General features: G+C 43.7%; 87 protein-coding genes and 2 riboswitches (1 of these 89 cut by a window edge). Of the genes, 44 read left to right on the top strand and 43 right to left on the bottom strand.

Features of this window, described 5'->3' with window-relative positions; genetic code table 11:
* Nucleotides 1-159: 159 nt before the first annotated feature.
* Entirely contained in the window at nt 160-936 is a 777-nt protein-coding gene (gene queC / locus JMX91_RS04305) for a 7-cyano-7-deazaguanine synthase QueC (protein ID WP_201547831.1), read from the bottom strand.
* A gap of 434 nt (nt 937-1,370) precedes the next feature.
* On the opposite strand from queC, the gene ttcA reads away from it, so the two are divergent.
* Nucleotides 1,371-2,393: a tRNA 2-thiocytidine(32) synthetase TtcA gene (ttcA, locus tag JMX91_RS04300; protein ID WP_227679267.1), complete on the top strand. Its 1,023-nt coding sequence runs from the start codon at nt 1,371-1,373 to the stop codon at nt 2,391-2,393.
* Between the two features lie 126 nt (nt 2,394-2,519).
* On the opposite strand, the gene JMX91_RS04295 is transcribed toward ttcA, so the two are convergent.
* The 6 genes from JMX91_RS04295 to ccoN form a co-directional block, all read right to left on the bottom strand.
* Nucleotides 2,520-3,101 (bottom strand): FixH family protein, encoded by a 582-nt coding sequence (locus JMX91_RS04295; protein WP_201547827.1) that lies wholly within the window; start codon nt 3,099-3,101, stop codon nt 2,520-2,522.
* A gap of 218 nt (nt 3,102-3,319) precedes the next feature.
* Nucleotides 3,320-4,729, bottom strand: a complete 1,410-nt coding sequence (gene ccoG, locus JMX91_RS04290) for a cytochrome c oxidase accessory protein CcoG (RefSeq protein ID WP_201547826.1) — start codon at nt 4,727-4,729, stop codon at nt 3,320-3,322.
* A 527-nt stretch (nt 4,730-5,256) separates the two neighbouring features.
* Nucleotides 5,257-6,405 (bottom strand): cytochrome-c oxidase, cbb3-type subunit III, encoded by a 1,149-nt coding sequence (gene ccoP, locus JMX91_RS04285; protein WP_160023677.1) that lies wholly within the window; start codon nt 6,403-6,405, stop codon nt 5,257-5,259.
* Nucleotides 6,405-6,584: a CcoQ/FixQ family Cbb3-type cytochrome c oxidase assembly chaperone gene (locus JMX91_RS04280; protein WP_057760804.1), complete on the bottom strand. Its 180-nt coding sequence runs from the start codon at nt 6,582-6,584 to the stop codon at nt 6,405-6,407. Before JMX91_RS04280 ends, ccoP begins: the two co-directional genes overlap by 1 nt.
* A complete protein-coding gene (ccoO, locus tag JMX91_RS04275; RefSeq protein ID WP_057760802.1) occupies nt 6,584-7,222 on the bottom strand; it encodes a cytochrome-c oxidase, cbb3-type subunit II in 639 nt (212 codons plus the stop codon). Before ccoO ends, JMX91_RS04280 begins: the two co-directional genes overlap by 1 nt.
* Nucleotides 7,223-7,231: 9 nt before the next feature.
* A complete protein-coding gene (gene ccoN / locus JMX91_RS04270) occupies nt 7,232-8,713 on the bottom strand; it encodes a cytochrome-c oxidase, cbb3-type subunit I (protein ID WP_057760799.1) in 1,482 nt (493 codons plus the stop codon).
* 866 nt (nt 8,714-9,579) lie between these two features.
* Between ccoN and JMX91_RS04265 the strand changes: the two genes are divergently transcribed.
* The gene (locus tag JMX91_RS04265; RefSeq protein WP_057760797.1) at nt 9,580-9,969 is read left to right on the top strand and encodes an SCP2 sterol-binding domain-containing protein; all 390 of its coding nucleotides are present in this window, start codon (nt 9,580-9,582) and stop codon (nt 9,967-9,969) included.
* Between the two features lie 144 nt (nt 9,970-10,113).
* On the opposite strand, the gene JMX91_RS04260 is transcribed toward JMX91_RS04265, so the two are convergent.
* Entirely contained in the window at nt 10,114-11,088 is a 975-nt protein-coding gene (locus JMX91_RS04260; protein ID WP_201547824.1) for a hypothetical protein, read from the bottom strand.
* A 443-nt stretch (nt 11,089-11,531) separates the two neighbouring features.
* On the opposite strand from JMX91_RS04260, the gene JMX91_RS04255 reads away from it, so the two are divergent.
* The 3 genes from JMX91_RS04255 (at nt 11,532) to JMX91_RS04245 (ending at nt 13,980) form a co-directional block, all read left to right on the top strand.
* The gene (locus JMX91_RS04255) at nt 11,532-12,767 is read left to right on the top strand and encodes a lipoprotein-releasing ABC transporter permease subunit (RefSeq protein WP_102092330.1); all 1,236 of its coding nucleotides are present in this window, start codon (nt 11,532-11,534) and stop codon (nt 12,765-12,767) included.
* A gap of 57 nt (nt 12,768-12,824) precedes the next feature.
* Nucleotides 12,825-13,505 carry a lipoprotein-releasing ABC transporter ATP-binding protein LolD gene (lolD, locus tag JMX91_RS04250; protein ID WP_057760792.1) on the top strand — a complete coding sequence of 227 codons (681 nt, stop codon included), beginning with the start codon at nt 12,825-12,827 and terminating at the stop codon, nt 13,503-13,505.
* A 169-nt stretch (nt 13,506-13,674) separates the two neighbouring features.
* Nucleotides 13,675-13,980 (top strand): hypothetical protein, encoded by a 306-nt coding sequence (locus JMX91_RS04245; protein WP_101205708.1) that lies wholly within the window; start codon nt 13,675-13,677, stop codon nt 13,978-13,980.
* Between the two features lie 63 nt (nt 13,981-14,043).
* Here the strand turns inward: JMX91_RS04245 and JMX91_RS04240 are convergent, their stop codons facing one another.
* Nucleotides 14,044-14,619 (bottom strand): DUF2062 domain-containing protein, encoded by a 576-nt coding sequence (locus tag JMX91_RS04240; protein ID WP_227522947.1) that lies wholly within the window; start codon nt 14,617-14,619, stop codon nt 14,044-14,046.
* Between the two features lie 245 nt (nt 14,620-14,864).
* Here JMX91_RS04240 and JMX91_RS04235 point away from each other — a divergent pair, with 245 nt between their 5' ends.
* The 4 genes from JMX91_RS04235 to JMX91_RS04220 all read left to right on the top strand — a co-directional run bounded on the left by JMX91_RS04235 (nt 14,865) and on the right by JMX91_RS04220 (nt 21,147).
* The gene (locus tag JMX91_RS04235) at nt 14,865-17,786 is read left to right on the top strand and encodes a ComEC/Rec2 family competence protein (protein ID WP_201547822.1); all 2,922 of its coding nucleotides are present in this window, start codon (nt 14,865-14,867) and stop codon (nt 17,784-17,786) included.
* 280 nt (nt 17,787-18,066) lie between these two features.
* Nucleotides 18,067-19,119 (top strand): signal peptide peptidase SppA, encoded by a 1,053-nt coding sequence (sppA, locus tag JMX91_RS04230; RefSeq protein ID WP_201547820.1) that lies wholly within the window; start codon nt 18,067-18,069, stop codon nt 19,117-19,119.
* A 280-nt stretch (nt 19,120-19,399) separates the two neighbouring features.
* Nucleotides 19,400-20,290 (top strand): alpha/beta fold hydrolase, encoded by an 891-nt coding sequence (locus JMX91_RS04225; protein WP_201547818.1) that lies wholly within the window; start codon nt 19,400-19,402, stop codon nt 20,288-20,290.
* Between the two features lie 68 nt (nt 20,291-20,358).
* A complete protein-coding gene (locus tag JMX91_RS04220; RefSeq protein WP_227679264.1) occupies nt 20,359-21,147 on the top strand; it encodes a CPBP family intramembrane glutamic endopeptidase in 789 nt (262 codons plus the stop codon).
* Nucleotides 21,148-21,228: 81 nt separating this feature from the next.
* Here JMX91_RS04220 and dusA read toward each other — a convergent pair whose 3' ends face one another.
* From dusA to JMX91_RS04205, 3 genes are all read right to left on the bottom strand, one after another.
* Complete coding sequence (gene dusA, locus JMX91_RS04215; RefSeq protein ID WP_201547816.1) at nt 21,229-22,212, bottom strand: tRNA dihydrouridine(20/20a) synthase DusA; 984 nt, start codon at nt 22,210-22,212, stop codon at nt 21,229-21,231.
* Nucleotides 22,213-22,325: 113 nt separating this feature from the next.
* Complete coding sequence (locus tag JMX91_RS04210) at nt 22,326-23,630, bottom strand: MFS transporter (protein ID WP_160021341.1); 1,305 nt, start codon at nt 23,628-23,630, stop codon at nt 22,326-22,328.
* Nucleotides 23,631-23,854: 224 nt separating this feature from the next.
* The gene (locus JMX91_RS04205; protein ID WP_201547814.1) at nt 23,855-25,489 is read right to left on the bottom strand and encodes a phospholipase D family protein; all 1,635 of its coding nucleotides are present in this window, start codon (nt 25,487-25,489) and stop codon (nt 23,855-23,857) included.
* Nucleotides 25,490-25,893: 404 nt separating this feature from the next.
* Here JMX91_RS04205 and JMX91_RS04200 point away from each other — a divergent pair, with 404 nt between their 5' ends.
* The 4 genes from JMX91_RS04200 (at nt 25,894) to JMX91_RS04185 (ending at nt 29,794) form a co-directional block, all read left to right on the top strand.
* On the top strand, nt 25,894-27,186 hold the full coding sequence (locus tag JMX91_RS04200; RefSeq protein ID WP_201547813.1) for an O-succinylhomoserine sulfhydrylase: 1,293 nt from the start codon (nt 25,894-25,896) through the stop codon (nt 27,184-27,186).
* Nucleotides 27,187-27,266: 80 nt separating this feature from the next.
* The gene (locus JMX91_RS04195; protein ID WP_025651278.1) at nt 27,267-27,596 is read left to right on the top strand and encodes a YbaB/EbfC family nucleoid-associated protein; all 330 of its coding nucleotides are present in this window, start codon (nt 27,267-27,269) and stop codon (nt 27,594-27,596) included.
* Nucleotides 27,597-27,724: 128 nt separating this feature from the next.
* Complete coding sequence (recR, locus tag JMX91_RS04190) at nt 27,725-28,318, top strand: recombination mediator RecR (RefSeq protein ID WP_201547811.1); 594 nt, start codon at nt 27,725-27,727, stop codon at nt 28,316-28,318.
* A gap of 135 nt (nt 28,319-28,453) precedes the next feature.
* Entirely contained in the window at nt 28,454-29,794 is a 1,341-nt protein-coding gene (locus JMX91_RS04185; protein ID WP_227679263.1) for a ribonuclease D, read from the top strand.
* A 110-nt stretch (nt 29,795-29,904) separates the two neighbouring features.
* Here the strand turns inward: JMX91_RS04185 and JMX91_RS04180 are convergent, their stop codons facing one another.
* From JMX91_RS04180 to gcvT, 5 genes are all read right to left on the bottom strand, one after another.
* Nucleotides 29,905-30,594 carry an esterase/lipase family protein gene (locus JMX91_RS04180; protein ID WP_201547809.1) on the bottom strand — a complete coding sequence of 230 codons (690 nt, stop codon included), beginning with the start codon at nt 30,592-30,594 and terminating at the stop codon, nt 29,905-29,907.
* A gap of 207 nt (nt 30,595-30,801) precedes the next feature.
* Nucleotides 30,802-33,699 (bottom strand): aminomethyl-transferring glycine dehydrogenase, encoded by a 2,898-nt coding sequence (gene gcvP / locus JMX91_RS04175; RefSeq protein ID WP_191113874.1) that lies wholly within the window; start codon nt 33,697-33,699, stop codon nt 30,802-30,804.
* Nucleotides 33,700-33,763: 64 nt separating this feature from the next.
* Complete coding sequence (locus JMX91_RS04170) at nt 33,764-34,522, bottom strand: nitroreductase family protein (protein WP_201547807.1); 759 nt, start codon at nt 34,520-34,522, stop codon at nt 33,764-33,766.
* Between the two features lie 352 nt (nt 34,523-34,874).
* Nucleotides 34,875-35,255 carry a glycine cleavage system protein GcvH gene (gcvH, locus tag JMX91_RS04165; protein WP_057760766.1) on the bottom strand — a complete coding sequence of 127 codons (381 nt, stop codon included), beginning with the start codon at nt 35,253-35,255 and terminating at the stop codon, nt 34,875-34,877.
* A 117-nt stretch (nt 35,256-35,372) separates the two neighbouring features.
* Complete coding sequence (gene gcvT, locus JMX91_RS04160; protein WP_201547805.1) at nt 35,373-36,566, bottom strand: glycine cleavage system aminomethyltransferase GcvT; 1,194 nt, start codon at nt 36,564-36,566, stop codon at nt 35,373-35,375.
* 168 nt (nt 36,567-36,734) lie between these two features.
* Nucleotides 36,735-36,883: riboswitch (glycine riboswitch) on the bottom strand.
* 66 nt (nt 36,884-36,949) lie between these two features.
* A riboswitch (glycine riboswitch) is annotated at nt 36,950-37,089 on the bottom strand.
* Nucleotides 37,090-37,338: 249 nt separating this feature from the next.
* Here gcvT and JMX91_RS04155 point away from each other — a divergent pair.
* From JMX91_RS04155 to JMX91_RS04135, 5 genes are all read left to right on the top strand, one after another.
* Nucleotides 37,339-37,659: a YcgL domain-containing protein gene (locus JMX91_RS04155; protein WP_058025835.1), complete on the top strand. Its 321-nt coding sequence runs from the start codon at nt 37,339-37,341 to the stop codon at nt 37,657-37,659.
* Nucleotides 37,660-37,936: 277 nt separating this feature from the next.
* Nucleotides 37,937-38,569: a hypothetical protein gene (locus tag JMX91_RS04150; protein WP_227679262.1), complete on the top strand. Its 633-nt coding sequence runs from the start codon at nt 37,937-37,939 to the stop codon at nt 38,567-38,569.
* 297 nt (nt 38,570-38,866) lie between these two features.
* Nucleotides 38,867-39,730 (top strand): AAA family ATPase, encoded by an 864-nt coding sequence (locus tag JMX91_RS04145; protein ID WP_101205695.1) that lies wholly within the window; start codon nt 38,867-38,869, stop codon nt 39,728-39,730.
* 146 nt (nt 39,731-39,876) lie between these two features.
* The gene (locus JMX91_RS04140; protein WP_101205694.1) at nt 39,877-41,100 is read left to right on the top strand and encodes a vWA domain-containing protein; all 1,224 of its coding nucleotides are present in this window, start codon (nt 39,877-39,879) and stop codon (nt 41,098-41,100) included.
* A gap of 303 nt (nt 41,101-41,403) precedes the next feature.
* Nucleotides 41,404-42,621: a globin domain-containing protein gene (locus tag JMX91_RS04135; RefSeq protein ID WP_201547803.1), complete on the top strand. Its 1,218-nt coding sequence runs from the start codon at nt 41,404-41,406 to the stop codon at nt 42,619-42,621.
* A gap of 216 nt (nt 42,622-42,837) precedes the next feature.
* Here the strand turns inward: JMX91_RS04135 and JMX91_RS04130 are convergent, their stop codons facing one another.
* The gene (locus tag JMX91_RS04130; RefSeq protein ID WP_201547801.1) at nt 42,838-43,650 is read right to left on the bottom strand and encodes a phosphodiester glycosidase family protein; all 813 of its coding nucleotides are present in this window, start codon (nt 43,648-43,650) and stop codon (nt 42,838-42,840) included.
* A gap of 105 nt (nt 43,651-43,755) precedes the next feature.
* Nucleotides 43,756-45,570 (bottom strand): FMN-binding glutamate synthase family protein, encoded by a 1,815-nt coding sequence (locus JMX91_RS04125; protein WP_201547799.1) that lies wholly within the window; start codon nt 45,568-45,570, stop codon nt 43,756-43,758.
* Between the two features lie 268 nt (nt 45,571-45,838).
* On the opposite strand from JMX91_RS04125, the gene JMX91_RS04120 reads away from it, so the two are divergent.
* The 4 genes from JMX91_RS04120 to JMX91_RS04105 are packed head-to-tail and all read left to right on the top strand — an operon-like array spanning nt 45,839 to nt 48,772.
* Nucleotides 45,839-46,054, top strand: a complete 216-nt coding sequence (locus tag JMX91_RS04120) for a hypothetical protein (protein WP_201547797.1) — start codon at nt 45,839-45,841, stop codon at nt 46,052-46,054.
* Between the two features lie 3 nt (nt 46,055-46,057).
* Nucleotides 46,058-46,909, top strand: coding sequence for a hypothetical protein (locus JMX91_RS04115; RefSeq protein WP_201547795.1), 852 nt, complete (start codon nt 46,058-46,060; stop codon nt 46,907-46,909).
* A 33-nt stretch (nt 46,910-46,942) separates the two neighbouring features.
* A complete protein-coding gene (locus JMX91_RS04110) occupies nt 46,943-47,755 on the top strand; it encodes a Hint domain-containing protein (RefSeq protein ID WP_201547794.1) in 813 nt (270 codons plus the stop codon).
* Nucleotides 47,756-47,773: 18 nt separating this feature from the next.
* Nucleotides 47,774-48,772 carry a hypothetical protein gene (locus JMX91_RS04105; protein WP_201547851.1) on the top strand — a complete coding sequence of 333 codons (999 nt, stop codon included), beginning with the start codon at nt 47,774-47,776 and terminating at the stop codon, nt 48,770-48,772.
* Nucleotides 48,773-48,847: 75 nt separating this feature from the next.
* On the opposite strand, the gene JMX91_RS04100 is transcribed toward JMX91_RS04105, so the two are convergent.
* Entirely contained in the window at nt 48,848-49,675 is an 828-nt protein-coding gene (locus JMX91_RS04100) for an IclR family transcriptional regulator (protein WP_227679261.1), read from the bottom strand.
* Nucleotides 49,676-49,866: 191 nt separating this feature from the next.
* Between JMX91_RS04100 and JMX91_RS04095 the strand changes: the two genes are divergently transcribed.
* Both JMX91_RS04095 and JMX91_RS04090 read left to right on the top strand, forming a co-directional pair.
* Complete coding sequence (locus JMX91_RS04095; RefSeq protein ID WP_010198628.1) at nt 49,867-51,051, top strand: acyl-CoA dehydrogenase; 1,185 nt, start codon at nt 49,867-49,869, stop codon at nt 51,049-51,051.
* 204 nt (nt 51,052-51,255) lie between these two features.
* The gene (locus tag JMX91_RS04090; protein WP_201547843.1) at nt 51,256-52,464 is read left to right on the top strand and encodes a CaiB/BaiF CoA transferase family protein; all 1,209 of its coding nucleotides are present in this window, start codon (nt 51,256-51,258) and stop codon (nt 52,462-52,464) included.
* Between the two features lie 53 nt (nt 52,465-52,517).
* Here JMX91_RS04090 and JMX91_RS04085 read toward each other — a convergent pair whose 3' ends face one another.
* Nucleotides 52,518-53,288 (bottom strand): IclR family transcriptional regulator, encoded by a 771-nt coding sequence (locus JMX91_RS04085; RefSeq protein WP_201547792.1) that lies wholly within the window; start codon nt 53,286-53,288, stop codon nt 52,518-52,520.
* A 222-nt stretch (nt 53,289-53,510) separates the two neighbouring features.
* On the opposite strand from JMX91_RS04085, the gene JMX91_RS04080 reads away from it, so the two are divergent.
* From JMX91_RS04080 to JMX91_RS04060, 5 genes are all read left to right on the top strand, one after another.
* Nucleotides 53,511-54,974, top strand: coding sequence for an NAD-dependent succinate-semialdehyde dehydrogenase (locus JMX91_RS04080; protein WP_227679260.1), 1,464 nt, complete (start codon nt 53,511-53,513; stop codon nt 54,972-54,974).
* 159 nt (nt 54,975-55,133) lie between these two features.
* Nucleotides 55,134-56,393, top strand: coding sequence for a 4-aminobutyrate--2-oxoglutarate transaminase (gabT, locus tag JMX91_RS04075; RefSeq protein WP_201547789.1), 1,260 nt, complete (start codon nt 55,134-55,136; stop codon nt 56,391-56,393).
* An 87-nt stretch (nt 56,394-56,480) separates the two neighbouring features.
* On the top strand, nt 56,481-56,657 hold the full coding sequence (locus tag JMX91_RS04070; RefSeq protein ID WP_201547787.1) for a hypothetical protein: 177 nt from the start codon (nt 56,481-56,483) through the stop codon (nt 56,655-56,657).
* 60 nt (nt 56,658-56,717) lie between these two features.
* Nucleotides 56,718-58,160: an APC family permease gene (locus JMX91_RS04065; protein WP_201547785.1), complete on the top strand. Its 1,443-nt coding sequence runs from the start codon at nt 56,718-56,720 to the stop codon at nt 58,158-58,160.
* Between the two features lie 269 nt (nt 58,161-58,429).
* The gene (locus JMX91_RS04060; protein ID WP_201547783.1) at nt 58,430-58,654 is read left to right on the top strand and encodes a hypothetical protein; all 225 of its coding nucleotides are present in this window, start codon (nt 58,430-58,432) and stop codon (nt 58,652-58,654) included.
* A 250-nt stretch (nt 58,655-58,904) separates the two neighbouring features.
* Here JMX91_RS04060 and JMX91_RS04055 read toward each other — a convergent pair whose 3' ends face one another.
* From JMX91_RS04055 to JMX91_RS04030, 6 genes are all read right to left on the bottom strand, one after another.
* Complete coding sequence (locus JMX91_RS04055; RefSeq protein WP_201547781.1) at nt 58,905-60,278, bottom strand: NAD-dependent succinate-semialdehyde dehydrogenase; 1,374 nt, start codon at nt 60,276-60,278, stop codon at nt 58,905-58,907.
* 120 nt (nt 60,279-60,398) lie between these two features.
* Complete coding sequence (gene aguA / locus JMX91_RS04050; RefSeq protein ID WP_201547779.1) at nt 60,399-61,508, bottom strand: agmatine deiminase; 1,110 nt, start codon at nt 61,506-61,508, stop codon at nt 60,399-60,401.
* 68 nt (nt 61,509-61,576) lie between these two features.
* A complete protein-coding gene (gene aguB, locus JMX91_RS04045) occupies nt 61,577-62,449 on the bottom strand; it encodes an N-carbamoylputrescine amidase (RefSeq protein ID WP_201547841.1) in 873 nt (290 codons plus the stop codon).
* 132 nt (nt 62,450-62,581) lie between these two features.
* Nucleotides 62,582-64,075, bottom strand: a complete 1,494-nt coding sequence (locus tag JMX91_RS04040) for a Na+/H+ antiporter NhaC family protein (RefSeq protein ID WP_101205679.1) — start codon at nt 64,073-64,075, stop codon at nt 62,582-62,584.
* 198 nt (nt 64,076-64,273) lie between these two features.
* Entirely contained in the window at nt 64,274-65,638 is a 1,365-nt protein-coding gene (locus JMX91_RS04035; RefSeq protein WP_265089158.1) for an NAD(P)/FAD-dependent oxidoreductase, read from the bottom strand.
* A gap of 1 nt (nt 65,639) precedes the next feature.
* Nucleotides 65,640-66,983: a glutamine synthetase family protein gene (locus JMX91_RS04030; protein ID WP_201547777.1), complete on the bottom strand. Its 1,344-nt coding sequence runs from the start codon at nt 66,981-66,983 to the stop codon at nt 65,640-65,642.
* A gap of 466 nt (nt 66,984-67,449) precedes the next feature.
* On the opposite strand from JMX91_RS04030, the gene JMX91_RS04025 reads away from it, so the two are divergent.
* Nucleotides 67,450-68,190, top strand: a complete 741-nt coding sequence (locus tag JMX91_RS04025; RefSeq protein WP_201547775.1) for a gamma-glutamyl-gamma-aminobutyrate hydrolase family protein — start codon at nt 67,450-67,452, stop codon at nt 68,188-68,190.
* The gene (locus tag JMX91_RS04020; protein ID WP_201547773.1) at nt 68,165-68,899 is read left to right on the top strand and encodes a cupin domain-containing protein; all 735 of its coding nucleotides are present in this window, start codon (nt 68,165-68,167) and stop codon (nt 68,897-68,899) included. Before JMX91_RS04025 ends, JMX91_RS04020 begins: the two co-directional genes overlap by 26 nt.
* 127 nt (nt 68,900-69,026) lie before the next feature.
* Here JMX91_RS04020 and JMX91_RS04015 read toward each other — a convergent pair whose 3' ends face one another.
* The 7 genes from JMX91_RS04015 to carA all read right to left on the bottom strand — a co-directional run bounded on the left by JMX91_RS04015 (nt 69,027) and on the right by carA (nt 79,890).
* Nucleotides 69,027-70,343, bottom strand: a complete 1,317-nt coding sequence (locus JMX91_RS04015; protein WP_201547771.1) for a glycosyltransferase family 4 protein — start codon at nt 70,341-70,343, stop codon at nt 69,027-69,029.
* A 150-nt stretch (nt 70,344-70,493) separates the two neighbouring features.
* Nucleotides 70,494-71,366: a TIGR03915 family putative DNA repair protein gene (locus JMX91_RS04010; RefSeq protein WP_201547768.1), complete on the bottom strand. Its 873-nt coding sequence runs from the start codon at nt 71,364-71,366 to the stop codon at nt 70,494-70,496.
* A 76-nt stretch (nt 71,367-71,442) separates the two neighbouring features.
* On the bottom strand, nt 71,443-72,711 hold the full coding sequence (locus JMX91_RS04005; protein ID WP_057760729.1) for a putative DNA modification/repair radical SAM protein: 1,269 nt from the start codon (nt 72,709-72,711) through the stop codon (nt 71,443-71,445).
* A gap of 348 nt (nt 72,712-73,059) precedes the next feature.
* On the bottom strand, nt 73,060-73,953 hold the full coding sequence (locus tag JMX91_RS04000; protein ID WP_227679258.1) for a hypothetical protein: 894 nt from the start codon (nt 73,951-73,953) through the stop codon (nt 73,060-73,062).
* 471 nt (nt 73,954-74,424) lie between these two features.
* Nucleotides 74,425-74,901, bottom strand: a complete 477-nt coding sequence (gene greA, locus JMX91_RS03995; protein ID WP_057760725.1) for a transcription elongation factor GreA — start codon at nt 74,899-74,901, stop codon at nt 74,425-74,427.
* 330 nt (nt 74,902-75,231) lie between these two features.
* Entirely contained in the window at nt 75,232-78,495 is a 3,264-nt protein-coding gene (carB, locus tag JMX91_RS03990; RefSeq protein WP_102091162.1) for a carbamoyl-phosphate synthase large subunit, read from the bottom strand.
* 153 nt (nt 78,496-78,648) lie between these two features.
* Nucleotides 78,649-79,890 carry a glutamine-hydrolyzing carbamoyl-phosphate synthase small subunit gene (gene carA, locus JMX91_RS03985; RefSeq protein ID WP_201547766.1) on the bottom strand — a complete coding sequence of 414 codons (1,242 nt, stop codon included), beginning with the start codon at nt 79,888-79,890 and terminating at the stop codon, nt 78,649-78,651.
* Between the two features lie 502 nt (nt 79,891-80,392).
* Here carA and JMX91_RS03980 point away from each other — a divergent pair.
* The 4 genes from JMX91_RS03980 (at nt 80,393) to JMX91_RS03965 (ending at nt 83,356) form a co-directional block, all read left to right on the top strand.
* On the top strand, nt 80,393-80,929 hold the full coding sequence (locus tag JMX91_RS03980; RefSeq protein WP_201547764.1) for a gamma carbonic anhydrase family protein: 537 nt from the start codon (nt 80,393-80,395) through the stop codon (nt 80,927-80,929).
* A 159-nt stretch (nt 80,930-81,088) separates the two neighbouring features.
* Entirely contained in the window at nt 81,089-81,790 is a 702-nt protein-coding gene (locus tag JMX91_RS03975; RefSeq protein ID WP_201547763.1) for an HAD family hydrolase, read from the top strand.
* A 124-nt stretch (nt 81,791-81,914) separates the two neighbouring features.
* Nucleotides 81,915-83,010 (top strand): peptide chain release factor 2 gene (gene prfB / locus JMX91_RS03970; RefSeq protein WP_102078362.1). Its coding sequence is split into 2 segments (ribosomal slippage): nt 81,915-81,986 and nt 81,988-83,010, totalling 1,095 coding nucleotides; the frame shifts between segments, so codons are not numbered across the junction.
* 61 nt (nt 83,011-83,071) lie between these two features.
* Complete coding sequence (locus tag JMX91_RS03965; protein WP_057760713.1) at nt 83,072-83,356, top strand: pyrimidine/purine nucleoside phosphorylase; 285 nt, start codon at nt 83,072-83,074, stop codon at nt 83,354-83,356.
* A gap of 127 nt (nt 83,357-83,483) precedes the next feature.
* On the opposite strand, the gene JMX91_RS03960 is transcribed toward JMX91_RS03965, so the two are convergent.
* Nucleotides 83,484-83,936, bottom strand: a complete 453-nt coding sequence (locus tag JMX91_RS03960; protein ID WP_201547761.1) for a GNAT family N-acetyltransferase — start codon at nt 83,934-83,936, stop codon at nt 83,484-83,486.
* A 191-nt stretch (nt 83,937-84,127) separates the two neighbouring features.
* Here JMX91_RS03960 and JMX91_RS03955 point away from each other — a divergent pair, with 191 nt between their 5' ends.
* From JMX91_RS03955 to JMX91_RS03915, 9 genes are all read left to right on the top strand, one after another.
* The gene (locus JMX91_RS03955; protein WP_201547759.1) at nt 84,128-85,258 is read left to right on the top strand and encodes a DNA topoisomerase IB; all 1,131 of its coding nucleotides are present in this window, start codon (nt 84,128-84,130) and stop codon (nt 85,256-85,258) included.
* A 308-nt stretch (nt 85,259-85,566) separates the two neighbouring features.
* Nucleotides 85,567-87,282: an AMP-binding protein gene (locus JMX91_RS03950; protein WP_201547757.1), complete on the top strand. Its 1,716-nt coding sequence runs from the start codon at nt 85,567-85,569 to the stop codon at nt 87,280-87,282.
* A 72-nt stretch (nt 87,283-87,354) separates the two neighbouring features.
* Entirely contained in the window at nt 87,355-88,161 is an 807-nt protein-coding gene (locus JMX91_RS03945; protein WP_201547755.1) for an SDR family NAD(P)-dependent oxidoreductase, read from the top strand.
* A 111-nt stretch (nt 88,162-88,272) separates the two neighbouring features.
* Nucleotides 88,273-88,848, top strand: coding sequence for a L,D-transpeptidase family protein (locus tag JMX91_RS03940; protein WP_201547753.1), 576 nt, complete (start codon nt 88,273-88,275; stop codon nt 88,846-88,848).
* A 309-nt stretch (nt 88,849-89,157) separates the two neighbouring features.
* Nucleotides 89,158-91,755: an ATP-dependent chaperone ClpB gene (gene clpB, locus JMX91_RS03935; protein WP_201547751.1), complete on the top strand. Its 2,598-nt coding sequence runs from the start codon at nt 89,158-89,160 to the stop codon at nt 91,753-91,755.
* A gap of 198 nt (nt 91,756-91,953) precedes the next feature.
* On the top strand, nt 91,954-93,213 hold the full coding sequence (locus tag JMX91_RS03930) for a PQQ-dependent sugar dehydrogenase (protein ID WP_201547835.1): 1,260 nt from the start codon (nt 91,954-91,956) through the stop codon (nt 93,211-93,213).
* Between the two features lie 189 nt (nt 93,214-93,402).
* A complete protein-coding gene (locus JMX91_RS03925) occupies nt 93,403-95,046 on the top strand; it encodes a BCCT family transporter (RefSeq protein ID WP_160021307.1) in 1,644 nt (547 codons plus the stop codon).
* A gap of 244 nt (nt 95,047-95,290) precedes the next feature.
* Nucleotides 95,291-96,943 carry a BCCT family transporter gene (locus JMX91_RS03920; RefSeq protein WP_201547750.1) on the top strand — a complete coding sequence of 551 codons (1,653 nt, stop codon included), beginning with the start codon at nt 95,291-95,293 and terminating at the stop codon, nt 96,941-96,943.
* A 242-nt stretch (nt 96,944-97,185) separates the two neighbouring features.
* On the top strand, nt 97,186-98,838 hold the full coding sequence (locus JMX91_RS03915; protein ID WP_201547749.1) for a BCCT family transporter: 1,653 nt from the start codon (nt 97,186-97,188) through the stop codon (nt 98,836-98,838).
* Between the two features lie 143 nt (nt 98,839-98,981).
* Here the strand turns inward: JMX91_RS03915 and JMX91_RS03910 are convergent, their stop codons facing one another.
* The 8 genes from JMX91_RS03910 to dnaQ all read right to left on the bottom strand — a co-directional run.
* Nucleotides 98,982-99,230, bottom strand: a complete 249-nt coding sequence (locus JMX91_RS03910) for a hypothetical protein (RefSeq protein WP_201547748.1) — start codon at nt 99,228-99,230, stop codon at nt 98,982-98,984.
* 341 nt (nt 99,231-99,571) lie between these two features.
* Complete coding sequence (locus JMX91_RS03905; RefSeq protein WP_102078350.1) at nt 99,572-99,928, bottom strand: DUF3144 domain-containing protein; 357 nt, start codon at nt 99,926-99,928, stop codon at nt 99,572-99,574.
* Between the two features lie 76 nt (nt 99,929-100,004).
* Nucleotides 100,005-101,171: a methionine adenosyltransferase gene (gene metK, locus JMX91_RS03900; protein WP_057760687.1), complete on the bottom strand. Its 1,167-nt coding sequence runs from the start codon at nt 101,169-101,171 to the stop codon at nt 100,005-100,007.
* Between the two features lie 489 nt (nt 101,172-101,660).
* Nucleotides 101,661-102,356: an endonuclease III gene (gene nth / locus JMX91_RS03895; protein ID WP_201547747.1), complete on the bottom strand. Its 696-nt coding sequence runs from the start codon at nt 102,354-102,356 to the stop codon at nt 101,661-101,663.
* Nucleotides 102,357-102,476: 120 nt separating this feature from the next.
* Nucleotides 102,477-103,322, bottom strand: a complete 846-nt coding sequence (locus tag JMX91_RS03890; protein WP_201547746.1) for an RnfABCDGE type electron transport complex subunit B — start codon at nt 103,320-103,322, stop codon at nt 102,477-102,479.
* A 257-nt stretch (nt 103,323-103,579) separates the two neighbouring features.
* The gene (gene nudC / locus JMX91_RS03885) at nt 103,580-104,524 is read right to left on the bottom strand and encodes an NAD(+) diphosphatase (RefSeq protein ID WP_201547745.1); all 945 of its coding nucleotides are present in this window, start codon (nt 104,522-104,524) and stop codon (nt 103,580-103,582) included.
* Nucleotides 104,525-104,791: 267 nt separating this feature from the next.
* Nucleotides 104,792-106,474, bottom strand: coding sequence for a hypothetical protein (locus JMX91_RS03880; protein WP_201547744.1), 1,683 nt, complete (start codon nt 106,472-106,474; stop codon nt 104,792-104,794).
* Between the two features lie 147 nt (nt 106,475-106,621).
* Nucleotides 106,622-107,613: the 3' portion of a DNA polymerase III subunit epsilon gene (dnaQ, locus tag JMX91_RS03875; protein ID WP_201547743.1), read on the bottom strand. It continues 667 nt past the right edge of the window; only the last 992 of its 1,659 coding nucleotides appear in the window; the start codon falls outside the window, past its right edge; it ends in the stop codon at nt 106,622-106,624.

Below are 107,613 nucleotides of genomic sequence, written 5' to 3'. Positions count from 1 at the left end.
CATCTGGGGCTATTATCAGACCGTGAGACCGCATGCTTTCAACGATTATTTGCCGCCAGCAGAAAAAGAGAGACGTTACTTTAATCAAAACCTCTTATCAGCTGTCCTAAATTAGTTGACCACTACATATCCAACTTATATAGGACCTACTAAAATTAACTAAGACTGATAATGAGTAGGGTCAGTTACGCCAGCTTGGGCAAAGCCTTGACGACGCAATGCGCAACTATCACAAACACCACAAGCAAGACCGTTGGCATCTGCACGATAACAAGAAATCGTCTGTCCGTAATCGACACCTAATGATAGACCAAGCTCAATGGTTTGGGCTTTTGACAATTGCTGCAATGGCGTTTGAATCGATAAGCGATGACCAGTAACGCCTGCTTTTGTCGCAAGGTTGGCCATATATTCAAAGGCAGCTATATACTCTGGGCGACAATCAGGATAGCCCGAGTAGTCAACTGAGCTGACACCGATGACAATATGATTGGCATCAGCGACTTCGGCGACTGCTAACGCGTATGATAAGAAAATAGTATTGCGCGCAGGCACATAGGTATTTGGGATAGCGTCGTTATCGATTTCGTCGCGTTTTTTGCTAGGGAATTTATCCGAATCACCGTCTGGCACGATCATGCTGTGGTCTGTTAATGATGAACCACCCAGTTGTGCGATATCAATATCGATGATTCTATGATTGACGCCTGCTGTCTCAGCGATGGTCTTTGCGGCCACAAGTTCACTATTATGACGCTGACCATAGTTAAAGCTGACTGCTGTCACTGATGCATAGCGCGCTTTTGCCCAATATAAGCAAGTCACCGAATCGAGACCGCCTGATAAAAGGACAACCGCATTTTCGCTTTTGGTAAGAGCAGCTAAATCAGCATCTGATACTTGATTGGGGGTGTTTTGCAAAGTAACGTTAGTCATAGTGATATCTATTATTGGTTTACGAAAACGGCTATTTTAGCAAAAATACGTCTACTACAGAACCACGAAGCGACCAATCACCCGTCACTAAGCTGTCAAAGCTAGTTTACATAGCACTGCAATAAAATAAAGTCGGTATTACTGTCATCTTTTCAATCTGTTAGCAATATTTGTTATAATCGCAGCTTTTAAAGTATCAGTCACATGACATTGGTGCTAATGCTTTAAAAGCCTTATCGCAAATCGCTTTATAGTAAAATCACCCTTATAAAGATATTGAGTAATTTATGACCGCAGCAACCTTATTTACGCCAAATATTCCTTCTCAAGCTGATGATGTATCTGATGCAATGAGCTTTGATAGTCAGGCTTTGGAGACCGATACTGATAGTAGAGAGTACGATGACGTCTCTGAAGATGGCAGTGATGAGGACATGATTGACGAGCAGTTTGCCGATGCGCAAGCACCTACCGAATCAGCGTACTTTCGTAAACTACAAAAGAAGCTGCGTCGCCAAGTCTCTTGGGCAATCCGCGATTTTAATATGATCGAAGATGGCGATGTGGTGATGGTCTGTGTTTCGGGTGGTAAAGACAGCTATACCTTACTTGATATTTTATTGCTGCTAAAACGCATTGCACCAATTCATTTTGATATCGTCGCGGTGAATCTCGATCAGAAGCAGCCAGGCTATCCAGAAGATATTTTACCTGCGTATCTAAACGAGCAGGGCATTGCTCACTATATTTTAGAAAAAGACACGTATAGCATCGTTAAAAGCGTGGTGCCAGAAGGAAAGACTTACTGCTCGGCGTGCTCACGTTTGCGCCGCGGTTCACTATATGGCTTTGCTAAACAAATTGGCGCGACTAAGATTGCCCTTGGCCATCACCGTGACGATATGCTGGCGACCTTCTTTTTGAACTTATTTCATGGTGGTGCGCTCAAATCAATGCCGCCCAAGTTACTGAGTGATGATAAGCAAAATATGCTGATTCGCCCATTGGCCTATGTCGAAGAAAAAGACATCATTGAGTATGCCAAATTAAAGGGATTTCCAATCATTCCTTGTAATTTATGTGGTAGCCAGACCAATCTACAACGCGCCATCATCAACGATATGCTGCGTGAATGGGATGACGCTCACCCGCAGCGTTTGGCTTCTATCTTTAAGGCAATGCAAAACGTTGCACCATCACAGTTAGCTGATCGTGAGCTTTTTGACTTTGAAACACTCAGTCTTGACCGTGATAACGATGAGCGTTTATTTGAGGGTGATAATATTCAAGCTGGGCAGACGGATAGTTTGGCTGAGATTGGTTTACCTGTATCGCCAAGGACGCAAACGTTCAATCCTAAGTTCGCTAGTGACAAGCCTTATTCGACAGAGACGGATAAAGCCGCGCAGAACGAGCGTAAAGCACAGAAAATTCCAACGATTAACCCAGTGATTTAGTAGTTTATAAATTAGTGCGAGATTAAACCGTATTTATTCATTAGTAGAATATTAAATAGCTCAAAAAAAACCAGCCGATCTCTGACGAGCGGCTGGTTTTTTTATGTCTGGATGCTACTAACAGTATTAACTCTTAGCAAAAACGGGTAGTGGGTCAAAGCTGATCTTTGAGCGCGGCAATTTTGCGACGTCTTGCATACGCCAATCATCTTTACCGTCATTGCTAACCTGAAGGTAATACTTGGCTTTTACAGGATCAATATCGACTTGTGCGCTGTATTTATTGCCCTCAACATGCTTAAGGACAACGTCGCGGTCTTTTTTGATATCCGTTGCATGAGAAATAGAAAGCTCCAACGTATCAGGATAAGTAAGTGGCGTACCATTTAACAGCTTGCCTGACTGCACGCTTTGCTCAGGGTAGTTGAGATAAAACACAATATCGCCATTTTCTGCAAACTGCATTTGTCCATGCAAGTCTAAATCATACGTGAGCTTGTCACGAGACACATCATGATAGAGCGTTTTGCCATCCATATACCAGTCGTCACGTACCACGCTATCACGGATCTGGTAAGAGTAATAAACAAACCAAATACAAGCGATCACGACCGCAGCAGGCATGCCAATCACAAAGATAACGACCATGTAATTTTTATACCATGGCTGCTTATCTTGATGTTTAAAGTTCGGTGCTGGAGTAGACATAAAATACCTATGCATCAGATACGCATTTAATAGATAGCTGTTCATTAGACATCTATAAATGGTATCAACGGATAATTTGGCGGCTAAGCGCTACCAGTTTAATGGTAAAACATTTATTCGATAGCCTATCACTAGAACAATTAGCTATTTAACTACTTGCACTAGTTACAGACTACCGAATGACATACATGAAATTAAACAATGAACATATTAATTGTTTACTGACCTTGGGTCGTAAAGATATTTTGCTTACTTACCTTATACTTGCCATTTTCGCTGCTCACATTTAGCGTGACAGGCGTTTGGCCAAACTCTATTACATCAGGATCACCATAAATACTGACTGGCATATCAAAGCTTTCGCCAGCTTCTAATGGTACATCGTTAAAGCGTAGCTCTAAGCTCAGCCCTTTTTGCGGTGCTAGTGTTATCGTGTAGGTATGAGCATCCTGCGTCTTATTGGTTAGCTTAACGATATAGCTATTTTCAATCATGCCTTGATTGTTGATAGACGATAACTGATTACGGTCACGGCGGATATCAATTTCCAGTGGCACGCGATCGGTTAACGCATATATAACGCCGCCACATAGTACAGCCAACAATGTTAAGTAAGCAAATAGTCGTGGGCGCAGTACGCGGCTTGGCTCTTTTTCTGCCAGCTGACGTTCGGTCGTATAACGAATCAGTCCACGCGGATAGCCGACCTTGTCCATCACTTCATTACAGGCATCGATACAAGCCGCACACTGGATACAGGCAACTTGTAACCCATCACGAATATCGATACCAGTAGGGCAGACCTGCACGCACATGGTACATTCAATGCAGTCGCCTAAGTGCTCTGGATTTGTACCTTTTTTACGAGCGCCGCGCGGCTCACCGCGTTCATAATCATAAGATACGATCAATGTGTCTTTATCAAACATCACACTTTGAAAGCGGCCATAAGGACAAATCTGTACACACATCTGCTCACGCATATAGCCTGCATTGGCATAAGTAGCAAAGGTGAAGATAAACATTGAGACCCATACCCACGTTGGCCAATCAGGGAATGGAATCACTCCTATTGACTGCCAGCTATGATATAGAGAATCCGTCCCTGCCACATAACTAACAAAGGTCGCTGCTGTAATCACAGAAAGCAAAAACCAAATTGAATATACCACCGTGCGTTTGAATACTTTGCTCGCACTTAACGGTGCTTTATCAAACTTGATGCGCTTATTACGATCGCCAATCACCCACTTTTCAACATATTGGTATAGATGCGTCCATATCGTTTGAGGACAGGCATAACCACACCAAACGCGTCCTGCATATACCGTCACCATAAACAGCGTAAACGCGGCAATAATGGCAAATGCAGCAATAAAATAAAAATCTTGCGTCAAAAAGGTCATGCCAAAAATATAATAATGCTGCGATGGCACATCAAACCATATTGCTTGTCTATCATTATAGCGCAGCCATGGCAAAAGTAAAAAAGCCGCAAAAAGAGCATACATCGTGATGACACGAATATTTTGATAAAAACCTGTGACAAACCTTGGGTGTACACGATGCTTGGTTGCATCAAGGTCGACTTGTTGTACAGGAATTTTATTGGATTGTTGTGCTGACATAAACGTGCCTCTTTAAAAAAAGAATCAGTCTGCTGGCATGATGAACAAACACCTCTAGCGTCGAGGTATATGAGTGTATGATGTTATCAATGTCAGTAAATAGCGGATAGAAAATTCGATAAAAAACTTTCTAATCTGCTTACCAAATGATCGATTGTAAATATAGTCGGTTCAACATAATCTTGATACAAGTAAAGGGAAGTGAAAGTACTACAAATAGTAGACTAAACGAGCCTGTATCTAATTTATCTGAAGTTGACTATCTTGTTATGTGATTGAGTCAGAGCGATATAAAGCCATGACCAATAGACTATTTTAAAAAATAGCTATTCTAACATTCTCCCTACTAATAATGGGGTGATAATCGTAAAAAGCAACGAATATACGAGAACGTTTTCTAGTATTTATAGCCGCTCATCACTGTCATTTCTAAATGAAAATCAATACCGCTATACGCAAAAGGGAGAACTGCAATAACAGTTCTCCCTTCATTAAATCTCGTCCATATTCAGTACAGTAACAACGTCTTAGTTAGCAGTTGCTTCTTCAGTTGCTACAGGCTGAGTAGCTGCAGCAGTAACTGGTGCTGCTTCAGGTGATTTTCCTGTTTTATCTGATAGTGAGTAGATATAAGCAGCAAGTAGCATGATACGCTCATTACCTAGCTTAGTTTCCCACTGAGGCATAACGCCAGCACGGCCATAACGTAGTGTATTACGTACAGTCTCACGCTCACCGCCATACAACCAGATATTATCAGTCAAGTTCGGTGCACCAGCTGAAATCATACCTTTACCGCTTTCAGAGTGACATAGTGCACACTGTTGCTTAAAGATAGCTTCGCCTTGATTAACCAAGGTTTGATCAAGTTCACCGTTACTCTTACTACCGTTATTTGAAGATAGTGACAATACATACTCAGAAGCTGCACGTACACCGTCTTCACCGATCTGATCGCGCCAAGCAGGCATACCGCCGATACGACCATTGTGTAGCGTGGTCAGGATGTTGCTAGCTTCGCCACCATATAACCAATCATTATCGGTTAGGTTAGGGTAGCCTGTTGCACCTTTCGCGTTAGAGCCATGACATACAGAACAGTTCTGTAAGAACAAACGGCTACCAACTTTTAACGCATTTGGATTTTCAGACAGTTTTTCGACGTAAGGAGCAAGTTCTGCAACTTTTTCGTCAATTTTAGTCTGTAGATCTGCTGGTGGGTTTTCGCTACGACGCATGGTCGCTTGTAGCTCATTTAGCGTACCCAATGTTGCAGTCGCACCTGCAGCATCTGCTTTTACCAGAATGCTTTTTTCAAAGTTATCGGTAAATACTTTATTGTTACTTTCAAGCTCACTGAACAACTCGTTTTTAGAGGTCCACGGTACAGTCTCACCGTCAACTTCTACGGTGGCGATACCTTCCCAGTGTTTCGGGAACATAGCTGGAAAGAATACCCAGTACGCCACACCCCAAACGATCGAGCCAAAAAATATCACCAACCACCATTTAGGAAGCGGCTTGTCGTATTCTCGGATACCATCGTATTCATGACCAGTAGTACCGTCTTCCTCAACGTCTGGTTTGTATTTTAGTACAAACAACAGAACGCCAAGAATAAAAAGCCAGCAACCGAAACTGATTAGCGTGATCCAAGAACTCCAAAAAAATGTCATCATTTATCCTTATTGCGCTGCTCTTCAGACAGAGATTTTATATCCTCGTCATCAAGCGCAAGTTGTGCATCTTCTTCGAAGCGTTTTTTGTTTTTTGGCGAATACGCCCACCATGCAACGCCTACGAAGGCAATAAAGGCAGAAACGGTCGCAATTGTTTGTAATTCACCAATACCCATTAGCGCTGTCCTTCCATTGCGGTACCTAACTGCTGTAGATAGGCGACCAAAGCGTCAAGCTCAGTAGCGCCAAGCACTGCATCTGGAGCGCCTTCAATGTCTTCTTCAGTATAAGGAACACCGAAGCGATCGCGGAATAGACGCATTTTAGCTTGAATGTTTTCGCCATCTACTTCGTTAGTCGCCAACCAAGGGAAACCTGGCATAACTGATTCAGGCACTAGCGAACGTGGATTGATCAAATGTTGCTTTTGCCAATCTTCAGAATAACGGCCACCAACACGTGCTAAATCTGGTCCAGTACGTTTCGATCCCCATAAGAATGGATGATCCCACGTCGACTCGGCGGCACGTGAATATGGTCCATAACGTTCAACTTCTGCACGTAATGGGCGAACCATTTGAGTATGACAAACGTGACATCCTTCACGGATATAAATATCACGACCTTCAAATTCAAGCGCTGTCCAAGGCTCCATAGCAGGAAGGGGAGCGTTCACCCCACCTTCTTCAGGACCCTTGTTGTCATAGATCAATGGCACGATTTCAACTAGCGTTGCAAAACTAATAGCAATCACGATACCAATGACTAACAAGCCTGTATTTTTTTCAATAATTTCATGCGGTGTACCAGCCATGATCGCTCCTTATACGTTAGCTGTCGAAGGTTTTTCGACACTAGGTTCATGATCCGTTGGATCAGCGACATCTACAGGCTTACCTTCTGGCATTTTGAGTGTTTTATAGCAGTTATAAGCCATTACAAACATACCCGATACATATAAGAAGCCACCAAATGCACGGCCAATATATGGGAAATGCGAGAATTCAACAGTATCAACGAAGCTATATACCAAAGTACCGTCTGGGTTAGTAGCAAGCCACATCATGCCTTGGCCAATACCTGAGATCCACATAGACACGATATAGAAAATCGTTCCTGCAGTCGCAAGCCAAAAATGCGTGGTGATTAAGCTGATAGAGTACATCTTCGGTTTGTTATAAATACGTGGTAACAGTACGTATAGCGAACCAATGGTAATCATACCAACCCAGCCAAGTGCGCCTGAGTGTACGTGACCAACTGTCCAATCAGTATTATGCGATAGCGCATTCACTGTTTTGATAGACATCATTGGGCCTTCGAACGTTGACATCGCGTAGAACGACAATGCAACAATCATAAAGCGAATGATTGGATCGGTACGCAGCTTATCCCAACTACCTGATAGCGTTAGTACACCGTTAATCATACCACCCCAAGATGGTGCGAACAGGATGATTGAGAAGACCATAGCAAGAGACTGCGTCCAATCAGGAAGCGCTGAATAATGCAAATGGTGACCACCAGCCCACATATATGAAGCAATCAATGCCCAAAAGTGAACGATAGACAAACGATAAGAATAGATAGGACGACCAATCTGTACAGGAACGAAATAATACATCATTCCAAGGAAGGCTGCCGTTAAGTAAAAACCTACCGCATTATGCCCGTACCACCACTGCACCATCGCATCAGTTGCACCGCCAAATAGCGAATAAGATTTGAACGCGCTAACTGGAATCGCCATGCTGTTTACGATGTGTAGTAATGCAATCGTAATGATGAAAGCGGCAAAGAACCAGTTAGCCACATAGATATGTGAGGTTTTACGTTTGATGAGCGTACCAAAAAATACAATGGCATAAGAGATCCATACCAAGGCAATTAGGATATCGATCGGCCACTCAAGCTCAGCGTATTCTTTAGTTGAGGTCAAACCTAGAGGAAGGGTAATAACAGCGGATACGATAACCGCTTGCCAACCCCAAAAGGTAAACCAAGCCAAATATGGCGCAAATAAACGCGTCTTACAGGTACGCTGAACGATGTAGTAAGACGTTGCGAACAGGGCAGAGCCACCGAACGCAAAAATCACCGCATTGGTATGCAGTGGTCTTAAACGACTAAAGGTCAGCCATGGAATGTCAAAGTTGAGTGCTGGCCATGCTAACTGTGAAGCAATGAACACACCAAGACTCATGCCGACGATGCCCCAAACGACAGCCATGATCGTAAAAAATCTTACGATAGTAATTTCATACTCACGGTCAACTGGGGCGACTGCTGTGTTTTGTAAACTCATTGGATGATTCCTTTACAGCCCGAATTATCAACAGAATTAACCAACAATCTATGTTGTCTGCACTATAAATACTCTCAAATTTGTATTTATACTAGCGCCAACACATGTTGTTTTTTGGCTTATTTAGCGCAATGACGTCATTAACTATCGATTTAGGCCCTTACTGTCTATTAGTTAATACTAATAAATAGAAATAGGCATTTCATACACCTTGCTCAAGGTCAATCGATAGTAGGATTGTTAATAGATCATCAAGGTAAATAAGAAGACGCGCCGTTTTGAGCATCAAACATCTCATAAGGCTAAATATGTATCTTAATTATTACGAAAAAATCTGTACTAATGAAGATAGATACCCATATCTATAGGGCTATTAAAACGCATTGACCATAGATGTATGCTAGCGGCGGCTGACAAAAAACACGATTATGTAATGTTTGGTTAAAACTCCCGACTCTGTTTAAGGGTATTGTAACGCAATCCTAATTAAATATCATCAGAACTATGCGCCAAAATACAAACTCTTTGGTATAAATGTTAGCGAGCAACTTATTATTGCTGTGCTACTCCTCTATTTTATACACAATTTTGTCACTATTCTAGATGCTCATTTTGATTGAATAGGGGAAGCGCTCGCTAGACATAAGCGTAGGCTTGCAAAGAAGTTTTGTAACAATAACATTGCTGAGCCGATAAATAGGTTTTACTTCTTATCAAGTCGCCCTTTATAATGAGGCTGAACGTCATTAATGGCTATGTATCGCATAGGTCTATTGATAGCAATCATTTTAATAATTCTAATAGTTAGGCCAATAGTGCCTCAAGGGATATTGGTCTGACAGAATATCAATTAAGGATAATATAATATGGCAGTTTTTTTGACAGATGAATGGTTTGAGCAAGTAGAAAAAATGGGCAACGAAGCAGGTGAGTTAAATTTACCACCAGTACTTGCCAATATGGTCGTCAACCTAAAAGTGGCTGAAGCTGATAAAACTATCGAAGCCAATTTTGCAAATGGTTTGCTGCATCGTGGCTTAAATGATAATGCAACGACGACGCTGCTATTAGATCGCGATATCCTACAGTCTATCATCACTGATTTTGATACCAACCAAATCATGGGTGCGTTTATGAGTGGCAAAATCCGTGTCGAAGGCGATATGTCACAGCTAATGGCCGTACAGACTGCACGTCCAAGCGCAGAGCAAAAAGAGCTATATACTCGCATCAAATCAATGACGACGATGGCTTAATCATATACCTATACGATTTTTACGTTACGTTTTGCATTGAAAGAATTCATAAGACACAGAAAAGCCCCTAATTCATATTAGGGGCTTTTTTATTGCGTAAGTACATAAGTAAGCATGAAAGCTAGAGAAGATTTCTCAAACAGGCTAGCTAGCTTTTGATTGCTGCGTCACATTTGATTGGTTTTCTTTGTATATCGCTGCTTGTAGCCATACGTTCGCTTGAACGTAGTCATGTACTTTGATGCTATTGGTTTCAGCAGTGTTGAGCGCACCAATACGCACTACAAAAGGATCTGCATCTTGCTCACGTAGCGTTACCACATCAAACAATATGATAGATTTACCGTTAAACACGGTTTCTTGCTTGCCAAGCACTTGCCCCTGACACCAAGCTTCATCTTCTTGTCCTAGCGTATCGCCAAACAAGTAAGCGCACATATGGCCTAAATTAATCTCAACAGGTGCCATTTGCTCTTTGGTTTCAGGTTTCCATTCACTGATTTGCTCTTGCAGATCATCAGGGATTTTTCCGTCATTTGCTGCCACGATGTCATTAAAGGCACGATGATAACGGATAGACTCTTGATCTTCGACCATGATGACTTCGTTTTGCTCGCTTAGCTTAATTTCGTGCGCCCAAGCACTAAAGTTCACATAGTAAGAGGTGTCGCGTTGATAGAGATGGCGATTAGTCGTATAGAGTTGATCAAACGCATAAATAATGCTGCCATCAGCAGTACGTAAGCGCAACACTGCATCATGCGAGTTGTCATTAGCGATGACACGCTCAATTTTGCAGTTCAATCCGTAAGGACTATCGACACAAGGATAGGCATTGATAAAGCATTCTGGCTTACCATCCTTCATCGCGAGCACTTGATTAATATGGCAAGGCTGATCTTCTGATAAAAGCAGGCAGCTGTCTTTTGCACTAACGTTGTTGTTCAGGCCTTTAGGCATCGCTGCGACTTCAATCATTTTTTGTAGCCACTCAGGCACATCATGACTCATATCATCGGTCAGAATACGCCAGTGATCGGCGTGACCTGCAGACTGCTCATCGGTCAACGTAATCTTGGTGGGAGATTGAATGTTTTTGTATTGATAATTTATGGTCATGAAAATACTCAAAATTAAGTCAGCGTGAGGTTTGTATCTAATACTATATTTGCTTGTGTACCATCCAACATTTTAAATGATTGGTTTATGATGGTCAGCAGCCTAGCCAGTAAAAGATCAGAAACCTCAATGAGGGGTTAATGACAATTGTCTTTAGCATATAATATATAGGTATTGGTACAGCTAATAGCAAGCCCCCTATAAAAAATAATAACAAAACCCAGTTTTTTGGTAAAAAATACTCTCAGTTGTTGCTAATGACTGGCACATATCAGCTAGTTTGTGTCAAACTAGCTCCCTTTTGACAGCTGTTATTGGCTCGTCTGACACCCTGTTTTTGTGTTTGATTTATATGTGAGTAGTAGCAACTGTATGATGCATTTACTACTGCTCGTTATGCAACCTATATAAAGTCGCACGTAGATAAGATAAAGAGTTTGAATATGTTTCGTCCTTTAGCGTTATTTATCGGCTTACGATATACCCGAGCAGAACGTAGTAATGGCTTTATCTCCTTTATATCTCTCATCTCGATGATTGGTCTGACGCTTGGGGTTGCCGTATTGATTACGGTGCTATCAGTGATGAACGGCTTTGACCGTGAACTGAAAACCCGTATTTTGGGAATGGTACCGCAGGCTACTGTGGTCTCATCAGAAATTATTGGCGACTGGGAACAGCTCGCTGATCAGATCAAAGAAGACCCAGAAGTGGCAGCTGTGGCACCATTCATTCAACTGCAAGGGATGCTGACATCAAATGGTCAGGTCGCAGGTATCATGGTGACAGGCGTCGAGCCTGAATATGAGAAAAACGTCTCCATCATTAACGAGCATATGATTGAAGGTAGTATTGACACCCTGAAAAGTGGTGACTTCAGTATCGTGTTGGGCGAGGAGATGGTGCAGTCTTTAGGTCTGCAAATAGGGGATAAAGTGACGCTGGTATTGCCAGAAGCGTCGCCATCACCAGCAGGCGTGATACCGCGATTTAAGCGATTTACTCTGACAGGTATCTTTACGATCAGCCCAGAAGTAGACAGTCTCATGGCGTTTATCCCGATGGGAGATGCGGCAAAATTACTGCGTTTGCCAGAAGGCGCGCAGGGCGTACGCATGAAGCTTAACGACATCTTTACTGCGCCGATAGCTGCGGAAAAAGCGGCTGCTATCGCACCTGAAAAGCTATATCCAAATGACTGGACACAAACTCATGGCAATCTGTTTGGGGCTATTCAAATGGAAAAAGCCATGGTCGGGTTATTACTATTTTTGATTATCTTAGTTGCTGCTTTTAACATTGTCTCAAGTCTGGTCATGCTAGTAACCGATAAAAAAGCAGATATCGCAATCTTAAAAACTTTTGGTGCGTCTCCTCGCTTGATTACGCAAGTCTTTATGGTACAAGGTGTGGTCATCGGTGTTATCGGTACTATTGCTGGTACGATACTGGGTGTGATATTTGCGCTTACGGTCAGCGATATTTTAGGCTTTATTAATCAAGCCTTTGGTCTGAACCTGTTTGATGCGTATTTTGTCAATTACTTGCCATCGCAGTTGCGTTTGTTAGACGTGGTATTAATCACAGGTGCATCATTTGTACTGAGCTTTTTGGCTACAATTTATCCAGCGCGCCGAGCGGCTAAGATTCAGCCTGCTCAAACGCTACGCTATGAGTAATCCCAAACGCCTAATTGTCGAAATAAATACCGAAATAAATAAAATAAAGGAAGCGCTATGTCTGCCATTTTAGAGGCGACCAATATCAATAAGATATATGATGAAGGCGCGGTCAGTACGCAAGTATTGACTGGTCTTGATCTGACTGTTCATGCGGGTGAGCGCATCGCTATCGTTGGAACTAGCGGTTCAGGTAAAAGTACGTTGCTACATTTGCTTGGTGGTCTAGATACGCCAACCAGTGGTGAAGTTTGGTTGCACGGTCAGTTATTAAATAGCATGAATGAAACTGAGCGCGGAGCTATGCGCAACAAGCATTTGGGCTTTATTTATCAGTTTCACCATCTGCTAGCAGAATTTACAGCAATCGAAAACGTAGCCATGCCATTGCTCATGCGTCCAGAAGTATCAACGACTGATGCTCGTAAGCAGGCAGTTGAGATTCTAGAAAATGTCGGTCTTGAGCATCGTTTGATGCATAGACCAGGTGAGCTATCAGGTGGCGAGCGCCAACGTGTGGCAATTGCACGCGCGCTAGTGACTAAGCCATCGCTTATTTTGGCGGACGAGCCAACAGGTAACTTGGACTATGATAATGCGCAGAGCGTCTTTGGCCTGTTATCAGAGCTACAAAGCACCATGCAAACGGCGCTACTTATGGTGACGCATGACCGTAATTTGGCAGCGCTTGCTGATCGTCAGTTGTTGCTACGCAATGGGCATTGGGAACAGTATTAATAATTTTGTGTATTAGGTTGAAAAACTGACCGAAACGCCATCTGTTTGTGTTTTTTAGGACTGTTACGTTAAAGGTTTATTGTTGTATTATTAAGAAAATATATCATAGAAACTAGCGATTAAGCGGTTGTGAGCCAGCCGCCTTATCTATTTTATAAGGATGCGTAAAATGCGTGAAGATGATAATCCAATTGCGGCTTTTGGCAGTGCGGAAGAGGGTGATGAGCCGTTAAAGCCTTACATCGATCCAACTTTATTTGAAACGCTCGATAGACAGGCGCAAACTGAGCTACTAACACCTGTATTTGATGCCATCACTTTGGCTGGGGTTGATTACGACCTAAAAGTTCAAGACAGCGCGACAGGTAAGCGTTATACGCTCTGCAAAAATGATGAAGTCATTGAGATCGTACCGATGGATAGGGATTTCACTGACAAAGTCTTAAATGCTATAGAGAACAGTAAAGAAGAATAAGCTGCGCTAGCTTAGTTTATCTAGGGCGTAAGCGTTATAAGCGTATAACAAAGATAAATTGCCTTATAACTTGTCAGATTCGTCAGAAGGTTTCTGCTGACGTTTCTGCCAGCTCGCCACGGTTTTATAACGCCAAATGGCCTTAAATGCCAAACCGCAAATAAGACTGGTGACCACGGCCAAAATCGTTAGCCCGATACAAAATGCAGCAAGCGATACTGTACCGCGATAAGTAATGAACGGATTGGCACCGTTTGATAATGCCCATAAGCTAAAATCAGCAATCATTCTACCGATGAATCGCAAGCTAATCACAGGTGCATCAATGATCTTTGCACCGATATAGTATCCAGCATAAAAGATTGGCAAGCTAGTGACTGGGTTAGTAATCCATGTCAAACCAAGCGCCATAGGGACATTGGCACGAAAAATAAGCGAGCCAATAAGTGCCAGTAACATCTGTCCTGGCAGCGGAAAAAATGCACTTAGTACACCGATATAGACAGCCTTATTTAGGCTGTGTCGATTGAAATGCCATAACCTTGGATCAGCCAAGTGCGGTGCAAACAGCTTTAAAGTGCGACTTTCTAAGATTTTCTCAGGTGTAGGAAGTAGGTCTTTTAGACGTTTTTGGGGCACAGGATCGCCTTTAATCATTAACTACAGTCTACTCAATGGTATTGAGAAGCTGGTATAAAGTAATATATGGTGAGTAGGATAAAGGTTAGAACACACAGAATAGTGGTGTCAGATAGTTACCATCTAATACGTTGCCTCAGTATAGGGTAATATAAATATAAATGCTATTGCATCGCGTGCCATTTGCTATAGTAAGTAACCATATTTGGCCGAATAATATTTAAGTCATCAAGCAAGGAGTGCTGGTGTACTGGTTAATTGGTAGCCTCATAATTATAGTTATGATGGGCGTATTGGCAGTCGCAGATAATGTTATATTGCCAACTGACTTATCCTTGCTAGAGACAGTTGGTACGTCTAATCTGTCGTTGACGCTGATTGTATTTGCTATATTTCTGTTGGCTTCTGCTCAATTCAACATACCCCCGATAGACAGCCACAGCGCTGATAACAGTACCTTTAATAACGCATCTCGTCATACTAAACTTCCTTTCCGAATTATTAGATACTTGGTCTTAGCTTTGTTAGCGACTGCGCTGGTGATAGGCAGTGCACTGCAAGCTTTAGTTACTCATCAACAAGCAGAAACCACTGAAATAACTGCTCCGATACGAGTACAAGCGCTCGTGCGTATTGAAGGGTTGAGCGACAGTGTTTATGATGCCGCTACAGATAGCGGTTATCGCCAAGTAGCGGTAATAACGAATATCACTCCATTGGTCGCTGAGCTGACGCCGATAGAATTAGAAACTAAAACATCCGACTACTTAGATGCAAATAAAAATAGCCTAAGCAGAAATTACAATGTTAATTCCAATGAAATTAATATCAAAGTTAGCGAACACCGAGTCCTACTTAACGCCTATCCAAGAAAGTCTGCAAATGATAATCAGCTTACATCCTTAAACGATTTGCAGCCCGGTGATGAGGTATTCATGAGCCTAGCACTGGCGCCATTGGCTACTTCTGAGCAAGCAGTCAATAACCCTACTGGTTTTGACAGTTATCGCTGGTTACGAGGTCGGCATATTGATAGCGTTGCAAATATTTTGGCCGTTAGTCCTATATTGGTAAACAGTAACGAAATCAGCAATAAAATAAGAGATGAAAAATATTCGAAGCAGTCGCTAGACTTTGATTCATATCTTCAGCACTTTCGTACTCGTATCGATCAAGGACGTTGGCGATTACGACAGCATTTCTATCAAGACTGGTCAGCGCAATCGACAGCAGAGCAACAAGCAAAAGCCGTGACATTAAGTCTGCTTACGGGTGATCGTAGCTTAATTAATCGTGATACTAAGGACTTATATCAACTGGCCGGTATCTCACACCTGCTCGCTATTTCAGGCACGCACGTACTGTTTTTAGCTATTGTATTGGCAGGCATAGTTGTACTGCTGTTTGATCGTAATTATTCAGCGATTTATCGTCGTATTCCGCGTTGGCAAGTGCGCTGGTGGGTAATGATTGGTGCCGCTTTTATTTATGCGCTATTTACTGGTTTTGACGTACCTGCTGCCCGTACGGCTTGGATGTTATTAGCGATTGGATTTGTCAGATTAACATTGCTTCCTATCAGTACGATGCGTGTGCTATTGGCTCTAGCTGTGTTGATGGCTTGGGGTGACCCTTACGTATTATGGCAGGCAGGGTATTGGCTGTCTTTTATTGCAGTGGCGTTATTGCTTAAGTATGACGATAAGTCGTATCAGAATCAGACTACTGCTGTAACGAATTTATACAATGATAAGCCGCGTACTCATATCAATAACGCGCTATCTAACCGTGTTTGGCAAACGATCAAGCGTGTGTTTAAATTACAGTTTTGGCTGTTTCTTACTTTATTACCCGTTACGTTGCTTTTATTTGGTAAGGCGTCGTTATGGGGACTTTTTATCAATTTATTTGCTATCGGGCTATTTGGTTGGGTAATTGTACCGCTCAATCTATTAGCAGGACTATGTTACCTTTTAATGCCGAGTATCGCTGATATTCTTTGGGTAATTATTAGTACAATAGTTGGTCATCTACACGATTTGATGAGTTGGCTGACGTCATTGCCAGCGCTATCGGATGCATGGCTCTATACACCATTTAATATCGCGATACTATCGATGGCTTTGCTAAGTGCATTGCCTTGGCTGTTGCCAAGGGGTTTACTCAGTCGTTGGTTGATGTTGCCACCATTAACGTTACTGATAATGACAGTGTATGCTAATCAGCAGTCATTCGTCACGGTACCGACACTATATATTTTGCCAACGGGTGATTCATATATAACGGCAGCATTGCTGCAATATCCTACCGCCAATGAAGACAGTACCAATTGGTTGTTCTTAGCTGATCATAGACCAGCCTCTACACGAACGATGCCAAGTAACCTGACAGCAGACAAATTATCTGAAAATTTAAAGCAGCAATTGGGCATTTTATCTGTCGATAAGTTAGAGAGTATTGTCGTACAGAGTAGCAGGGTCGGTCTGACGGATACGTTAATCTTTGACGGTAAGAATATTGCTAATAATACCGAAAATCCTGAATTACTACCGATGACCGTTGCGCAATTAAATGACCGCTTAACCATTAGCCAATATTGGCAAGCAGGGCGCTCTGATCGTTGGTCTGCATTTCAGCAAGCTTACAAAACAGTTAGGCAGTCTGAAGATACGCCTACTATCAGTGCTCAACGTTGTGAGCAAGGTAAAACATGGCAGTCGATTAACGATGAGTTGTCAGTACAGGCCATCACTGGTTGGAGCGAGATAGGTGATGCTAGCGTTTGGAATTGTACGATTGCTCTTGATACTAACTTGCCTATACGCGTTCTTAGATACAATGCAGCAGACCCACTTAACTCGTTACCTGCCAATTCACCTGTTAGCCGTCAAGCACAAATAGTCACCAATCAGTTAACTAGCAAACAGTCAGCGTTTTCCCAGTCGCGTTTGATTCTAGATACTGCTACTCATCAACGCGTTTGGCAACTGTGGTCATTACTATGTTCAGCTGAATCAAATAATGATGACATGCTATTCAAAAATACACGTTGGCTTGGTCATAGTGACTCGCAGATTACAGCTGATGTCATAAATCGTCAGAGAGTCGATGAAGTTATAACCTATGATAATAATCCTTTAGAAGCTGCATTATCGCTAAACAACTAAATCGCTAAATAACATTGATAGCATTCCCAATGCCGAGACTGCTAATCCTGAAAAATAAGGCTTATATTATCAGCGTTACAATATAGTGATATTTCACAGTTATACTATTGAACCATTATCGAAATACCACCATACTTAGCAGCCTATTAATACAGGTCACTGACTATTAACATAGGTTACAGATACTGTGAGACAGTATCAGGTATATACCACCGTTCTAGCTGTATTTCTCGACAACCTCATTTTATTGTTTTAGATTGTTTCTAACTTAGGAAGTTATATGCCCAACTGGCCACCAGACCCTAACAAACGTCCTGATAACTCGGCAAATCAGCCAACGCAACTGCAGCAACCAAGCCCGCCAAGTGGACAAGAATGGAAGGTGCTGGAAAACACGTTATTAGCGAGTGTGGTTGAGCAGCGCCGCGCTCGTCGCTGGAGTATCTTTTTTAAACTACTGACCTTTGGTTATATCCTATTGATATTTTTGACCCTTGGTCGTGGTTGTAGCAGTGCACCAACAGGTATGGACGCAGTCGATACTAGCGATCCACATTTGGCAGTGGTTGAGCTGCAAGGTGTCATCAGTAATGACGATGTGGCTAATGCGTATGATGTTAATGAAGCCTTGAGAGACGCTTTTGCAAACAGTAACTCAAAAGCAGTGGCATTGGATATCAACTCACCTGGCGGTTCACCGGTACAGTCTGATGAGATTTGGCAGACCATGATGGACTTACGCCAAGAATACCCAGACAAAAAGCTTTATGCGGTGATTGGTGATATCGGTGCGTCAGGTGCTTATTATATTGCGTCTGCCGCAGATGAGATTTATGTCAATCCGTCAAGTTTGGTCGGTTCTATCGGTGTCATTATGCCAAGCTATAACGTTAAAGGTTTGATGGACAAAGTTGGCGTAGAAGATCGTACGATTACGGCTGGTGAGTATAAAGATATCTTAAGCTTATCTCGTCCGTTGACTGATTATGAAGAAAACCATGTCGAAAAAGTACTAGCAAATACGCACAAGCATTTCATCAACGCTGTCAAAGAAGGGCGCGGTGACCGCCTGAAGAATCCTGAACAAAACAAACTGTTCTCAGGGCTATTCTGGACAGGTGAGCAGTCTATTGAGCTAGGTTTGGCAGACAAAACAGGTAGTATCACGAGTCTAAGTAAGCAACTAGACCTTGATACGATCATTAGCTATAGCCCAACTGATCCGTTCCAAATGTTTATGGATCGTTTTGCAGTGAAATTAGGTGCAGGTATTGGCTCTAGCGTTAGTCTTGATGTATTGCCACAAGAAAGCAACACTGGGCAGATGCGTTAAGCGTTTTATGTTTTAGATATAATGTGTATGATTGTTAAGGCTGAGCATATAATTGTGCTCAGCCTTAATTGTATGCAATACCAAATAAAAAACCTTAGCCCAAGTGATAGCCTGATTGAATTAGCTATACAACTATAACCATCAAACATAGTCGTCAAACTTGCCATATAAACATGGTTGGTTTTGAAGAAGTTATTTTTAATGCTATTGGTTTTAATAATGGTACCAGGTTCAATCATTAAAATAATATATAACATAAACGATCCCACGAGAGTCTGTCATGAGTGATGAAATAAATTTGCAGTCCTTTGCTAAACTGCCTGTCTCTAAAATAACCAATAAACCTGTGCTGCATTTTGCCCATGCTAATGGAATGCCAAGTGCGGTATATGAGCCGTTCTTTGAAGGCCTATCAGAGTTCTTTACGGTTGAATATATTGCGATGTTGGGTGATACGCCTGATTATCCAGTGGACGATCATTGGCGCAGTTTGACGCAGCAAATTATTGATAGCGTAAACAGAGCCTGCGAAAAGCATGGCGTTGCACAGGTAGTAGGAGTAGGGCATTCGCTTGGGGCTATGTGTACGTTGCAGGCCACGTATCGTCAGCCTGAACTGTTTGCACAAGCGGTGCTTATGGATCCGCCTTGGATTTATGGCAAAGTCAGTTTGTTATGGCATTTGGCAAAGACAGCAGACAGATTACCGCTCATGAATAACCGTCTGATGGACAAACTGTCACCAGCTGGCGTATCCAAACATCGCCGTGATGTGTGGGATAGCCGAGATGAAGCATATGATAAAATGCGACATAAAGGGTTTTTTAAGAATTTCGATGAGCGCAGCTTTCAAGGATATATCGATCATGGCTTGCATGAGCGCGCGGATGGCAAAGTGACATTGGCCATCCCTAAAGCCAGCGAAGTCGCTGTGTTCCGTACCAATCCATCTTGGTATTGGCTGGCACCGAATCGTGGTCCTAAAGTGCCTGTGACTTTAATCATTGGTCAAGACAGTATATTTTTGAAACGTCGCTTTCCGCAGCAGATAAAATCGCGCTTGGGCATTCCTTATGAGACTCACGAAGGAGGGCATATGTTCCCACTTGAGCATCCAGAATCTGTCTCAACGCAGGTGTTAGGATTGATTAAGCAGCAATTGTCAAAATAAATGCAACATATTATCAGTCATGCTTGTAATGGATATGAGCTGCCAGAGTATTTTTAAGTGACATTTTTATGCCAAAGAATCTAACTGCTCCATCTAGTACGATTGCCTCACCTAAGTCTCTGCCGCTATTTTCGCGCGTGGGTACATTCGTGCTAACAGTAGGAATGGTGCTTGCTTTTTTTATCAGTCAGTTGGTAGGTGTCTATATCGCTGGCAAGCTGGTATTACCTGCCGATGAAAGGACATCGGTAGGGCGTATATTCTATTTTGGTAGTAATGATGGAACGGTCGTGAGCCTGTCTATACTTATCGGCTGTATATTGCTAGTGGCAATTAGCGTGCTTATCATTCGTTTAAAAGGTGGCAGCCTGCGTCAATATTTAGCACTAAAGCCGTTCTCACTGTCGGTGGGTATAGGAATGCTTGGGCTGCTACTGATATTTATGATTGCCAGTCAGGCACTAACGTATGTACTCGATATGACGCCGTTGGTGTTTGTTGATCCACTCTATCAGTCTGTCATTTCGGTTTGGCTGTTGGTGTTTGCCATGGTGATCGTCGCACCAATTTATGAAGAGGTTATCTTTCGTGGTATATTGTGGTCAGCCATCGAAGAACAGTTTACGGCATCATCATATTCAGCGAATCATGGGGCGATTGTCGCCAGCATTGTGACAAGTTTGATATTCGCTGTGATCCATGTGCAGTATGGTATATACGAGATTAGTACTATCGTAGTGTTGGCATTGATATTTTGCTATGCACGGATTAAGTCGGGCTCGCTACTACTGCCAATCGTACTGCACATTGTCAATAATGGTGCAGCGATGTGGCAGTATATTGCGCAAGCGGCGTAGATGAAATACTAGCCTCAATGATTGCTACTATATAAATTATATCGAAATAGTTAGATATAAAAATTTGGCTACGCGTTAGGATTATGCATCAGGATTTAATAGTAGTACTTCATCGGCAGCTCGCTTAATATCATCAATCGTCAGCTGAGGTTTACCGCTCAATGCTTGACGCCATTTACGCGCGCCCATCAGACCTTGGAAGAGTCCTAAATAATGCCGTGTCATTGTTGGCAACGCTTCGCCTTTTGCGAGTTGTTCTTCGAGATATGGATAAAGCTGCGCTAAAATCTCTGAGCGCTTAGGTATTGTCTCGGACGCTGCCTCGTTCCATAAGCTATTGGCCTCTGCTAATAGATACGGGTTATGATAAAACGCCCGACCAATCATCACGCCATCGATATGCTGTAGATGCGTTCTAATGTCCTCAATTGTATCGATACCACCATTGATTTCAATATCCAGCTCAGGAAAATCCTGCTTCAGACGGTACACATCATCGTAACGTAGCGGTGGTATCTCGCGGTTTTGCTTAGGGCTGAGCCCCTGCAACCATGCTGTACGCGCATGTACGATAAATCGAGTACAACCTGCCGCTGCAACTGTCTGTACAAAGTCCACCATAAACTCATAACTATCAAAGTCATCGATGCCAATACGATGTTTGACCGTCACAGGAATATCGACTGCGGCTTGCATATGCTTGACCAAATCAGCAACCGTCTTAGGCTCGGCCATCAGACAAGCACCTATCTTATTGTGCTGTACGCGATCTGAGGGACAACCGACGTTGATATTGACTTCATCATAGCCATACTGCTGAGCAAACTCAGCACACTGCGTCATCTCATCGATGTCTGCACCGCCAAGCTGTAATACAAGCGGATGCTCGAGCGTATCAAAACGTAGATGCCGTGCTCGGTTACCATGTATCAATGCACCAGTACTGATCATCTCGGTATATAGATACGTATGCGGGTTGAACAGTCGTGCAAAGTAGCGATAATCTGTTGTTGTCCAGTCGATCATAGGAGCTACTGAGAGGCGTTTGTTGGTCATATCAACCATGATTATTGAGCCTTAATATTTGTGTCTTAAATAAATGGAGAAGGTGCAATGGATGAGACATCCCATTGCACCTTAGTTTTAAGCTTTGTTCAAATCAGTGACTGATCCATTATTTATAAAATAACATGATCAATTTTTTTGAATTCGGGCAAATTATAGAAGTAAAGCCCCATAATAATACCGATAGAGCCCACAAAGGCAATATATAGCGCTGGTGAGAAGCTGATAAGCGTCGTGGCGTAACCAAGACCAAAGGGGATCAGTACACCAACGATACCGTAGGTAATATTATAACAAAAAGCGATACCTGTGAGACGTACATTGGTCGGAAATAGCTGCACTAAAATGGCAGGGACCATGCCCACGATACCGGCACAGAATCCCAAAAGTGCATACATAATCAATATATAATCGCCACCCGCCTGCAAATGATAAAAGAACGCCAACGTTTGAGCGATAAGTAGAACAGAACCAATGACCAAAATTTTACCAAAGTTCTCATGGGTCGAGATCATGCCATAAAAGACACAGCCAAGAATCATAAATACGATGCCCAAACTGTGAGAGAAGCTAAACAAATCACTGTCTAAAGTAAAGTTGATTTCTATTAAATCTGGCAGTAGTAGGACAATGACGGAGGTGATGTTAGATATCACTAGAGTCAGTACCATACTGACAAAGATAGAATGCTTGCAGCGCTTGAATAACACCGTAAATGGTCTACCCAAATTCTTACCAGTTTTTGGCTTATCTAACGCCAAGAAAAATGGGGTCTCTTTAACCAGTCGCCATACCAACAATGGTAGACAGGTTAGTAAGGCACCAACAAAAAACGGCAAACGCCAGCCATAGTCAGTCAACTGTACGGTGGTCATAAAACCAGTCAGCCACAGAAAAAACGCATTAGAGAAGAGTACCCCTACCAAAAAGCTAGCGGTAATGTAGCTACAAGCCACTGACAAATACTGCCTAGGCACATGCTCCGCCACAAACACCCAAGATAACGGTACGTAAAGACCAAATGCCATACCTTGTATGATTCTCAGCAGTATGAATAACGCAGGTGCAAGCGCGCCCCACTGCGCATAAGTAGGCAGACAGGCCATCGCAAGCAAGCTACCTGCCGTGACGATTATGCTCAGAAAAAGGGTCGGTTTTCGACCTTTGAGATCACCATAACGCCCGAACAGAATACCCCCAAGCGGACGAGCTAAGTAACCAATGACAAAAAGCCCCAGTCCTTGTAGTTTGGCGACATTGGGGTCAGTATCAACAGGAAAAAACGCAGCGGTCACGATATCTGCAATGTATAAGTAAATCAAAAAGTCAAAAAAGACGATCGCACTGATGAAGCTTACGAACATAACGGTATTTTTGTCTTTTGTAGACATCAAGGCGTATTGAGAACGAGACGGCATAATAGATCACGCTTCCACAGGGTAAAGTGGCCATTAAGACGATCATCGTTTAGATAATCGGCCATGATAAAAACCGGCAAATCAAAGTATATAAACAATGATTTGCCGAAACAGTAATTTTGTGTGTGTTGTAATAAGAACTTTGATTACAGGATCTGGCTTTTACCAGAAGCGAAACTGCACATCCTGTAATTTTAGGGACTATTTAGAAAAGAATTTACATATTACAGCAGCCAATCGATGGGTAGCCAAGACATGATAGTAAGCCAAATATGATCACCCATATCAACTCGTGGCTCTGATTCGTAAACGACCTCTTTGCCATCTTCCATGGTGTGCCACTCCAAGCTACCGTTGTCTAGCAGCTTAACTTCATAAGCTTGGTTTAGTAAATCATCACTCAGCGCCCCATGCAGCTGCCTTGCTAGTTCATCATCATTAATGATTACACCCATTTCGGTATTGATATTGGCAGAGCGTGGGTCAACGTTGTATGAACCGATAAAGACTTGATAATCATCTACTGCGAATGTTTTTGCGTGCAAACTGGTCGATGATTGACTACGTGCTCGCCACAGTTTGTTATCACGTTTTTCTTCAGCAGCGGTTGATTTAAGCTCATATATTTTGACGCCTGAACGAAGCAGGCGAGGTCGCCACTGGCTATAACCAGAATGCACGGCAGTTACATCGGTCGCATCAAATGAGTTGGTTAATATTTTGATATCAACGCCAGATTCGGCGAGCTTCACCAAAGTATCGACCCCATCTTTGGTCGGTACAAAATAAGAAGAAATAATCGTCAACTTCTTGGTTGGGCTACCGAGCAAGTTACGCAACTGATGAACCAAGTTGGTATCGGCAGGAACTGTTTTGCTTAGTTTGCCCACATCATCACTTAAGAACTGCATGTCGGTCCAACGAAAAGGCACACGCTTATTAATCAAGTCACTATCAATCGTAGAGTCTTTGATCGCAGCTTTATAAACCGTCAAGCTGCTGCCTTCGTTGTTTTCTTCATCCAGACCGAGCTTATCTAAGGCCTTTAAAAAATCAGGCGTGACGTCATCATCAAATTTCGCTAAGGTCTCGATATCAAATGATAAAGGCGATGACCAATAGTCATAAAAGCTGTTATCAATATCTGCGACGACTTTACCGATAAGTAAGACATCCAAATCTGCAAATTGGCTGCTTTGATCATTACTAAGGTATTCGTTGCCGATATTACGCCCGCCGATGATAGTAATTTGCTTATCAAAGGTCATGCTCTTATTGTGCATGCGGCGATTGATACGTGGCAAACCAGTCACATAGTTCAATGTTGGAAACTTACGATGCATCAAAGGATTGATGATACGTACCGCAATGTTAGGATGACTGGCAAAGCGTAATAAATGCTGATCGAACTTGGCACTGTTATTAAAATCATCTAACAATAAGCGCACGATCACGCCGCGCTCAGCCGCGTCCCATAAGTCTTTTAGTAGAAGCTGGCCAGCCTGATCGTTATGCCAAATATAGTACTGTGCATCAATATTGCGCGTGGCCATATCTGTCAAGATGCTACGTGCCGCAAAAGCATTCGCTCCGGTCACGATTGGGTGATAACCAGACAAATCAGGATGGATGTCGTTCTGCGCACTAATGGCCGAGACCAAGTCAGTGCTGCTGGTCTTAATCGTCTCACCTTGCGTCGTTTGCTCGTCTGAATATAGCGCCTCTACGCGTGTTGATAGTGCTTGGCTTTCCGGTAAATGTGGTTGCTTGGGCAAACTCTGGCAAGCACTAAGCCCTAAAGTCAGTCCTAGGGTTAGGCTCAACGATAAGCTGCTTGGTTCTATACTGAACATCGACATAACGAATTTACCTTAATGAGCCTAAATGTACTGATAAATAATGATTCAGAGTGCTTAAACCACTCTTTTTAGACGAATTACCAGACTGTTGTTGTATTATGTGTGGCAAAATCTAAATCGTCGCTAAGCTTAGCAGCTGTTAGCATATCTGCCTATTATAAATACGTTATTTTTGTTAGGTTTGACGATTGATTTTATCGTGATTTACTGTCGGTTGAATCTGCATAATGGCTGTCATATTGAACATCCAGTTATCTTAATAGGCAAAATTAATAATTAGATATTATCTGAAACCAGATGTGTGGAATAAATCGGCATGTTATGATAACGCTGATGAATTTGCTTGATAATCAAAAAAATAAGCAGTCCTTTTATACCAACCAAAACAAAGCAACGGAACGTCTATGAGTCAGTCGCAAACGAAAGATGAGAATAATTTGAACCAAAAAAACTCAAACGATGGGTTAGATCCAAACTGGCGTAACGATGCCTTAGATTTAGGATTAGATTACGGTATGCAGACGATTGCCGTGCGAGCAGGTCAGCACCGTACCGACGAGGGCGAGCATTCAGAGCCGATCTTTACCACCAGCTCTTATGTTTATCAATCAGCAGCTGATGCCGCCGCCCATTTCGATGGTACAAAGACAGGGAATGTCTACTCGCGTCATACCAACCCAAGTGTCCGTACTTTTGAGCGTCGTCTCGCCGCGCTAGAAAACGGTGAGCGTGCGGTTGCAACGGCCTCTGGTATGGGTGCGATTTTGACCATGTGTTTGGCGTATCTAAAAGCGGGCGACCATCTGCTCGCTGCCAATCAGTTATTCGGCTCGTCTATCGGTCTGTTTAACAACTATATGGCCAAATTTGGCGTTGAAGTCAGCTATGTGGACTGTTTTGACAATGAGGCATGGGCCAACGCCGTTCAACCAAATACCAAAGTGATTTATTGCGAAAGCCCAAGCAATCCATTGGCGCAAATTTGCGATATTGGTTATTTGAGCGAGCTGTGCAAAGCCAATGACATACTACTGGTCGTTGACAACTGCTTTGCCACGCCAGCATTGCAGCGCCCATTAGATTTGGGTGCCGATGTGGTGATTCACTCTGCGACCAAATATTTGGATGGTCAGGGTCGCGTATTAGGCGGTGCATTGGTCGGTAGTGACAAATTGATGCAAGAAGCGTTTACGGTAGTACGCTCAGGCGGTATCAGCATGAGTCCGTTCAATGCTTGGGTGTTTACTAAAGGGCTTGAAACGCTCAAAATCCGTATGCAAGCGCATTGCCAAAATGCCAATCAAGTCGCAGAATTTTTAGTTAATCATCCTAACGTTAGTACGGTGCATTTCTCCGGCCTGAGCGACCATTCTGCACATGAGCTCGCCACTCGCCAACATCATATGAAAGATGGCTACGGTGCTATCATGGGTTTTGAAGTCAAGGCATCTGATAGTCGCGATACAAAAGAAGCGGCTTGGCATGTGATTGACTCGACTCAAATGGTCTCTATCACCAATAACTTGGGCGATGCCAAAACCACGATTACCCATCCTGCGACCACCACGCACTTCCGCCTCACCCCTGAGGCTCGTGCCGAAGCAGGTGTCAAAGACGGTCTGATTCGTCTATCAGTCGGTTTGGAAGATGTCGAAGATATTATCAAAGATTTGGCGCGTGGTTTAGACAGTTTGTAAAGATAGCGGTATAATGCCGTCAGTATTTTATTTTAAACTTTAAATGATCCCATGTATTATTATAAGACAAAGAGGCAACTATGAACATTCAAGCATTGATGCAACAAGCACAAACGATGCAAAAGAAAGTAGAAGCAAACGTTGAAAACGCTAAAAAAGAGCTCGCGAATAAAGAAGTACAAGCAGAAGCGGGCAGCGGTCTGGTTAAAGTCACCATGACTGGTCGTCATGTGGTCAAGCGTCTGACTATTGATCCAAGTCTGCTAGAAGATGAGCCAGATATGATCGAAGATCTTATCGCTGCGGCTATCAACGATGCGGTGCGTCAAGCGGATGAGCTATACGAAGAAACCATGGCTGGCGCGACCTCAGGTATGGGTCTGCCACCAGGTATGCAAGGCATGTTCTAAGCATTAAATACTTTAGACTGAACACAAAAATGGGGTTGTTATCGACACGATACGACCCCATTTTTATAGCTACGGTTTTTTAAATTAAGTTAAATTAAGTTAAATAAAGTCAACTAAAGGAAGCTACTTTGCTTACAGCCAAATTTGATCAGCTGGTCAAACAGCTGCGTATATTGCCGGGTGTGGGTCAAAAAAGTGCCCAACGAATGGCATTACATCTGCTTAGTAAAAAACGCCCGCAAGGCATGGCGCTTGCCCAAGCACTAGACGAAGCCATGCGCGATATCGTTGAATGTCAGCGCTGTCATAGCTTTAGTGATGAGACTATATGTCCGCTTTGCCAAGATGTTAGACGTGATGACAGTCTGCTATGCGTGGTCGAAACGGCAGCAGATGTGATGGCGATTGAACAGACAGCTGGTTACCGTGGTCGTTATTTTGTGTTGGGCGGGCATCTATCGCCAATTGATGGTGTCAGCGCCGACGACTTAAATATTGATCAGCTCGTATGGCGAGTGAAGCAAGAACCTGTCGAAGAGCTGATACTAGCAACAGGTACGACGGTTGAGGGTCAGACTACGGCGCACTTTATTAGTGAGGCTGTCAGTCGTCATGTCAATAAAGTGACGCGCTTAGCACAAGGCGTCCCGATGGGCGGCGAGCTTGAGTATCTGGATAGTATGACGCTTGGTCAAGCCATGCAAAATCGTTCTTTTTTATAATGTTTTGATTGCTTAAAAGTCTTACCCAATTCATTTCTTGGAATTGCTATAATTACTTTATTATTGTTTATCTTTTAATTCTATTAAGGCGCGGTTTAGCGTTTTATTTTCTCCTATTAATGCAGGTATCTGCCCGTGTCCAATAACGTTTCAAACGCCTCAGCTCAATCAAATACTTCTGATATCAATGATGGCTCATTACAAGAAGCCGCTAATACTGAGCCAATGTCAGCAGCCACTTCATCTGAGTCAGTGTCTAATACTCCAGATGCTGAGGTGCTAGATATTGATTCACTATTGGATATTGCTGATGACGTTGCTATTACATGGGTACGTAAGCAAGGCGATTTAGATGAGGTTATTGATGCCTTAGCGACTTGTGGACGCGTAGCCTTAGATACTGAGTTTATTAAGCGTGACACTTATTACCCGCGCTTGGCACTCGTGCAGCTGAATACTGGTAATCATGTTTATCTACTGGATGCACCCCAGTTGCAACTGGCTCAGCTGTGGGAAGCGCTACGCAAAGTAGATGTGGCTATCTGGCATGCCTGCGGCGAAGATTTGGGTATTTTTTATCTATTGTCTGGCTGTCCACCGTTGACCAATATTTTTGATACGCAAATAGCGTTGTCTTATCTGACGGGTCAATTGCAAATGGGGTATCAGCAGGCACTGGCTGATCAGCTAGATATGCATATCGATAAAGAACATAGTCAGTCTGATTGGCTACAGCGCCCGTTGACAGATGAGCAAGAGCAGTATGCCATCGATGATGTGCGTTATCTGCCAGCGTTGTATCTCAGTATCGAGCATGCGCTTAAGTCGCAAGGCTTATATGATTATGTCTGGGCTGACTGTCAGCTCTATGCTAGTGATTTGTATGACTCGCAGCACGTCGAAGATGAAGCGATGTATCTAACGATGGCAGATTACCGCTATAACTCACAGCAAATGGCGATACTCAAAGGTGTGGCTACGTGGCGAGAAGAGCTAGCACGTGCGACCAATCAACCGCGTACCTTTGTCATAAAAAAACAAGCAGTGCGTGAGATAGTCACTGAAAAGCCAAACAGTATGCGCGAGCTGGCACACAAAACAACCATGCACCGTAGTATGCTGCGACTATATGGCGAAGAGCTGCTGAAAGTAATTAGAGATGCCAAGAGTCTACCCCCTACAGAGCATCCAGACTGTCTAGTGCCACCATATCGCTCAAAAAATAAAGTACTCTCAAAAGCAGTGCAGCAAGCGATTGATGAGCATGCGCGCGAAATCGGTATACCTGCTAGCGTATTGATGCGTAAAAAATGGCTAGGACAATTATATGAAGTGGTTGCTCTTGATAAAGACATGAGCGAACTGCCACAAGGGCTAAAAGGCTGGCGTAACGACTGGGTTATTAAAACCTTAATTCCAGTCATTAGAAAGCATAAAACTGAACTGCAGCAGGGCATGGGTATTCGTGTTCAATAAGGAGTCGTTCAACCAAGCAGCGTTCGATAAGGCACCGTTTAACAAAAAATCGTTCGATAAGACTGAAAACTGACACTCAAGTATTCATACAGCTCTTATTCATACAGCTCTTAGCGTTTAAATCGTCCATGCTCTAAAAAGTATCGAGTCTGCTCGGCGACCTCCGGGTTCACTAGCATGCCAGTATGTGAGACTGGCATAATGATATGATCAGCTGCAGCCTTTATCTTCGTCTCTTCTATATATACTGTCCCGTCATGTGCAAGTTGCTCGTTAAGAGGTGGCTTATCAGATTTGCGCAGTTTGCGATTATGATATTGCAAAAACAGCTGACCTAGACCATAAGGGCGGTTGCCAGCGATAACGCCTAGCGTTACATGTTTGGGCAATGGTACGACTGTGCCGTCGAGGGCGTCGACATATGAGCGACCTACGACAGCAGGAGTCAGTCGCCAGATATAATCTGCACACACACTGCCTATATGCGGTGTTCCTAGAGTCACGCAACGTCCAATTTGCCATTTTGGGTACTGAGCGACAAAATCACGAATGATCAAACCACCCAAACTATGCCCAACCAAATCTATTGGATGATCTGGGTGATGGTTTGTTTCTAGCCAGCTATTTAGGCGGGCGCTATTGGTTTTGATACCATCACGCATACTACGGTAGCCATACTGATGGGTATCAAATCCTGCTGTTTGCAGGCGCTTGGCTAATGGCCGCATGATCCATGGGGTTTGATGTAGCCCGTGGATTAGAATGACGCGAGTTTTGTGTTTAGGCGCTTTATGTCGCATAGCAGTATCCAAGTCAATGCTTCAGAAATTTAAGATAAATAGCTTATTATCAATATAAGCTTTTATTACATTGAGTTCTTATCGTTTATTTTATTGATAATATTACCTGCTAATATAATAGATAAAAAATCAGCAAAATAAAAACCTCCAAGTCAGCTGCTGACTTGGAGGTTTTTTACTACAGAGAATAACTATCGAAAATGATAATTACATATAGTTTTCGATACTTGGGCAAGAGCACATTAGGTTCTTATCACCATACGCATCATCGACACGCGCGACACTTGGCCAGAACTTGTTGGCACGAATATACGGCAGTGGGAATGCAGCAGTCTCACGGCTGTAAGGATGCGTCCACTCTTCGCTAGTAATCATAGCTGCGGTATGCGGTGCATTAACCAATGGGTTATCTTCTAGCGTCCAGTTATCTTCACCAGCTTTGGCCTTCATGGCTTCAGCTTTGATAGATTTTAACGCACTGATAAAGCGATCCAACTCTTCTTTTGACTCAGACTCTGTTGGCTCAATCATAAGCGTGCCAGCGACTGGGAAGCTCATCGTTGGTGAATGGAAACCATAATCCATCAAGCGCTTAGCGATATCGCTTTCTGTGATGCCAGTTTCTTCTTTTAACGGACGAATATCAATGATACATTCGTGAGCTACGCGGCCGTTTTTGCCTGCATACAGGACAGGGTAGTGACCTTTTAATTCAGCAGCGACGTAGTTGGCGTTAAGTAATGCCAACTCCGTTGCTTTTAATAGACCATCGCGGCCCATCATAGCAATATACATCCATGATATAGGTAAGATGCTTGCTGAACCATAAGGTGCTGCTGATACGGCTGAGCAGTCTTTTTGTGCATTGTGCACAGGGCTCAAGGTATGGTTGGCCATAAATGTTGCCAAATGCGCCTTCATACCGATAGGGCCCATGCCTGGACCGCCGCCGCCATGCGGGATACAGAAGGTTTTGTGCAGGTTCATGTGTAGTACATCAGCACCAACGTCTGCAGGCTGCATCATGCCTACCTGAGCATTCATGTTCGCGCCGTCCATATAGACCTGACCACCATGCTTGTGAGTCAAATCACAGATATGACGGATGCCTTCTTCGAACACACCATGCGTCGATGGATAAGTGATCATTAGCGCACCTAGGCGATCGCTATATTCTTCACATTTGGCCGTTAGATCATCAATATCAACGTTGCCGTTTTCATCAGTTTTGACCACGACCACTTGCATACCCATCATCATGGCAGTAGCAGGGTTGGTACCGTGCGCTGACATCGGAATCAAGCAAACATCACGATTGGTTTCGCCCAATGACTCATGATAACGGCGAATCGCTAACAGACCAGCATATTCACCAGAGGCACCAGAGTTTGGCTGCATAGAGACATCATCAAAACCAGTAATGGCTTTTAATTGATCTTGCAAACTATCGATCATCGCAATATAGCCAGTGACTTGGTCACGCGGTGCAAAAGGATGCACGTTGGCAAACTCAGGCCACGTAATCGGTAGCATCTCACTGGTGGCGTTTAGCTTCATGGTACAGCTACCCAGCGAAATCATGCTGCGGTTCATCGCCAAATCTTTGTCCTCAAGCGACTTTAGGTAGCGTAGCATTTCATGCTCGGTATGATGCGAGTTGAATACTGGATGAGTCAAGATATCATCCGTACGCAGGTGTGCGCTATCTAGAGAGACGCGAGCTGTTTCAGGTAGATCGTGTGACTTGTTGACGAATAGCTGAGTCAAGGTGTTGAAGTCTTGCTGATCGCTGGTTTCACTAAAGGCAACGCTCAATTTGGTGTCGCTTAGACGCCATAAGTTATAGCCAACGTTGTCTGCATTTTTGAAAATTTGAGTAGCAAGCTTCTCTGAACCACAATCAACCACGACTGTATCGAAGAATTGATCATGTACCACGCTCAAGCTGCTGTCGTTAGATTCTGTGATAGCATCAGCAAACGCAGTGGCAAACGCATGAATACGAGTAGCAATACGTTTCACACCGCCTGGACCATGATATACCGCATACATACCAGCGAGGTTAGCTAGTAATACTTGTGAGGTACAGATGTTTGAGTTGGCTTTTTCGCGGCGGATATGCTGCTCACGCGTTTGTAGAGCCATACGTAGTGCTGTATTGCCTTGTGCGTCTTTTGATACGCCAATGATACGACCAGGCGCTGAACGCTTGGCTTTGTCAGAGAACGCAAAGTAAGCGGCATGCGGACCACCAAAGCCCATTGGAATACCAAAACGCTGAGTACTACCTAGCGCTACGTCGGCACCCATATCGGCTGGTGATTTCAATAGTACCAAGCTCATGATGTCACTGACGACACTGACGTAAGTCTTGTTTTCTTTTACTGCACTGATGACGTCTGTTAGGTCTTTAACGTCACCTTCAGCACCGACATATTGGAATAGCGCACCGAAATAGTCGCCAGATTTAGCCGTTTCAAAATCACCAACGACCACTTCCCAACCGAAGTATTTCGCACGAGTATTGATAACATCTAGCGTCTGTGGATAGACACGCTCATCGACGAAATACTGCGTTGATTTGCTTTTGCTCACACGCTTTGACATGGCCATTGCTTCTGCCGCTGCTGTTGCTTCATCAAGCAATGATGCACCAGCTAACTCAAGACCAGTTAGATCAATGCATACTTGTTGGAAGTTAAGCAGTGCTTCTAGACGACCTTGAGCGATTTCCGCTTGATAAGGCGTATAAGCGGTATACCAGCCTGGATTTTCGAGCACATTGCGCTGAATGACCGCAGGCATACGAACCGGAGAGTAGCCTTGACCGATATAGCTTTTGTTAACAGTGATGTCGTCTGCCATCGTGCGTAGTTTGGCAAGTGCAGCGTGCTCACTCATCGCTACTGGCAAATCCAACTCTTTGTGCAAACGTACTGGCTCAGGCACAGTGTCATTGATAAAGCTTTGCATATCTTTATAACCAACAGCGCTAAGTAGGTCAGCTTGCTTGGTCTCGTTCGAACCTAAGTGGCGATAGACAAATTCAGCTTCGTTGAACAATCCTTGAAAGGTATCAAACGATGGGTTTTGAGAGATAGTCATGACAATCCTTGGTTAAGGGAGTAATAAACAAAATAGCAATTAAGGGAATAGTGTGAGCGGTACGTTATACGTAATGCACAAACTGTTTTTGATCAAAACGGAACTGGGTGTTGTAAACGCCATTGTCAGCACGTTCACCTGCGCCAATCATCATAATGATATGCTGATCGTCGCCTAAGCCTAGCAGGCGTTTCATAGCAGGCTCATCGAAGCCGCCCATAGCACAGCTATCAAACCCATGAGCGCGTAATGCTAGCATGAGGTTTTCGGCGGCAAGTGCGGTATTATTGGTTGCCCAGTTTTTGGTATCTTCAAACGTATAATAAGGCGATTTGATTGGGCCCTTTACGCGTCTGACCACTTGCGTTGCGCCCCATTTCGCAGCTGAAACCACGTTGGCCGGGCCGCGCAAAAAGTCCATCGTGACAACTTTGTTGTAGTAGTCTTTCACTTTCTTAGGCACTGGCTGATCAGGGTATTCGCGCAATACTTGCTGAGCGTGATCATGCCAAACGTCAGTACGAGCAACGATGGCAATCAAACGGGCTGATGTTTTTGCTGCATTTTGATTCATACAGTTTTTGACAGCACGTTTGCGATTGTCAGCATCATCGATAACATAAAATTCCCACGGCTGTAGGTTGCTAGAGTTTGGTGCTAGCATGGCCAAACGCAGACAGTCTGCCAATACGTCATCAGGGATAGGTGTGTCAGTAAAACGGCGCACGGAACGGCGTGACTCTACGATATCACGGAAGGCTTGTAGCTGCGGCGTATGGTTTGGTGTAGCAATGGGGTCTTTATTATCGGTGTTGGCATTCATATTAGGATCCATGCTGAGAATTGGGTTATCAGTTTGCGTCGTTATTGATAGCACGTATTCATTGGGATTCGAATAGGTGATCAATACGAGTCAATGAGATAACGCTTGGTAGCAATAACATCGGACGATAATGATTGTTGGAGATCTACATATAAAGCTACTTTCAAATAACAAGCATGGTCAATGAGCCAATACTTTTCATGAGAAAGGTTTTTAAATCGTTTAAATAGAGAGTATAGATACCAGCTGTTGCCAGTATCTATGATGTTTAGTCGGGGCTAGTGCTTTGTATAAGCTAAAGTTTTACAAATGCTAATGCCTTGTGAGAGCATGCTTAGCTTACGTGCTTAGCTTATAAGTCGCTTTCGTACTCATCAGCAGTCATTAGTGCTTCGTAGTCAGCAATGTTGTCAGGCTTCATTCTGAAGAACCAACCTTCGCCGTATGGGTCAGAGTTGATGATTTCAGGATCATCTTCTAGTGCTTCGTTAATAGCGATCACTTCACCTGAAATAGGTGCATAAACGTCAGAAGCCGCTTTTACTGATTCAACAACTGAGATTTCGTCATCGACAGCGATGATATCGCCCACATCTGGTAGCTCAACGAATACCACATCACCCAATAGATCTTGAGCATGGTCAGTGATACCAACAGTGATCGTACCGTCGTCTTCTAGGCGTAGCCACTCGTGACTCGCAATATATTTTAGCTCTGCTGGGATGTTGCTCATGATCTCTCTCCTAAGTGATAGAGGTTAATTAACAAAAATAATGGAGGCTAGGCGTGTCGTCACTTTTATAATCGTATGTAAAATGACAACGCGCTCTAATGATAGAATTTATAAGACCTAAGAGTCAAACTGTTGCTTGCCGTTACGGACAAAAGGTAGCTTTAGTACGCGTACATCGACGAATTTACCTTTGCCGCGTAGATCGACTTGTACGCTGTCATCTTCTGATAAGCTGGCAGGCACACGAGCAATCGCGATTGAATTTTTTAGGCTAGGGGAGAATGTACCACTGGTGATAATGCCAGTTTGCTCATTGCCAGTGCCTTGATTGATAGTCACTGTCATGCCTTCACGCAATACGCCACGCGTGGTCAATAGCAGACCCACTTGCTTCATAGCGGTGTTGTCTTCTTTTGACTGCTTACGTTTGCTGACCAATGCTTCACGGCCAACAAAGGCGCGGTCGTCTTTGAGCGCTAGCGTCCAGCCCATGTTGCACTCATAAGGACTGATGGTTTCGTCCATGTCATGGCCATAGAGGTTCATGCCCGCTTCCATACGCAAGGTATCACGTGCGCCAAGACCGGCAGGTTTGATGCCATTTGCTTTTAGCTGCTTAAAAAAAGCAGGGGCATCATCGGCATGCATAATGACTTCGACGCCATCTTCACCGGTATAGCCAGTACGAGCTACAAACCAATCGGTGCCTTCGATATCGGTCAAGTCAGCACCAACGAAAGGTTTTAGCCCTGCTAAGGTATCTGCCCAACTTGGTTTGGCTTGAGCCAGTTTTGTAATAGCATTTGGACCTTGCACGGCGAGCATGGCAAGCTCAGGACGCTCGGTAATCTCAATATTGAAACCTTCAGCGACTTTATTAAACTGTGCTAAGTCTTTGTCACGAGTGGCTGCGTTAGAGACGATACGGTACTCAGTTTCTTCTGCATTCATCAGGTAGACAATTAAATCATCGATGACGCCGCCTTGCTCATTGAGCATACCAGAGTACAGCGCTTTACCAGCGGTAGTGAGTTTGTTGACATCGTTTGCGAGCAGTTTTTGTAGCCATGCTTTGGTATCAGCGCCTTTGATATCAGTCACAACCATATGTGAGACATCAAACATACCGGCATCTGTACGTACCGCTTCGTGCTCTTCGATTTGTGAACCGTAATGAATTGGCAATTCCCAACCAGAAAAATCGACCAGTTTGCCCTCACTATCAATATGAGACTGGTAAAAAGGGGTGCGCTGAGGAGCTTGGCTTTGAGCGTTTTGAGAAGTGATGTCTTGAAAATGGGTATCAGTCATAACAAATCCTTATGTGTACATCAGTCGTACTCGGCAGAGTAGGGAGTGATGCGCAACGTAAAAGTAGCGAGAAGCAATATTGCAAGGCGCAAATATCACATCAAAGGGTGACACAGAAAGCAAAGATGAAGACATAAGCCAAACAGACGCTATACGTCAGTTTGAGCTAAAGCCCTATCTGTCCTGTGACCTGAGATTTTCAACACGAACCATCATTTTTGGGCAGTTATATGAGCCCTATCATTGATGATAGCGTATTTTCTCCCCTTCGGTGGGTAAGACGTCGTCCGTTCTTACCACTCTCCAGATTTGTTATGCCTTATGTTTGATAAGGTAGTGCGCTATGAGCGTCATACTACTAAATATTATCAAACAACAGTGACATGCGTTTTTCAGTCCTTTTACCTGAGCGATTGGCAGGGTGGATGCGCCTTCGGTGGTTATCTAGCAATTGCGATAGTTGTATAACCAATAGGGTTCAATACAAAAACGATGCTGATAAACTCTCTCCTGAAAAACGCTTTTATTATGAAAGGTTCAAAGCGCTTTTACAAGCCATCAAAGCCATTAAAATAAATAAATTTGGCAAAAATCATGTTTTGATAGGGCAGTCTGTCAAACAGGTTGTGTTTTACAACGATATTTTTATTGCTCATATCAGCGTTTTATCTGTGTATTTTGACAAAAATTACGATAGCAACACGCAAAGCGACTACTGGTGTTTGCCTGAAATATGCTAACCTACGACCATAGTTTCTGATAGGTGGTTTTTATGCATTGCGATATTTATAAATTTCCCAAACATGACGACATGTATGTATATATTGCGCGTCCTGAATATCCTGATGATACCGATGAGATCAAAGATTGGCTTGGCGTACTGCCAAAAGACTTTCGTGCAGGGTTGGGCCGTAGCAAGTTTGTCATGCACCTAGATCTGGCGGCGACGCCCACTCTGGCGCGTGTTGATAAAGAAGAAGTACTGGCAAAGCTAGCGTCCCAAGGTTATTTTGTGCAGATGCCACCACAAGATGTCATGCGCCGCCAAGCAGAGCTACGCGCTCGTGAAGCGCAAGACAATATCTACGACTAGATACATTTTACCACTAGATAACATTGACGATTGGTACGCTTATTGGTAAGACGGTTGTGGCAAGGTGATTGAGAGAATGGTCTTTACAATGCTATGGACAAAACACTCATGACACATTTGGTCACATGCATTTGGGTAGAAAGTCGTGATAAACTGACACCCCATGACATCCACATAAAAAAATACAGATAGAAACGCACATTGATGTGTGCATCGATTATGTATTTGATCTTATTTTGGTACGACAGAACGCACCATACACTGCTAGGCACATAACGTGTCAACGGTGATAAACGCAGGTAATGAAACACGCATGGACTGGTTAAAAAACATCTTACATAGCTTACCATTAGAATCTATCAGTGACATTCTCGGTGAGATTGCCATTTGGTGGGGTCAAATGGTAAAAAACGTACCGCCCGCCGATTTGCCGATGTATGCTTATCTTGGCGGTGCTGTTTTGGTACTAGTGCTATGGATACTCGTTGCTCGTGTACTGCCAAAACCATTGGGCGGTATGAGTTGGATGGTTCTGTTTGCAGTATTACTAGCACCAGGCACAGCGCTTGGCGATCCGAGCGAGCTTGCACCAGCCAGTATCAGCGTCGTCTATGCTGTGATGATGAAAGATTACGCAGGCGCGGTTGCCAATATGCTGCCGATATTAGTGATACTGGTCGCAGGGTTGTTTGTTGGTTTTGTATGGCAGCTGATACGCAGCGCATTTGCATCAAGTTTGGACAAAGCCCGTAGCCGCAGCGCAGAAGATACACAGGCAACGTTACAAATGACCACAGGCAGCTATTTGCCAGAAGGCGCTACCGTAACCGACCAGCCTGACACTAATGTAAGCTTAAAAAAAGACAGTACATTGGCTAAAAGAACAGATAGCGATACGTCTGATAAGTGATAAAATAGGCTAGGCATTAAGATAGTACTATTGTTTTAGAATTTATTTGATACCAGAAAAAGAGACACCGCTGCGTGTCTTTTTTTGTGCCAGATTGTTTAGTAGTCAAATAAATAATTGCTCACTATGAACTGCACATAACAATTGTTAATAAATGCGAACGCATGAGTATTTTGGCAATGCATCAGGCTGTGCTAATCTAATTTATTCTTTACTAATTTATCCTTTATTAGTCATTCATGTTTTAGACCTATCCATTTATAACAACTTATCTATAACAACAATCGAGATCTGATTATGACCACAGCTGACAATACTAAGAAAAACTTTACTGGTACCAGTAGTTATATTGCTACCGACGATTTGCAACTGGCCGTAAATGCCGCCATGACCTTACAAAAGCCATTGCTGATCAAAGGTGAGCCTGGCACAGGTAAGACGTTGCTTGCCGAAGAAGTTGCTGAGAGTTTGGGTATGCCACTGATTACTTGGCATGTCAAATCGACGACTAAAGCGGAGCAAGGACTGTATGAGTATGATGCGGTATCACGCCTGCGGGATTCACAGTTGGGTGATGATAAGGTCTATGATATTGCCAACTATATTAAGCCGGGCAAGCTGTGGGACGCTTTTACCAGTACAGAGCGTAGCGTACTGCTAATTGATGAGATTGATAAAGCCGATATCGAGTTCCCAAATGACTTGCTACATGAGCTTGATAAGATGTCTTTTTATGTTTATGAGACGGGTGAGACTATTACAGCGGCGCAGCGTCCAGTAGTTATTATTACTTCAAACAATGAAAAAGAGCTACCAGATGCATTTTTGCGTCGTTGTTTCTTCCACTATATTGACTTCCCAGAAGAAGAAACCATGCGCCAAATCATCGAAGTGCATTTTCCAGATATTCAAGAAAAACTGGTCAATGATGCATTGGATATCTTTTATAAACTGCGTGGTATTCAAGGTCTTAAAAAGCCGCCATCAACGTCTGAGTTGGTCGACTGGTTAACCTTGTTACTTGCTGATGATATGGCTCAGGACGAGCTAGAAGAAAATCTGCGCGGCGAGAAATCTATTCCACCTCTATATGGTGCGTTGCTCAAAAACGAAGCAGATGTGAGTTTATTACAGCGTTTTGCCAATATGATGCGTCGTTAATGTTTGCCGCTTGCGTTAGCTTTAACCTTTTATATCCAATATCTGATGTAAAAGTCAACGCAAGCGCTCAACCTGTGACTGTACCAATCAATGATATCAGCAATATCACCAGATAATAATATCAGCCAATAAGTGATACGACTCTTATGTTTATCAAACTATTCTATACCTTGCGTACTTACGGCGTGCCAGTCAGTACGCGCGAGCTGCTCGATCTCAATGCCGCGTTAGATAAAGGGCTGATGATGCAGTCGCATCCTGAAGATCCAGCACTGACTACTTTTGCTAGCCGCGAAGATATGTATCGGCTGATTCGACTGTGCATGGTCAAAGACGAGCGCCATTTTGATAAGTTCGATCGGGCCATGGCGGATTATTTTGAAGGTGTTGATAGCCTCGATATGGATGAGCTATTAGCCAAGCTGACAGATGTGCCCAAAGAGTGGCTGGATCTAAAGCTCGATCCAAAGAATCTAACCGAAGAGCAAAGACGCCTACTGAAAAAGTACGGCTCGCTTGAAGAGCTGATGAAGGCGTTAGAGGAACGGTTAAAAGAGCAAAAAGAGCGTCATCAAGGTGGTAGTAAATGGGTAGGCACAGGCGGCACTTCACCATTTGGTGCTTATGGTGACCATCCAGAAGGCGTGCGTGTTGGCGGTGAGTCGCGCAAACGTAGCGCAGCAAAAGTCTGGGAGCAGCGTAAATATCGCAATCTCGATGATGATAATCAGCTCGGTACTCGCCAAATTCAGATGGCGCTACGCAATCTGCGCCAGTTTGCGCGGACAGGCAGTGCTGACGAGCTAGATATTCATGAGACGATTAAGCGTACGGCAAAAAAGGGGGTGCTCGATATACATATGCAGGCAGAGCGCCGTAACCGTGTCAAAGTGTTGATGTTGTTTGATGTGGGCGGCAGTATGGATATCCATGTCGAAGCGCTCGAAAAACTGTTTTCTGCGGCAAAAAATGAATTTAAAACCTTAGAGTTCTTTTATTTTCATAACTGTTTGTATGACTATGTGTGGAAGGACAATAATCGTCGTCATAGTGCGCCGATGCCAACGTTTGAGCTACTCAATAAATATGGCCGTGAGTATCGTGTCATCTTCGTCGGTGATGCATCGATGTCACCTTATGAACTGATGACAGTAGGCGGCAGCGTAGAGTATATGAATAATGAAGCGGGCATCGTATGGTTGAAACGCGTACTGGAGCATTTTGATAAAGTAACTTGGCTCAACCCTGAAAACCCGTCGTATTGGCAATATACGCAAACTATCGTTGAAATTAAAAAGCTATTCGAAAATAAAATGTACCCGATGACGCTACATGGCGTTGAAGAAATGACTCAATATATGGCCCGGTAATTTTAATATTCAATCTAACTCCTAAAACCTGTTAACACAGCTTAAATCTTTATAACAACAGCTGTTATGACAACATAGCGGCTGTTTTTTTGTCGATTCAAATCGGTTCTATATTAATTGTATATTGGTATGCCTAGTAAAGTGTGTTAACATTCATTTTAAATGAATGTTAACACACTTCCGAATTGGGCGGTTAAAAATTTTGATGACCACTGTAAAAAGGTCTGCTCATTATTGCCATTTTAGACGGATTATTTTTAACATCTCAATTTATCAATGCAGTTAATGACTAAGAGAAACAACATGGCCTCACCAAAAACGTTAGAAATCGTCACCGCAACTGTTCCTGTACTTGAAGAGCATGGCGTTGCGATTACCACTGTGTTTTATAAAAATATGTTTAACGAGCATCCTGAATTGTTAGATATTTTTAATGAGACCAATCAAAAATTGGGAAGACAGCAGACGGCGCTAGCAATGACAGTATTGGCCGCTGCCAAGCACTTGGACAAACTGGCTACGCTATTGCCACAAGTGACTCAGATTAGCCATAAGCATAGAGCCTTACAGATATTGCCTGAGCATTATCCTATCGTCGGCAAGCATTTAATTGGGGCGATAAAAGAAGTGCTGGGAGAGGCAGCCACTGACGACATCATTACCGCTTGGACAGAAGCTTATGATGAGATTGCTTCAGTATTTATTCAGATTGAGCATGGTATGTATGAAGAGGCAATATGGCAGGGGTTTGCATCATTTAAGGTAATTAAAAAGGAAGCGGTCGCTACAGATATCGCAGCCTTTACCGTGGTACCAGTTAATCAGAGTGAGAACAGAACAGGTGATGATTTAGCAAACGCTCAAGAGATTGATTTAAGCAAGTTGACCTTAACCGCTGGTCAATATATCACGGTGAAAACAGACCCAAAAGACAGCGACCATATAGCCCTGCGTCATTATTCTCTATACTCTGCCAGTACCGATGCAGGCATTCAGTTTGCGGTTCGACGTGATAACCGTAATGCGCATCATGGGTTGGTCTCTAACTATATGCATGATCAACTAGAAGTCGGTGATACGGTTTTATTATCGGCGCCAGCTGGTGACTTTGCGTTCAATCAAGATTTGGTACAGCAAAATGATATTCCGTTAGTATTGATGAGTGCAGGAGTCGGGGTGACGCCTGTACTGGCGATGTTAGAGGCGCAAGTATTAGCCAATCCTAAACGTCCTACTATCTGGGTTTACGCCTGTCAAAATGTCGCTCATCATGCTTTTTCTGATCAGGTAGAGGCATTACTTGCTAAGGCTGAGAACGTAGAAAAGCATATATTTTACTTTGAGTCTGGGCAAATATTAGATGAGACGTGGCTTGCTAGCTTGCCTAAACCTGCCGATATCTATGTGTGCGGCTCGATGCCATTTATGGAGAGCATGATTGACGGGTTAGTAGCCTTAGATCATGGTACCGATAGCGTTCATTACGAACCGTTTGGCCCTAAGATGAGTTTGGGTGGTTAAGTTTTTAACATATAGTCGGTGAACTACTAAACCGCTACGGCGTTATCCTCCTTAGATGTACTGTTTGTACAATCTGCAGTCGGCTGCCTTGTACCCATTTTAGAGTTCTTTGACTACAATATTCAAAATAAACGTTTATAAAAAAGCACTTAGCATGAAATAATCACGCTAAGTGCTTTTTTAATCTTAGTTGAAAAGAAAGAGTATCAAGGTACATTACTCTTTCTTTTCAACCAATCCAATCATCACGCCCATCTCTTTTTTATCTTGCTTATCGATACTAGGCGCATACAACGCTGAGGCAATACCACCATCCAAAAACAGCGCGTTTGAACAACCCAGCTCATTCTTAAATAGTTCTGCAAACTGATAAAAGGTCACAGGCTCATCGCTATTAACGAGCTGTATACTGCCATCACGGCAAACGCCTGCACCATTACGCAGTTTGATTGAGCTGCTATCAGGGTTGAACTGTGGGTGTATCTCGTTATTGATGACCAGCATAGGACCCGATTGCGTCGCATACCAAGGCTGCACATCACCATAGTTTAGCTGCTCATTTAACGCATTACTTTCGGTGATTTGCACGTTGCCAGCTTTGTCCCACCACATAACCCCATTAGGTAATAGATGAAAATTACCGCCACCTTCTTTTATATTTAGCGATTTGAGTTCTTTGCCTTCGATGACTGTATAGCCAATCGGCGCATAGTTTTCATTGTACATGCCTGCATTCATGGCAAAGTTGAGAGTCTCATGATTCGGTAATGTGGCCAATAACGCATCAAAGGTTAGCAAAGGCTTATTGTTATCAGAAGATTGCCAAAAAAGTTGTAATGAATAACGCTCGCTCGCTAACGCGGTAGCATCCACACGGCAAACACTATAAGTAAAAGGCGTGTCCTCAGTCTGACATGACCAGCTATCGGTGTCGCTACTAGCCGCATTAGTATTGGTCTGCTGGCAAGCGCTCAGGCCCAGCGCAAGCACTATCGTTGATAGGGATAAGGTAAAAATAGAACTTGGCATCAATCACGCGTCTTTTAATGTACAAATTATTTAAGTTTGGTGGCTATCTACTGCTTAATTACACCTTCATTACTACTTTTTAAGAACAACGATTTAGGCGCTGAATCAGTCGCTAGTAGGCGGGAAGTCACGGATTGTGTTATTCACATTACCAATTAATCGTCCACCATCGGTGAGATTGGTCAAGTGCTCAGAATTATACCCAGCGCTGTGTTCTGTTGGTGCGCTAGTTTCTTTGCCCTTATCGCGCGAGTCTTTGTTATAAGCAATGAGCGCATCATTATTAGCTAAGAAGCTATCAGGGTTTGCCATGACCCACATCTGGTTAAATACGTCAGCACGGGCACTATGATCTAGCAGCGCACCTTTATCAGCAAAATAGAAAAACTTGGACAATAGCTTAATCTGCCCATCGTCTAAGCGGCGTGCGATATGATACGGCTGTAATTGGCTAGGATGCTGTAAACCGACCGCGCCTACGATACTGGCAAGCGATTTTAGCGTGTTTTTGTGGAAACTTGCAACACGCTCAGCCTTACTAGGGACGTCGAGCGCCTTTTGACGGTAAGGGTCTTGAGTTGCCACACCTGTCGGGCACGTATTGGTGTGACAAGAGCGCGACTGAATGCAGCCGACTGCAAACATAAAGCCACGTGCTGAGTTACACCAATCGGCACCTAGCGCAATCATGCGCGCGATATCAAAGCCTGATACGATTTTTCCACTAACACCAAGCTTAATTTTGTCACGAATACCTGCACCGACTAAAGTATTATGAACGAGCAGAAACCCTTCAACCATTGGCATACCGACATTGTCCATGAACTCGACGGGCGCGGCACCTGTACCGCCCTCAGCCCCATCAATGACAATAAAATCAGGATAATTGTCCGTCTCGATCATGGCTTTGACAATTGCCATAAACTGCCAAGGTTGACCCACACATAGCTTAAAACCAACAGGCTTGCCGCCAGATAACTCACGCAGCTGCTGCCAAAAGGCGACTAACTCGCGCGGGGTGCTAAATGCGGTATGCGAAGAAGGCGAGATACAGTCTTGACCCGTAGGTACTTGACGTGTGTCTGCAATCTCTTGCGTGATTTTGCTAGAGGGAAGGACGCCACCTTTACCAGGCTTGGCACCTTGTGAAAGCTTGATTTCAATCATTTTAACTTGAGGATCGACGGCTTTTTCAGCAAAAGACTGTGGATCAAAGTTACCATCATTATCACGGCAACCAAAGTAGCCTGTACCCAATTCCCAAATCAAATCACCACCGAACTTACGATGATAAGGGCTGATCGCGCCTTCGCCCGTGTCATGAGTAAATCCGCCCAATTTTGCGCCTTGATTGAGTGCCATGATGGCGTTTGCTGACAGGCTGCCAAAGCTCATCGCTGAGATATTAAATACCGACATATCGTGTGGCTGCTGACAACGCTCACCACCGACCATAATACGAAAGTCTTTGTTTTCTAGTGGGGCACTGATGGTAGATTGCAAAAACCATTCTTTGCCATGAGTATATAAATTATCTAGCGTACCAAAGGCATTAGTGTCACTAACGTTCTTAGCACGTTGATAGACTAGCGCACGCTGCTGACGTGAGAACGGTACTTGTTCTTTATCGTCCTCAAGCAAGTACTGGCGAATCTCAGGACGGAAATCTTCCAACACATAGCGAATATGTCCAGCGACAGGGTAGTTGCTCAATATCGCGTGCTTAGACTGAATCAAATCATAAATACCAAGCGCCACAGCCAAACCACCGATTACAATCAGCCACCAACTTACCAATAATAAACCCGCTAACAGAATTAAAATCGCCGCGCCAAACGTGCTATAGCGAAGTAATAATCCGATAAAGTACGGCGAACTGGTTTTGGGTTCAGGGTTTAGATTGGTACGAGATTCAGGCATAGCGAGGCTCAATAGTAATGATTGATATAGATAAGATGCTTACATTGGTCGCGTACATCATACACGCATGACGTCATTACGTCGGTATCAATGGGTAACAGTTTGGTCAGAATCACTTTCGTTAGGAGCTGCGTTAGTTCGGTTGCACAAACAAGTAATGACAGTATATGCAATAAAGTGATTAAAAATAGCTCATATGCTACTTTAGATAGCGAAAACCATCGAGCAGGGTAGCCATAATATTTTAAGAAGATATTTCGATGAAGACATGCTGACAACTATTGATCCATTTGATGCGGTGCAATTGGCATATGTGATTGAGATTTGTATTAATCATAGAAACCAAGCGCCAGCAGGGCGCTATCTGTATGCCAACTCCAGAACTCAGCTAAAAAGCAATAACGACAGCGACCGACTGCGTAAGTATCTGCTAAAGTTTGGGCTGAGGTTTGATGGGTTAAAACGACAAGATCAAAAAGGATAAGACATGAATAACACAGGATTCGTGGCAGGAACGCTCGTTCATACGGATAAAGGACTAGTGCCGATTCAGGACATTAAAGTCGGCGACTTAATTTTATCAAAGCCTGTACTCTCCAAGCCTGAAGATGGTAGCGGTGACATAGAGTATAAGCCAGTGCTCAAGACCTTTGTGCATAAAGACAAAGAGATGTGGATCGTGCGTTTAGAGAAAAATAATACTTCGCCTTATAGATTAAAACCAGATGATGAAAATTTTGATATTCACAACTATCTGCTTGTCGATGAAAAAATTCAAGCAGCTAGTCCCATTAGTCATTTTCTAGCGACGCCCAATCACCCTGTTTGGGTAGTTGGTGCTATGGAAAATCCACAGGCGGACATTGAGTTCTATGATCAGCCTCACTTTAAACGTGTGGACGAACTACAGCAGTATGAAATTGCTGTGAATACCGATGGCGTGATGTATACCGTTGAGCGTGTGCAACCTACCTATCAAGTCGCTAATGATAATTTAGAATTCAATCCAAATCATTACTGGTATCAAAAGCACTATCATGAGGATTACTACGATGATTATGTGCAAGATGCCGAAGCGCACATGCTCGACTATAGTAAGGCAGAATATAAGGGTAAGGGCTATGTTAAAGACGTCAGCTATTACCAGCAACACGGTTATCTCGACATTGGTATCAAAGACGAAAAAGGTAAAATACTGATAACGAACCACTTAAAGGACAATCAAGGCGAGCCTATTCTTTATAAGACAACCGTCTATAACTTTGAGGTTGCAGACAATCATACCTACTTTATTGGTCGAGCAGGAGTATGGGTACATGATGCGAGTTTAAATAACTAACCACATCAATAATAAAAAATGAAAGGAAAATTAATGAACAACACAGGATTTGTCGCGGGAACGCTCGTTCATACAGATAAAGGATTAGTACCTATTCAGGAGTTAAAAATCGGTGATAAAGTACTGTCTAAGGATGAAAGTGGTGAAGGAGAACTGGTCTATAAGCCTGTGATAAGAACCATCAAGTCTGCTACTAAACAAAAGATTATAACGCCTGTTGAGGGTATTTACTGTACTGATAATCATCCATTCTGGACGCATGTCAGTGATGAGGAAAAACCAAGATGGGTAGCTGCAAAGTTCATTACATCTAACGATATTGTTAATTATATTTTTCCAGAAAGAGGCCATCAAGGTGAAATACTTGACATATCTGGTAGATATCACGAAGAGGTGTATGATCCTTATCAAATTGGAGGAAAGTATGTCATAGCAACTAGCGATCCAAAGGTTGGGTTGTATATGCACAGCTGTCAAGATAAGCATGCAGATCCAGGTGAAATTGATATAGGGGTGATTGACTTTAGGAATGGTGAAGCTGTAGAGGTGTTTACTAATGATGACAATAGTCTTTTAGGTAGGGACTTACATTCGGAGGATGGTTCTGAACCTTATGCGAAGTTTCATAAGTTTTTAGACAAAGACAATCCTGAGAATCGTGTCGAGATAGAGTACTATAGTAAGTTAGTTGCAGCCTACAGAGTGCCAGATTGGGAGAATGACTCCAGAGCTACATCCAATGCCTTCACTGATTATGTCTATAACATTGAAGTCGCCGATACTCATACTTATTTTGTAGGAAAAAAAGGCATTTGGGTGTATGACGGTGAATTTTATAATAAATAATCTCAGTGAGTTGATAATATGAATAAAAACGTTCCAGGATTTGTCGCAGGTACATTGGTACATACGGATAAGGGTCTAGTGCCAATCCAAGATATCAAAGTGGGCGACTTAATTTTATCAAAGCCTGTACTCTTCAAGCCTGAAGATGGTAGCGGTGATATAGAGTATAAGCCTGTCATAAGTACGTTTACATCCCCGAAAAAGGAAAGAATCTTTAAAGTTGAATACTTTAACGAAACGGTAGCCAAGCAAGGTGAGAAGGGTAGAAACTATATCTTATGTACCAGCAACCACCCATTTTGGGTAACTCGGCAGCCTGAAGATTTAGAGGGTGAGTGGTTATCGGCGGAGCGTTTACCAGCTGGATATCTAACGTCTGCTCATGGTGATACGATTGCACTTGATGATTACTCGTTTATCCCTGTACGCACCTTACCTAACTTCCCTGAAGGTACAGCGTATACTCAAAGTATTGAGGAACATGACTTATGGGAGACAGATGGTCTGGTTCAGTTTGTGAAATTTACGGATGATGGCTACCAGTTTGTCAGTTTAGCCAATACAGAAGAAGCGTTCAAAGAAGAAATCAAAACTGTCAATCTGCAAACTTCTGATGCCAAGTTGCTCATCAATGAAAAGGCACCCTTTATTATAGACCCTGATCTTTATAAAACATTGAATGTAAGATTACGTCAAGACATAGCGCCTAAGACACATAGTGCAGAAAGGTTTGTAAGAGAGATGCACTCACCTCTAATCTTTGAGGGAAAAATAATCAAAGAAAATAGAATTGGTGATGAAGGTTTATTCAAAAAAGCTTTAGCCAGTATCAAAAAGTATGGCGATTCAATGGGATTAACAGAAGAAAGTATCCATGAGCAGATGCGACGCTATAACGATGTCTGCCCCAATCCTTATGAAGACTATGTCTATAACATAGAAGTGGCGGACCATCATACGTATTTTGTTGGACACGATGCCGTGTGGGTATTAGACGCTAAAGAGCCAGCCAATTGACCAGCCCTTTATCCTATATCAATAGAAAAGCATTATGACTGGCTAGAAGGCTTATATCTTCACCATATTACTGTTTTAAACCCCACCACCAATCCGCTCCGCCAACGCCTGCAATTTTGGCACTATCATCACCGCATAGTCGTCCGCTTTCCAGTTTGCACTTGGCACACTGGCATTGAGCGAATACGTATATTGCCCCGTTGCAACATCATATACCCCAACCGCGACGGCCAATATATCGGTAGAAAACTCCCCATCAGACACGGTATAGCCGTATTTTTCATAATGCTCTGCCGCATTGGCTAGGGCAGTTTGTGCGTGGTTATAATCCTCGGTAGACAAATTCTCTTGTAGATTTTTAATGATGACAGCCTGTCTCGCTTGCGTACTTACCGCATAAAAAGCGCGTCCGATAGCAGTGCGTGCCACTGGAACTGCTGAGCCAACTTGTAAGTTGACCGATAGGCGAGCGGGGCTACGACAGCAGGCGTGATAGCGCATCTCTCCTTCGACTTCGGTAGCCAAATTCACCGATACTTCATTCTCACTAGCAAACTGTCGCAGTAAAGGCTCAGCCGCTGCGACCATATCATGGCGACTCCAAGCGGTAGCACTTAGCCGTACAGCACTACTGCCCAATTGATACTGGCCATAATCATTCGTTCGTAAAAACCCAAGCGTGGTTAAGGTATGGATAAGGCGAGTAATGGTTGCTTTTGGTAGATCTGTCATCTGACATAGCTGCTGATGGGTGAGCCGTTCATGATGCTCAAAAGCCGCCAGTATGATCAGTCCCCGTCCCAATGCTGTCACAAACTGTCGGTCGTTCTCTTCTTTGCTCTGACTCATAACGCCATGCATGCGTTCTAATAATGGCGTAGCTGTCGATGATGGTTTTGTCATTTTATTCCTATCTCTTTTGATGGCGATATTTTTTGATAAAGGTTTACAGCGCAGCGAAAGTTTGCTTTAATGGTTTTACATTATGAAACTAAGTTTCGCACAGCGGAATGACAAAGTCAATGACTTGTTAGACCAAATGATGTATCAATCACTATTCGTCAGTCAGGATGACTGATACCAAGGAGATCCACATGGCAACATCTACCAGCCCACGCTTTGATTGGGAAGATCCTTTTTTACTACGTGACCAGCTCACTGAAGAAGAACGCATGGTCACAGACAGCGCCCGTCAGTTTTTTCAAAAAGAGCTGATGCCGGGCATTGTTGAGGCCAATCGCAACGAGAATTTTGATCGTAATATCATGCGTCAAATGGGTGAAATGGGTTTGCTGGGTGTCACGATTGAAGGTTATGGTTGTGCTGGTTTATCGAGTGTTGCCTATGGTCTGATTGCCAAGGAAGTGGAAGCGGTTGATTCGGGCTACCGTTCAGCGATGAGCGTGCAGTCAAGCTTGGTTATGCATCCTATTTGGGCGTACGGTACTGAAGAGCAAAGAGAGCGTTATTTGCCTAAGCTTGCTTCGGGTGAGTATGTTGGCTGCTTTGGTCTGACGGAGCCTGATTCAGGATCTGATCCTTCATCGATGTCGACTCGTGCACGCGCTGTAGATGGCGGTTATGAGCTGACGGGTAATAAAATGTGGATCACCAATAGTCCTATCGCTGACGTGTTTGTCGTGTGGGCAAAAGATGATGCTGGCGAGATTCGCGGTTTTGTTTTAGACAAAGGCATGAAAGGGTTATCAGCACCGAAAATCGAAGGCAAATTCTCATTACGTGCATCAGTCACGGGTGAGATTGTCATGGACAAAGTATTCGTTCCTGAAGCCAATGCTTTCCCAGATATCCGTGGCCTAAAAGGACCATTTGGCTGCTTAAATAAAGCCCGTTATGGTATCGCTTGGGGTTCGATGGGTGCGGCTGAATTCTGCTGGAAAGCAGCTCGTCAGTATACGCTCGATCGTAAGCAGTTTGGTCGTCCGCTAGCCGCAACGCAGCTGGTACAGTTAAAGCTTGCCAATATGCAGACAGAAATCACATTAGGTCTACAAGCGGCGCTACGCGTGGGTCGTTTGATGGATGAAGACAATGCAGCGCCTGAAATGATCTCACTCATTAAACGTAATAACTGTGGTAAGGCACTGGATATCGCACGTATCGCTCGTGATATGCATGGCGGTAACGGTATCTCTGATGAGTTCCATATCATCCGCCACGTGATGAACTTGGAAGCCGTCAACACTTACGAGGGTACACATGATATTCATGCGCTTATCCTAGGCCGTGCACAGACAGGCATTCAAGCGTTCTTTTAAGAATTTTTAGCTAATAATTTTTGGTACAACTGTATTTTATGACGTACGTTACTGCTTGGCTTTTTATCAAAAGAGCATTAACAGTAGCGTACGTTTTTCAGTTGTTATTCATGATTCAACGGTTAAATAGCTAAATCATGAATAACAATTTTATGATTAAAAGTCGCAAAATACGCGACAGAGTAAGGGAAGCTCATGACAGATATGATTGATATGGCTAATATGCCAAAGGGCGCATTGCATGGTATCAAAGTGCTTGATTTATCGAGAGTGTTGGCAGGGCCTTCTTGTACCCAAGTACTTGCTGATCTGGGTGCCGAAGTTATCAAGGTTGAGCGTCCACATATCGGTGATGAAACGCGTCATTGGGCACCGCCAACATTCAGCGATGACACCTCCGCTTATTACGCTACGATTAACCGCAATAAAAAATCACTGACGGTAGATATCACTACGCCAATAGGGCAAACCATTATTAAACAGCTAATCGCTGACAGTGATATTTTGGTCGAAAACTTCAAAGTCGGTGGTCTGAAAAAATATGGCTTGGATTATGACAGCTTAAAACAAGACAATCCGCGTCTGATTTATGCGTCATTGACAGGGTTTGGGCAGACAGGTCCCGATGCCAAACGCCCTGGTTACGATTATATTATCCAAGGTCTGTCAGGTCTGATGAGTATCACGGGTCCAAGCGATGGCGAGCCGCACAAAGTTGGTGTCGCAGTGGTTGATTTGTTTGCAGGTTTGCAGTTGACCATTGGTATTCAAGCGGCACTACTGGCACGTCAAAATACGGGTGTTGGTCAACATGTCGATGTGGCGTTGCTCGATAGCGCGCTCGCCATGCTAGCCAATGTCGGTATGAATCATTTGGCCTCAGATAAGATACCGCCAAGGCTAGGCAATCAGCATCCTAATATCGTGCCGTATCAAGTATTTGCTGGCGAGGGTGAGCAGCACTTTATTTTAGCCTGTGGTAATGACAGTCAGTTTGCCAAACTGTGTGACGTACTCTCAGTCGATTGGCATACCGATGAGCGCTTTGCGACCAATCCACAACGCGTTGCCAATCGCGAACTGCTGTGCGGTGCGCTGAGCAAGAAATTTTCTGAGCAACCACGTACCTATTGGCTAGAGGTTTTAGATCAGGCAGGTATTCCATGCGGCGCGATTCATAATGTGGCTGAAGCCTTGGCCATGCCGCAAGCGCAAGCGAGGAATATGATTGTTAATTTCACCGAGCAAGGCAGTCCAGTACGCGCACTTGGTAACCCTATTAAGTTATCCGCATCACCAGTCAGCTATCGTACGCCGCCACCGCAGTTAAGCGAACACACTGATAGTACGCTTGCTGATTTAGGTTATGACAGTGAGATGATTGCTAAACTAAAAGCCGATGGGGTCGTTTAACAGAGTTTTTTGGTTTATATTTTTTAGACCTGCACTGATATTCAATCCTAACGCTACCTTTCAGCGTTAGGATTGAAGCCTAAATGCTGCTCGATTTGCTCGGCCAATTCAATCAATACCGCACTGACCTCAGCCCGTTTAGACTCATACTCTCCTTGCAAAAAACTCACGGCCATACCAGCAACCGCATTGCCTGACGCATTACGAATATAAGTGCCCAAGCAGTACATTCCATCGCGCAATTGTCCATCATCGAGAGACACTCGGCTTTCTTGTATCACCGCAAGCTCAGTTGCCAAATCGGTAAAATTCTTGACCCCATGCTGGGTCATCGGCATTGGAAACGTATCTTTATACAATGATTTGATGCTGTCCATCGACAACGTGGATAGCATGGCTTTGCCTGTCGCAGAAAATACGGCAGGTACGCGAACGCCTGCTCGAAAAGTAAAGCCAAGCGGTGCAGGTGACTCATGACAAGCCAAAAATACCACTTCGCCCAAATCAAGTTTTGACAAGGTCACTGTGTGCTGAAGAAGTACCGGATACTGCACAATCAAATCTTTAAACAACTGCACCACGCCTTGCTGCTGCTCGTACTTGCCTGCCCAGTACATCAAATATGAACCCAAATAAAAACGGCTTTCAGGGTCTTTGTAAATGACATGCTTGGTCAATAGACTCTGCAAAATGTTGTGAGTGGAGCTACGCGGTAGCCCAAGCTCTTTTGCGATATGAGCCGCTGTCAGAGGCTGTGAGCTATCGGTAATCAAGTCCAAAATCTGAAAGGTTTTGTCTAGCGCAGGCACGGCAGTCGAGCTCATAAGTAACCTATAAAAGTGAAATAAAATGAAAAAGTACAAGATAATTTCTAAAATAATGAGATTAAGGGTTGCAAATCGCGACATATCGTTCTTATAATGATGTCTCGTATATAGAATACACGTTCAGTATATTGAACAAAAAAACAATTATCAATAATTATTTAATAGCTCAGGCTATATCCATTCTCATACACATACCCCTATATGACAAGGAGCGTCAACATGTCAAATACGCTACAGTTATCAAATCCAGACCTACTCAAACAATCTTGCTTCGTTAAAGACGGCTGGCATGTCTCCAGTGACAATGAAGCCCTCAATGTGGACAATCCTTTTAACGGCGAGCTCATTGGTACTGTACCAAGCCTCACGACAGAAGATGTCAATGAAGCGGTTGCTTTTGCTCATGAAGCTCAAGTTGCTTGGGCGGCAAAAACGGCTAAAGAGCGTGCCGAGTTGTTGCAAAAGTGGGCAGATCTTATCGATGCCAATAAAGAAGATCTCGCGATTATCATGACCGCTGAGCAAGGTAAGCCGCTGACTGAGTCACGCGGCGAAATCGGTTATGCCAATAGCTTTATTCGCTGGTTCGCCGAAGAAGGCAAGCGCGTTTATGGTGATGTCATTCCTGCTAACAGTACGCAATTACGTCATGTTGTGCTCAAACAGCCAGTCGGTGTTTGTGCCGCTATTACGCCTTGGAATTTCCCAGCCGCGATGATCACGCGAAAAGTCGCACCGGCGATGGCAGCAGGTTGTACGATTATCGTCAAACCAGCCACCGAAACGCCATTTTCAGCATTGGCATTGGGCGCTTTGGCAGAGCAAGCAGGTATTCCTGCAGGTGTGCTCCAGATTGTAACGGGTAAATCATCAACTATCGGTGAAATCCTAACGGGTGATGCACGTATTCATAAGCTGTCGTTCACGGGCTCTACAGAAGTCGGTCGTACGCTAATGGCACAATGCGCGCCGACTATTAAGAAGCTGTCATTAGAGCTTGGTGGCAACGCGCCATTTATTGTCTTTGATGATGCCGATCTTGAGAAAGCTGCTGCAGGCCTTATCGCCTCTAAATACCGTAATGCGGGTCAGACCTGTGTGTGCGCCAACCGTGTGTACGTGCAAGACAGCATCAAAGATGAGTTCTTAGACGTCTTTGTCAAAAAAGTGGCTGAATTAAAAGTCGGTAACGGCTTGGAAGAGGGCGTAGATATTGGCCCGCTTATCAACAAAAAAGCGTTAGATAAAGTTCAAGCCCTCCTTAAAGACGCAATCGATAAAGGTGCCAAACTGGTCACGGGCGGTAGTGTCAATGACGCCTCAGAGCTGACGTATAACCCAACCGTTATCACTGATATTAGCAGTGATATGGATATCGCTTCTGAAGAAATCTTTGGACCAATTGCGACCATATTTACTTTCAAAGACGAAGCAGAAGTGATTCGTGCTGCCAACGATACCATTTATGGCTTGGCTGCTTACTTCTATAGTAGTGACTATGCACGCTCATGGCGCGTGACCGAAGGGCTAGAGTACGGCATCATCGGTCATAACACGGGTTTGATTTCTACAGAAGTTGCCCCATTTGGCGGCGTGAAGCAGTCTGGCTTTGGCCGTGAAGGCTCAAAATATGGTATCGAAGACTATATTACGACCAAATACTGGTGTTCTGATATCAGCTAATAAATAACTCGCCCAGTATTTAATAGAGCATTTAACAAAACCTAATAGGTATCTACGGTGTTTTATCTCAGACAAGCACCGTTTGATATCACTAAGTCTTAAATGAACCGCCAATCACTAGATGGCATTTATGTTACGAACACAGAAAAGGACATTCCCATGACTACCAATCAATCATTACTTGAGCGCCGCAAAGCTGTTTTACCAACAGGACTTGGGGTTGCCTTTCCTATCTTTGCAGAAAAAGCAAAGAACTCAGAAATCTGGGACATCGAAGGCAAGCGTTATATCGACTTTGTCGGTGGTATCTCAGTATTGAACACCGGTCACAGCCATCCAAAAATCACTCAGCGTGTGCATGAGCAGCTCGACAAATTTACGCACACTGCGGCGCAAATGATCAACTATGAGTGCTACGTGGATTTGGCAGAAAAGCTGTGCGAAAAAGCCCCAATCAGCGGTGATACCAAGGCGTTCTTTTTGACCACTGGTGCAGAAGCGGTCGAAAACTGCATCAAGATTGCTCGTGCTAAAACCCGTCGTCCAGGCGTGATTTCTTTTGTTGGTGGCTGGCATGGTCGTACCATGATGTGTATGAGCCTAACTGGCAAAGTACTACCATACAAAAAGAATTTTGGCCCGATGCCAGGACCTGTATTCCATGCGTTGTTCCCTGCAGAAGAGTTGAACGTAACAGAAGCGCAAGCGCTACATAGCCTTGACATGATTTTCCAAGCAGATATCGATCCTAGTGAAGTGGCTGCAATGATCATTGAGCCAGTCCAAGGCGAGGGTGGTTTCCATCAGGTAACGCCTTCATTTGCTAAAGCCTTGCGCGAGATTTGTGATGAGCATGGCATCGTGCTTATTTTCGACGAAGTACAGTGTGGTTTCGCCAGAACCGGTACGTTGTTTGCAGGTGAGCAGCTAGGTGTTGAGCCTGATTTGATGACGACTGCCAAGAGTTTGGCGGGTGGTTATCCTATCTCTGCGGTCATCGGTCGTGCTGACATCATGGATGCGCCGCAAGTAGGCGGCTTGGGCGGTACTTATTCTGGTAACCCACTTGCTTGTGTGGCGGCGCTTGCTGTTATGGAAGTGATCGAAGAAGAAAACTTACTTGAGCGTAGTATCGAGATTGGCGATACCATTGCTTCATTCTTAAAAGGCTTGAACCTTAGCAGTATCGGTCATATCCGTCATAAGGGCGCTATGCTAGCGTTTGAATTGATTGATAGCGAAGGCAAACCTGATGCAGCCGCCGCAGCCAATCTAAAAGCAAAATCATTTGAGCAAGGTTTGCTACTAGCGTCTTGTGGTATGTATGGCAATGCCATTCGTGTGATGGTGCCATTGACGGTTGAAGATGAAGTGCTACAAGAAGGCCTTGATATCATCAAAGGTATTCTAACGGCATAAGCAATACTGAGTGTTATTTACTTTAGCGATGGAGCGCTTTTAACCAAGTACAGCTAGTTCAAGTACCGATATTGGTTAAAAGATTGTATGAAAGATAACGGCAAGGTTGCCCTTATAACACTCGCTTTGAGTGAGTTTTTTAACGGCGCCTTGCAAGTCAAGACGCCGTTTTTGTTTTTGCTGTTTGAATACTATACCGATAGCAAAGTTAAACTTTGCGGCGACACGACAGACACAACAAACATGATGGGTATGATCCCATGAAACAAAAATAGTGTAGCTGTAACAGGCTCACACGGATGAAACACAGACAAGGAGTAGGTTATGTCTGAATTAAAAAAGTCGCTAGGGGTGTTCGATATCATTGCACTGGCATTCGGTGCAATGGTCGGTTGGGGCTGGGTTGTACTGGCAGGTAGTTGGATCATTTCGGCAGGTATATGGGGCGCAATTAGCGCCTTTTTAATAGGCGGTCTGGTAGTCGTATTGATTGGTGTGACGTATGCTGAACTTGCGGCCTCCATGCCAATTACTGGCGGTGAGCATACTTATACCCATCGAGCGTTAGGAGTCAATGTCTCCTTTATTTGCTCATGGAGTATTTTGTTTGGTTATTTTTCCGTCGTTGCTTTTGAAGCAGTAGCACTGCCCACCGTCGTCGAATACATTATTCCTAATTATAGCCAAGGGTATCTTTGGAATGTTGCTGGCTGGGATGTTTACGCCACTTGGGTAGGCGTCGGGATGCTCGGCTCAGTGATCGTCACATGGCTGAACATACGCGGTATGGAAGTCAGCGCGTGGTTCCAAAAGCTGGCAGTCGTGGGTATTTTCTGTGTAGGTATACTGCTGTTCGTGGGTGCATTACTGTTTAGTCCTGAAACTTCTAATACCGTACAAGCGCCTAACTTTATTGGTGGTATGGGTGGCATCATGACGGTGATGGTAATGGTACCGTTCTTGTTCGTTGGCTTCGATGTTATTCCGCAAGCTGCAGAAGAGATCAATCTTACCCGTCCAAATATCGGCAAATTTTTGATTGTCTCTATTATTATTGCGGTGCTGTGGTATGTAGCAGTCGCTTGGAGTGTGGGCAAGACTCTACCGCTATTACAGGCGCAAGACTCGACATTGGCAACGGCTGATGCGATGACCAATGCTTGGAATGGTAAATGGGCAGGCACCTTGCTAGTTATTGGCGGTGTGCTAGGTATTTTATCGAGCTGGAATGCGTTTCTTATCGGTGGTAGTCGTCTGCTATATGCTATGGGAAAAACGCACATGTTGCCGCAGTTTCTATGCAAACTGCATCCGAAATACAATACACCCGTTAATGCGATTTTGTTAATCGGTGGTCTAGCGACACTTGCCCCATTATTTGGTCGCAAAATGCTGGTATGGATTGTGGATGCTGGTGGGTTCGGTATCGTTATTGCTTATACTTGTGTGGCTCTTTCATTCTTAGTGCTGCGCTACCGTGAGCCTGATATGGTACGTCCGTTTAGAGTACCAGCAGGTAAATTGGTTGGTATTATCACTATTATCCTCAGTCTTGGTATGTTGGCACTATATTTACCAGGTATGCCATCAGCCCTTGTTCCTATTGAATGGTGGATTTTCCTTGGCTGGATCGTACTTGGTGGCGTATTGTACGGTTATGCTACGATGAAGAATCCTGGTAAGAGTAAAGATATTATGGATCATGAGCTGCGTGAGCTAAAAACGGCTAACCAGCAATGGCTAAAAGAAAATCCATATAAAAAGTAGATTTACTTTAACTATCTTTCATAAAAAAGCCTAACGTTTGACGTTAGGCTTTTTTTATTGTTTTTGTTCTGTTCAAAAATGAGTTTACACATTTAGGACAGTAATAATTTACTTAAAGTCGTTTTCTATCCTTTCTTGATTAGATAAGAGTCTTAATTATTTTTGTTAAATAATCAACTAGCATAATATTCGCATATTGACATTTAACGATAAAAAAGTAAAATAGCTCACTCTTGTTTACTATTATCGTTGTCGTGAAGGTTAGCTATATGATCAGAAGTGGAGATAAACTAAAATGTATCTGTGGCAACGATTTTTTTGTAGAAGGCTCGGTCTACACTGTCGGTAATATTATAAGCAATAAGTTTTTCCAAATAAATATTAGTGCAAATGATGAGTATTGGTATGCAACAAAGGACAGTGAAGGGATATATGTTCGTTTTAATGAAGAAGACCACTTAGTCAAAGACGCCTTTTTTGCTTTAGAAAAATAATAGTATTAGTATTTCATTGAGAAAGCTGCGAGATTCCAGTGTCAAACGATTGATAGAGGTACTTCTACTAGCCGATACCCTGCTCAATAAGCAGAAAGAGACTTTATGGTTTTTGGCAGTGTACTCGACATCGTATCATCTAGCTATGTAGAGACAATTTAGCGTAAAAGTAATGAACAAGAGTTAAATAAAAAAAGCCTAACGTCAAACGTTAGGCTTTTTTAGTGCATACAATCAAGTGCTTATACGATTAAGACTTATCACGAATCAGCTTATAGTTTAAGAACTCAGTGATACCAAGCGTACCAAGCTCACGGCCAAAGCCTGAACGTTTAACGCCGCCAAATGGCGTATTGGCTTCGGTACCAGACGGCGCGTTGATAGTGACCATGCCCACTTCTAATTTATCAGCAATATCAGCAGCTAGGGCAGCATCTTGCGTTTGGATAGAGGCACCAAGACCGAAAGGCACATCGTTGGCAATCTTGATAGCATGGTCGATATCATTTGCTTTATAGACGACTGCTACAGGACCAAACAGCTCTTCACGATATACATCCATGGATTCAGTTACATCTGTCAGTACCGCAGGCTTAAACCAAGCACCAGGCTTGTCTTTGTCCATGCCGCCTTCTACTAATACTGTCGCACCTGCTTGGATAGCACTGTCTAACTGCGCTTGCAAGTTGACCGCAGCGGCTTTTGATGACATTGGGCCAATAAACGTATCTTCTTTAAGCGGGTCGGCCAAAGTCATGTTGCTGACCGCATTGGTAAAGCCTTCGACGAATTTGTCATAGACTGATTCAATGACGATCAAACGCTTGGCTGCGTTACAGGCTTGTCCAGTATTACCAAAACGACCAGAGATAGCGCCTTGTATCGCTTGTTCGATATCGGCATCGGCTGCGACGATAAAGGCATCTGAACCACCCAATTCTAAAACGACTTTTTTGAGTGCGCCGCCAGCTTCTTTTGCCACGGCTTGTCCAGCGCGTTCAGAACCTGTTAGCGAGACACCTTGTACGCGTGTGTCATTGATAATGGTCGCTGATTGATCATTGGTTGCAAAGATATTGTTATAAACGCCCTCAGGTACGCCTGCATCTTTGAAGATATCGACGATGACTTCTGCGGTGTTTGGACACTGCGGTGCGTGTTTTAGAATAATTGTATTACCCGCCATAAAGTTTGGCGCGACAAAACGTGCCACTTGATAATGTGGATAGTTCCACGGCATGATACCGAGTAGAACGCCAACAGGACGTTTTTCTACCGAAGCTGATCCTGAGTCAACGTCAATGGTATTCGGCGCGAGTAGCTGCTCAGCATTGTCTGCATAGTAACGATAGATCTCAGCGACCAGACCGATTTCACCCTTGGCTTGTGCAACGGGTTTACCCATCTCACCCGCCACGATACGAGCCAGCTCGTCTTGACGTTCCAGATAGCTATCGGCAATTTTATGCAGTAGTGCACTGCGCTCATTTAATGGCACTTTACGCCAGTCTTGATAAGCGGTATCTGCTTGCTCAATGACTTGTTGGATATCTTGTTCAGTGGCGGTAGGGTAAGTGGCTTCTAGTTCGCCAGTGGCTGGATTGTTGATTTGATAATCGCTCATACTTTTTCCTTATTTTTAGCGTGTTTTTGGGTTTAAAATCCATTTTTGGGTTTATGCTTATACTTTCAGTTGCTAATAAGTGCGATTTATTATGGTTCACTCTATACCAAGCGGCGTGTTTTAGAGTGACGCTTTGGTTACAGGTTGTTGCTGGGTAATACAATGAATATTACCGCCGCCATAGACAATCTCTTTTGTGCGTACTCCCACTACTTGATGCTGCGGAAAGACTTTTTCAAGCTGCCGGATGGCGAGTGCATCATTTATATCATCATATTGCGGTACGATGACCGCGTCATTACAAATCAAAAAGTTGGCATAGGAGGCGATACAAACATCACCCGTTAGGCGAGGTTTGGCATCATGAGACTGTACAATGTCATAATCGTCGGGCAAGGTCACTGGCTGCTGAGTACAGCACAGCTTATGGACTGTTAGTCGTCTGCCTTTTGCGTCAGTCATATTTGAGAGCTGTTTATAGGCTTTTTGCGTTGCTTCATAGAACGGGTTTTCAGGATCATCCGTGAATAAGCAAACCACTTCACCAGGGCGCGCAAAGCAGGCGATATCATCGATGTGACCTGTAGTCTCATCAGGGTCGATACCATCATCAATCCAGAGCACTTTTTGAACATTGAGATAGGCTTTTAGCTTATCCTCGATTTGCTGCTCATTCAGATGTGGATTGCGCCCCGGGCTTAGCAGACACATACGCGTGGTCAAAACCGTGCCTTCACCATCGACATGAAACGCGCCGCCTTCCATGACAAAGTCATCCGTTCTATAACGCGGAATATCTAGCTGCTCACACAAGCGTTCTGCAATTTTATCATCGTCATCCCATGGTGAATAGAGGCCATCATAGTCTCCGCCCCACGCATTGAATGTCCAATCACAAGCGCGTAGCTCGCCTGCGTCATTGATTAAAAATGTCGGCACGGTATCACGTGCCCACGCATCGTTGCTCGGCATAGAGATAACGTCGATATCATCAGGCAAGCTATCGCGGCACTGCTGATAATCATCAGGATTGACCAGTACGCCAACGTCACAAAAATTGTTAATTGCCAGTGCAACCTCAGCATAAGCCCTCTTGGCAGGGACAGCTTGTTGTCGCCAGTTATCAGCACGGTATGGCCAGACCATCCATACCTTTTGTATTGGCTCAAACTCTGCTGGCATATAAAAGCCATCCTGCTGCGGGGTTGAGTCTGTCAGTAATATAGACATAAAATCACCTTATCGTACACGAGCGACTATAAAAATAGTGGGAGTAAACTAAAGAGACGGAAATCAAATTAACCGTGAGTCAGCAGTGTGCCATACATCGATGGACGACGATCACGGAACACACCCCATTGCTGACGATCGATAGCCAGTTGATCTAAGTCAAAGGTGGCGCTAATCACTTCGCTAGTATCTGCTGACGCTTCTTTTATGATGTCGCCGCGGCCGTCAGTAATGAACGAGCTACCATAGAACTGCATCGTGCTGTCATTGCCATTTTGGCTGATGGTTTCTGTGCCAATGCGATTGGCTGCAATAACTGGCATTAAGTTGGCGGCGGAATGGCCTTGCATACAGCGCTGCCAATGGCCTTTTGAGTCGATACCGAGTGTTGGCTCATCACCAATGGCAGTCGGGTAAAACAGCAACTCGGCACCCATCAATGCCATGCTACGGGCGCATTCAGGGAACCACTGATCCCAGCAGATACCGACACCAATCTTAGCGTATTTGGTTTGCCAAACCTTAAATCCTGTATCACCAGGGGTGAAGTAAAATTTTTCTGCATAAGGAATGCCATCTGGTATATGAGTTTTGCGATAAGTGCCCAGTATCTCGCCATCGGCATCGATCACAGTGATGCTATTAAAGAATGTATTGCCTGATTTTTCATAAAAGCTAATTGGCAATACCACTTCTAACTCTTTTGCTAGTTTTTTGAAATGATTGATAGCTGCATTGTCTTCGACTGAAGTTGCCAGTTTAAAATAATCAAAGTCATGAACTTGGCAGAAGTAGGGCGTCTCAAACAGTTCTTGAAGTAAGATAATATTGGCACCATCGTTGGCCGCTTTTTTGACCAAGTCAGTCGCGGTCGCAATGTTTTTCTGGATATCCCAGCCGCATGTCATTTGCGTGGTCGCCACAGTAACGTTTCGCATGATCTCAATCCTTTTATTGATAGATAAGTAATACTATATATAGATGATAATTCGTATTTACTAACGAACAATTTCTCATCATTCGTTAGTGTATAGCGACAATAGCTAAGTCCATATTGGTTAAGTTTTATCGGCTTAAGCCATCATATAGCCCAATCCTAAGAAGGTCACGACGGACAGTCCTGCACCTAGCATCGCATACGGGAACTGGGTAAAGGCATGCTGCATGGGTGAGCAGCCAGCACCTTGCGCGGCAAGTAATGATGAGTCACTAAAGAAACACGCATGACTACCGAATGATGAGGCTGATAACAAGGCGCCAATCATAAGTGGTGTGCTCACGCCAAGGGCGAGCGATATTGGGAACACGATAGGCATCGCCAATACGTACAGACCCCAGCTTGATGAAGTGGCAAAGGTCAAGAATGCCATGACCGCAAAGATAACCGCAGGGAAGATAATGATGGTCATATAAGGCGTGATAGCTTCAATCACATACATGGTCATACCAAGCTCATCGTTGATTGCTTTTAGGAAAAAGCCACCAATAACGGTTGAGAGTGGATAGAGCATGACTTTAAAGCCTTTAAAAATGGCTTCAACTTGTGTCTCAAAGCTCAAGATACCTTGCATCCAGTAGACAACGACAGTCACAAAACAGGTTAATAACGCCCCGCGTAACAGATCGATTTCAAAGTAAACGGTTGAGACAATCAATAGAATCATTGGAAAAGCAAAGTTAGCGATGTTGGCTTTGAACGACAGCTTACGCTTGGCTTTGACGTTTGATATCAGTTGTTCTTCGACAAATGCTTCAGGAACAGGGTTGCCAGCCTTGGCGCGTTTCTCTGCTTTTTTCATCGGTCCCCAATCGCCCAATATGCCATAAGCAACCAAGAATACAATCAGTAAAGCAAACCAAGCATAGGCCATATAAGGGATAGCGCTGATATAAAGCCCAATGCCTTCGCCATCTGCTGCTACGCCGTTTTCTTCTAGCAGACCTGCAAAGTAAACGGCCCAAGTCGAGATAGGCACGATAATACACATAGGGGCAGCGGTTGAATCGACGATATAGGCGAGCTTTTCACGGGAGACGTTATAGACGTCAGTGAGTTTTTTGACGGAGGTGGATACGGCCAAGCAGTTCAAATAATCATCGATAAAGACCACAACACCCAAAGCAAAAGTGGCCAACAATGACTGACGACGCGACTTGATGATTTTTTGTAGCCATTCACTAAAACCATCTAGGCAGCCACTGATTTCAAGAAGTTGAATTAACCCGCCCATCAGACCACAGACGAGGACAATCCAGATAATGGTCTCGTTGCCCAAAACCATCGACATATTGTCTGCAAAGGGGGAAACCAGATCAAAGGGGTTGAGCATCACAAGGCCAGCGACGCAGCCTGCGATCATAGATTCAAACGGTCGCCTAGAGACAATGGCGGTGACTAATACTAATAATGTGGGTAATAAAGATAAAGCACCCCAAGATTCATCTGGACCACGGCTCATGGATAGCCAAGCAAAGGCCAGATAGATGACGACGGCTACTATTACGGTGAGAAAGACTCGCTTGTTATGATAGTGCCCTTCGACAGCATCATTGAGTTTCATGTTCATACTTGCGCTCCCTGTAGAACCTCATTTTTTAAAACAAACTCTATTCGGTGGTTGATGCTCGACAGCCAGTAGCGAATCAACTTTCTATCGAGCGTCCTATCACAGCAATCCATTACTGTGATAGGTCAAGGCAACAGTAGTTTTTATGATAAAAGCGTTGTCTATGTCGACCGCTTTTATGCACGGTTGGTCATATATTTACAGGCCGGTGGTGTCTTTTAGTGCATACCACCATGAGCCCATGACCGAGTAAGGAACTCGTAGAGCCCTGCCACCTGGGAATGGAATCCAAGGTATCTGTGCAAAGGTGTCAAACTCTTTGGTTTTGCCATTAATGGCATTAGCCAAGATTTGCCCGAACAGATGAGAGCCTGTTACGCCGTGTCCACTATAGCCGTGGGCGAAATATACGCGCTCATGTAGTTTGCCCATTTGTGGTACACGAGAGAAGGACAGGGCAAAGTTACCACTCCACGCGTAATCGATTTTTACATCGCGCAGCTCTGGAAAAATCTTATTCATATTGGGTCTGATTTTGGCCGTGATATCAGCAGGATCTTGACCGCCGTAAACCGTACCGCCGCCAAACAACATGCGTTTGTCTGCTGAGAGGCGATAGTAGTCAAGAATGTAGCGCACATCTTCGACACAGACGTCAGTAGGGAGTAGTTGATCGGCCAAATCGCCCAATGGTTCGGTCGCGATAATCTGCGTCGATACTGGCATTACGCGATCAGTCAGTTTAGGAATGACTTTATTGAGATAAGCGTTACCGCATAGAACGGCTTGCTTACAGGTCACCGTACCAAACTCAGTAATGACTTTAATAGAGTCGTCAGCGTATTCAATATCTACCACTAAGGTGTTTTCATAAATCGTGCCGCCATTTTTTTCGATAGCTGCCGCTTCACCCAGTGCAAGGTTTAATGGATGAAAATGTCCACCTGAATGGTCGATGACGCCGCCTACATAAGCATCTGATTTGATATGCTCTTGAATGCCGTTTTTGTCTAGCATTTCTCGGTCGTGCATACCGTGGCTTTCCCACAGTGCATGTGTCTCTTGCAAGTCTTTTAGCTGTCCGTTATTCAATGCTGCAAAGATGTTTTTTTCTTTCAGATCGCAACTGATATCGTAGTCACTGACAAAACGGCGAATAATTTTGCCACCGCGAGTCACGAGTTGACCGACGAAGTCTGCGCTTTGCTGACCGTAAGATTTTTTGATTTTTTGCAGGCTAGCATTTAGACCGTTGACGATTTGACCGCCGTTACGTCCTGATGCACCCCAACCAATCTGTGCGCCTTCAAGCACGACGACTTCATGATCTGTTTCGATAAGATGTAGGGCAGTTGATAAGCCGCTGTAACCACCACCGACCACGCAGATTTCTACTTGAATATCGTTTTTAAGCGTTGGTCTGTCAGGCTTAGGGTTGCGACTGGCTGCATAATAGCTATCAGGGTATTGACCCTTATCTGAGTAATGCGGGATATTGCGCGTGTTGTTAGAAGGTGGGTTTTGGTTCGTTGCCATATTGCTATTTGGGCTGTTATTTGACATATCAAACATCCTGTAAATAGGTGAGGTATTCAAGGTTGGTCACTTGCTGAGCAAAACGTTTGGCCTCTTGCTTTTTGACTGCAATCAATAGCTCAATCATTTCGCTTGGAAATAGTGAGTCAACCACATCGCTGCTCTCAAATTGACGAATGGCTGAGAGCCAGTCTAACGGTAAGGTTTTTAGTTCTGCTGCATCATAAGTAATGCTGTTAATCGGCTCAGGTGCTTCAAGCTTGTTTTCGATACCATACAGCATACCCGCCAGTACTGCGCTACAAACTAAATAAGGGTTGGCATCTGCGCCAGATACACGGTGTTCGATACGGCGTGCTTTGGTGTCACCGCCAGGGATACGTACAGCTGCAGTGCGGTTTTCATAACCCCATGACACGTTGTTTGGGGCCAATGTACCAGGGGTAAAGCGGCGGTAAGAGTTGACATGCGGTGCAAACAATAAGGTGCAATCTGACATAGTCTTTAGTAGGCCAGCCACGGCATGACGCAACATATCTGAGCCTTCATCTGACCCGTCATCGAATACGTTGTTGCCATCTTTATCTAATAAGCTGCAATGTACATGAAAGCCATTGCCAGACTGTAAGCCAAAAGGTTTTGCCATAAAGGTCGCGGTAAGCTTACGACGAGCTGCCACGGCTTTGACCACTTGTTTAAACAAAATCGCGTCGTCAGCAGCTTTTAATGGGTCATCGACGTGTAATAAGTTGATCTCAAACTGACCACAACCATTTTCAGCCAGTGCTGCATCCACAGGGATATCGAGCTTTTCACACTGCTCGTAGACTTCGTCTAAAAATTCATCGAATTGTAATAGGTCATTGATACTTAAGATGGATGTCTTATTTAGTCTTAGGCCGCTCTTGGGACGGATAGGCGGCTTGGGTGTTTCCCCCTCGGTATAGTCAACCAAATAAAACTCTAGCTCGGTTGCCATCACTGGCGTCAGTCCCAGTGCTTTGAACTTTTTGCTGATGTAGTCCAAAACGTGGCGGGCATCACCGTAGTAAGGCTCATTGTCTTCGGTATATAGCCAAATCGGTAGTAGCGATGAAGGGGCACTGGTATTGAGAAGCGGATAGGCAGCGCGACCAGTTGGACGGGCAATGGCGTCGATATCACCATTGCACTGCGAAGACTCGATGACATCAGCGCCCCATATATCGACACCTAAGATTGACAGAGGTAATCGGATTGCGCCGTTTTCTGCTTTTTCCATTTGATCAAAGGGGATGCGCTTACCACGAAGTAAGCCATTGATATCTCCTGCGGCAACATAGACGTACTCTGTGCTGTTTGCAGATTTGACCATTCCATTGGTTGTCATCATGTCTGTTCTTCCTATGAATTTGTAGAATTACTGGGTTTGTTACTGCTACTACGTTTTGGCTATGGTGTCTAAATTCTCTGCTAGTGGCATTTATAACGAACACTTAATAAATAAGTATTTGATAAATGACGGGTTGAATCTGAGGTGTTTGTACTACTGCTAAATTTTTTATCAATGATATTAGTGACCTATAGACTGTGCTCTTAGGCGTTTTTATTCAGTCTAAAAGTTAAACTATGTTGATTATCATTGCTGCTGACTTTTAATATATGGATGAAAATTATAATTGTCAATTTTTATTTAAAATTATCTTAAAATAACTCAAATGCGGGATTTTAGTACAAATACCAACATTAATGAAGTTTATAGTTTACATTTTACGAGGCGTTGTGTTAAATTTTAGCTAAATAAGGGATTAGACAACATAAACAGCTGAGGTCTAGTTGTTATAACGAGGGAAAATGAGATGAAAAATTCCAGACCTATTATTGCTATTGTGTCTTGTCATAAGATGGTTGACGGACAGCCAGCACAGGCGGTATATCAAAAATACATCGATGCAGTAAACTTTTATGGTGGCAATCCTATACTGCTGCCAAACACAGCTGCCGATAGCGAAAACTTTGATGCCCTGCTCGAAATAGCAGATGGAATCTTATTGACCGGTAGTTATAGTAACGTCGCCCCAACTCGTTATGGCGCGACACATACCGAAGCCAAACAAGACCTAGGCCGTGATGAGCTGAGCTTCAAATTATTGGCTTATGCAGACGAAAAAAGCATTCCGCTATTTGCAGTGTGTCGAGGCTTGCAAGAGATGAATGTTCATTTTGGTGGCACGCTATATCCTGATTGGCGTGATATCGATGGGTTCTATGAGCAGCATTTAGAAGACAATACCCAGCCGCTTGAGGTGCAGTATCAGCCCATACATGATGTCATCATTCAACCTCAAGGAAGGCTGGCAGCATTTGGTGAAAAGTGGCACGTCAACTCATTGCACAAACAAGCCATCAATAAAGTAGGCGAGCGTTTATTCGTCGAAGCGTTAGCGCCTGATGGTCTGGTGGAGGCTATCAGCTTGTTACAACATCCATTTATGATTGGTGTACAATGGCATCCTGAGTTAAATTATGCGCAAGATAGCTTGTCCAAATTTCTATTCACGGAATTTATTCACCATGCCAGAGAACCACAAACCGAATAGCACAACTAAAAGTAAGGCAGAAACTGCTGTCACTGATAGTGATAACATTGAGAACGATGTTGATAGTGTCGATGACAAAAATGCGGCTGATATTGATATTGAAATAGATGATATCGATGATGATGAACTGAATGATTCTGAAGCAGATGAATCGTTGAAAGAAGACATTGGCAAAAAGATTAACCAGCTGCGTCTAGCAAAAGGTTACTCGCAACGTAAATTGGCAAAACTGTCAGGGTTGACGAACACGTCTATCAGCTCGATTGAGCGCAATAAGGTCAGTCCAGCGGTCAATACGTTAAAGGCTATTTTGACAGTATTGGGTTCTGATCTGACCACGTTCTTCAGTGATGAGTGGAAAGAGCCAAAGGCTAGAGTGATTGTAACGCCAAAGGATCTATTAGAGCTCAATGAACCCAATAGCAGAGTGTCGCTAAAGCAGGTCTATAACTGCAGCAGGACAAGAAACTTAGGGTTCTTGATTGAGACCTATCAGCCAAATAGCTCAACAGAAGAAAAAATCGCTCACGAAGGTGAGGAGATTGGTACGGTCATCGAGGGTAAGATTATTATCCGTATCGAAGACAGTACTTACTTGTTAAATCAAGGTGATAGCTATGTGATTGATACCATTCAGCCGCATACTTTTATTAATCCTACCGATAGCGTTACCCGTATCGTAAGCGCCCATACACCGACGACTTATTAAACCTAAGCAAAATTTCGTTGGTTTTAATATTGCCCAGTGATGATTGAACAAAGAAGGCTACTTCCATTTTAGAAGTAGCCTTTTTTGATTGTAGAATTACCTATCGAATAAAACGCTTAGCTTATGGCTATTGATTGTCTTCAGTGGTTTCTACATTATCCGTTGTCTTCGATTTTTCTTTAGTCAGCTTTATTTTTGGATTTTTAGCAACAGGTTCAATATTTTTTACAGCGACGTTGAGCGCAGGTTTAGATGCTTTCTTCAGACTGCGTTTGATGCGTCGAACTGCGATAGCATCTGCTTTTGCTTGTTCTTCGGCAAGCGCTGCATCATGTAAGCTTTGATAGACTTCAAGCGTCTTTTCAATCATCTCACGCATGGTGAATTTGTTGGTCATTTCAGGACGCGTCACGCTCTCTAGCTGATTTCTAACCGCTTTACAGAGCGCATTGGCATTATATTTTTTTACCAGTCCTTGCGGGTAGAGCGGTTGTAAAATCTCGCTAAAGGCTGCTTGATCCCAACCAATGACTGGCGTACCTAAATGTATGGCTTGTAGGGCATTGATACCGATTGACTCGGGCTCATTGGCAAGTGCCATGACAATGTTGGCCGCCGATAGCCATTCTCGCATATCATTACGTTTGCTGCCCACATAGGTAATGCGCTCAGCCAGTCCTAAGCTGTTAGTACGTTGACGAAAATCTTCATGAGCGACATCGCCGTCTTTATAGTCTTCATCCATAATAATAACGTGAATATTGGGGAATTGCTCTTGCAGGTTACCCAAAATATCTATCAGCCACTCTTGTCCGTACTCATTACCGATTACAGTTGGGAATACGAGCCATTTTTTGTGCTCAAGCTCAGGGTATTCGGCAAAGGTATGACGTAACCAATAGACCGACGGATTATGACGATAAGGATAGCGCCGAGTATCGATACCACGATAGATACGCGTGATGACTTTAGGATCTACGTCTTCGATGCGCAGTCCTTTTTTTAAGTATTGAGTGACACTATCAGATACGGTGATTATCGTATCAACATTGAGTAGAGCCTGAGAGTACTTATTAATAGGATAAAAACCATACATGGTCGAGACCAGTTTGGGAAAACGCCTGACGCGTGCGCGGCGCAGTGCCAAATGCAATATCCATGCAGGGGTACGAGAATGTACATGAATGACATCAGGTTCGTACTTTTCTATCAAATGCCGCAGTGCAGAGACTTGCAATAGCGATAGCCAAGACTTTTTATTCACATGTAGCTGATGGTAAATATTGCCATCACGTTTGAGACGTCTAACTAAGTCGTTGTCTTCATCGGCACTGGAGACAATGATAGAGGTATGCTCATTTTTGACTAATGCTCGCCCAAGATGAAAAATGCCGCGCTCGGATTCATCATGCTTTAGAGACGACAGTAAGCGCATAACTTTCATAATAGCGTTGGTCACCGGTTAGTAATATCAATTTGCTATTGTCAGTTAAAAGCGATTAAAACTCAACCATCAAGATAAAAAGATAAGGTCAGACAGGGGGTTTTTAGAATATATAAGTGTAAGACGTGGATTAACAAACAACAAAAGCCGTTAGCGTCGTTTTTGTAAGTGCTCAGCATTGGGCAGCACTTGTTTTTCACTCAAGTATTTCCAGTAGCGCTGCGGGAGATATTGCTTATGTAGCTTAGGGTTTTTGCGCTCTTTGATATTGACGTTGGTAAAGTAACCTTGCCAGAATTTTTGATAGCGCTGTTCATCAGGACTATGGATGCTGGCAGGATTGCGTAGTACCGCATCATCAAGATCAGTGATGGTTTGCAGCTTTGCTGGACGTGATGGCATGCTATTACTTTTATCATAATAGATGCCATAGCCCCGAGTCAGATCATAGATTGCCCAGTGTTGATCCTGATAGCGCTGACGAAAGTGCTCCCCGATGAGTGGCAGTACATTAAAATCAGGCTCTACACGTGCAAAATAAATATCATCAGTCGTATGCTCAAAACGTACAAACGCCTCCATACGATGTTTCTCACGGCCAACTGATTTGACTGTCTGCACTAGTTCAAGCACGTCCAAATTACCCAAATCTTGCATAATTTGACGATTGGGATAGTCGATGGCGTATTTGACCACGCGAAACAATGTCGTACCGATATCGTCCTTCTCTGATAAAAACCCCCATAAGATATTTCGCATGCCTGATCTACCTAATAAGGTATTTAATTTGACCAACACACGCTCGGCTTTATCCTCATCAGTTACCACGCTAGTCGCCTGAGCGATGAGTGAGGGCACATAGCAATCTTGCGCGGTTAGCTTTAGTGACATATCGTTTTGTAGACGATTGGCATAGACATAAAACACAGCACTCAACCAACCTTCAAAGCTAGGCTCATACAGTACAATGCTAGGCGTCAATTGACCGACAGCGTAAGAGTCATTTTGCATAAGTGCTGACATGTTTTTTCCTACATTTCTATCATAAATACAGTAGTCAGATGGCAACTTTCTCTAACACCCACTATCTAGAGCCATTCTAAAATAAAGCCAACTGCCCAGTACGTTGATCGTTAAACTTGGTCTGTGTTTGAGCCAATACATACTGACGGAAATTATCGCGCGTTAAATGAGCAAGGTGTTCGTTTTTGCCAGTGGTCGCGATGAAGTATTTAGCACGGTTGACCGCAGCGCCCATCTTTTTTAGATGGTATAGCGTTAATTGATTGAACTTACGTGCTTTGACGATTTTTTTAGCAGTTTTTGTACCGATACCTGGGATACGCACTATCATTTCATAAGTCGCTGTCTGGATATTGACTGGGAAATGCTCGCGATGGCGTATTGCCCAAGCAAGCTTTGGATCGCAGTCTAAATCTAAAAATGGCGACTCTGGCTCCACAATCTCATGCGCGCCAAAACCATAAAAGCGCATTAACCAATCTGCCTGATACAGACGATTCTCTCGTACCATCGGCACAGGCGTTCCAATCGCAGGCAAGCGATTATCAGAGAGCATAGGTACATAACCTGAGTAATAGACCCGCTTGAGATCATACGTTTTGTAGAAGTGACTCGATAGCTGAATCACCTGCAAGTCAGTCTCGTTACTCGCACCGACAATCATTTGACTGGTCTGACCTGCTGGCGTGAACTTAGGTGCTTTTTTGTGAGTTTTACGGCTTTCACGAATGGTGATGATTTCTTCTTTTACCGTCTCCATCGGTGCTTTTAATTGATCATGAGATTTTTCTGGCGCAAGCAAAGCCAACCCTGATTTGGTTGGAATCTCAATATTGACGCTCAAACGATCCGCATATAACCCTGCTTCTAGCAGCAGTTCTTTTGAGGCACCTGGGATGGTTTTTAGATGGATGTAACCATTAAAGCGCTCACGCGTACGTAAGAGTTTGGCGACTTCGACCAGTCGCTCCATTGTATAGTCGCCACTTTTAAAGATACCAGAGCTGAGAAATAGCCCTTCGATATAGTTACGGCGATAAAACTGCATGGTCAAGTCGACGACTTCTTCCACACTAAACGCAGCGCGCGGCGTGTCATTGCTTTTACGTGAAGTGCAATAAGCACAGTCATAAATGCAGTGATTGGTCAAAAGAATCTTTAATAGGCTGACGCAGCGACCATCTTCGGTGTAGCTGTGACAGATACCTGTTGCTGAGGCATCACCTAGTCCGCCGCCTTGGTTCTTACGAGTACCAGCGGAGGATGAGCAAGAGACATCATACTTGGCAGCATCGGCCAAGATATTGAGTTTGCCCTGTAATCTTTCATAATTGATGTTTGCCATAAGTCGCGTTTTACCAATTAATTATTGAGAGACTATTTTACCAAAATTATCGCTAAGTCATTGTATTTATAGGTGAAGTTAGAATGATATGCGACAACGGTTGTCGTCACAAAAATCTGAATTTTTGGATGTGATTTGAATTTATATAAAGATTTTTTCAGATAATAATCCAATGACCAAACCGCCAACGATACCTGCAATACCGAGTAATAAGAGAGGAATGGCTAGTATCGTGAATACCTGTGCTTGGCTTTTTTCCAAAAAAAGGTCTTGCTGACTAGAGCTAGTCCACAAGACCTTTTACATATTCAGATAGCTGTTAAATAATAATATGCGACAGTTTAATGTTTATTGAACCTTGGCACGTATGACGACGGTTTTGGCCGCATTGGCATCAAAGTTCACCAAGTTCCATTTTAGACCAGAGTAGTTTTCTTGGACAACTACCGTATTACCAACTTGCTGAATGGTTTGATAGCTGTCTCCGCCAGTGGTAGCAAGCGTCGGCAGAGGACTATTTAACGAGACTAACTGGACGCCACTTGGTAATGAGATCATGGCGTTGATGTCATTAACCGGCTCTGCTGTGGTATTGGTGTACGTGGTGTGATACTCAATCACATCACCAGGGGCAATATGATTGGCAGGAACGGCAACTTCACGTCCATCAGCATTTTTTAGAATTTTCATGACTTTGGTGTTGGCATTGACTACGCCAGGCGTGCTAAAAGTTGGGGTCAGTTGCAACGTATCCAAAGTTGTCGTCGTTGTCGTTACTTGATTGGTCACTGGCTGCTGCATAATCACTGGCGGGGTGACGTTGGTTGCGACAGGTAGTACTTGCGTCACGCTGCTGGCAGGCGTGGTAATCACATCTACTTTAGTGACCTTATTGGTAATAGAGTTAGTCACTGGTACGCTAGTAACGGTCGTCGTACCTTGTACAACAGGAGACTGACGCACGACGTAGCGTGGCACAGTGGTCACCTGAGTTACCGCGTACGGCATGCCATCCTGCATGGTGATACCGTTTGGCGTCGCCGTAATCGTAGCAGTTTTGCCATCAGAGTATTGCTCGACAACAGTGGTGCTACCGCTCGCAGATGAGCTAATGGCAATCTCAGGGGCAGCATTGGCCGATGATGCGGCCAATACAATACCTGCTAGCAATGCAGACATAGCTGCATTTTGTGCCATAGTCGTTTTAGCAGTTGATGCTTGAAAACCATCGTTCATAATCATAAAAGACTCCTCAAAAATAATAGTAAGTAATACAACAATAGATAATGCTTAGATAAACAAAACCCCCGCTAAATGACACCGAAAAATATGCCAAATAACGAGGGTAGTAGTGCTGATATTAGCCTATGTATGCGATCAGACCATCATTATTTTTAGTAAAAGCGCCGCAATACTAACTTGTATAAAAGCTATTCAATCCTAAATATTTCTTATTGAATAAACTTAATATTGAAGCTGTTGTGCACTCAAACTCAAATAATTATGCGCCAAAACAAATCATGGATAAAAGCAGCATTGTGTAACCGAAACGGTATAAATGCTATCTATGTGTAGTACAGCTTTCATCTATGGAATTGCATAACTAAGTAGTCAGGCGCAATCATTGTCATAGAAGCTACTATCTAAAAGTCATTTCTCGAACTGTCTACAATTGAGAGTATCAAAACTCTAGATTAGAACGCAGTGTAGCTATTAGTCGTATATAACTTTCATGACTTCATATTCAACCACGCCTTTTGGCGTTTCGATGCGTACTTCGTCGCCTTCGAACTTACCAATCAAACCACGAGCGATTGGTGAGTTGACTGAGATTTTGCCAGCTTTAAAGTCAGCTTCATCGTCGCCAACGATTTTGTACTGTTTCTCTTCTTCGGTGTCCATGTTTTCGATCACGACGCTAACACCAAACACGATACGGCCTTCTTTTGGCAGTGTCGAAGGATCGATGACTTGAGCGCCACCAAGTTTGGCTTCGATGTCACGAATACGTGCTTCACAAAAACCTTGTTGCTCGCGGGCAGCATGGTATTCAGCATTTTCTTTCAAATCGCCGTGTTCGCGTGCTTCAGCAATCGATGCTGTGATGCGTGGACGGTCGACACTTTTTAGCTGTTTTAATTCGGCTTCTAGAGCCGCGTGTCCTTGCGGAGTCATTGGGTAACGTTGCATGTTTTTTCCTTAAACCAATAACACCACACCACCTCATATTGAGATGGTGTCAGTGTTGTTGCAATGGATATAAAATATAAAAGAGTGATAATTAAGACGATGTAATGAATAAGTTGGCTATCATTTATGAGTGTATCTCACCTCAATTCAAGCATAGGCGCCCTTAAGCTTACGTAATAAAAAGCATAGTCGCAATTTAGCCACTATGCTTTTTAGGTCTATCACGGTAAAGGTATCGTTCCTCAAGCATGGTTGGCTATATTTAAAGCAAACAACGATACTTGAGTGAGCTTTTAGGCAAGCCTAACGGTTATGCTTAATCTACTGAAATTATTCAGCCACGTCAATAGACTTTGCTTGCTCATGCAAATCTTGTAACTTATAGACATCAAACGGTAAGTCAATCGCGTAAGATTTGCAGACGGCATCAGCGGCACCTAACGTGGTGACGTAGAATACTTTGCCCTGTAGCGCACTACGGCGAATAGAGAACGAATCCTCTTGAGCTTGCTTACCTTCAGTGGTATTGATGATAAGGTCGATTTTGCCATTTTTCAAGGCATCAACGATATGCGGACGACCTTCAGTGACCTTGTTGATTTGTTGACTTTCGATACCAGCGTCACTCAGTACTTTTTGCGTGCCAGTGGTCGAGACAATCTTAAAGCCAAAGTCTGCAAGCTGACGAGCAATCGGAGCGATTTGGGCTTTATCACTGTCACGAACTGAGATAAAGACGGTTTTTGTCTCGCCTTCAGTCGGTAAACCTGGCAGACGCTCGTTACTACCGATAATGGCTTTGTAAAATGCTTCGCCAAAGGTTTTGCCCACGCCCATAACTTCGCCCGTTGATTTCATCTCAGGACTCAAGATTGGGTCAACACCTGGGAACTTAGCAAATGGGAATACCGCTTCTTTGACCGCATAGAATGCTGGAACGATTTCAGTGGTAAAGCCTTGATCTTTAAGTGAAGTACCAGCCATACAGCGAGCAGCAACCTGTGCTAAAGAAGTACCGATACACTTAGAGACGAACGGTACTGTACGCGCAGCACGTGGGTTCACTTCTAGGATATATACAGTTTCGCCTTTTACCGCGAACTGTACGTTCATTAGACCGATAACGCCTAGCTCTTTTGCCATAGCGACTGTCTGTGCGCGCATCACATCACATAGCTCTTTAGACAGTGAGTATGGTGGTAGTGAGCATGCTGAGTCACCTGAGTGAACACCAGCCTGTTCGATATGCTGCATGATACCGCCAATGACGACATCAGTACCATCACAGACACAGTCTACGTCGACTTCGATAGCATCATCTAAGAAACGATCTAGTAGGACAGGCGCTTCGTTCGATGCTTGTACCGCAGTACGTAGGTAATGTCTTAGCTCGTCTTCGTTATAGACGATTTCCATCGCGCGGCCACCTAATACATAAGATGGACGTACAACCAGTGGATAGCCTACGTCTTTGGCTTTAACCAAGCCGTCTTCTAAGCTGGTTGCTAGTGCGTTTGATGGCTGTACTAAATTCAGCTGCTGAATCATGTGCTGGAAGCGTTCACGATCTTCGGCACGGTCAATTGCATCTGGGCTAGTACCGATGATTTTAACGCCTGCTGACTCTAGTGCACGAGCAAGTTTCAATGGCGTTTGACCACCGAACTGTACGATCACGCCATCTGGATTTTCGATACGAACGATCTCTAGCACGTCCTCTAATGTGATTGGCTCAAAGTATAGACGGTCAGAAGTGTCATAATCGGTTGAAACCGTTTCAGGGTTACAGTTAACCATGATGGTCTCATAGCCGTCTTCACGCATAGCAAGCGCTGCATGCACACAGCAGTAATCAAACTCAATACCTTGGCCGATACGGTTAGGGCCGCCACCGATAACCATGATTTTCTTTTTGTCTGTTGGGTTCGCTTCACATTCGCTATCGTATGTCGAGTACATATAGGCCGTGCTAGTAGCAAACTCTGCTGCACAGGTATCGACACGCTTATAGACTGGATAGACGTTTAGATCCCAACGCTTTTTGCGTAGCTGCTTTTGTGAGATACCAAGCAATTTAGCCAAACGCAAATCTGACAAGCCTTTACGTTTAAAGCTACGTAAATTCTTCTCGTTCAATCCACCAAAGCCAAGTGATTTCACAGTGGCTTCTGTTTTAACGATGTCTTCGATCTGTACCAAGAACCATGGGTCAATCTTAGTAAAGTTAAACACTTCATCGACACTCATACCGACACGGAATGCATCAGCAACGTAGTAGATACGCTCAGGTGTTGGAATGGTTAGGCGGTTGATGATTTCGCTACGCGCTTTTTCGGCGCTTACTTTTGACAAGTCAATTTGCTCGTCAAAACCATCCGCACCTGTTTCCATACCGCGCAATGCTTTTTGCATAGACTCTTGGAAGTTACGACCGATCGCCATCACTTCACCGACCGATTTCATCTGAGTCGATAAGATATTGTCTGCTTGTGGGAATTTTTCGAAGTTAAAACGAGGTATCTTAGTCACAACATAATCAAGCGCAGGCTCAAAGCTGGCTGGTGTTTTGCCACCAGTAATGTCATTTTGCAATTCGTCTAGCGTATAACCAATGGCCAGTTTCGCTGCGATTTTGGCAATCGGGAAGCCAGTGGCTTTTGAGGCTAGGGCAGATGAGCGTGATACACGTGGGTTCATCTCAATGACGACCATACGACCAGTATCAGGATTGATACCGAACTGTACGTTTGAGCCGCCTGTTTCAACACCGATCTCACGCAATACTGCTAATGACGCATTACGCATGATTTGGTATTCTTTGTCGGTCAAGGTCTGTGCTGGTGCGACGGTGATTGAGTCACCTGTATGTACGCCCATTGGGTCAAAGTTTTCAATGGCACAGATGATGATGCAGTTGTCATTTTTGTCACGAACCACTTCCATCTCGTACTCTTTCCAACCGATGAGTGACTCATCGATGAGTAGCTGATGGTTTGGTGACAGATCAAAACCACGCTCGCAGATTTCAATGAACTCATCGCGGTTATAAGCGATACCACCGCCTGAACCACCCATCGTAAATGATGGACGAATGATACACGGATAGCCCATTTTTTCTTGAGTCGCAAAGGCTTCTTCCATGGTTTCAGCCGTTTCAGCGCGAGGGCACTCAAGGCCGATACGCTTCATGGCTTTATCAAACAAGTTGCGATCTTCTGCCATCTCGATTGAGTCTTTGGTCGCGCCAATCAACTCGCAGTTATACTTAGTCAATACGCCGTGCTTGTCTAGCTCTAGCGCACAGTTTAGAGCTGTCTGTCCGCCCATCGTTGGCAAGATTGCATCTGGACGTTCTTTGGCAATGATTTGCTCAACGGTCTGCCAAGTAATCGGCTCGATATAGGTCGCGTCAGCCATGACAGGGTCGGTCATGATGGTCGCAGGGTTTGAGTTGACCAAGATGACGCGGTAGCCTTCTTCTTTTAGTGCTTTACACGCCTGTGCGCCTGAATAGTCAAACTCACATGCTTGGCCGATGACGATAGGGCCTGCGCCAATGATAAGAATGCTTTTTATGTCGGTACGTTTTGGCATAGTTAGAGCTACCTTCGTTTGGGTGATAATTTGAGTAATCTTTATTTTTGATAACGCTCATGGCGTCTTATGCTTGCAGTGCTTTATTTAATGCCGCTTGAAGCGCTATGGACGATTCAAGCGTTTACTTATTATGTAGTTATAATCAACCGTTTACGCTTGGGCAGCTTTAGACTGTTCCATCATATCCGCAAACTTATCAAACAATGGCGCGCAGTCATGTGGACCAGGGCTGGCTTCTGGGTGACCTTGGAAGCTAAATACAGGCTTATCGGTCAGCTCGATACCTTGGTTGGTACCATCAAATAGTGAGCGATGAGTAGATTTAACGTTGTCAGGTAGCGTGTCTTCATCAACCGCAAAACCATGGTTCTGACTGGTAATCATAACCGTGCCATTCGCCAAATCTTGTACTGGATGGTTGGCACCATGATGGCCAGTTTTCATTTTGATGGTATTTGCACCGCTAGCCAGACCAATCAGCTGATGGCCTAAGCAGATGCCAAACGTTGGTACGTCAGTTTGCTCAATGATGTGGCGTACCGCATCGATTGCGTAATCACAAGCTGCAGGATCACCAGGGCCGTTTGATAAGAAGATGCCATCTGGGTTCATTGCTAGCACATCAGCGATAGGGGTCTGTGCTGGTACAACCGTTACGTGACAACCGCGGTCGACGAGCATGCGTAGGATGTTGGTTTTGCTACCGAAGTCATAAGCGACTACGTTGTATTTAGAATCGATGTGAGTGCCGAGTTGCTTAAAGAAGCCGCCAGTACCGCTATCATGACTACCAGGGATATCGCGGTTGAGTAGGGTGTCTGATAAATCCCAGGTACCCGCTGTCCACTCGAAGTTCTCTTTAGTACAGCATTCTTTTGCCAAGTCCATGCCTTTTAGACCTGCAAATCCTTTCGCTAACTCAATCGCTTTTTGCTCATCGTCGCTACTGATCGTCTCGCCGTTTGAGGCAGTCATGATACAGCCGTTCTGTGCACCTTTATCACGTAATAGACGTGTTAGCTGACGGGTATCAATTTCAGCGATAGCCACTGTCTCATTACGCTGTAAATAGTCGCTAAGTGACTCTGAGTTACGGAAGTTAGAGGTTACCATGGTGGCATCACGGATGATAAGACCGTCTGCCCATACTTTATGGCCATTGCCAGATTCTGTGTCCTCAGCGTTGGTGCCTGTATTACCGATATGAGGGTAAGTCAAAGTCACCAGCTGGCGGGCATAACTTGGATCGGTTAGGATTTCTTGATACCCTGTCATGGCTGTGTTAAATACCACTTCACCAATACGATGACCTAGGCTGCCGATACTGACACCGCGAAAGATTGTACCGTCTGCTAGTGCCAAAATTGCTTGTATTTCTGCCGATGAATTCAAGGATTGCCTCCGCTGTTATTGGTGAGTGCCATCATGTTTTGTTGGACTAAAATTGCTCCGTATCCTTTTATTTACGGCATTTGACTGTTGTCATATAAAAGTAAAAAAAGGGCGATACACAAAAATTTTCCACAAAAAAGCGAGAAGACATTATTGATGAAAACTACAAAACCCACTAGATAGTGAATAGGTAACTTGCATCATGTCCGCTCGCTTAGGCACAGATTTTGCGTATTATATACAAAATAGACGGTTATAGCTAGCCGATTTACTGGATTATTAGTCATTTCATAGCTAATAATGAGGACTTTATAAAGATATTAACTTTATAAAATAGCCTAAGCAAATACAAGCTACCTTTTCTTTTATCAAAATCAACATTAAGCGTATATTAATAGCGCTGGATTTTCGCAGTTGGCTTTGCCACAATGGACAGCGCAGCGCTAAACCCAATTTTTATGATCGTTTGTTATAACAATAATGAAGATGACAAGGAGTCGTTATGATTTATCAGTATTTAGACAAAACCCCTGAGTTTGCCGCACCGTTCAACGGTTGGGTGGCAGATTCAGCGCAAGTGATGGGCGATGTGTATTTAGGCCATCAAGCCAATATTTGGTTCGGTGCAGTGATACGCGGTGACAACGATCGTATCCATATCGGTGACTATAGTAATGTACAAGAAAACAGTGTGATTCATACTGATGCAGGTATCAAAGTCACTATTGGTAATTACGTGACTATCGGTCATCTAGCTATGCTACATGGCTGTGAAGTCGGTGATAACAGTCTGGTTGGTATTGGCGCTGTGGTACTTAATAATGTCAAAATCGGTAAAAACTGTCTGATAGGGGCGAAAGCCTTAATTACTGAAGGTCAGGTTATTCCAGATAACTCGCTAGTGATGGGCGCGCCTGCAAAAGTCGTCAAGACACTGACCGATGAGCAAGCAGCAATGCTAAAAATGTCAGCGCTACATTATGCTGAGCGTTGCCAGAAATTTAAAACTGGCTTAACAGAAATAGCGATGCCTGACTAAGGGTAAGTAAACGAGCTAAGTTTAAATAGATAGACGATAGGGCGCATACTTATTTCATTTACATGCTGTTTAAGTGATACGGCTCAGCCTTAGTAGATAACTGTACCCAATTTTATTAAACGATTCATATTTCTTCGCAACCAACGATAAGGTCTCACCATGCAGGCAAATCAAGCACAAACAAAACAAAAACAACTGGCATTATTTGATTTAGATCATACATTACTTGATGTCGATAGCGATTATCTCTGGGGCGAGTATATCGTCAAGCATGACCTTGTCGATGAGGCGCAGTACCGCACTGCCAATCAGAAATTTTATAATGACTATATTGAAGGCACGCTAGACGCGACAGAGTACAATGAATTCGTTGCGCAGTTTTTAAGCAGTCTGCCGCTTGATAGACTGGATGAGCTAAGAGAAGACTATATCAAAAGCGAAATTGAGCCGCATATTCGCCCAAAAGCAATGGAAGCGTTGTGCCAGCACATTGAGCAAGGGCACGATGTAGTGATTATTTCTGCGACCAATGATTTTGTAGTATCCGCCATTGCTAAGCGGTTTGGTATAGAAGAAGCCAATGTATTGGCAACGCCATTAGAGATCAAAAACAATCGCTATACAGGTAAGCTAACTGACAGACCAAACTTTCAAGCGGGCAAGATATACCATTTGGATAAATGGCTAAATAAACAGCAATCCTCTGGAATCACGTTTGAAAAGACGTATGCGTATTCGGATTCCAAAAATGATATTCCGTTACTCGAATGGGCTGATGTGGCCGTTTGCGTATCACCTGATGATGCGTTACATGCGCATGCTTTGGCACATCGCTGGGCAGTAGAAGATTGGTCGATCTAGGCTGTCCAATCTAGTAATAGTAACAACATTGGCAATAGCGATAATTAGTGAACCGTTTAGTCTCAATCTCATTTAAAATAGCACCACATGCGTTATTTATTTTATTAGAAAAACAGGAACATTTATGGAAATCAATCCGTATCAAGAACAAATTAAAGATTTATCAGAGCGTGGGCAGGATTTGCGGAGGTATCTTTGACTTCGATGGTAAGCAAGAACGCTTAGAAGAAGTCAATTTGGAATTAGAAAACCCTGAGCTATGGAATGATCCAGAGCGCGCGACCAAGATTAATAAAGAAAAAAGTCACCTTGATGGTGTCATCGATGTGGTAGTGTCACTTGAAACTACACTAGAAGATGCGTCTGCTATGTTAGAGTTGGCAGTTGAAGCAGAAGATGAGTCATTGCTAGCCGATGTGCAGAGCGAGCTAGATAGCGCTGAGAAACGTGTTGCTGATTTAGAATTCCGCCGGATGTTTAGCGGTGAGATGGATCCAAATAACTGCTACTTGGATATTCAGTCAGGTAGTGGCGGCACTGAAGCGCAAGATTGGGCTGAAATGCTACTACGCATGTACACGCGCTGGGCAGAAGCACATGGTTTCAAAGTAGATGTTATTGAAGTGTCATCAGGTAGCGTGGCTGGTATCAAGTCGGCAACCATTGAGATTAAAGGCGATTATGCGTTTGGCTGGTTGCGTACCGAGATTGGTGTCCACCGTCTAGTACGTAAGTCACCATTTGATAGTAATAATGGTCGTCATACGTCGTTTGCTGCGGTGTTTGTGTCGCCTGAGATTGACGACAATGTCGAGATTGATATCAATCCAGCGGATTTGCGTATCGATACCTATCGCTCATCAGGAGCGGGTGGTCAGCACGTAAACACGACAGATTCTGCGGTACGTATTACCCATGAGCCGTCGGGCGTGGTAGTGACCTGTCAGAATGAGCGTAGTCAACATGGTAACAAAGCCACGGCGATGAAGATGCTACGTGCTAAGCTCTATGAGTTAGAGATGCAAAAACGTATGGAATCACAGCAAGCAGTCGAAGACGGTAAGTCTGATGTCGGCTGGGGCAGTCAAATTCGTTCGTACGTGCTCGATGATTCACGCATCAAGGACTTACGTACGGGTGTTGAGACCTTTAACACTGGTGCGGTGCTAGATGGTGACCTCGATCAGTTTATTGAAGCGAGTCTAAAAGCAGGATTGTAAAAGGCTGTTTTAAATAAGCAGCCGTTTTAAAATAGTAACCAATATTTAATTAAGGAAAATTATGCCAAGCGTTAATAATTATTTTGATGATAAAGTGACTTCTATTGCTTTTCAAACGGCTACTAAGCCTGCAACTGTCGGCGTCATGGAAATTGGTGAGTATGAGTTTGGCACCAGTGAATTTGAAACCATGAGCGTGGTGAGCGGTGCATTGACCGTAAAATTACCAGAGAGTGATGAGTGGCAAACGTTTAACGCTGGCGAGCAGTTTACCGTTGAAGCTAATCAGAAGTTCCAAGTAAAAGTAGACGTCGAAACCGCTTATCTATGTGTATACGGTAAATAACGACTTCTAAGTTATAGCAGTATCAAAACGAAAAACGCCAAGTATTTTATGCTTGGCGTTTTTTTATGCATGTTTTTTAAAATAGGCATGAACTTTAATAAAGCAGTCAACACAGGGTTAATTAAAATTATAGGTTTTTACGATACTGCACCATGTTGGTCAAGCTGGCGATATTGTCGTATAGCTTACGTGCAGATGTATTATTTTCTTGCGTTACCCAATAGACACGGTTGCAGTTTTTCTCATTGGCAAAAGCATATACCGCTTCGATCAACGCACGTCCAACGCCTTGACCGCGCATATTTTCACTCGCGTATAGATCTTCTAAATAGCAACAGTCAGTAGTGTTCCAAGTATTGGGGTGCAGCACGACATGGGTAAAACCTACCAAGATATCATCCTTCCATGCTCCAAATCCATAAATAGGGATATCGTTGTTAAGCAGGTTGTGCCATGTCGCATCAATTATGCTCATTGGTAAACTGGTCTCATAAAATCTGAGATAATTTTGCCATAAATTTAACCATGAAGCGTAATCTTTGTGAGCCAGTAGCTTAATTTTTACAGATGAATGTTTCATTTTTTTTAATAAACTTAAGTTGTGGATAGCGCTAAATTATGCCTCAAAAAAGTAGCGTTTAGAACCCATATCACGATTTTGTCACTGCTTTATTTTACACATCGATTACACTTTGTCTGTGCCAAATAAACAGCAAAAACTACCGTCATTAATTATGCTAAAACCATGAACTCTCAAAGGTATACAGGTTTATGACAAAGGCAACAGTAAAGGCAAGCCAGCAAACAATGACCAAAGACGTGCGTCATGATTACGAGCATCTCGCACGCCGTGCCAATTTGCGTTATGTGAGTGACGACGAACCAGGCTACGAGCGTAGACGTTGGGGTTGCGGCTTTACTTATCGTGATGCAACAGGCAACACGGTCAAAGACAAAGCATTGCGTCAGCGTTTTGATGCATTGGTGATACCGCCCATGTGGTCAGAGGTGTGGATATGCCAAGACGAAAGAGGCCATTTGCAATCAACAGGGCGAGACGAAAAATCACGCAAACAGTATCTGTATCATCCGTCATGGAACAACATCCGTGACCAAGCAAAGTTTGATGCGATGATAGGATTTGCAGAGGCACTGCCCAATCTACGCGCGCAGGTGGAGGCAGATTTGGAAGCAGAGTCCTTATCACGTACCAATGTGCTTGCTGCCGTTGTTAAATTGCTTGAAACTACTTTGATTCGTATTGGTAATAGCCGCTACGCCAAACAAAATAAAAGCTATGGTCTAAGTACGTTACGTAGTAAGCATGTCAGCGAAACCGACAATGGACTGGCGTTTGATTTTGTCGGAAAAAGTGCAAAAGAGCATCATATTGAGCTACAAGACGAGCGATTGATTGACATCGTGCAAGCCTGTTCTGAGCTGCCAGGCTATCAGATATTCAAATATCTAGATGATAATGGGCATAAGCAAGTCGTTGATAGTAGTGATATCAATGACTACTTACGGATGCATACGTGCGGCATGGACTGCGAAAGTAAACTGTACAGCGCAAAGGATTTTCGTACATGGATGGCAAGTGTTCTTGCAGCAAGCTACCTATATGACGAACTGCAAACAACTGCAGGCGCTAACATATTAACCAGTGCACCAGAAAGCGCTGAGCGACAGCAATTAGTCACTGATATGGTAAAAAGTGTGGCAGCAGAGCTGGGTAATACACCAACCGTATGCCGTGCCTCTTATATTCATCCCATTGTCATTGAGCGTTTTTTGGCAGGACAGTTCTTTGAGATTTACAAACAAGCACGCCGTGGACGAACTAAGAAATACCAAAGCTGTGAAGAGAAAGCGTTGTTAGGGTTTTTAAGAGCTGATGTTTAGGTGTGAGGTTTTAAATAATAATATTGAGGTGTTAATTCTTTAATAGGAAATCGAAAGTATGTGGCAGTACTTTGGCTATTGATTGTAGGTGTCTTCGCGGACTTATAGCGAATTAATGATAATTAGTTATAGATTACCTCTATTTCTATAAAATAAAAATGATACGTTATGTATTGAAATAAACGTAGAAATGCGTTACTAATAGAGCATGATAAATACGAACCTATGAAACGGTCTATAGGATGTGGCCGTTTTTCAATCATAAATACCATTTTACCAGTTACCTGCTATTGCTAAAGGATTAGCTTATGAACACCACCTCTCAAACTCCGACGAATATTGATACAGACACTACCTTCGTACCAAAAAACTATACCGATTACTATAATAATTTTGATATGGATACATTGCTGTCAGAAATCTTTGGCGAGCAGGTGGACGATCGACTAAATGCTTATATGGCTTGCTGTGGTCGCCATGTACGCGATGGCCGCGCTGACAATGCTGCGTTAGTACACGAAGACACGACAGGCAATGTAACGCGCATGACTTTTGGTGAGCTTGACAAAGCGAGTGCTCAAATCGCTAACTTGCTACAGTCGTATGGGGTAAAAGCGGGAGATAAGGTAGCGACGATGCTACCGCGCACGCCAGAGCTGCTGACCGTTGTATTGGCGACATGGCGTATCGGGGCGGTATATCAGCCGCTATTTACCGCGTTTGGCTATGATTCAATCAAATATCGGATGGATAAAGCCGATACCAAAGTCGTTTTTACTAACTTAGAAAATCGCAGTAAGTTTGAAGATTTGGCTGAGCAAACCAAAATGGTGTTGGTCGGTAGTACTGAGGATGCTCAGACATGGGGTGACGATCACTATATCCAGTCTATGGAAGCACAGTCGCAAACGATTGAACCAGTAACGCTCGATACAGATGCGCCATTCTTGCAAATGTTCACCTCTGGTACAGTCGGTAAATCAAAAGGCGTCAGTGTTCCATTGACTGCGTTACCTGCTTTTTACCTATATATGCGTTATGCCATCGACCTACGCAAAGATGATCAATATTGGAACATGGCAGATCCAGGCTGGGCGTATGGCTTGTACTATGCCATCACAGGGCCTCTGCTATTGGGTATCACGACTTATTTTAATGAAGCAGGATTTGACGCGACCAATACCCGTGAGTTTATGGTGCGTCATAAGATTACCAATTTGGCCTCTTCACCAACTGCATTTCGAATGATGAAGTCTAGCGGCGTGTTTGATAGTGTTAATGAAGGCGCTCATAACGATACTAACGCCAAGCTGTCTTTGCGCTGTGCCAATTCAGCAGGAGAGACGCTAAACACCGAAGTGGTCAACTGGGTCGAAACCTATCTAAACTGCCAAGTAAAAGATCAATATGGGCAAACAGAAACGGGCATGACTTGCTGTGCGCATCATGCACTGATACATGAATGTCCTGTTGGCTCGATGGGTATGGCGCTCCCAGGTCATACGCTAGTCGTACTAGATGATGACATGAATGTACTGCCAGATGGTGAGCAAGGGCAGCTAGCAGTCGTCGTCAGTCAATCACCTGCGTTTTATTTCCGGGGTTATAGCTGGAATGAAAAACAAGCCTTTGTAGATGACTACTATCTGACAGGCGACGTGGTCGAGCGCCACAGTGATGGCAGTTATTGGTTCTCAGGCCGTGATGATGACATCATTATTACTGCAGGTTATCGCGTAGGGCCTACTGATGTCGAAAATACCGTCTTAGAGCATGAAGCAGTGGCAGAATCAGCGGCAGTAGGCGTGCCAGACGAAGTGCGTGGACATACGATCAAATCTTATGTGGTGCTAAAAGATGGCATCGAAGGCAGTGAGCAAATCGCTAAAGAAATCCAAGAGCTGGTGCGCAAACGTCTATCCACTCATGCCTATCCACGTGAGGTCGAGTTTGTGACAGAACTGCCGAAAACGCCAAGTGGCAAGATTCAACGCTTTTTGCTGCGTAGTCTATCTGCTGCATAAATGAATTGGTGAATCGTCTATAAATTTAATAGAAAAATATCTAATAAGAAGCAAAAATTTAAAGGAATAATCATGCAAGTTAAAGAAAACAGCTTTTTGGTCACAGGCGGCGCATCAGGTTTGGGCGAATCAGTGGCTCGCGCGATTGTAGGTCAAGGTGGTAACGTCGTTATCGCTGATTTAAATGAATCTGCTGGGCAAGCATTGGTCGCTGAGTTGGGTGATCGCGCGCGCTTTGTACGCTGTGACATCACTAACGGCGATGAAGTGCAATCAGCCGTTGAAATGGCAGAGTCAGCTTTTGGCGGCTTACAAGGGTCAATTAACTGTGCTGGTATCGTCGTGGTACAAAAGCTGCTAGATCGCGATAATAATCCGGCAGACCTTGAGGCATTTAGCCGTGGGGTCAATGTCAATCTGGTCGGTTCATTTAATGTCGCCCGTTTGGTCGCTGCTAGCATTGCCAAGCGCATAGCTAGTGATAGCAATGCAGGCGAGGATGTAGAAAAGAACCATGTAGGAAAAAATGCCGATCAAGGTATTATTATTAATACAGCCTCTATCGCAGCCTTCGATGGTCAAGTAGGTCAAGCCAGCTATTCCTCGTCCAAAGCAGGCGTGGTTGGCCTAACCTTGCCGCTTGCTCGTGAGCTGGCACGTCATGGCATTCGCGTGATGACTATCGCACCGGGTGTTTTTGCTACGCCGATGATGGAGAGCATTCCTGAAAAAGCACGCGAACAGTTAGAGGCAGGCGTGCCTTATCCTAAACGTTTAGGCGCTCCTAATGAGTTTGCCAAATTGGTCACTCATATCATTGACAATGCCTATCTAAATGGTGAAGTCATCCGCTTAGATGGTGCGATTCGCATGGTGTAACAGCACAGCGATTGATTCATTATTTTTGCACAAAACGTATATACAGAATCTGGCATAGTGCTTTGATACATATGATTAATGACGAAAAATTAATTGTGAGGATCAAAGCATATGCTATTTTTTTATAATAAATTTCACCCGTCAAATAAGCAGCGCACGTATTGGTTGCTTATAGGCATTAGCCTTGTTGCTATTATAAGCACCAGTGCTATTGCTTATGCCAAAAACTCCTCAACATCCAAAAACCCCATTCCTGTGTCGGCAGTCATTGATCGAGTCTTCGTCGACAAATCAGATCGTATCTTAAAACTGATGAGCGATGGTAAAGCCATTAAGTCATATCGTATTGCGCTAGGGGGCAGTCCATCAGGTCATAAGCAACAAGAAGGCGATCAGCGTACGCCCGTTGGAGTTTATACCTTAGATTATAAAAATGAGAACTCTATCGCGTATCGTTCCATTCATATTAGCTATCCAAATGATGAAGACAAGGCACGAGCGAAGTCAGTAGGGGTCAATCCGGGCGGCGATATTATGATTCATGGGCAAATGAATGGCTTTGCACATTTGGGCTGGTTGAATCAACAACGCGATTGGACCGATGGTTGTATCGCGGTCACCAATGATGAGATGGATGAAATTATGGCAGCGGTGACACTTGGTACTCCTATCGAAATCGTGGAGTAGAATAGTCGGTTTATGATTGGGTCTATGCCAAATAGGTACATTGCTCATTACCGTATCCAATGGAGATTTATTTTTAATTTTCATTGATAAAATGGCATAACTTATCTACTAACTACCTTTAACTGATATTAATAGCTCATTTAAATATTATTAATAGTAAATATCATTGCTTTAAGTAAGGTTTTATTTGGTAATCGTCTTGAAATAGGTATATATATACCTTATATAAGTGACAGATAACAGTAGGCACTAGACTAAGATAGTCCTTAGAGGTGCTACTGAGAATACCAATTATAAAAGGATATAGACATGAGATTTGAGAAGTTTACTCAAAAACTGCAATCCGCCATTCAAGAAGCACAGAGCCTAGCATTAGGTCGCGATCATACGGGTATTGATCCTGTGCATTTGCTTGCGGTCTTACTACAAGATGAGTCTAATTTATCTATCTGCCAACAAGCAGGTGCTTCTATTCCAGCGCTAAAAAATGGTGTTGCCAAAGCATTGGACAATCAAGCAACGATTTCGGAGCCGACAGGTGACGTCAACCTGAACCCAAACTCGGTCAAAATCTTGAACTTGGCTGATCGTCAGGCGCAAAAAGAAGGCGATGATTTTATCGCGACGGAATGGGTCATGTTGGCACTTGCTGAGCAGGGTGAAACCAAAAAGATATTTGAAAGTGCAGGCGTAACGGCTAGCAAACTAAAAGCTGTGATTGAGCAGCTGCGTGGCGACGATACGGTGAATAACCAAAACGCAGAAGATCAGCGTGATGCACTCAACAAATATACGATCAACCTGACTGAACAAGCGGAGCTTGGCAAGCTAGATCCAGTCATTGGCCGTGATGAAGAGATTCGCCGTACCATTCAGGTGCTATCACGCCGTACCAAAAACAACCCTGTACTCATCGGCGAGCCGGGCGTTGGTAAGACGGCTATCGTTGAAGGCTTGGCGCAAAAAATCATCAATGGTGACGTGCCAGAAGGTCTGCGCCGTAAAGAAGTGCTGTCGTTAGACTTAGGCGCACTGATTGCAGGGGCGAAATTCCGCGGTGAGTTTGAAGAGCGCCTCAAAAGCGTACTCAGTGATTTGGCCAAGCAAGAAGGCAATGTCATCCTATTCATCGATGAGCTACATACGATGGTTGGTGCGGGTAAATCTGAAGGTGCAATGGATGCGGGTAATATGCTAAAACCTGCACTAGCTCGCGGTGAGCTACATTGTGTTGGTGCAACGACGCTTGATGAATACCGCAAGTACATCGAAAAAGATGCAGCGCTTGAGCGTCGTTTCCAAAAAGTACTAGTCGATGAGCCAACGGTCGAAGATACCATTGCGATATTACGTGGTCTAAAAGAGCGTTACGAGCTGCATCATGGCGTCGATATTCAAGATAGTGCCATTATCGCTGCTGCGCGCATGAGTCATCGCTATATCACTGACCGTAAGCTACCAGATAAAGCGATTGATTTAATTGACGAAGCGGCCAGTCGTCTGCGCATGGAGATGGATAGCAAGCCTGAATCATTAGGTAAGCTTGATAGCCGTTTGATTCAATTAAAAATGCAGCGTGAAGTGCTCAAAAATGAAGAAGATGCTGGCGCGCAAGCCGAGCGTAAAGTGCTCGATGCGCAAATAGCGGAATTGGAAAAAGAGTATGCTGATCTCAACGAGGTTTGGCAGGCAGAGAAAGCACTGGTCAAAGGCAGTCAACAGCTAAAAGACGAGCTAGATAAAGCCCGTATTGCGTATGACAAGGCTAGCCGAGAAGGCGATTATGAGACCATGAGTAAGCTGCAATACGAAACCATTCCGCAGTTAGAACGACGTATTCATGAGTCTGACTTGGCAGAGCAAAAAGAACAGACAGGTGAAGGTAGCGGTGTCAAATTGCTACGTAATAAGGTGACAGACAATGAAATCGCCGAAGTGGTTGCGGCCGCGACTGGTATTCCAGTCAGCAAAATGATGCAAGGCGAGCGTGATAAGATGATCGCAATGGAAGAAAAGCTCCATGAGCGTGTTATCGGTCAAAACGAAGCGGTCGAATCGGTGGCCAATGCGGTACGTCGTAGCCGTGCAGGCTTATCTGATCCAAATCGTCCTTCTGGTTCGTTCTTGTTCTTGGGACCTACTGGTGTTGGTAAAACTGAGCTGACCAAATCACTAGCAAACTTCTTGTTTGACTCTGAAGATGCGATTGTACGTATCGACATGAGTGAGTATATGGAAAAACACAGTGTCAGCCGCCTCGTAGGAGCGCCTCCAGGCTATGTTGGCTATGAAGAAGGCGGTACATTGACTGAAGCAGTACGCCGTAAGCCGTACAGCGTCATATTGTTCGATGAAGTAGAGAAGGCGCATCCTGATGTATTCAACATCTTGCTGCAAGTATTGGACGATGGTCGCTTAACCGATTCGCAAGGTCGGGTGGTAGATTTCAAAAACACTGTGATTATCATGACCAGTAACTTGGGTTCGCATAAGATTCAAGAAATGGTAGGTGAAAGTTACGATGATATCAAAGCGGAAGTAATGGATTCTGTTGGGCAGCATTTCCGTCCAGAGTTCGTCAACCGTATTGATGAAATCGTAGTCTTCCATCCGCTTGGTATGTCGCAGATGGCAGGTATTGCAGATATTCAACTGAATCGCTTACGTCAGCGTATCCAAGAGCGTGAGATGGATATTGAGCTGTCAGCAGATGCGATGAATAAATTGGTTGCCGTGGGTTATGACCCTGTTTATGGTGCTCGTCCTTTGAAGCGTGCCATTCAACAAGAGATTGAAAACCCATTATCATTGAAGCTATTGGCAGGTGATTTTGTCGCTGGTGATATTATCAAAGTCGATGTAGGTGCCGATGACAAGCTAACCTTTGATAAGCTTAGAATGAGCTAATCACATTGGCATCGATGTCTTTATGATCTAACGATACTCTTAAAATCAGCCCCTTATCTGCAAGCGTAGATAAGGGGTTTCTCATTTGAGAAAGGGCGTTTTACGCTACTATTCTTTTACCATTTAAATATCAAGACTATGCTATAAATAAATGAACGACTAATCATATAAGTGCAAACTGGATAAAGAGGAAAGATGATGATGATCCATATTGAACGTGTAAGCCTCCCCTTAACATCGCCGTTAATAATCGCGGCTTTATTGTTCAGCACATCAGCTTGCTCCAACCCTGCAACCGTCAATACCAGCAACAACGTACCAGAACAGAAAGAGATGCAAACCTCTAAAGCAGACATGCAGACAAGTGATGCTCAAGTTAGCGCGGACAAGCCTGAGTTTACAACCAAAGCGGTCGCAACCTTTGATGAGCCTTGGGCCATGACAGCGTTACCCATTACAGATAGCAAAGCGCCAAAATTACTAGTAACACAAAAAACAGGTGAGCTATTTATCGTAGATACCGCGACGGGTAATAAGTCCAAAATCGAAGGCGTTCCTACAGTCGCTTACGGTGGTCAAGGCGGCTTGGGAGACATCATCGTGGCTCCAGATTTTGCGACGTCCAATACCGTCTATCTTAGCTACGCGGAAGCAGGAACAGGAAATGATAGCAATAAATTTGGTGCCAAAGTGATCAAGGCGACACTCTCAGGATTAGAGACAGCCACACCTACGTTGCAAGGTATCACACCTATCTGGCAACAGTCTCCGAAAGTCACAGGGCAAGGACATTATAGTCATCGCCTGCTGTTTTCACCCGATGGCCGCTATCTATATATCAGCTCAGGCGAGCGTCAAGACAAAGACCCAGCACAAGACATGAGTGGTAATTTGGGTAAGATAATACGGTTGAGTCCTGATGGTAACGCCCCGACAGACAATCCGTTTACTGATAATGAGTTGGCCAAACAGTTTTGGACCATCGGACATCGCAATGTGCTTGGTATGGCATTTGACGATAGCGGACAGCTTTGGGCGCACGAGATGGGACCAAAGGGCGGGGATGAATTTAATATTATTGAGAAGGGTAACAACTATGGCTGGCCAGTGGTATCCAATGGACGCAATTATTCAGGTCTAGATATTCCTGACCATGATACTAAGCCAGAGTTTGCGGCACCCAAAATTACTTGGACACCTGTCATATCACCATCTGCTATGAGCATCTATGCGGCTGGTACTCATAATGACTTTCCTAGCTGGCAGGGCAATGCGCTTATCAGTGGCTTATCGTCTAAAGCGCTTATCGTAGTGGGCATAAACGACGACAATACCGCGGCTGAGCGTTATCGCTATGACATGGGAGAGCGTGTACGCAGTGTGCTAGCAGTAGACGGGCAAGTGTGGACACTTGAAGACGGTAATGATGCACAATTACTCAGATTATTGCCCAAATAACATCGAAACAATATTGAAAAAACATCAAATTAAAGACGTATTTATCTACCTGTATATTTAATTATTTTAATAAAACTATCGAATTCTTTTAGAGTAAATTAATAGTTTTATCAAGTTTTATTTTGTAATAGATTGATAGTTAAGACCTATTTTGTTAAGGTAACGTTCCTTGAAATTTGAGACTTGCACATGGAAGAAGTAAAAGTAGGCAGATTAGGACCTTTTCCGCGGGTAAGTAAACCTGTGTTTATTACATCGTCACTGCTGATTGTTGGCTTTATTATTTTCGGTGCGTTTTTCACCGAAACAGCAGGGGCTGTTTTTAGTTTTTTACAAAATTTTATTACCGATAAGTTTGGTTGGCTATTCATTATTCTAGTTAATACTGCGCTTGCGCTTTGTATTTACTTGGCAATGAGTCGCTATGGTGATATTCGACTAGGTAACCAAACAGAACGACCGCAGTACAATCTGTTCTCTTGGATTGGCATGCTATTCTCTGCCGGCATCGGTATTGGACTTGTCTACTGGGGTACAGCCGAGCCGTTGTATCACTTTATGGCACCACCAATGGGCGATGCCGAGACAGTAGAAGCCGCCAAGCAAGCAATGAATATCTCGTTTATGCATTGGGGTCTACATGCTTGGGCGATTTATACGATTGTAGCGCTATCTTTAGCGTACTTCCATTTCCGTCGCGGCCTACCATTATCGATTCGATCTACTTTGTATCCTTTACTTGGTAAAAAGATCTATGGTCGTTGGGGACACACGGTCGATATCTTGGCTGTGTTTGGTACGATGTTTGGTGTGGTTACCTCACTCGGGCTTGGGGTTATGCAGATCAACTCTGGACTCGAAAAGCTGTTTGGTATGCCTAACAGTCTTACCGTACAGTTTGGTTTGATCGCTTTCATCACAGCGCTAGCAGCAGCTTCAGTCTTGATGGGTTTGGATAAAGGTATTAAGCGTTTAAGTGATATCAATATTGGTTTCACTATCGTCTTATTAGCGTTTATGGTCATCTTAGGACCAACGCTATTTATCTTTGATAGCTTTATCGAAAACATCGGCAACTATCTGACTGTGATTGTACCTCTAGGTACATGGGGTGAGTCTTATAGCGGTACAGATTGGCAAAGTAGTTGGACGATATTTTATTGGGCATGGTGGGTAAGCTGGGCACCATTCGTTGGTATCTTTATTGCTCGTATCTCTCGTGGCCGTACTATCCGTGAATTTACGCTTGGTGTACTACTGATTCCAATGCTGATTTTGTTCTTCTGGTTTACCACCTTTGGCGGCGTTGCTGTTCATATGGAGCTTGCTTCTGCTCTGTCAGGTGTTAGCCCAGGATTGGTTGAAGCAGTACAAGCGGATTCTGGTAGTGCCATCTTTAAACTGGTTGAATACTACCCATTGGCAAAACCAATTACGCTACTGATTGTCGTCATGATTATGCTATGGTTCGTGACCTCGTCAGATTCTGCTAGCTTTGTCATCGATATGTTGACTGCTGGTGGCGATACCAACCCACCTAAAATCCAGCGCTTATTTTGGGCGACGACAGAAGGCGTTATCGCCGCTATCTTGCTAGCGGCTGGTGGATTGTCTGCGCTACAGGCGGCGGCTATCGTAGCGGGACTACCGTTTGCCTTAGTGGTCTTTGTCATGATGTATGCGCTACTGCGTGGTTTGAGTCGCGATCGTCTGATTCTATACAGAGCGCAACAAGGCTTTATTACGGATGAATCAGCAGACCATAACTCAGCGAATGAATTCGTTGATGAGCATCTGCTAAAAGGGCCACCTAAGATTGTTAAAGGTGACTAAGAAGTAGATAGGATTAAGACAGCTACTTAAGCTTTTAATAGAAGAAGCCCCAATTTAAAAGTAAATTGGGGCTTCTTTATTGGGTAAAGATATTTAAATTTGTTCAGAACAAATTCAGTTTGTCGAAATATTATTGCTGCAATGTTACTACGATTTCTATACATTCGGCAGTATTTACATGGTGTTATATTTAGTGATTCGTTCATACCTTGCTATGGTTACGCTCTTTTTTGGGGATATACCTATGGATCATGTAAAAGTTGGCAGGTTAGGCCCTTTCCCGCGGGTAAGTAAACCTGTTTTTTTAACTTCAGCATTACTTATTATTATATTTATTGTTCTTGGCGTTTTTTTTACTGAATCTGCCGGTACGTTGTTCAGTTTTTTACAAGGCTTTATTACCGATAAATTTGGTTGGTTTTTCATTATTCTCGTTAATGTGGCCTTAGGACTTTGTGTTTATTTGTCTATGAGCCGTTATGGCGATATTCGTCTTGGTGCTCAAACTGAGACACCACAGTACAGTCTATTTTCGTGGATCGGTATGCTGTTCTCTGCTGGCATCGGTATTGGACTTGTCTACTGGGGTACAGCAGAGCCCTTACATCACTTTATGGCACCGCCACTCGGTGAAAAGGAAACGATAGAAGCCGCCAAACAGGCGATGAATATTACCTTTTTACATTGGGGCTTACATGCTTGGGCATTGTACGCGATTGTAGCGCTATCTTTAGCCTATTTCCATTTTCGCCGTGGCTTACCACTATCGATTCGCTCAACCCTTTATCCTATATTGGGTAAAAAGATATATGGCTCGTGGGGTCATGCCGTTGATATCTTAGCCGTATTCGGTACGATGTTTGGTGTGGTGACGTCACTCGGTCTTGGGGTTATGCAAATCAACTCAGGGCTTGAGAAATTATTTGGTATTCCTAATAACCTCACAATACAAATCGCTCTGATTGCTTTTGTTACTGCTTTAGCCGCCTGTTCTGTCATGATGGGCTTGGATAAGGGTATCAAGCGTCTAAGCGATGTGAATATCGGTTTGACGGCTATTCTACTTGGTTTTATGGTCGTCTTAGGGCCGACGCTTTTCATTTTTGATAGCTTCCTAGAAAATATCGGCAACTATCTTTCAGTGGTTGTACCATTAGGTCTATGGGGAGAGTCTTATGAAGGTGAGGCAAACTGGCAGTCAGCATGGACGATATTTTATTGGGCATGGTGGGTAAGTTGGGCACCATTTGTCGGCGTGTTTATTGCTCGTATCAGCCGTGGTCGTACGATTAGAGAGTTTGTACTTGGGGTGTTACTTATTCCTATGGCCATATTGTTCTTTTGGTTTTCAACTTTCGGCGGCGTTGCTATTCATATGGAGCTGCTCGCTGCTATTGATCCAGCGTTGGTTAGTCCTGGACTGGTCGAGGCGGTACAAACAGATTTTGGTAGTGCCATTTTTAAATTGGTTGAATACTATCCATTGGCGCAACCCATCACATTTATGATTGTGATTATGATTGTATTGTGGTTCGTGACCTCATCAGATTCAGCAAGTTTTGTCATCGATATGCTGACGGCTGGTGGTGATACCAATCCGCCAAAGATTCAACGTTTATTTTGGGCAAGCACTGAAGGTGTCATTGCTGCTGTGTTGTTGGCTGCTGGTGGATTGAGCGCGTTACAAGCAGCCGCTATCGTAGCAGGATTGCCATTTGCCTTGGTTATATTTGCAATGATGTATGCGCTACTGCGTGGTTTGAGTCGTGATCGACTGATACTATATAGAGCGCAGCAGCATTATATTACTGAAGAATCAGCAGATCATAACTCGGCAGATGAATTTGCTGATGAGCATCTGCTAAAAGGGCCACCTAAGATTGTTAAAGGTGACTAAAAGTAGGTAAAAGTAAGACTGCTATTTAAGCTTTTGATAGAAGAAGCCCCAATTTATTTTTAAATTGGGGCTTCTTTGTTGGGTAAAGATACTTAAATTTATTCAGGATAAATTCGTATTGTTGAAAATTATTACCGAAATGTTACTACCATTTATATACATTCGGTAGTATTTACAAGGTGTTATATTTGATAATTCGTTCATACCTTGGTATGGTTACGCACTTTTTTGGGGATATACCTATGGATCATGTAAAAGTTGGCCGATTAGGCCCTTTTCCGCGGGTAAGTAAACCTGTATTTTTGACTTCAGCAATCTTGATACTGGCGTTCATTATTTTTGGCGCTTTATTCAATGAACAGGCAGAAGTGGTATTTAACCAAGCAAAAGCATTTGTCTCTTTACGCTTCGGCTGGTTCTTTATTGTCGTGGTCAATTTAACATTGGTCATGAGTATTTATATGATATTTAGCCGCTACGGCGATATCAGACTCGGTCATCAGAATGAGAGGCCAGAGTACAATATGGTTTCTTGGATTGGTATGCTGTTTTCAGCAGGTATCGGTATTGGGCTGCTTTATTGGGGCACCGCTGAGCCGCTGTATCACTTTATGGCACCACCATTAGGCGAGGCGGAGACAGTTGCCGCTGCCAAGCAAGCGATGAATATCTCGTTCCTACATTATGGTCTACATGTATGGGCGCTATATGGCATGGTTGCGCTATCGCTCGCATATTTTCATTATCGAGTAGGTTTACCACTGGCTATCCGTTCGACACTTTATCCAATATTGGGTAAAAAGATCTACGGCGGTTGGGGGCATACGGTAGATACGCTCGCCGTGTTTGGTACGATGTTTGGGGTAGTGACCACGTTAGGTCTTGGCGTTTTGCAGATTAACTCAGGCCTTGAGACGTTATTTGGTATACCCAATAATATTACGGTGCAGATTATTTTGATTGGCCTTATCACCATGCTAGCAGGGTTGTCTCTGTTTATGGGATTGGATAAAGGCATCAAGCGTCTAAGTGATACCAATATATTGTTCACTGTGATATTGCTAAGTTTTGTGATTATCTTTGGGCCTACGCAGTTTATTTTTAATAGCTTCGTAGAAAACATCGGCAACTATTTGCATCAAATCGTGCCGTTAGGTCTATGGACAGAGTCTTATAGAGGCGAAGAAAACTGGCAAGCTTCTTGGACGATTTTTTATTGGGCTTGGTGGATCAGCTGGTCACCATTCGTAGGGGTGTTTGTTGCGCGTATTTCTCGTGGCCGTACCATTCGTGAGTTCATACTAGGTGTATTATTAATTCCTATCACGATACTTTTCTTGTGGTTTACCGCCTTTGGTGGTTCTGCGGTAAATATGGAATTGATGGCAGCGGCAGATCCTAATCTCGTTAGTCCAGGTCTGATCGAAGCCGTTAAAGCAGATACAGGCAGTGCTATCTTTAAGCTCATGGAATCTTATCCACTTACTGATGCGGTGAACCTACTCATCGTGGTCATGATTGTACTGTGGTTTGTTACGTCATCAGATTCAGCTAGCTTTGTTATCGACATGCTGACCTCGGGCGGCGATACTAATCCGCCAAAGATTCAACGTTTGTTTTGGGCAGGTGCTGAAGGCGTTATCGCTGCTGTACTATTGGCAGCAGGTGGTTTGAGTGCATTACAAGCGGCATCGATTGTCTCAGGATTTCCTTTTGCTATTGTGATCGTCGTGATGATGTATTCTCTATTGCGTGGCCTCAGTCGCGATCGCTTGATACTGTATCGTAATCAGCAATGGTTCACCACAGAAGAGTCAGCAGAGCACAACTCGGCCAATGAATTCCGTGATGAAGAGCTACTAAAAGGCCCACCAGCACTTGAGAAAGATGCTTAAGCTTTAGAGTTTATTTCTCAGCTACAAAAATACCCAGCTTGTCATAAGCTGGGTATTTTTATGGATGTTCAATATTTTTAATAGAAAGTCTTCCAATACAGCAGCTTTCAGCACAGCAGATCTCGATATAATCGCTTTATAGATTAATTGCATTCGCCTTTTGTATAACCAATGGCTTCAGGAATATTACAGGCTGAGCAGGCATTACTAGCCGTTCGGTAGCTAACAATTGATCCAACTTTCGTTTTTACACAGACGGGTTCATATTGTGCCGTACAGATATTATTGGCAGGATTAGCGGGTGGACATTGAGTAAGAGCATCTTCAAACTGCTGACTGATATCAGGAATGGATGGGGTAGGTGTTTGACCAGACGTGCCTACATCAGACATAGAGCTACAGCCCGTCAAAGCTAGAACTAATATCAATATAAGTGATAATGGTTTGAACGAAGATTGATTAATTTTGGAAAATCGACAATTGGATAGAGTTTGTTTCATAAGAAATGTCCTTATTAATAATATTCGATAGCGTCCTGTTATCGCTGATGGATTTGCCTATTGAGGCTAAACGCTTAAGTATTTATGGTAGCTCATTTATCAATAGCTATCCACTTAAACACCATACAAAAAACCCCAAGCTCAATTAAGCTTGGGGTTTTGTTTTCTGCCATCAAATATTGATACTACGACAGCATGTCTAAATGAAAGACATCTAGACTGACGACATTCGCTTATTCAGCTGGTTTGTCATCTTGGTTTAGCTGCACGTACTTGTCAAAGTTTTGAGCATAATCAGTTAAATTATCGCTTAGCATTTGGCGATACTGTTTAACATAAAACTCGACGATATCGTCTTTTTCTTTAGCGAAATCATCACCTTTGACGAAGCCGATAGAGGCAACTGACGCGCTATAGCGTGCTGCAGCATACAATAAAGAAGCACCTACTTGACCTGAATGTGCTTCAGGACCTAGCTGGCTGTTGGCGATACCGATGATAGCGTCAGCACGTTGATAGAATGCCTGCATTTCAGGGGTGATTTCAATGTTAGCATCAGCGTTTTGGTCTTGAATATTGTCTTGAGACATAAGCAACTCCTAATAATAAGTGTCAGTAGTTTTTAGTATATAAAAATGGGTGGCAAACGTTTTAAAGTAATGACTCTTATAAACCAGCGTCTGCTTTTAAGATATCAGCTTTGTCTGTTTTTTCCCACGTAAAGGCAGTCTCTGAGCCTGGACGACCAAAGTGTCCAAAGGTAGCAGTCTGCTGATACATTGGCTGTAGTAAGTTCAACATACGGGTAATGCCGTAAGGGCGTAGGTCAAAGTGAGTACGAATCAAGCGAATGATCTCATCGTTGCTGATTTTGCTAGTACCAAAGGTATTAACAGAGATAGAAGTCGGCTCAGCGACACCAATTGCATAGCTGACCTGTACTTCACAGCGCTCAGCAAGACCTGCTGCTACGATGTTTTTGGCCACATAACGTACTGCGTAAGCAGCACTGCGATCCACTTTTGAAGGATCTTTACCACTGAACGCACCGCCACCATGACGTGCCATACCGCCGTAAGTATCAACAATAATTTTACGACCAGTCAGACCAGCATCACCAACAGGACCGCCAATCACAAACTTACCAGTTGGGTTGATATGATAGCGTGTGCCAGCGTGCAATAAGTCAGCTGGTAGCACTTGCTTAATGATAGATTCCATCACAGCTTCTTGTAGATCTGACTGCGAGATGCTTGGATCATGCTGTGTTGATAATACAACAGCATCGATGGCGACAGGACGATTGCCGTCATACTTCAAGGTCACCTGCGCTTTGGCATCTGGACGCAACCATGGCAGCTCACCTGCACGGCGCAGCTCCGACTGACGCTCCATCAAACGATGGGCATACTCGATAGGTGCTGGCATTAATACTTCGGTCTCATTACTGGCATAACCAAACATCAAGCCTTGGTCGCCTGCACCTTGCTCTTCAGGGTCGCTACGATCGACACCTTGCGCGATTTCAGGAGATTGTTTGCCTAGCATGTTGATGACTGCACAAGTCTCGCCATCAAAGCCTAGGTCTGAATGGTGATAGCCAATGCCATTTACGGTGTCACGAACCAGACGTTCTAAATCGATATTTGCGGTTGTAGTGATTTCACCTGCAAGTATGACTGCGCCTGTTTTTACTAAGGTTTCGCATGCTACACGTGCGTGCAGATCTTCACGTAAGATAGCGTCAAGGATAGCGTCTGATATTTGGTCAGCCATTTTGTCAGGATGGCCTTCGCTCACAGATTCTGAGGTAAATAAGTTGTATTCACGCATAATGGGATCGCTTAATTGAATCAATAAGGGTAGGAAAAGCAGCACATCTGGGTGCTGCTCTAATTAATTTTGACCACGCATTTACGCGGCAGATAATCGGTATTTCTTAATTTAAAATCGGTTTTGACTAAAATCTTTGCTAATAAATATGACCAAAGGGTGAGCTGACTATCATTTAATCAATATATAAAATGATACTGCCTCGCTCTAATATGGTCTTGGCGGTAACGAGTTGAAGCAGTACTTGCCCTAATAGACAACGCTAATGTGCAGATTGCCTTATCAGAAGCAGGGTAATAGCCAAAATCTCTTAACGCAAAATAGGGTTATTCTACCTTGAAACGTTATAAAACTCTAGTGAGCAACACTTGCTCTACTATAAGAAATGCTCAACAAGCAGTTCACTGCAATCAAAGGTGGTTACTGGATAGCGGTTTATCTAGCTGAGTGATTAGCTAGCAGTAGCGTTTGCTTGAAATGAACAATACGTTACAACTCTAAAAATGCAGCTTTATCTTTGAACATGCATTCTTCATAGACAGGGCAAGCGCCGCATTTGGGTGTACGTGCCTGACAAGTATAGCGGCCGTGTAAGATAAGATAATGATGAGCGTCTACGATGAAGTCTTCTGGGATGCGCTCGACCAGCTTTTTTTCGACAATGAGTACGGTTTTGCCAGTAGCAAGCCCAGTACGATTGCCCACCCGAAAGATATGCGTATCAACGGCCATGGTCGGCTGGCCAAAGGCCGTATTCAACACGACATTGGCAGTTTTTCGGCCGACACCTGCCAGTGACTCTAAATCTTTGCGGTTATCAGGAACAGTGCTATCAAATTTCTCAATCAAATCACGGCAAGTTTTTATGACGTTTTTTGCTTTGGCATTATATAGACCAATGTTTTTGATATAGGATTTGAGACCGTCTTCGCCTAATGCTAGTATCGCCTCAGGCGTATTGGCCACAGGGTACAATTGCTTGGTGGCAATATTGACACTGATATCAGTCGCTTGTGCGGACAAAATTACCGCGATAAGTAACTCAAAATTACTATCATAATTAAGTTCGGTGACAGGCTCATCAATAGTCGCTGCTAGCTTTTCAAAGAATGGACGCACGTCACGATTGGGCATTCGTCTAGAGGGCGGTGTGTCAGCTGTTTTATGTTTGACCGTTTTACTCATGGCATTTTGACTATTATTTTGATGAATGATTGTGCCAAATTATATGCTAGCGTTAGCATTCATGTTAATGATTAAAGTATCAATTTATTAACGCATTAATTGCGTAATCAGCTATTACCGTTATAGCGCTACTTGCAATGACTCAAGCTCGGCTTGTAAAGATTCGAGCTCTACTTGTTTCTTATCGTTTGCACGCACACTCAGTTGCTTTTCCAGTTTTTTGATTTTGGTACGGAGCTTGGCAGCCGCAATGGTATTTTTCGCTTGCGACTCACTGATGTTTAGAGACTGGCTTGCTGCGTTATTGAGCTTAGCCTCTACCATACTAACGACAGGTCTACTATTGCTCGTATCAGCAAGCTGTTCTGTCACACGTTTCAAATGAGTGTGGTAGCGTTGTCTTAAATCCTCTTGCTCTGCTATTCGCTCAGGCTCAGATATTTCCCGCTCAATCGTAACTAAGTCGATGCAATCAACAGGGCAGGGCGCGATACATAGCTCACAGCCCGTGCACAAATCTGTAAAAATCGTATGCATATGCTTGCCAGTACCAACGATAGCATCGACTGGACAAGCAGGAATGCATTTGGTACAGCCGATACAGTCATCTTCACGGATAACCGCATGAACCTCAGTCGGACGTTCAGAGGTGGCATCTATTGGCCACTGTGAAGGCACTGCCGTCAGCGTAGTGTTAGAAGTATCTATATCGAGAGTCTGAGCAATCGCATTGGTGACTGGCTGACCACCAGGCACACATTTATTATACGGCTCGCCATCTAATACAATTGCAGCGGCATATGGCAGGCAACCATCTGGATGCTCACATAGACCGCACTGCGTCTGTGGCAGACACGCATCCACACGTGCAATTTTTGCCTGTATGTCAGCGGACAAGGTATCAATGTGTAATGCATCGAATAAGATAGGTAGATTGACTAAGCGTATATTGGTGCTACTTTGCATTTAATTAAGGACCTTAATACCAGTCGTAAGAATTGGTATTAGTATAAATAGAGATAAAAGGTTGAGAAAGCGGTCTTTGTAAAACAGTATCTATAAGAGCATCTGCTCTGTCAGCGTCTTACTGCTCAGGTTAGCGTGTTACTTATTAAAAAATAAGATTTAAAGTAAAACGCTTATCACAGGAGCAGCGATTTTAAAGAGATGAGATTGAAAATACAATACTATAGCGAAATGTGGTGTTTATAGATAAGTACTGATTATAAATCTATATTTTGTTCTTTAGCCACTTGATCAATCAAATCGCGAGCGATACTACCCTTTGGTGGAATTCTGGGTAGGTTTGAGAGATCAAAGAAATCAGCATGTGCTAGCTCATCTTCTTGCAAGATAATATCGCCATTGGCATACGATGCACGAAAACCAAGCATCAAATTAGAGGGGAATGGCCATGGCTGACTGCTCACATAGCGGATATCTGATACTCTGATATTGACCTCTTCTGCGACTTCACGTACTACGGCATGCTCCAGACTCTCTCCAACTTCTACAAACCCTGCGATCAAACCATACATTGGCGGCAGGTTTTGCTGTCCATGACGATGATGATGAGCCAGTAAAATTTGCATCTCACCTGTCGCTGGATTTGGACGAGTAATAGCAGTAATGACGCACGGTTGTACGCGAGGGTATTGGCGCAATCGACATATTGGACAAACCATGGCACGTTCGCCTTGGTCAGCATGCACGGTAGGGCTAGCACAGCGACTACAAAACTGCGTATCTGCTTGCCAGCTTAATAGTTGTATTGCCTGGCTAATCTGATCTGATAAAGCGACTGGCAAATGAGTCATTAGTTTTCGATAAGGAACAAAGGTGTTACCACTGCTTTCAGCAATAATTGGTAGCGTCACGTTATGAGCAACTGCATAGTCATAAGTCATGGCGCTCGTCGCTTGAGCGGTAAAGCTATGAGCCATATTGGCGTCAACCGTACCCTTTGCATGGTTGCCAGCGCTATTGTTGTTGTCTGATAACCAATGATTTGGTGCTAGGCTCTCGTGCAGCGTTACATGACCGACTTGATAAGCTTGCTCATTTGAGTCATTACTATCAGACGATAGCTGAACTTGCAAAGGCCACCAACCATCTGGCATTTGACGGCATAAGATACTGTCATCACTTAATACAAAAGCATGGGCCATATAAAATTCCAAACATTATAAAGTAAGTCCGCATCGACGTAGACACAGACTTATTAAGAGTAAAATATCATCAATTCTATGTAAACCAGATACCCAGATATCCATATATATTGTCAGGTTGGTTCAGCCTAATGACTAGGCTAGTTTAACCTAATGAATATAGCGCTTTCACGTGCCTGACTCGTACCTACATTATCTTGAATTATCTATACGTAAATGAGATGTCATGGCTAAGAGATAATAACCATGCCATGACAATAAGAAAAGTTAAGCAGCAAGTAGGTGGCTTAAGCTTTGCTGCCCCACATCAAGCGCTTGTTTGCTGACAGGGCGATTATTCTCAAAACCATCTAAGTGATGATCAACCGCCATGATAACATCAGCGATACAGGCTAACGTACTGTCTTCGATACGTCGTCCGCCATCAATACGTTGTTCGATATAGTTGGCTAGCTGACTCAGCATGCTGGCAGGTGTGGCCAACTGTAAGAAACGTACTGCGCCTGCTACTTGACGCATCATCCCAGGAATATTTTGGATGTTGAGCATGTCGCGCTCAGGCTCCGCCAAATAATCATTGATGGCTTGCTCAGCACTAGCAATCGCAGTTCGGCTTTCTTGTATCAAGGTATCATTGGCCGTATTAAGCTGATGCAATGAGATATGCGGGTTATTCAGTGGCAGATAGATTGCCCCTGGTGTATGCATCTCTGCCATAGCAATGGTGGCGTTCTCTGCATGCATTAATGCTAGTAGCAAATGATCAAAATCTTCAGGAGAAGGCGCTTGCCAATGGCTCACAGCTTCTGCTGCTTCGCTAAGACTATTGGCTGCGTTGGACAGGCCTAACAGACGCAATGCCGAACTCAGTTCAGTCAGCTCTTTAATAATCTGCGCTGTCTGCATGTCAACAGGGTTGATTGAATCGCCACGTGCATAACTATCGACGTGTTCTTTAATGTTATTGATCTGATTTTGAATAATTGTGTTTAACGTATCAGTAAGTTCGCGGTTAGGACCGAATAAAAAGCGCTTCATTTGTTCTAACTGAGCACCTTCTAAATGATTGCTTGCATACTGTTCACGTAATTGCTGCGCTTGCTCGTTATCACGTTGACAGGCAAAGCTCACTAAATCTGCAAAACGAATATCCATTACTGGCAAATAGCTTTGAAATTGCTGCTCTAAATAAATAAGTGTGTGTTTTTGACTTAGGTTTAATGGTAATACTGCTGCGATATCAGTCACAGCAGCAGTCGCCGCTTGCCAAAATAAGCTATCAGTATTTGAGGCAATTAATGCACAAGCTGCACTCATAGCATCCAGCTTTTGCTGATCTGCTGAGTCAATTTTGCCATCTTGATTGAGTAGTGCAATGCTAAGGCCACTACGATACGCGTTGGTCAGCAGCTCTGTGTCTAGATTAAGCGTGCTTAGAGATTCAAAGTTTTGTTCAGGGTTGGCGATGATGACACTACTGCTACCAAATGCAGAGAAATAGTCTGCCGTAATAGGAGCTTCTTGACTATGCGCATTAAGCTTGTTGATTACAGGTATCAGTAGAGTAGGCTCTACCGATTCAGTCAAGAGGACAAACTCAACATAACGATCCAAGGTCATGATGGCTTCTGATAGATCCATGATCAAATCAGTATCGTTATTATCACCATTGTCATAAAGTCTCTGTAAACCACCAACAATGGCATCATTCAATGCTTCTGCACCGACCAAAGAAATCAGTTTGAAAATACAAGACAGCTGCTTTAATACTTCGATAGAGTCTGACAACAAAGGCGCCTGACTACTATCATCATTGAACTCACCTAGATGAATTTCAGTATCTTTAAGCGTTGCTATAACCTCATCATGCAGTAAATGGAGTGACGGTAGGTTAAAATCAGTAACACTAAGCGTTGGGGCGGTTAGCTTCATTTGCGCAGACTGGTCCATAAGTATTTTTCCATAATGTACTGATGAGAATAGCAATATGATAAATTTGATTTAGAAAGTATTAGCTAGTGATGTTTTAACGCTTTCTATCATAATAATCAAGACTAAATTATACAAATGTCGGTTCAATAAAAATTCGAACGACAATTACATGCTAGCTTTTAGGGCAGGATAATCGTCTGCCAAAGCGGCATACCAGCTTTGGTCAGCAGTTTCATTCGATGTTGAAGCCAGTAATAAATTCGCTAAATTGGCGAAACTTGCATGAGCAGTTTGTCCGCCATCGGTATCTGTATCCTCTTCGATGGCAAGCGTGACCTGTCCACCAGTCATCGCCAAATAAACTTCGGCTAAAATCTCTGAGTCAAGTAATGCCCCGTGAAAAGTACGGTCTTGCTTACCAACATCTAGGCGACGCACGAGGGCATCTAACGTGTTTTTTTGCCCAGGGTATTGCTGCTTGGCCATCGCCAGTGAATCGGTTACTTGCACTCGATTGGCAAAGTCATTCAGACCAACTTTTGCAAACTCCATATTTAAGAAGTTCATATCAAAAGTAGCGTTATGAGCGATAATCTCAGCGCCGTCCATAAAGTCATACAAAGACTGAGCCACTTGATCAAAGGTCGGCTTGTCAGTCAAAAATGCTTCAGAGATACCATGAATACGAATGACTTCATCATCCATACCGCGCTGCGGATTGATATAAACGTGCAGCTTTTCACCAGTAAACTTACGTCCGACCAGCTCCACAATACCGACCTCGATAATACGGTCGCCTTTTAGTGCATCAAGCCCTGTGGTTTCTGTATCCATGATAAGCTGGCGATCTGCTTCATGACGATGTATCGGCTTTGGTAGTAGCGGCTTAAAATGTGGGTTGGCACGGCTAGTATCCCCATCGAACTTAGGGGCGTCAGATTCTACACTTGGCAACATATCATTGTCGACGGTATCATCTAGGTGCGTTTGAATATCTGGCATAGCTTTGGTACTCGTCGGGTTGGATGTATTGTCTTGATGGCTGTTAGATTCTACAGCAATGTCTTTATTTATTTTAAGGGTGTTAGCAGCACGCTGACTATCTTCTCTTAGCGGCTCAGGTTCTAAGAGCTCTTCATCAAACTCATCGTCCATCA

It is taken from the genome of Psychrobacter sp. Pi2-1 (assembly GCF_904846645.1).
GTDB lineage: Bacteria > Pseudomonadota > Gammaproteobacteria > Pseudomonadales > Moraxellaceae > Psychrobacter.
Note: the sequence above shows the minus strand (reverse complement) of the source record. Positions and strands in the feature narration are given on the sequence as shown.

Bases quoted from the DNA above. Each gene is read 5' to 3' on its own strand.
- JMX91_RS03925 (WP_160021307.1), top strand. From the start codon at position 93,403: ATGGAAGAAGTAAAAGTAGGCAGATTAGGACCTTTTCCGCGGGTAAGT.
- JMX91_RS04055 (WP_201547781.1), bottom strand. From the start codon at position 60,278: ATGAGCGATTATCAAATCAACAATCCAGCCACTGGCGAACTAGAAGCC.
- JMX91_RS04120 (WP_201547797.1), top strand. From the start codon at position 45,839: ATGCTGACAACTATTGATCCATTTGATGCGGTGCAATTGGCATATGTG.
- carB (WP_102091162.1), bottom strand. From the start codon at position 78,495: ATGCCAAAACGTACCGACATAAAAAGCATTCTTATCATTGGCGCAGGC.
- JMX91_RS04105 (WP_201547851.1), top strand. From the start codon at position 47,774: ATGAATAAAAACGTTCCAGGATTTGTCGCAGGTACATTGGTACATACG.
- JMX91_RS03965 (WP_057760713.1), top strand. From the start codon at position 83,072: ATGCCAAGCGTTAATAATTATTTTGATGATAAAGTGACTTCTATTGCT.
- JMX91_RS04210 (WP_160021341.1), bottom strand. From the start codon at position 23,630: ATGCCGTCTCGTTCTCAATACGCCTTGATGTCTACAAAAGACAAAAAT.
- JMX91_RS03920 (WP_201547750.1), top strand. From the start codon at position 95,291: ATGGATCATGTAAAAGTTGGCAGGTTAGGCCCTTTCCCGCGGGTAAGT.
- JMX91_RS03880 (WP_201547744.1), bottom strand. From the start codon at position 106,474: ATGGACCAGTCTGCGCAAATGAAGCTAACCGCCCCAACGCTTAGTGTT.
- JMX91_RS03955 (WP_201547759.1), top strand. From the start codon at position 84,128: ATGACAAAGGCAACAGTAAAGGCAAGCCAGCAAACAATGACCAAAGAC.
- JMX91_RS03915 (WP_201547749.1), top strand. From the start codon at position 97,186: ATGGATCATGTAAAAGTTGGCCGATTAGGCCCTTTTCCGCGGGTAAGT.
- JMX91_RS04135 (WP_201547803.1), top strand. From the start codon at position 41,404: ATGGCCTCACCAAAAACGTTAGAAATCGTCACCGCAACTGTTCCTGTA.
- nth (WP_201547747.1), bottom strand. From the start codon at position 102,356: ATGAGTAAAACGGTCAAACATAAAACAGCTGACACACCGCCCTCTAGA.
- JMX91_RS04020 (WP_201547773.1), top strand. From the start codon at position 68,165: ATGCCAGAGAACCACAAACCGAATAGCACAACTAAAAGTAAGGCAGAA.
- metK (WP_057760687.1), bottom strand. From the start codon at position 101,171: ATGCGTGAATACAACTTATTTACCTCAGAATCTGTGAGCGAAGGCCAT.
- JMX91_RS04170 (WP_201547807.1), bottom strand. From the start codon at position 34,522: ATGAATGCCAACACCGATAATAAAGACCCCATTGCTACACCAAACCAT.
- JMX91_RS04070 (WP_201547787.1), top strand. From the start codon at position 56,481: ATGAAAGATAACGGCAAGGTTGCCCTTATAACACTCGCTTTGAGTGAG.
- JMX91_RS03975 (WP_201547763.1), top strand. From the start codon at position 81,089: ATGCAGGCAAATCAAGCACAAACAAAACAAAAACAACTGGCATTATTT.
- JMX91_RS04100 (WP_227679261.1), bottom strand. From the start codon at position 49,675: ATGACAAAACCATCATCGACAGCTACGCCATTATTAGAACGCATGCAT.
- JMX91_RS03950 (WP_201547757.1), top strand. From the start codon at position 85,567: ATGAACACCACCTCTCAAACTCCGACGAATATTGATACAGACACTACC.
- JMX91_RS04125 (WP_201547799.1), bottom strand. From the start codon at position 45,570: ATGCCTGAATCTCGTACCAATCTAAACCCTGAACCCAAAACCAGTTCG.
- JMX91_RS04030 (WP_201547777.1), bottom strand. From the start codon at position 66,983: ATGATGACAACCAATGGAATGGTCAAATCTGCAAACAGCACAGAGTAC.
- JMX91_RS03940 (WP_201547753.1), top strand. From the start codon at position 88,273: ATGCTATTTTTTTATAATAAATTTCACCCGTCAAATAAGCAGCGCACG.
- JMX91_RS04090 (WP_201547843.1), top strand. From the start codon at position 51,256: ATGATTGATATGGCTAATATGCCAAAGGGCGCATTGCATGGTATCAAA.
- ccoP (WP_160023677.1), bottom strand. From the start codon at position 6,405: ATGACATTTTTTTGGAGTTCTTGGATCACGCTAATCAGTTTCGGTTGC.
- sppA (WP_201547820.1), top strand. From the start codon at position 18,067: ATGCCCAACTGGCCACCAGACCCTAACAAACGTCCTGATAACTCGGCA.
- ccoG (WP_201547826.1), bottom strand. From the start codon at position 4,729: ATGTCAGCACAACAATCCAATAAAATTCCTGTACAACAAGTCGACCTT.
- JMX91_RS03905 (WP_102078350.1), bottom strand. From the start codon at position 99,928: ATGTCTCAAGACAATATTCAAGACCAAAACGCTGATGCTAACATTGAA.
- JMX91_RS04145 (WP_101205695.1), top strand. From the start codon at position 38,867: ATGACCACAGCTGACAATACTAAGAAAAACTTTACTGGTACCAGTAGT.
- JMX91_RS04115 (WP_201547795.1), top strand. From the start codon at position 46,058: ATGAATAACACAGGATTCGTGGCAGGAACGCTCGTTCATACGGATAAA.
- JMX91_RS04060 (WP_201547783.1), top strand. From the start codon at position 58,430: ATGATCAGAAGTGGAGATAAACTAAAATGTATCTGTGGCAACGATTTT.
- JMX91_RS04265 (WP_057760797.1), top strand. From the start codon at position 9,580: ATGGCAGTTTTTTTGACAGATGAATGGTTTGAGCAAGTAGAAAAAATG.
- JMX91_RS04155 (WP_058025835.1), top strand. From the start codon at position 37,339: ATGCATTGCGATATTTATAAATTTCCCAAACATGACGACATGTATGTA.
- JMX91_RS04200 (WP_201547813.1), top strand. From the start codon at position 25,894: ATGAGTCAGTCGCAAACGAAAGATGAGAATAATTTGAACCAAAAAAAC.
- JMX91_RS04260 (WP_201547824.1), bottom strand. From the start codon at position 11,088: ATGACCATAAATTATCAATACAAAAACATTCAATCTCCCACCAAGATT.
- ttcA (WP_227679267.1), top strand. From the start codon at position 1,371: ATGATTGACGAGCAGTTTGCCGATGCGCAAGCACCTACCGAATCAGCG.
- gcvP (WP_191113874.1), bottom strand. From the start codon at position 33,699: ATGACTATCTCTCAAAACCCATCGTTTGATACCTTTCAAGGATTGTTC.
- JMX91_RS03945 (WP_201547755.1), top strand. From the start codon at position 87,355: ATGCAAGTTAAAGAAAACAGCTTTTTGGTCACAGGCGGCGCATCAGGT.
- JMX91_RS03980 (WP_201547764.1), top strand. From the start codon at position 80,393: ATGATTTATCAGTATTTAGACAAAACCCCTGAGTTTGCCGCACCGTTC.
- JMX91_RS03890 (WP_201547746.1), bottom strand. From the start codon at position 103,322: ATGCAAAGTAGCACCAATATACGCTTAGTCAATCTACCTATCTTATTC.
- JMX91_RS03930 (WP_201547835.1), top strand. From the start codon at position 91,954: ATGATGATCCATATTGAACGTGTAAGCCTCCCCTTAACATCGCCGTTA.
- JMX91_RS04085 (WP_201547792.1), bottom strand. From the start codon at position 53,288: ATGAGCTCGACTGCCGTGCCTGCGCTAGACAAAACCTTTCAGATTTTG.
- gabT (WP_201547789.1), top strand. From the start codon at position 55,134: ATGACTACCAATCAATCATTACTTGAGCGCCGCAAAGCTGTTTTACCA.
- JMX91_RS04040 (WP_101205679.1), bottom strand. From the start codon at position 64,075: ATGAACATGAAACTCAATGATGCTGTCGAAGGGCACTATCATAACAAG.
- ccoN (WP_057760799.1), bottom strand. From the start codon at position 8,713: ATGAGTTTACAAAACACAGCAGTCGCCCCAGTTGACCGTGAGTATGAA.
- greA (WP_057760725.1), bottom strand. From the start codon at position 74,901: ATGCAACGTTACCCAATGACTCCGCAAGGACACGCGGCTCTAGAAGCC.
- gcvT (WP_201547805.1), bottom strand. From the start codon at position 36,566: ATGACTGATACCCATTTTCAAGACATCACTTCTCAAAACGCTCAAAGC.
- JMX91_RS04130 (WP_201547801.1), bottom strand. From the start codon at position 43,650: ATGCCAAGTTCTATTTTTACCTTATCCCTATCAACGATAGTGCTTGCG.
- JMX91_RS04280 (WP_057760804.1), bottom strand. From the start codon at position 6,584: ATGGGTATTGGTGAATTACAAACAATTGCGACCGTTTCTGCCTTTATT.
- JMX91_RS04225 (WP_201547818.1), top strand. From the start codon at position 19,400: ATGAGTGATGAAATAAATTTGCAGTCCTTTGCTAAACTGCCTGTCTCT.
- lolD (WP_057760792.1), top strand. From the start codon at position 12,825: ATGTCTGCCATTTTAGAGGCGACCAATATCAATAAGATATATGATGAA.
- JMX91_RS04035 (WP_265089158.1), bottom strand. From the start codon at position 65,638: ATGTCAAATAACAGCCCAAATAGCAATATGGCAACGAACCAAAACCCA.
- JMX91_RS04140 (WP_101205694.1), top strand. From the start codon at position 39,877: ATGTTTATCAAACTATTCTATACCTTGCGTACTTACGGCGTGCCAGTC.
- JMX91_RS04110 (WP_201547794.1), top strand. From the start codon at position 46,943: ATGAACAACACAGGATTTGTCGCGGGAACGCTCGTTCATACAGATAAA.
- JMX91_RS04005 (WP_057760729.1), bottom strand. From the start codon at position 72,711: ATGGCAAACATCAATTATGAAAGATTACAGGGCAAACTCAATATCTTG.
- nudC (WP_201547745.1), bottom strand. From the start codon at position 104,524: ATGGCCCATGCTTTTGTATTAAGTGATGACAGTATCTTATGCCGTCAA.
- JMX91_RS04000 (WP_227679258.1), bottom strand. From the start codon at position 73,953: ATGATTATGAACGATGGTTTTCAAGCATCAACTGCTAAAACGACTATG.
- JMX91_RS04015 (WP_201547771.1), bottom strand. From the start codon at position 70,343: ATGAAAGTTATGCGCTTACTGTCGTCTCTAAAGCATGATGAATCCGAG.
- dusA (WP_201547816.1), bottom strand. From the start codon at position 22,212: ATGGTTGATATGACCAACAAACGCCTCTCAGTAGCTCCTATGATCGAC.
- ccoO (WP_057760802.1), bottom strand. From the start codon at position 7,222: ATGGCTGGTACACCGCATGAAATTATTGAAAAAAATACAGGCTTGTTA.
- JMX91_RS04065 (WP_201547785.1), top strand. From the start codon at position 56,718: ATGTCTGAATTAAAAAAGTCGCTAGGGGTGTTCGATATCATTGCACTG.
- JMX91_RS03960 (WP_201547761.1), bottom strand. From the start codon at position 83,936: ATGAAACATTCATCTGTAAAAATTAAGCTACTGGCTCACAAAGATTAC.
- JMX91_RS04295 (WP_201547827.1), bottom strand. From the start codon at position 3,101: ATGTCTACTCCAGCACCGAACTTTAAACATCAAGATAAGCAGCCATGG.
- JMX91_RS04010 (WP_201547768.1), bottom strand. From the start codon at position 71,366: ATGTCAGCACTTATGCAAAATGACTCTTACGCTGTCGGTCAATTGACG.
- JMX91_RS04095 (WP_010198628.1), top strand. From the start codon at position 49,867: ATGGCAACATCTACCAGCCCACGCTTTGATTGGGAAGATCCTTTTTTA.
- JMX91_RS04080 (WP_227679260.1), top strand. From the start codon at position 53,511: ATGTCAAATACGCTACAGTTATCAAATCCAGACCTACTCAAACAATCT.
- JMX91_RS04025 (WP_201547775.1), top strand. From the start codon at position 67,450: ATGAAAAATTCCAGACCTATTATTGCTATTGTGTCTTGTCATAAGATG.
- JMX91_RS03910 (WP_201547748.1), bottom strand. From the start codon at position 99,230: ATGTCTGATGTAGGCACGTCTGGTCAAACACCTACCCCATCCATTCCT.
- JMX91_RS04220 (WP_227679264.1), top strand. From the start codon at position 20,359: ATGCCAAAGAATCTAACTGCTCCATCTAGTACGATTGCCTCACCTAAG.
- JMX91_RS04255 (WP_102092330.1), top strand. From the start codon at position 11,532: ATGTTTCGTCCTTTAGCGTTATTTATCGGCTTACGATATACCCGAGCA.
- JMX91_RS04205 (WP_201547814.1), bottom strand. From the start codon at position 25,489: ATGTCGATGTTCAGTATAGAACCAAGCAGCTTATCGTTGAGCCTAACC.
- aguA (WP_201547779.1), bottom strand. From the start codon at position 61,508: ATGTCTATATTACTGACAGACTCAACCCCGCAGCAGGATGGCTTTTAT.
- JMX91_RS04245 (WP_101205708.1), top strand. From the start codon at position 13,675: ATGCGTGAAGATGATAATCCAATTGCGGCTTTTGGCAGTGCGGAAGAG.
- queC (WP_201547831.1), bottom strand. From the start codon at position 936: ATGACTAACGTTACTTTGCAAAACACCCCCAATCAAGTATCAGATGCT.
- clpB (WP_201547751.1), top strand. From the start codon at position 89,158: ATGAGATTTGAGAAGTTTACTCAAAAACTGCAATCCGCCATTCAAGAA.
- gcvH (WP_057760766.1), bottom strand. From the start codon at position 35,255: ATGAGCAACATCCCAGCAGAGCTAAAATATATTGCGAGTCACGAGTGG.
- JMX91_RS04180 (WP_201547809.1), bottom strand. From the start codon at position 30,594: ATGCGACATAAAGCGCCTAAACACAAAACTCGCGTCATTCTAATCCAC.
- JMX91_RS04195 (WP_025651278.1), top strand. From the start codon at position 27,267: ATGAACATTCAAGCATTGATGCAACAAGCACAAACGATGCAAAAGAAA.